Below are 115,343 nucleotides of genomic sequence, written 5' to 3'. Positions count from 1 at the left end.
CCACCATTCAGCGGTATGAAACAGACGGGGTAAATCCCACAAGAAGCATGGTCATCAACGGGCTTGCGGAAGCGCTGCTGACCACTCCCGAATGGCTGACCGGCCTTTCGGAAGAAAAAGAGTATTCCGTCCCGACGCTCTGTGAAAACGAACTAACGGAGCACATCAGGAAGTATCTGGATACGGTTACTTCCGCCGTCAAAGGGGACGGGCACCAACAGCTTATGACAACCTTTCTCGGAAAGCTGATTGACCTCTACACAGTCCTGACCTGCCATTTCGCAGACGCTATGGCAGAGGTTGACCGTGTGGCGGAGGACGAAGGCTTGAAGCAGTCGCTCAGGCGGTATGCGATTGAGTCGGGAGCGATTACCGAACGGGTATACCGCAAGGAAATGGAACAGCCTATCGAAGATATGAAGCGATTTCTTGACGGGATTTTACATATCTACGATGAGGGACGCACAAAGGTATCCATGGGCGATCTCTTCGGGATAGTGGCGGAAGCCGAAGCACGGCTGTCCGAAAAAGAAAATTCCGTGGCACCTTGACAAAAAAACAGGCCGGTTGAAACCAACCGGCGGAAGTGACACCATTACTTTACGCACACCATATGTCACAGTTCCGATTGCCACGGATAGGAAGGAGAATTTTTATCTATGGCAAAAGGTTCTGTAAGGAAAAAAGGCAGGAAGTGGTATTACCGCTTTTATATCGAAGATGAAAGCGGCAGGCAGGTACAGAAGGAGTTTGCGGGCACGGAGAGCAAGAGCGAAACGGAAGCCCTGCTCCGCAAGGCGATGGAAGATTACGAAGCCAAAAGGTTTGTAGGCAAGGCGGAGAACATTACCGTAGGCGAAATGCTGGATCTGTGGATTGAGGAAGATTTAAAGCCCAGCAGCCTGAGCAACGGGACGGTCATGGCGTACACGGCGGCGGTCAAAAAAATCAAGAAATACCCGATAGGCAGCCGCAGGCTGAAAACGGTCACAGCCGACCATTTGCAGGCGTTCCTTGACTTTATGAGCTACGGCGGCACAAACCCTGACGGGACGGCCTCTCCCCCTATGAGCAAGGGATATATGCTCCAGTTCTCTGCGGTGCTGCAAGGGGCGTTCCGCTTTGCGGTGTTCCCGAAGCGGCTGATTACCTTCAACCCGATGCAGTATGTACGGCTGCGGGGACGGAAAGAGGAAGCGGACATCTTCTGCGGGGAGGAAGCCGAGGCGGTTTCCCGACCGACCATTACCCACGGGCAATACCTGAAGCTGACCGGCTATCTGAAAGACAGGAAAAACCCTGCGCTGCTGCCCGTACAGATCGCCTACTACACGGGGCTTCGCATTGGCGAGGTCTGCGGCCTGACATGGCAGGACATCAATCTGGACGAGCAGTACCTGACGGTACGCCGCAGTATGCGGTACAACGGCACAAGGCACAAGACCGAGATAGGGACGACCAAGCGGAGCAAAGTCCGCACAGTGGACTTCTGCGACACGCTGGCGGAAATCCTGCGGGCGGCGAAGGTGGAGCAGCACAAAAACCGTTTCCAGTACGGGGAGCTTTACCACCTGAACTACTATACTGTAGTGAAGGAAAAAGACCGCAGCTACTACGAGGTTTACAGCCTGCCGAGGACGGCGGAAGTCCCTGAAGGGTACAAGGAATTATCCTTTGTCTGCGTCAGGCCGAACGGGATGTTTGAAAGCACCGGGGCGGTCGGTCAGGTATGCCAGAAGGCGAGGAAACAGGTCGAGGGGCTTGAGGATTTCCACTTCCATATGCTGCGGCACACCTACACGAGCAACCTGCTGTCGGGCGGGGCAAAGCCCACCGATGTGCAGGAGCTGTTAGGGCACTCCGATGTCAATACCACAATGTCCATCTACGCTCACGCTACAAGGGAAGCGAAGCGTACTTCCGCAAGGCTGCTGGACAAGGTAGTCGGCGGGGCATAAAAACTTTCCCTTGTTTCGGCTCGTAAGGGCAAAAACAAGGGAAAATACATGAAAACCGAGCATTGGACAGGCGAAATGCCTTGTAATATCAATGGTTTTAGGAATTTTGAGTTTTTAATCCAGATTTACAGCGGTGCGCTCAGGTATTTTTTCGGCGTCATCCCTTTATATTTCCTGAAGGTCTTGATAAAGTAGCTTACATCGTTGAACCCGCAGCTCATCCCGATATCCGCGACGGAGCTGTTGGTGGTGGCGAGCTTGAAGCATGCCTGCTCGATCCGGTAGTAGTTCAGGTAATCAATGGGGGTGCGGTGTGTCATCTCCCGGAAATACCGGCAGAAGTATTTGGAATTCATCCCCGCCGCTTTTGCAAGGTCGTCCAGTGTGATGCAGTCGGGGTAGGAATTTTCGATTACTTCAAGAGCTTTTTTCAGATGTTCGATCCTCCGGCCTTCCTTTGTGGAGACCTCTTCCGTGGCGGCATAGCAGCCATGTTCAAGGATATACCCGAAAAATTCATAAAAAGTGCCGATGACGAACAGTTCATGTCCTTCGGCCCGCAGTTTCATCTGCCCGAACATGCGGTCCGTGATATGGGTGAGTTCGGAGTCGCAGGGAGAAAAGTGGCTGCGGATCAGTATGGAGTCGCTCCGGATCTTTTTGAGGAGCCGTTCGCCGGCAAGGCTGGAGGTCATCAGCGAGTCCAGGTTAAAGACGATGCATTCGTAGAGACAGTTCTCTGGGATCCCGCCGTGGAGCAGCCCGCCTTTGACAAAGATGATATCCCCCTCTTTGGCGAGGAATTCCTCTTCGCTGATCGTCATGAGGAATCCGCCCTTTAATATGCGGATGATCTCGTATTCTATGTGCCAGTGGTACGACATTTCATACCGGGGATGGGTGGGTCCTACATGGTAGAATTCTATGGGGAAGTCAAAGGTCCCGTGCTTCTTGTCCTCTCGGTAGCTCATGTATTTCATATCTTTCGTTCCTTTGTATAAAAAGTGAATATCGTTATATTTTTATTCTATTATATCACGAGACAAATCAAAAAAATAGTATTATAATAATAACCAAGGTATAAATCTTACAAAGCCAGAGAATAGGAGGAATGTTACTATGGCAGAAAACAGATACGTAGGCTCTTATCCGGTGATCGGCATCAGGCCTACCATTGACGGAAGAAAAGGTGTTCTCGATGTAAGAGGATCTCTGGAAGACCAGACAATGGCTATGGCTAAGAATGCTGCGAAACTGTTTGAGGAGAACCTGAAATACTCAAACGGTGAGCCGGTTAAGGTTGTGATCGCTGACTCCACGATCGGACGTGTGGGCGAGAGCGCTGCCTGTGCGGACAAGTTCAGAAAAGAAGGCGTTGACATTACACTTACAGTTACACCGTGCTGGTGCTACGGCTCAGAGACAATGGATATGGATCCGCAGACGATCAAGGCTGTATGGGGCCTGAACGCGACAGAGAGGCCGGGCGCTGTATACCTGGCATCCGTTCTTGCCACACACGCTCAGAAAGGCCTTCCGGCATTCGGTATCTACGGACATGATGTTCAGGATGCTGACGATATGACGATCCCGGAAGACGTTAAAGAGAAACTGTTAAGATTCGGCCGTGCAGCAGTTGCAGCTGCTTCCATGAGAGGAAAATCATGGCTGCAGATCGGTTCCGTTACAATGGGTATCGGCGGATCTATCATTGATCAGGATTTCATCGAGTCCTATCTTGGCATGCGCGTTGAGTCTGTTGACGAGGTTGAGATCATCCGCCGCATGACAGAAGGCATCTACGACGAGGCTGAGTATCAGAAAGCTCTTGCATGGGCAAAAGAGAAATGCCACATCGGATTCGACAAGAACCCGGTTGAACTGCAGAAATCTCAGGAAGAGAAAGAGAAACAGTTCGAGTTCGTTGTTAAGATGGCTGTTATCATCAAAGACCTGATGCAGGGCAACAAGAACTTCCCGGAGGAGCTTTCCGAGGAAGCGATCGGACACAACGCGATCGCAGCAGGTTTCCAGGGACAGAGACAGTGGACAGACTTCTATCCGAACGGAGACTTCGCAGAGGCAATGCTCAACTCTTCCTTCGACTGGGATGGAGCACGTGAGCCGTACATCCTGGCTACAGAGAACGACGTACTCAACGGTCTTGGAATGCTGTTTATGAAACTCCTTACAAACCGCGCTCAGATGTTCGCGGATGTTCGTACATACTGGAGCCCGGAGGCTGTTAAGAGAGTGACGGGCTACGACCTTGAGGGTGTTGCGAAAGAGAACGGCGGTATCATCCACCTGATCAACTCCGGTGCATGCTGCCTCGATGCATGCGGCGCTGCAAAAGATGAGAACGGCAACGGCGTTATGAAAGAGTGGTGGAATGTAACAGAAGAAGACCAGCAGGCGATCATGGACGCTACCACATGGAACATGGCTGACCTCGGATACTTCCGCGGCGGCGGATACTCCAGCCGTTTCGAGACGAAAGTACAGATGCCGGCTACAATGATCCGTCTGAACCTTGTAAAGGGCCTTGGACCGATGCTTCAGATCGCAGAGGGCTGGACAGTAGGTCTTCCGGAAGATGTATCCGATACACTCTGGAAACGTACAGACTACACATGGCCGTGTACATGGTTCGCTCCGAGATGCGACGGCAAGGAAGGCGCGTTCAAGTCAGCTTATGACGTAATGAACAACTGGGGCGCTAACCACGGTGCGATCTCCTACGGACACATCGGCGCAGACCTGATCACATTCGCATCTATGCTCCGTATCCCGGTTGCTATGCACAATGTGCCGACAGAGAAGATCTTCCGCCCGGCAGCATGGAACGCATTCGGAATGGACAAGGAAGGCGCTGACTACAGAGCATGCGCAAACTACGGCGCACTCTACAAACCGTACAAATAATAAAAGCATAATTTCTGCATAAAGTATGATTTGAGATTTGAGAAAGGAGAGGGTTGAAAGCAGATCTTTCAGCCCTCTTGCCACAAATAAAGGAGAATATTATGGAAAAGAAAGTATTGGCATTTGACTTTGGCGCTTCAGGCGGCCGGGCAATGTGCGGGACTTTTGACGGTGAGAAGATCACGATCGAGGAACTGCATCGCTTTTCCAATGACCCGGTTATCTTAAACGGCACCATGTACTGGGATGTGCTCCGCCTCTTCTTTGAGATCAAACAGGGGCTCATCAAAGCGAAAAAATGCGGAAAGATCGAGAGTATCGGTATTGATACATGGGGCGTGGATTTCGGCCTGGTGGATGCCGAGGGCAGACTCCTTGAGAACCCGGTCCACTACCGTGACAGCCGTACAGAGGGCATGCTTGAAGAAAGCTTCAAGATGATCGATAAGCAGAAGTTCTATGAGATCACAGGAAACCAGTTCATGGAGATCAATACGGCGTTCCAGCTGCTCTATCTCCTGAAGAACAGGAAAGACCTGCTTGACCGCGCGGATAAGATGATCCTGATGCCGGATCTCTTCAATTACTTCCTTACAGGACAGAAGATGGCCGAGTATTCCATCGCATCCACGACACAGCTTCTCGATGCGAAGAAGGGCGAGTGGTCGGACGAAGTGATCGACGCGCTGAAACTTCCGAAGAATATCTTCCCGGAGATCGTTCCGACGGGAACGAAGATCGGCGAGCTCACCGATGAGATCTGCAATGAGCTCGGACTTGACAAGATCGATGTCATGGCGGTTGCCGGACATGATACACAGTCCGCCCTCGTAGCGGTACCGGCAGCAGAGGATGACTTCATCTTCCTGAGCTGCGGAACGTGGTCCCTGCTCGGAACCGAACTTCCGGCCCCGATCATCAATGAGAAATCAGAGCATTACAATATCACCAATGAAGGCGGATATGGAAGGAAGACCTCCTTCCTGAAAAACATCATCGGCCTGTGGTGCATCCAGGAGAGCCGCCGTCAGTGGATCCGCGAGGGCCAGGAATACGGATTCGGCGAACTGGAGATCATGGCGAAAGAAGCAGAGCCGCTGAAGAGCTTTATCGATCCGGACGCACCGGAGTTTACGCCGGCGGGCGATATCCCGAACCGTATCCGCGAGTTCTGTAAGAGGACAGGGCAGCCGGTTCCGGAGACGGTCGGCGAGGTGGTGCGCTGCATCAACCAGAGTCTTGCGATGAAGTACCGCCATGCGATGGAAGAGATCAAAGACTGTACGGGCAGAGATTACGGGACGGTTTACATGGTGGGCGGCGGAACACAGAGCGCACTGCTGTGCCAGTTTACGGCAAATGCGTGCGGATGCCGCGTGAGCGCCGGCCCGGTCGAGGCTACCGTGCTTGGAAACGTAGCGCTGCAGCTGATGGCTTCAGGCGATATCAAGTCTCTTGGCGAGGCGAGAGAGATCATTAAACGTTCACAGGATATCAAGATTTACGAGCCGCAGGATGCGGAAGCGTGGGACGAGGCTTACGAGAGATTTAAGAAGATATTGGTATAAAAGCTTGACTTGTCAAAGTGCTGTGTGTTTTAATAAAAACAGTGATTGTGTTAAACAAAATGCACAATAAACGGTACGCTGCTCCCTGAAAGGAGTAATTATGGCAGCAACAATTCGCGATATCAGGGACAGGACTGGGTTATCCCTGGCGACAATCTCAAAGTATCTGAATGGCGGGAATGTCCTTCCGAGGAACCGGGAACTGATCGAAGAGGCGATTGATGCACTGCACTATGAGGTGAACGAGCTGGCAAGAGGGCTGGTGACGAACCGGACAAAGACGATCGGAGTGCTCGTCTATGATATACAGTGTCTCTTTGTGGGAAATATGCTGCATTATCTGGGGCAGGAGCTCCACAAAAACGGGTATGGGATGCTGATCTGTGACTCGTGTAATAATGAGGAGATGGAGAAAGAAAATCTTCAGTTCCTTCTGAGCCGTAAGGTGGACGGGATCCTGGTGTTTGCGGTGAGTCTGACCGGAGATTTCCTCAGGCCGGCAAAGAAGGCGGGAGTGCCGGTAGTCCTTCTTGACCGGGCTTTCCGCGGAGAGGAAGCGGACTGTGTGGAAGTGGATAACCGTACAGCAGTATTCCGCGCGGCACAGATGCTGATCGAGTACGGGCACAGGAAGATCGCCCTTATTTCATCCGATGTCGAGTATACCGGGATGGAGAGAAAGAAGGGGTACGAGGATGCTCTCCGGACTTATGGGATCCATGTCCCGGAAGAATACCGGGTGGGCGGCCGGCATTCCTTTGAGCTTGGCTATCAGGGGATAAAAAGGCTGCTGACGATGGAGGGACCGCCTACAGCGGTCATCCTGAGCAACTACGATACGACCCTGGGCGGGATACTTGCGCTGAATGAGTCTGGCAGGAACTGCCCGGAAGATATCTCTGTCATAGGATTCGATGATCTGCTTTTGTCGAAAGTCATACGGCCGCGGCTGTGGATCGTATCCCAGCCGATGAGGGAGATGTCGTCCAGGGCTGTACAGATGCTTCTGGAAAGGATAACGCATCAGGAAGAAGGCGGACCCGTGAGGGTCAGTTTTGCCGCGTCTATACGGCAGGGAGATTCTGTCAGGAGACTTTTGTGAATCCGGCAGATTGCACAAATAATTCTGCTGAAACTGAGTGGAAAAGTGAAATGATATGGCAGATTAACGAAAGCGAACCGGTTCACTTTCAAATAAGTGTGGTTTATTGACAAAGGCAGGAGTGAGTTGTATAATTTGACAAGAAAGCTGATTTGCATTTGTGAATAATGTGGAATGTGCCTGAAAAAAACAAATAAATAAGGATAGGGAAAAAGCGAACCGTTACACGAAAAAGCGAGGAATGGGGGAATCAAAATAAGTGAGGCACCATGAATCGAAACAATGCATCGAAGCAAAAGATGGGAGGAAGAAAAGTGGAAAGTATCAAACAAAATCCTTTAGTCAAAAAGGTAGGCTTTAACAGGATCGTACTGTGCATCGTGCTTATCCTGCTGTACGGACTGTTCTGTGCCCTGACAGGCGGAAGCTTTGTCGGGATAAGCCGTATTTTAAGCGCGCTGAACTATGCATACTTCCTTGGATTTTTATCACTGGGAGTTACATTTGTCATCGCGACAGGCGGGATCGATTTCTCGATCGGGCCGGTCATGTTCTGCTGTGCCCTGATCGCGGGATTCAGCCTGGTGAACCATGGCGTGTCAATGCCGCTGGCGCTTATCATAAGCCTTGTGGTAGGGCTTGCGTTCGGCGTATTTAACGGATATCTGGTCGCGTACTGGAACGTGCCGTCATTCATCACTTCTATGGCGAGCATGAATATCTCCAAAGGACTTGCATCTGTGTTCACACAGACACAGTCCGTAAACTGGCCGCAGGCCAGCGCAGAGGGCGGCTGGTACAGGAACATGGTCAGGATGGGAGACATCCCGGTCGGCCTGATCATCCTGCTGGCAGTTGCGGTTGTCTGTGCGATCATCCTGAATAAGACGAAGATGGGACGTTATATCCTTTCGCTTGGAAGCAATAAAGAAGCAGTGAGACTTTCCGGTGTTAATGTAAAGAAGTGGGAGATGTCAGCGTACGTTGTATGCGGCCTCCTCGTAGGTATCGCGGCGATCTTCTATGTAGCTGCATACACAACGGTACAGCCGGGCTACGGCGATCAGTACAACAATGAGGCGATCGCGGGCTGCGTAATGGGCGGAACCTCGATGGCAGGCGGACTTGCTTCGATCAGCGGTACGATCATCGGTGTCCTCATCATCTCTCTTCTCCAGGAGGGTATTTTAGCTCTCAGCCTGGATAAGAACCTTCAGCTTGTCATCACTGGTATCATCGTTATCGTTGCAGTATTCGCTGACGTTGTTTCAAGACGCAGGAAGAATTAATGACGGTACATGGCAATCAGAGAGTGTGATTAAGAAAGGCAAGGGTAAAGAATATGGGCGAAGTTATATTAACAATGAAAGGGATCGACAAATCTTTCCCGGGTGTTCATGCGCTGGACCATGTAGATCTGGAAGTCAGGAAAGGCGAAGTACACGCGCTGATGGGAGAGAACGGAGCCGGCAAGTCAACGCTGATGAAGGTGCTGACAGGTATCTATAAAAAGGATTCCGGAACCATTACATATGAAGGAAAAGAAGTGGAATTCCACAATACACGTGAGGCTCAGGATGCGGGCGTCGTTATTGTGCACCAGGAGCTGAACATGCTGGGGCATCTGACAGTTGCCCAGAATATCTTCATCGGAAGAGAATTTAAAAAAGGCATCCGTATTGATGATAAGAAAATGAACGAAGAGGCGAAAAAGCTCTTTGAGAGGATGCATATCGATATCGACCCGACAGAGACGATGAGCCGCCTGACGGTAGGTAAGCAGCAGATGTGCGAGATCGCGAAGGCAATCTCCCATGAGGCGAAAGTCATTATCTTCGATGAGCCGTCAGCAGCGCTGACAGAGGCGGAGATCGAGGAGCTGTTCAAGATCATCCGCGACCTGAGGGCGCAGGGACTTGGGATCGTTTATATCTCCCACCGTATGGATGAGATCAAGGTTATCACGGACCGCGTGACAGTCATGCGTGACGGTACATATGTAGGGACTCTGATCACCAAGGATTCCACAAAGGATGATATCATCAACATGATGGTCGGACGTGTGATCTACGAAGATCCGAAGACCAAGAACATGACGCCTCCGGGAGCCCCGGTCGTGCTCAAGGTGGAACACCTTAACGCGGGCAAGATGGTGCAGGATGTAAGCTTTGAACTGCACAAGGGCGAGATCCTCGGCTTCTCAGGGCTGATGGGCGCAGGGCGTACTGAGACGGCGAGAGCGCTCTTCGGCGCGGATCCGGTCGACAGCGGTGATATCTATGTCAACGGTCAGAAGGTTACGATCAGAAATCCGCAGGATGCGGTTAAGTGCGGGATCGGCTATCTGTCTGAGGACAGAAAGAGGTATGGTATCGTTGTACAGAAGTCGGTCGCTGAGAATACGACAATGGCTGACCTGGACGAGTTCTCAAACGGACCGTTCATTGACAAGAAGAAAGAGAAAGAGATCGCGCAGAAATATGTAGAGTCACTCGCGACCAAGACGCCGAGCGTTGACCAGCTTGTTGTGAACCTGTCAGGAGGTAACCAGCAGAAAGTCGTTATCGCCAAGTGGCTGACAAGGAACTGCGATATCCTCATTTTCGATGAGCCGACAAGAGGTATCGACGTAGGCGCGAAGAACGAGATCTATAAGCTGATGAACCAGCTGGCGTCTGAAGGCAAGGCGATTATCATGATTTCCTCTGAAATGACCGAGATCCTGCGTATGAGCGACAGAATTGTCGTTATGTGCGAAGGTAAGAAGACCGGCGAGCTGGATATTTCCGAAGCTACCCAGGAAAATATCATGAACATGGCTACGAGAGAGATAAATTAGGGAGGAAAACGTGATGGCAAATAAATCAGTAACAAAAACGGCCGGCACGAACAAGTCATTCATTGACCGCATGGGCGGACAGAAATTCATCGTCCTGCTCATCGTGATCGCAATGTTTATCTTCTTCTGTGCAATGAGCCCTCAGTTTAGAAAATATACAACGGTTGTAAGTATCCTGGATTATTCCTACTACATTGCCCTGATGGCGATCGGTGTTGCGTTCCCGCTGATGACGGGAGGCGTTGACCTCTCCATCGGTACAGGCCTGATCTGCTATTCTCTGATCGGCGGATATCTCGTCGTACATCAGGGTTGGCCGACCGGGGCAGGTATGGTGGTAAGCATCCTGCTGGGCGTTGCCTTCGGCGTGATCAACGGATGCCTGGTAGCATTGATGGATCTGCCGCCGTTCCTGGCGACGCTGTGTACATGTATGATCACCCGCGGATTCGGGTCGCTGATCGTAGGCGGGTTCGGTATCCCGTGGCCGACAGCGGCAGCTCCGGGCGGCTGGTTCAGAAGTATCTTTAAGATCAAGATGGGCGGTCAGAATATCCCCATCGGCTTCCTGTGGATCATCATTCTTGTCATTATCATGACATTTGTCCTGAACCACACGAAGATGGGACGCTACACGCTGGCGATCGGAAGCAATAAAGAAGCGACAAGGCTCTCCGGAGTCAATGTGAAATTCTACCACATCATGGCGTACGTGATCTGCGGTTTCTTTACAGGACTTGCAGCGATCGCATACTCCGCGATCTTCGCTACGGTTCAGCCGGGAAGCGGCGCGGGCTTCGAGCTCGACGCGATCGGCGGAGCGATCATCGGCGGCGTGTCCATGACCGGCGGCGTAGGAAGCATCACAGGTACGCTGGCAGGAGTATTCGTCATCTGTCTGCTGAAGACAGGTCTTCCGTTTATCGGACTGACGGCGAACTGGCAGCAGATCATTACTGGTATCGTGCTGATCATCTCCGTATTGATCGATATCCTGAAGAGAGAGAAAGAGGCAAAATAGTAAAAACTGAATAACAGGTCAATGTGATAGATAACAGCCGGGAGAGGATCTCGGATGAAAAAGGACGAACTGCCGGCTGTTACTATATAAACAAAGGAGGGCCATGCCTTGAAGGGGCGGATCGCAGGCAGAGACAGAAAAAGGCGGATATGTGCACGGTATCCGGGAAAAGCCTGTCTGGCTGCAGAAGCGCAGAACTTCGAACATGGCGGAAAAAATTATTTCAGGAGGATATGAAATATGAAAAAGAAAGTTTTAGCAGTGTTACTTGGCGGATGTATGGTAGCTGGATTAGTAGCAGGATGCGGCAGCAAGGATGACGGAAAAGCAACTGACGGCGGCGACAGCGGCGAAGGCGGCGGATATCATTTTGAAGTCGTAGTTAAGAGCTTCCAGTCCACATACTGGCAGGCAGCTATCACAGGCGTTGATGAAAAAGCTGAGGAACTTGGCGTTACAGTAAATAAGACAGGCCCGAACGCTGAGTCTGATATCGCTGACCAGGTTCAGATGCTGAACAACGCGATCAACCAGAATCCGGACGGTATCGCTCTCGCAGCGAACAGCCAGGACGCAGTTCTTGAGGCTCTCCAGACAGCGCTTGACAAAGAGATCCCGGTTGTATGCTTCGATACAGGCGTGCCGGATGCTCCGGAAGGATCTGTCATCGCTACGATCGCTACAGACAATGAGGCTGCCGGAGCAGTTGCGGCTGAGAATATGTATGAAGTGATCAAAGATACGATCGCAAACGCGACAGAGCAGGTAAGGATCGGTGAGGTTAACCAGGACGCTACATCCGCTAACATCTCCGGACGTGGAATGGGATTCATCAACAAGATGAAAGAGCTCATCGAGGCTGACGGAAAGACAGTTGCAGTTGTAGGAAACCAGTACTATGTTGACCAGGTAGAGAACAACGGCGATGAGGCATCCGCTGACGTTATCATCGAGGTTGCCGTACCGGCTCAGACAACAGTTGAGCTGTCCTCCACAGAGGCTTCCAACATCATGACAAAAAAAGATACGATCGCGATCTTCGGTTCTAACCAGGTTACAGCTGAGGGTGTCCTCACAGCAAACCAGAACTTAAGCGTACTCGCAGCTACACCGGAAGAAGGTGTTGTTGGTGTCGGATTTGACGCTGGCGCTACACTGAAGGCAGCTGTTGCTGACGGCACACTCATCGGCGCTGTTACACAGGCTCCGGTTGACCAGGGAAGCCTTGCAATCCAGGCTCTGTATGACTACTGCGAAGGAAATGAAGTAAAAGATATCGCAACAGACAGCTACTGGTATGACGCTGAGAATATGGAAGAGGACGACATCGCTCCGAACCTGTACGACTAATCAGCAGTTATCAGAACAAAACGTGCAGATAAGTGAAGTCTGATACAGACGGAACTGAAAACAGAAAGGAATCGGGAAATTCCCGGTTCCTTTTTAAAAGAAGAAATCTTATGATCGAGGAGGATTTGGGATATGTTAAAAGGGATTCCGAAAATACTTTCACCTGAGCTTCTGATGGTGCTTTCAGAAATGGGACACAGCGACAGGCTGGTTATCTCCGACGGGAATTTCCCGGCTGAGTCCATGGGAAAAGACGCGATCGTGATCCGCTGCGACGGGCACGGCGTACCGGAGCTCCTTGACGCGATCCTTCAGGTGTTCCCTCTGGATACCTATGTGGAGCATCCGGTGAACCTGATGGAAGTGATGCCTGGTGATGACGTGGAAACGCCGATCTGGGATACTTATAAAGAGATCATCCGCAAGTATGATGACAGAGGAGACGCCGCGGTAGGACATATCGAGCGCTTTGCCTTCTATGAAGAGGCAAAAAAAGTATATGCGATCATTGCGACAGGAGAGTCGGCGCTCTATGCCAATATCATGCTTCAGAAGGGCGTAGTTACAGATTGAGAAGATGACAGATGGAGGTTGCGGCATGCTGGATCACGTGGAGCGTATTTTTGAAAATATGAAACCGATGATGAAGAAGCTTAAGAAAGCTTCTTATAAAGAAAATATGGAAATGTTTGTGAGAGAACACGGGCATTATTTCCGGGAGATGACACAGATAACGGAAAGCGCGGAGGATAAGCCGGAAGCTGCGGCAGAGATCGCCAGGGTTTTCGCGGAGAGCGTAGAGAAAAAATTTGCGTCTCCCCGGAACGGAAGGATAGGCGGAGCCCTCCAGATGGATTTGAATTTCTTTATGATCTATTACGTCTTCCCGGCAATCCTGATGACAGGCCACGGGGACGCTGTGCTGATCGCGGACCATCTCAGGGATGAGTGGGGCGGCCGGTTTAAGGACAGCAAGATCCAGTATACGGATTATGATACCCTTTACGGAGCGTTCCGGGAAAAGATATTTGGGATATTTTAGGGATTTTTAGCGCTTTTGGGACTTGCAAAGCAGCGATGACTGTGATAGAATAATCGTGGTTTATCCGCAGGAGGTGTAAAAATGGATGTATTGAAGATTGTTTTAACGATCATTTTTGTTATAGACTGTATTGCGTTAGCTGCGATCATTCTGCTTCAGGAGGGAAAATCGGCAGGCCTTGGTACGATCAGCGGTGCGGCAGATACGTATTGGGGGCATAATAAAGGACGTTCCATGGAAGGAACACTCGTAAAAGTTACCAGGATAGTGGCAGCCCTGTTTATCATTCTGGCAGTCGTACTCAATCTGGGAATCTTTAATTAGTATGAAAAGTACTATATCAGAAGATAATGATCAACGTAAGCACTCTATAATGGTATAGGGTGCTTAAATTATTTTAGAGGCAATTTCAGGAGCACCAGGTACGTGCAGCGAGGAGTGGAACATGGACCAGACATTTGAAAAACGTAAAAAGGTGATATTTGATTTTATCTGTGATGATCTCTATGTGCCGATGAAGATAAAGGAGATCGCCGCTGTGCTCCAGATCCCGGGGGAACAGAGGGGCGAACTTAAGGAAGTGCTGGACGCCCTGGTGGAAGAAGGTAAGATCACGCTCTCGAAACGCGGGAAGTACAGTAAAGGGCATGCGGAACGCCTGAGAGGGGTGTTCCAGGCTAACATGAGAGGGTTCGGCTTTGTGACGCCGGAAGACGGCGGCGGAGACGTATTTATCGCGGAAGAAAACTTAAGCGGGGCTTTCCAGGGGGATGAGGTGGAGTTTGTCATCACTGCGGCGCCGCACGGCAGGCGCAGGGAAGGTAAGGTCGTGCGCGTCATCTCGCACAGTGTCACGCGCGTAGTGGGACTGTATGAGAGCTGCGGGAATTATGGTTTTGTCCGCCCGGATAACCAGAGGTATCTGCACGACATCTATATCCCTGCCGGAAAGGAAATGGGAGCGATGACCGGGCATAAGGTGGCAGTGGAGCTGACTTCCTATGGCGGGGAGCATATGAAGCCGGAGGGGAAAGTCGCGGAGATCATCGGACATGTCAATGATCCGGGTACGGATATCCTTTCGATCGTGATGGATATGGGGATAAAGACGGAATTCCCGGAGAAAGTCCTTGAGCAGGCTGTGCGGGTCGGCAAACCTGTCAGCGAGGCGGACTGCGCGGGACGAAAGGACCTGAGGGCCTGGCAGATGGTGACGATCGACGGAGAAGACGCGAAGGACCTGGATGATGCGGTATCTCTTGTGAAAGAAGGGGAAAATTACCGGCTGGGCGTGCATATCGCGGATGTGGCGAACTATGTGCAGGAGAGGAGCGCTCTGGACAGGGAGGCGTTCGAGAGGGGGACGAGCGTGTACCTGGCGGACCGTGTGATCCCCATGCTGCCTCATGTATTGTCGAACGGGATCTGTTCCCTGAATGCCGGGGAGGACAGGCTGGCGCTCTCGTGCATTATGACGATCAGCCCCTCGGGGGAACTGTTGGACCATGAGATCGCAGAAACGGTGATCTGTGTGGATAAAAGGATGAGCTACAACGGTGTCGCGAAGATCCTGGAGGGAGAGGAAGAGGCTCTGCGTGAAAACGGAGAGGTCGTCCTCATGATCCGGCAGATGAAAGAACTCTCAGATATCTTAAGAGAGCGAAGAGGGCGCAGAGGATCTATTGATTTTGATTTCCCGGAGACGAAGATTGTTTTAGACGAGGACGGGAAGCCGCTGGAGATCAGGCCCTACGAGAGAAATGCAGCCACTAAGATCATAGAGGATTTTATGCTCATGGCGAATGAGACGGTTGCCGAGGAATACTTCTGGCGGGATGTACCCTTTCTTTATCGGACGCATGATACGCCCGACGGGGAGAAGATGCGTCAGCTTTCGGCGTTTATCAATAATTTCGGCTATCACATCCATGTGCGGAATGAAGTGAAGCCCAAGGAGATCCAGAAGCTCCTCGGGAAAGCGGACGGCACTCCGGAGGAGGCGCTGATCAGCCGCCTTGCCCTGCGCTCCATGAAGCAGGCGAGGTATTCCACGGAGAATACGGGACATTTCGGCCTGGCGGCAAAGTATTATACCCATTTTACTTCCCCCATCCGAAGATACCCGGATCTCCAGATCCACAGGATCATCAAGGACAATCTGCGCGGCAGGCTTGGGAAAGGGCGCATCTCTCATTATGCGGAGATCCTCCCCCAGGCGGCTGTCCAGTGCAGCACGAAGGAAAGGACTGCCGAGGAAGCGGAGCGGGAGGTCGTGAAGCTGAAAAAAGCGGAATATATGAGAGGACACATCGGAGAGGAATATGAAGGCGTGATCTCAGGCGTGACCCGGTGGGGGATCTATGTGGAGCTGCCCAATACAGTGGAAGGGCTCGTCCATGTGGCGGATATGCGGGACGACCACTATGAGTTCATAGAGCAGGATTATGAGCTGGCCGGAGTGCACACCGGAAGGACATATAAGCTCGGGCAGAGCGTGAAAGTCCGGGTGACTGGCGCGGATAAGGTGCAGCGCACGGTGGATTTTGAGATCGTTTAGGGAGAAGTAACTATGGCAAAGGCAGAGACAAAGTTGATCGCAAACAATAAAAAAGCATATCATGATTATTTTATACTCGAGAAGTATGAGGCGGGGATCGTCCTCCACGGCACGGAGGTCAAATCTCTCCGAATGGGAAAGTGCAGCATCAAAGAGGCGTTCATACGGGTGGAATCCGGAGAGATGTATATTTACGGCATGCATATTTCTCCCTATGAGAAAGGCAATATTTTTAATAAAGATCCTCTCCGTGTCAGGAAACTGCTCCTCCATAAAAAGGAGATCAATAAGATCTTCGGGAAGATGAAGGAGCAGGGCATCACAGTGGTGCCTCTCCAGGTCTATTTCAGCGGAAGCCTCGTAAAGCTGGAGATCGGACTGGCAAAAGGTAAGAAACTCTATGACAAGAGGGATGATATCGCGAAAAAAGACCAGAGGCGGGAAGCACAGAGAGAATTTAAGGAGAGACTGAGATGATACAGGACATACAGCCGAGACATCTGGATAACCAGTACAGGCCTGTTCCGCCGGACAGGGACAGCTGGGCGTTATACTATGAGGATCACAGGGTGCTTGTGAAGAAAACTCCGTCAGGGATCACATTCCCTAAGTTCGGGGAACTGGAGCGGCTTAATGAGGAGATCTACGAGGATTACATATATCTTTTTTCTGTGGATGATGAGCGCTATTACCTGGTGAGGGATATCAACAGGGAGCCTCTCTCGGATCTTACAATGGAGAATACGGAAATCTTCCGGGCGGCAGATCCCCAGTATCATGCGTTTGCAGGGATTACAGGATATCAGCTTTATAACTGGTATAAAAATCACAAATACTGCGGCAGGTGTGGTAAGATGATGGTGAGGGATGACAAAGAGCGGATGCTCAGATGTGATTCCTGCCACAATATGGAATTCCCGAAGATCTGTCCGGCAGTGATCATCGGGGTGACGGACGGGAACCGGATCCTGATGTCCAAGTACGCGGGCCGGACGTACAAAAAATACGCTCTGCTCGCCGGATTCACTGAGATCGGGGAGACTGTGGAAGAGACAGTGGCAAGGGAAGTAATGGAAGAAGTCGGGCTGAAGGTCAAGAATATCCGGTATTATAAAAGCCAGCCGTGGGCGTTCAGCGATACACTGCTCATGGGCTTTTACTGCGATCTGGATGGCAGCGATGAGATCACCCTTGACCGGGAAGAACTCTCTCTGGCAGAGTGGTTTGAGCGTGAGGAAATCCCGGTCGAGCCGTCGCGAGACAGCCTGACGAATGAGATGATCATAAAGTTTAAGCTGGGCGAGGTTTAAAGCGGACAGTATTCAATGCGCGCCGCAGGGCAGAGAATGCGGGATAAAAAGTCTGGAACAGCAGGGATCCCCTGGCTGGTCAGTATAGAAAACATTTAAGGAGGCTATGAATTATGAGAGCAGAATTTGATGAAAGTTTGGTAACAGGCAATGAGATGATCGATACACAGCACAGGGAGCTGATCGATAAGATCAATAAACTCCTCGACAGCTGCGAGACAAGCAAGGACAAAGTGGTCGCAGTGAAGACCCTGGATTACCTGGCGGATTATACGGAGTTCCACTTCGGGGAAGAGGAAAAGCTCCAGGAGTCTATCCAGTACCCGGGGATCGAAGCCCACAAAAAAGAGCATGAGAAACTGCGCGGAGTCGTAAAAGACCTCTATAATATGCTGGAGGAAGAAGAAGGCCCCTCCGCTGCGTTCGTAGAGCAGGTCAATAAGAACGTCATTGAGTGGCTGTACAGGCATATCAAAGGATTTGACCGGTCAGTGGCAGAGTATAAATTCATGAACGAGAAACTGTAAAATCTGTATTTGTGGGGGAGCCTTCCTTGTGAATATGACGTCCGAAAACCGTTGATGTGATGCGGGACGTTTTCGCGGCGGACGGGGATATGGCTCAGGTTCCGGTTCCGTAATCTGGGAAAGACGTAAAAGGGAGAAAGCATGGCTAAAAGCAATTGTCCGGCGGAAGATTCGGCTCCGCCTCAGGCATCCGCCGGACAATTAACGCCACGCTTCCTCCCTTTAAGTCTTTCCGGCAGATTACTCCAAGTCACCGTCGCCATATCCCCGTCCGCCGCGAAAGGCGCATCAAAGGGGACCGGTTTTCTGCGCGCATCCGATCGGAAGGTCCCCGCAGGCAAATGCAGGATTTCGAAAGTTGGATGAAAGGGGAGCTTCGACGGCGGAACAGGAAGCTTTGTTAAACGGAAGGTGGCATGGACTTCCGGGAGAGGAGTAGCCGTTCGATTTGGCGCAGCGAGCTGCGCCTCTCTTGTTATAGAATTCTGCCAGCTGGGGGAGGGCTTCTTTTGGCGGAAAGGTTTTCCTTGGGGTATGTTTCTGCTGGTTGGAGAAGGTTGCTTTTTGTCGAAGAAGTTCCCCTCTCTCACTACGTTTTTAAACGCTGCATTTGTCGGGGGACCTTCCGTCTTGAACAAAACCAGAAAACAGCGAAGCGCCTTTTTCGAAAACCTTTCAGCACGGGTGTGTGGGTGTCTGAGGTGACTGCGGAGGGGCTTGAAAAAACTTGAAATCCGGGACTATGCGTTAAGATCAGCAGGGGGCTTGTCTGAGGCAACGCCGAGTTGCTCCCTGCTGATCTCTGCTTTTAGCATAGTCCCGGATTTCTTAGTTTTTGCTGCCCCGGAGCCCCGGAGCCGAAGCCACCCACACACCCGTGCTGAATACGTCTTCGGTACACACGCTTCGGTGTTTTCGGACGTTTGACTCTACTGAAGGCTCCCCCCCACAAATACAGATTTACAGATTTAAATGATGCGCCCTCCGCACACGGTTGCTTTGACTTTCCCGTAGAGCTCCCACCCTGTGAATGGTGAGTTGGAGGATTTTGAAGCGTACTCTGTGGGGATCCATTTTTCTTCCGGATCGAAGAGCACCAGGTCCGCTGGCATGCCTTCTTTGATCTGCCCGGCGGGGAGATGGTACAGCGCAGCGGGGTTCAGGGTCATTTTTTCGAGGAGCTGCATCAGCGTCAGATGTCCCGGGCGTACCAGGGAGGTGATGCCCAGGGCGAGGGCGGTCTCAAGGCCGATGATACCGCTGGGCGCTGCTGTGATGGAACGCTCTTTTTCTTCCCTGCTGTGAGGGGCGTGGTCTGTGGCGATGATATCGATGGTCCCGTCGGCGAGGCCGCGGATGATCTCCTGGCGGTCAGCCTCCGTGCGCAGGGGTGGGTTCATCTTTGCCAGGGTGCCGTATTTGAGGACTGCCTCGTCTGTCAGTGTAAAGTGATGGGGCGTTGCCTCTGCGTGGAGATTCGCTCCCATTGCTTTGAACATGCGGACCAACTCGACGGAGCGGCCGGAGCTGATGTGCTGTATGACCACATGGGCACCTGAGCGCAGGGCGAGCATGCAGTCCCTTGCGACCAGCGATTCCTCGGCGATGGACGGTGAACCGTAGATGCCGAGCTGATCGGAGACGGGGCCGTGGTTGATGCCGTTATTTTTTATGAAGGAAGGGTCCTCTTCGTGGAGGCTGACCGGCACATCCAGTTCCCTGGCTTTTTCCATGGCGCTGTAAAGGAAGGCGGCATTGCGGAGCGGAATGCCATCGTCCGTAAAGCCGCAGGCTCCTGCGGACTTCAGGGCCGCCATGTCAGTCATTTCCTCGCCTTTTAAAGAGCGTGACACGGATGCAGCCTGGTAGATGTGGATCTTTTCTTCTTCTGCGCGGGTAAGGATATCCTTCAGCACCGGCAGGGAATCAACGACCGGCGAAGTGTTTGCCATGCATATGACAGAGGTAAAGCCTCCGCGCGCGGCGGCGAGCGCACCTGTGTGGAGTGTCTCCTTGTGGGTGAATCCCGGGTCGCGGAAGTGGACATGAGTGTCAATGAGCCCGGGAGCCACCGTCAGTCCGCCGGCGTCCAGGACTTCTTCTGACGGAGTGGCGGGGATGTCTGCGGAGATCTCGCGGATCACGCCGTCTTCTATACGGATATCATATACTCCGGCACGCTGAGTGCCGGGATCTGTTACAAAACCATTTTTAATGAGCATAAGCAACCTCCTGAGAGAATGTTTTAAATGTTTCCGGTTTCAGTATATCTTATCCCGGCCGGGCTGGCAAGGCGCGGAGAGGGGAAGGCGCGGAGAGGGGAAGGTGCGGGGGGGAGGAGGCGCGGGAGAAAGAAGAATGGGCAGGGGGCAGCGTTACTATTGCATAAGCATAAAAATGCCGGGAGGGCAGCGCCTGCGTACCGCAGACATCCCTCCCGGCTCATATCCGGGCAATGTGTATCCTCTCCTCCGTGTTTTATACGTGGCGGTAGAGATGACGCGGTATACCGTCCACTACGATAGGAGATACATCACCCTGGATGAGGGGGCGTACATAGCTGATGAATTCATCTGTCACATAAGTGCCGTCTTCTGTCACCCATTCACGCGGCACGAGCTTTTCGTCATTGGCGATCTTGTGTACGTCTTTGACTTCGGTGCTGCACTGATACGGATCATCTGAGATGCGTTTCAGGACTACCATCTTACCGGAGTCGCCTTCGTCCGCCGCTTTTACTGCCGCGCCTCCGACCTGGGAAGCCTCCAGGATATCTACTCTGGAAGAGCAGTGGGAAGCAGAGCGCTGGAGCGTGCTCAGCTCAATGGAGCGTGTCTTGCATCCGATCTCTCCTGCGATGTAGCTTGCGAGATAATTCGCTGTGCCGGAGAGCTGTTTGTGCCCGAATGCGTCGACGAAGTCAATGCTCTGCCCGAGCTCGCACACATAGCGGCCGTCCGGCAGGCGGATCCCTTCGGATACGGCGACTACGACGGATGGCTTCCGGGACAGGAGCTCTTTTACCTTATTCCCGAATGCCTCGACGTCGAAGGGCAGTTCTGGCAGGTAGATGAGATCCGGGCCTGCGCAGTCTTCGCCTTTTGCGAGGGCAGCCGCGCCGGTAAGCCAGCCGGCATTGCGTCCCATGATCTCCACGATGGACACCAGCCCTTTGCTGTATTCAAGGCAGAAGCTGTCGCGGATGATCTCCTTGACAGAAGTGCCGATATATTTTGCGGCGCTCCCGTATCCCGGTGTGTGGTCAGTGAGCGCCAGGTCATTGTCTATGGTCTTCGGGCATCCGATAAACCGGGTCTTATATCCGGTGACAATGGCGTAATCAGACAGTTTTTTGATCGTGTCCATGGAATCGTTCCCGCCGATGTAGATAAAGGCTTCGATGTTCAGCTTTTCGAGAATGCCGAATATTTTTTCGTAGACTTCTCTGTCTTCATGGATCTCGGGCAGCTTATAGCGGCACGAGCCGAGGAAGGCTGCGGGCGTCCGCTTCAGGAGTTCTGCATCGAGGTCGTTGGTGATATATTCGGCCAGGTCGATATAGCGCTCCTGGAGCAGTCCCTGGATCCCGTGGAGCATTCCGTATACCTTAGCTGCTCCGCGGTCTCTGGCGGTGCGGTATACGCCTGCCAGGCTTGAGTTAATGGCAGCGGTCGGCCCACCGGACTGCCCGACGATTACATTTCCTTTCATGTCATAGTACCTCCGTTCTGTGATGCTGCCACGGAAACTGTTTCCCGCGGCGCTATACTAACAGTTTAGTGCATAATCACGAATTTGTAAATGATAAAATAGAATATATGTGCAAAATAACGAAAGACGGCAAACGACAGGAATCGGATGGGCGGGACGTGTTATACTGGGATAAAATCAGACAAGAGGGCGCTGTCCGCGAAAGGCAGTGCGGAAAGAGAGGCGGAAATGAAAAAATATGATTATCTGATCGTTGGAGCCGGGCTGTATGGTGCGGTCATGGCATATGAGCTGGGGAAGAAGGGCAGGAAATGCATGGTCATTGACCGGCGGGACCACATCGCGGGCAATATTTACTGCGAGGATGTCGAGGGGATCCATGTGCATAAATATGGCGCACATATTTTCCATACTTCTGATAAAAAGGTATGGGATTATATCAATCAGTTTGCGGAGTTTAATAATTATATCAACTCTCCTGTCGCGGTCTACAGGGATGAACTTTATAACCTTCCGTTTAACATGAATACGTTCAGCAAGATGTGGGGGATCCGCACTCCCCAGGAGGCGAAAGATATCATTGAAAAACAGAGGAAAGAGACCGGGATCACGGAGCCGAAGAATCTGGAGGAGCAGGCACTGTATCTGGGCGGGCGCGACATCTATGAGAAACTGATCAAAGGGTATACGGAGAAGCAGTGGGGCAGGAAATGCACGGAGCTCCCGGCGTTTATCATCAAAAGACTGCCGTTCCGCTTTATTTATGACAACAATTATTTTAATGACCGGTATCAGGGGATCCCGATCGGAGGGTATACTCCCATCGTTGAGAAGATGCTTGAGGGCGCGGATGTGAGGACAGGAGTTGATTTCTTCCGCCTTCGCGAGGAAGAGCCGGATATCGCGGAGAAGATCATCTTTACGGGACAGATCGATGAATATTTCGGATATAAGCTCGGCGCGCTGGAATACCGGTCTGTGCGGTTCGAGACAGAGGTGCTGGACTGTGAGAATTACCAGGGGAATGCGGTCGTGAACTATACGGACCGGGAAGTGCCCTATACCCGTGTGATCGAGCACAAGCATTTTGAGTTCGGGACACAGGAAAAAACCGTTATATCCAGGGAGTATTCCTCTGAGTGGAGTGTGGGCATGGAGCCTTATTATCCGGTGAACGATGAGAAGAATAATGAGCTGTTCCAGGCATACAGAGAACTGGCGGAAAAAGAAGAAAACGTAGTCTTTGGCGGAAGGCTGGGCAGCTATAAATATTATGATATGGATAAGGTCATCGCTGCGGCGCTGGAACAGCTTGAAAAAATGCAGTGATCAGGGTATGATATCTGTAATCTGGACGGTCTGTCCGGGTATCTGTTCATCATCAGTTTCTGATGGATTTCATTAGGGCATGGACGGATGCACAGGCGGCGCGGGAGCAGAGGGAGCTTCCGCGGCCGCTGATATCGCAGCCGCGGACAACAGCATATGGAAGAAATGTATGAAGTTCTGAGGTTTATCGAGCATGGGGCGCACTGCAGGCAGAGCATGGACTGTATACGGGGGAAACTTCTGGTCCATTATCTGAAGGAACACCAGGGGATTGGGAAGGCGGAACTGTTCCGGTGGTTCCGTCAGCTTGGCGTATGCGTAGACCAGTATCACAGATCGCGGAAGCAGAGGGAGTACCGGTATCTGAATCCATACAGCATAGTGGTCTCTGAGGAAGGCGGGCTCTGCCTGTTGGATCTGGAAGCTCCGGGCAATGGGGATGTGCTGAAGCAGATGCAGAGGCCTGCTGTCAGGGAGGGCTTTGTAAAACCTGTCTGCGAGATGCGTGCGGGCGGCCAGAGTGCGGATCTCTTTGCCTATGGAAAGACGATCCAGTTCCTTCTGGCGTATACGCAGACGGATGCAGACCTTACGAGATGGGAGGAGATACGCCTCTCCAGGGTGATAGACCGGTGTACGGGAGAAGCAGGAAAGCCCTACGGGGATATCAGCCAGGTCTTGCGGGATCTGCCAGCGGTGCGGGTAAAGAAACGGGCAGGAGTGAGGAGCAGAGATCCGGGCAGATCCGGGGAGAGAAGGAAAAAGCTGCTGGCAGCGGCGAGTGCGTGTACCGCTGTGTGTGCATTCCTGACATTGGGAAATGACGGGGCGGCTTCGGGCGGGGAGATCCCTGGAAGTGCCGTGGATGGCGGCGTCCTGTCAGGGAGTGCGGGACTGTCTGCCGGCACAGGCCTTCCCGGCGGCAAGGATCTGTCTGCCGGCACAGACCTTCCCACCGGTACAGATCTGTCCGCCGGGAAGCTGGCGGGGGAAGTGGACGTCCTGGCAGCCGCGGACAGGCTGCTGAAAGAGTATGCGGCGAGTGAGGACCTGGGAGAACTCCGCGGGACACTGGGGATGGTCCGGGAGATCGAGCTCAATGCCGTGTGGTGCCTGGCTGAGACATATGATAAGCTGGATATGGAAGAAGCTCTGGAGACATACGAAAGGCTCATACAGATTGAAAAAGATCCGGAGAAGCTGGAAGATGCGCTGGGGAGAAAAGAGGAACTGGAAGCGGAAGGCATATTGGAGAGAGAAGAAGCGTCGGGACAGCAGGATGCGGAAATGGAAGAAGAGGAAGAAAACATCCCGTAAAAGGGAGGATGCCGGGTGACCGATCGGCTCGGTCCCCGGCATGTATTATGAAAAAGTTTATTCAAAACAACTTGTTAACGTCTTGGTCATTGGCTGTTTCTCTTTCGATGGTTACAGTATATGGGAGAGAAATGAAGAAAACATGATGAGTTGGTGAAAGATTTTTATACAATAAATGAACAAATTATGAACGTATGAAAACGGTAAAAGACCGATGGGGGAGCCATCGGTCTTTTGAGGGGAGTATAAATAATTAATAAGGGGTTGTAGAAAATAACCTTTCTACAAAAAATAGTATAATATACGGAAATGGAAAAAGCAAGCAAAAAATAAAATAAATCCGTTATTTTGAAAAGATTTCAGTAAGTGGATTGTAATCTGGTAAAAGCAGGGACAAAATGTTATTATTTTTACGTTACTATCAATCGGTATATGAAATGGAGAGGGAAAAGGTGAAAAGGAAAGAAAAAGCATTGGCGCTGCTGCTTTCAGCAGTGTGCGCAGTCCCGGGAGTGGGTGTTCTCCCGGTGCAGGCGGAAGTGTCCGCAGCTGTGTCTCTGGAAGAGGGACTTACCGGGTATTGGAATTTCGACGGCGGGGACCCTATGGCGAATCTGGCCCCGGAGGCCAGCCTGACTGCTTCTCTGAGCGGCAGCGCGGTCAGCGTCCAGCCGTCAGAGGATGAGGGCTTCGGAAATGTCCTGCGGTTCGGGGAAAGGCAGGGGGAAAGTGCGAAGATGACGGTGGCTTCCGGGCTGAATTCGGGCGGCGGAGATTTTTCGGTCAGCCTGTGGGTGAACAATTCCCCGGCGCAGAACGGCTCAGTGAAAACAGTCGTCCTGCAGCAGACAGGAAACGGACGGACACTGCTGTACAGACAGAACGGTCAGTATGTAACTTACATTTCGGCAGCGGACGTCGCGATGGGCAGCAGCACAGGCTCGGATGTGTGGGAGCATCTTGTGCTCGTAAAAACAGGAGAGCCGTCTGCGTATGAGGTGACGCTCTATGTGAACGGTGAGGAGGAAAGCACAAAGGATCTGAGTTCCGGTGCTGTAAATGCGGTGACGGATCTTTTGATCGGCGCCCACAAAAATGCCGGTGATACCGGCCAGTTTGTAGGGGATGTGGACGAGCTGCGCCTGTATAACAGAGCTCTGTCTCAGGAAGAAGTGCAGGCTCTCTATGCAGAGCATGAGGATGTGGTGCTGGAACAGCAGATCCAGGGGATCCGGGATGAACTGTCAGCCCTGATCCAAAGGGCGGAGGAACTCTGTGCACAGGGAGAGGAAGATCCGGCAGTTCCCGAGAGGGATGCGCTGACAGCCGCGATCGACAGCGCAAAAGAAGTCCTGGAGAGCACGGATGCCTCAGCGGTCACGGCTGCTCTGGATGCGCTGGAAAACGCGCTGGATGAGTACATGGATGTTTCTCTTACGCTTACTGTGGATCCCCAGGATGTGACCCGGGAGATCGACGACGGCATCTTCGGCATCAACCACCGTTATGCATTTAACGGATACGGGAGTTTTGACCCGGAAACGATGCAGATCAAAGAAGAGTTCTCACAATTATATACGCAGGCGGGATTCGGTTCCCTGAGATATCCGGGCGGCACGATCTCGAATCTGTTTAACTGGAAGGATACGATCGGACCGAAGGAAGAGCGTGTGGCCCAGATCCACGGATTTTATAATAATTCCGGCCAGCACGGCATTGAGCCAAACTTCGGGCTTGACGAGGCGGCGGAGTTCACGCGGGAGCATGACTCGGAGCTGGTATATGTATACGCCCTGGCGCGCGGGGATGCGGACGATGCGGCGGACCTGATCGAGTATCTGAACGCGGAGGTGGGATCCAACCCGAACGGCGGCACGGCATGGGCTGAAGTGCGCGCGGCGAACGGTCATGAAGCTCCGTACAATGTGAGGTACTTTGAGATCGGAAATGAGATGAACCAGGGCGGAGCGGACGGAACGACCGCGCAGACCTACTGGATCGATGATGTACCGGGCGGTGCGCTTACTGGATATATCAATGGCGGCACAGCGTCTTTTTCCGGTCAGTATGTGGTGGCGAAGGATGACTGGAACCAGACGGCTTCCTACTCAGACGGCACGGCGGATCAGACGTTCTATCTGCGCTATGCGCGCGTAGAACGGGACGAGAAGGCTGAGGACTATGCATCCTTCACGGCGGTAAATAAAGGAAGCGTGAAGATCTATGCGGGAGGTACTCAGTGGACGGAAGTACCTGATCTGGAAACAGCCGGGGCGGATGCGCAGGTTTACTCCGTAGACTACAAGACGGGGGCAGTGCATTTCGGAGACGGCACGCACGGGGCAATCCCTCAGAGCGGTCAGCAGATCACTGCCGATTACAGTGTGGATCGGGACGGATTTGTACAGATCTCTCAGGCGATGCGCAGCACGATGGATCAGATCAATGAATATAACAGCGGGAACGGGCTGGCAGAGAAAGAGATCCATATTTACTCCAGCTTTGAGACGGAAGGTTTCGTCAACCAGATGCATGAAAGCGGGAATGATGATCTGTACGACGGACTGACGATCCATCCGTATTCCGGTACTCCGGCGGGAGGGAGCAGCACGGAAGAGTCCAGGAAAACCTTCTATTACGATGCGATGCTCAAGGGCGACGCAAAAGCGGCTGACGTTGAAAATTATGTGACCCTTATGCAGAAATATGACCAGACCAAAGTCCCGGTGATCTCAGAGTATGGGATCTTCCGTTCGACGGATACTATGGTGCGGTCTCAGACGCATGCACTGTACATCGCGCGTGCGATCATGGAGTACGTGCGGCTCGGCAGCCCATATATCCAGAAACACTGCCTTGTGGACTGGTATTCGGAAGGGGCAGATTCGCTCGGGCCTACTCAGCAGGCAGTGATCCAGGCGGTGAGCACCGGAGGCTCGACGGCGGACGGCACAGGAGAGTTCCGCTTCTTCTCAACGCCGAGCGCCAGTGTGTTTGAGATGTTGAACGGCTCTTTCGGCGACCAGGTCATCAGCAGTTCCCTGAATTATGAGCAGCAGTTGGACAACGGAGTGGATCAGTATTCTGTGATGACGTCAAAAGATGCAGAAGGAAATATCTATGCGGCGATCGTAAACCTGAACCTGGAAGGCGAGAATAAAATGAACATCCGGATCGAAGGACAGAATCTGACAGGAAGGACCATGGAAGTGCAGAGCCTGTCAGGGGATTCGTTCTACGCGGAGAATACGCTGGACCATCCTGACAATGTAAAGATCGACAGGAGTGAAGCGGAGATCGGCGGGACGGATGCCGTTGTCACGCTGGCGCCGCATTCGTTTACAGTTGTAAAGATCCACGCTGCCCAGGGTGAAGGCGGAAGCGGGACTGAAGAACCGGATCCGGAAATCCCGACAGATCCGGATCCGGAGAAGCCGGGCGGAGAAGATCCGGACGTGGAAGATCCGGGAGCAGGAGATCCGGCTGGCCCAGGGAAGCCGTCAGGGGCAGAAGGTTCCCAGAATGCGGGCTCGTCCGCAGACGCGGGGAAGGATACAGATGTTCCGGTGACAGGAGAAGGGCGCGGTCTGGCAATGTTTGCCATACTGTGTATCTTTTCCGGGATGGGTGCTGTATACCTGGGATACCGCAGGGTGAAAAACGGATAAATTAAAAATGAATAAAAAATGCCGTGGGTTGAGATACTAACACTGAACCAAAAAAAACAGGAGGGATACTCATGGCAAAGAATTACAGCAACACAAACAATTCAAACAAAAACACAAATTCAAAGAATGGCTCTTATTCTTCCTATGCGGATACACAGAATAAGAACAAAAACGCAAACAAGAACAGCAGCAATGCGTCAAACAGCAAAAACTGCGGAAGGACACACGATGCTTTTGATGAGTCTGACCGCTATTAAAGCTCTGTAACGCTGTTTTCTGCTGCTGGCAGAAGCGCGGAAAAGCACGGAAATCCCGATTTGGGACACCGTAAAGTTTGATTGGGGACGTAGTAAAGTTCAACTTTACTACGTCCCCAATTTATAGTAATATGGATACAGTATGAAAATAAGGACGGAAAAACGGATGGATAAAATGGAATGGATCGCACCCTGCCACTTTGGGCTGGAGTCTGTACTGAAGAGAGAGGTCCAGGACCTTGGGTATGAGATCGCACAGGTGGAAGACGGGAGAGTGACGTTTCGCGGCGGCATGGATGCCATATGCAGGGCAAACATTTTCCTGAGAACAGCGGAGCGGATCCTGCTGAAGGTGGGGAGTTTCCGGGCGGTGACTTTTGATGAATTGTTTGAGAGGACGAGAGAAATCCCGTGGGAAGCCTACATTCCGGAGGATGGGAAATTCTGGGTCACAAAAGCAGCATCAGTAAAGAGCAGGCTTTTCAGCCCGTCTGATATCCAGTCCATTATGAAAAAGGCGATGGTGGAACGCCTGAAGGGGAAATATCATACGCAGTGGTTCCAGGAGACCGGCGCATCCTATCCGGTCAGGGTATTCCTGATGAAGGACATTGTCACAGTGGGGATCGATACCACAGGGGTGTCCCTGCACAAGAGAGGGTACCGGCCGGCGGCGGGGAAGGCTCCCATCGCTGAGAATCTGGCGGCGGCGCTGATCATGCTGACTCCGTGGCGAAAGGACAGGATCCTTGTGGATCCGTTCTGTGGGAGCGGCACGTTTCCCATCGAGGCCGCGATGATGGCGGCCAACATCGCGCCGGGGATGAACCGGTCGTTTACTGCGGAGGACTGGACAAACCTGACGGCAAAAAAGATGTGGTACGAGGCGGTCAATGAGGCGCAGGACATGATCTCGGACGATATAGAGACGGACATCCAGGGATATGACGCGGATCCGGACGTGCTCAGGACAGCGCGCCGCAACGCGGAAAATGCCGGAGTGGCGCATCTGATCCATTTCCAACAGCGGGAAGTGAAGGATCTGAACCATCCGAAAAAGTATGGCTTTATCATTACAAACCCGCCTTACGGGGAGAGGCTGGAAGAGAAAACAGCGCTCCCGCAGATATACCGGGATTTCGGAGAGGCATTCCGCCGGCTGGACAGCTGGTCAGCGTACATGATCACAAGCTATGACGACGCGGAGAGGTATTTCGGACGGAAGGCAGAGAAAAACAGGAAGATCTATAACGGGATGATCAGGACGTATTTCTATCAGTTCCCGGGACCGAAGCCGCCGAAACAGAAGAAATAAACCGGGGCGGAAGAAACAAACCGGAACAGAAGAAATAAACCGGGGTGGAAAAGAGAAAACGAGACAGAATAATATGAAGGCAGCGCGGCCCGCAGGGGAAGAGGTTACAATAAGAAGAGACAGAGGGTGCAGGGAAGATGAAAAGAAGAATCATATTTGCAACAGGGAATGAAAATAAGATGAAGGAGATCCGCATGATCCTGGCGGATCTGGGCATGGAGATCCTGTCTATGAAAGAGGCGGGAGTCGATGTGGAGATCGTGGAGGACGGCATGAGCTTCGAGGAAAACGCGGAGATCAAGGCAAGGGCCGTGGCGAGGGTGCTCACGAATGATATAGTCCTTGCGGATGATTCCGGGCTGGAGATTGACTATCTGGACAAGGCGCCCGGGATCTACTCGGCGAGATTTGCCGGGGAAGATACTTCTTATGATATCAAGAACCGCATCCTTCTCGACCGGATGGAGGGCGTGCCTGAGGAGGAGCGCACAGCCCGGTTCGTATGCGCTGTGGCGGCAGTATTCCCTGACGGGACTGTGTCCACGGTGCGCAAGACGATCGAGGGGCAGATCGCTTATGAGTCTGAGGGCGAGAATGGGTTTGGATATGATCCTATCTTCTATGTGCCGGAATACGGATGCACGACCGCCCAGATGACGCCGGAGCAGAAAAACGAACTCAGCCACAGAGGAAAAGCGCTCCGCGCCATGAGGGACATTCTCAGGGAAAAATTCGGAGAGGGGATATTATGAGAGTATTGATCATCAGCGACACACACGGCCGGCACACAGGGCTGGACAGAGCGCTCGAGGAAGCCGGGGATATCGATCTGTTTATCCATCTCGGCGATGTGGAGGGCGGAGAGGAATACATAAACGCAGTGGTGGACTGCGAAAAGCATATGGTGAGGGGAAATAATGATTTCTTCTCAGACCTTCCGAGGGAGGAAGAGTTTTATATAGGAAAATATAAGGTGTTCATTACTCACGGCCATGCGTATTATGTTTCCCTGGATCCGGAGTATATCACAGAAGAGGGCGCTGCGCGCAAAGCGGATATCGTTATGTTCGGGCATACGCATAAGCCGTATTTAGAGCAGAAGGACGGGATCACAGTGCTGAATCCGGGAAGCATCTCATTCCCCAGGCAGGAGGGCCGGAAGGGGAGTTATATGATCATGGAGATCGATGAGGGCGGAGAACCGTCTTTTGAGCAGAGATATCTTGAACCGCTGGCATAGTCTGCGGGATGGACGATTTATGAAAACATACAGACAAATCTAAAGAGGACAGAGCTCCCGGGAGTGTGCAGGCCGCACTCCCGGGAGCTCTTTTGGCAAAAAAAGATAAAAATATAAAAAATAAGACAAAAAATATAAAAATATCATGCAAAATTTTGTTGTTATAGATGGCTGTGGATGATATAATTGTGCAAAATATTCAGATGGAAAAGGTGAAATATGAAAAAATTGAGAAAAATCACGAAAAGTCTTGCTGCCGGCACTGCGGCCGCGGTACTGCTCACGGCGTATCCGCTGCCTGCCGGGGCAGAAGAGGTGACTGCCGGCGTGACGGAGTCGCCCTGGGTTTCAGAGTGGCAGGAAGGGGATGCGTACTCTGTCAGTGAAGATGCGTACCAGATTTATCCGGTCCCTCAGTCTGTTGATTACACGGGCAGCGAGGGGGCGGCTTTTGTTCTGCCCGATGAGGTAGCGGTTGTGGCAGGGGAAAATATCGATGAGCCGACCCTTGACTACCTGGAGGAGATCCTCGGGGAATATGGTCGGACCGGGCAGCCTGCCGAAAAAGCTGAGGGAGAAGGAAATATCGTGATCGGTGTCCTGGGAACCGGGGACCAGGCGGACCTGTGGTTCCGGGAAAAAGGGTTGGATACGGAGATGTTTGACCAGCCTGACGCCTATGCGCTGTACGCTGAGGAAGGAAATATCTACATCCTGGGAAAGGACACGGATGCGGCTTTCCGAGGAGTGGCGACTCTGAAGATGATGTTCTCTTCTTTTGCCGGCGAGCGTTTCCTGCCTGTGCGGATCCTGGATTATGCGTCCATAGACGCGAGAGGGTATATCGAGGGCTTTTACGGCGGATGGACCCACGAACAGAGAAAGAGCCTGATGGAATTTACCCGGGATATTAAAATGAATATCTATGTCTATGCGTCCAAAACAGACCCGTACCATACGAGTAAATGGGCGGAGCTCTATCCTGATGACATGATCGGGGAATTCAGGGAGCTTACGGCTCTCCAGGAAGAGATGAAGTGCGAATTCTCCTGGTCCGTCCACCTGACAAATATGCTCTCAGGGATCACATCAACTACGGATCCGCGCTATGAGGAGCGCAAACGGCAGCTGATGGATAAGTTCGATCAGCTGTATGAGATCGGAGTGAGGCGTTTCTGTATCCTGAATGATGATTTCGGGTCCGGGTCCAATGAGGTCGTTGTCAGCCTGATCAATGACCTGAATGAGGAATATGTCGGGCCGAAGGGCTGTGAAAATATCATCTACTGCCCTCAGGGCTATAATAACAGCTGGGCGCGTCCCGCGGAGCTGGAGGCGATGAGAGGGTTTGACGAGGATGTGCTTATCTTCTGGACGGGGCTGGATGTGAACTCGCCTTTCGAGCAGAGCTCCATTGATTATGTGATCGAGAATACGGGCCACAGCCCGGTATTCTGGGTGAACTATCCGTGCAGCGAGCACGCGAAATCCGGCGTGTTCCTCGGAAGCAGCGCCCACTATATCAGGGATAACATTACGGGCCTGGCAGGCGCAGTTTCGAATCCGATCTTTTTTGCAGAGGCGGATAAGGTCGCGCTCTTCCAGCTGGGGGCGTATTTCTGGAATGTAAACAATTATTCGGAACATACGGAAGAGATATGGGAACAGTGTTTTAAATATCTCCAGCCGGAAGTCTATGACGCTTATCTGACGATCGCCAGGAATGTGTCTGACTGTCCGGGGTCGGGACGGGTCCCGCAGGGCTTCGAGGAATCGCTGTACATTAAAGAGACTCTGGACAGTGTCCGGGAAAAGATCGAGAGCGGGACAGATATCTCACAGGACGGGGAAGCACTGGAGCTTCTCGCGGAATTTATCCATATCCAGTCCGCGGCTGACGAATTTGTGGAATACTGTGAAAATGACGCGCTCGTCCGGGAATTGTCAAATCCGGGGAATACGGATGGCGGCGAAGGATGGATCCAGGCGCTGAAAAATGTGGCAAAGGCGGGAGAGCTCCTGCTTGCCGCGGAGATGGAGATGGGGAAAGACTCCGCTGACCTGGGAAAAGTCTGGGAGTCATTCGCGTCTGCCTCTGCGGAGATGGGCAGATATAACGAGAGGACTTATCTGTACCCGGACGGCGCCAGCAGACCGGCGGTAAAAGCGGCGAGCAAGAGGCTCGTGCCGTTTGTGGAATACTGCCTTGAGGATGTGCGCGCGTACATGGACGGGATCCTTGCGGAGGCAAATGAAGAGCCCGCTGCGGACAGAGTCTATACAAATATGGAGGGGTATGCCGCCGCGCCGCTTACGATCTGTGAGAAAGAATACGGCCTGCGGAATATTGGCAGGATCACGCTTGAACCGGGAGAATATATCGGGATCAAGAAGAAAGATATCGCGGAGATCTCAGAGATCATGCTGGAGGGAAGCGGCCTGGACGGCCTGAGCCTGGAATACTCCCTGCACGGGGATAAATGGACGGAAGCCGTACCCGGGAAACTTGGAGAAGCTGTGCAGGCGAGATATGTGCGGCTGGCCAATGCCGGACAGGAGAGCGTCTCTGCGGTACTGTCAAAACTGGCGGTTACTGTGGAAAACCTGGACCCGGAGATAACGGTGGAAGATACGGGCATGTCCCTTCTGCAGGGGGATGACTGGAGTGAAACAGTGGACGGCAGCAAAGAGACCTATATTGAAACGGACCGGGATCAGAAAAATGGAGATTATATTATTTTCGATCTGGGACTGACGCAGGAGATCCATGATATTGCGATCTTTGCCGCGGACGGCACCCAGAGGATCTACCAGGCGGATCTCTCTGTCTCATCGGACAATACAGAGTATAAAAAGATCAAAAGCTTCCGGGATGACGGAGTGGTGGAGCCGCCGGTGAGAAAATATGAGGCGGACGCGGACGGGATCAGCGCCCGGTATATCAGGCTGGAGATCACGGCGGACGCGGATGCGGCGCTGCGGCTGTATGAGATCCAGGTGAACCGGGATGCGCAGAGGCCGGGAAGGGTTGATCCTGCGGCTGTGATCACGAATACGTCCGGGAATACAGAAAACATCAATGACAGGGATCTGTCCAGCGTATTCCTGGCGGGAGATGTAAAAGAAGGAGATTATCTGGAATACCGTATTACAGGAAATGTGAATGTGGAAAAGATCCGGATCCTCCAGAACGGTTCCTGCGGCGCGGCGGTGCTGGCAGTGCGCCCGGACGGGACAGAAGAAACTCTGGGGACGCTGACAGAGGCTGACCAGACGTTTGAAGCCCCGGAGGGCGGCATTTATGCGGTGCGGCTTGAATTGAAAGCGGGCGTGCCGGCTGAGATCAGCGAGATCGTCATTACGTACGGAGAGGATGCTTCGGGAGACGTGGGACAGGCAGTCGATAATATCTATCTGGATGCAAATGTCCCGGATTCTGCGGAGAAAGTCAACCTGGCGTTGAACCAGCCGGTGGAAGTGTCCGGCGTGGAAACTCCGTCTGTGAAGCCGGAGTCAGCTGTAGACGGGACAAAGGATACAAAATGGGACAGCGGCGCCCTCAAAGGAGCAGGCGCTTCGAGCCCGCAGTGGATCATTGTGGACCTGGGAGGATATTCGAATATGATCTCAGGCATAGAGATGAGCTACTATAATAAAGTCTATCCGACGGATTATGATATCCAGGTATCTGACGATAAAGAAAACTGGGTTACTGTAAAGACGATAACCCATGAGAACAATGGTCCGACCTATCCGGTGGATACTGTGGAGGATGAATTCGCGGTTCCGGTCATGGCGAGATATGTCCGACTTTTATTCCGCTCGATCAACAGTGGGGCAGCAGGCAACTGCATCGGCCTGCAGGAACTGGAAGTGACCGGCGTGAGAAGGCATGCGGAGATGGAGTATGTCTCGGTACAGGAGATGGAAGACCAGACTGTGGAAATCGGGGCAGAGGTGCTGCTCCCGGAATTTGTACAGGCCGCCGTGCGTGCTGAGGCTGACGGAGAAGAAACCGCTGTGATGGTAATGCCGGAATGGGATCCGGCGGAGGTGGATACGTCCGCGGACGGAGAGGTTGATGTGCTGGGCAGCCTGCCGTACCGCTACAATCTGTCGAATCCGCAGGGATGCGAGATCGCATTTGCAGTGACAGTCGGAGCGGGAACTGAGGAACCGGATCAACCCGATCCGGAAGACCCGAAGCCGGAAGAACCCGGAACCGAGGACCCGGATCCGGAAGATCCTAAACCAGAGGAACCCGGAACCGAGGACCCGGATCCGGAAGACCCGAAACCGGAGGGACCAGGAGCGGAAGAGCCCGGGGAAGATGACCCGAAGGCAGAAGGGGCAGATAATCCCGGCACAGAGGGGCAGAATGGCGGAGACGGCAGTAAGGCTGTCCCGACAGGCGATGCCGCGAATGCGGGATGGATATACGCAGCAGTGCTTTCCGGCGCGGCAGCGGCGGTGTTATATAAGAGAAAACGCAGGTCCTGAGAGATTTTGAGGAGTCCTACCGGAATCTTCCTACCGGAATCTTAAAAAAAGTTGTTGACATTATGAAAAGCTTATAATATAATAATCCTTGCGCTACGGGAATGACAGGGTGCGCAAGGATTACCGGGGTGTGGCTCAGCTTGGCTAGAGCGCCTGGTTTGGGACCAGGAGGTCGCAGGTTCGAATCCTGTCACCCCGATTGATGTGCGGGTGTAGTTCAATGGTAGAACACCAGCCTTCCAAGCTGGATACGTGGGTTCGATTCCCATCACCCGCTTTTCCGCTGAATAGCGGGAGCCTTAAAAAGGGGATATTTGCATATGAGTCTGTAGCTCAGCTGGATAGAGCAACGGCCTTCTAAGCCGTAGGTCGAGGGTTCGAATCCCCCCAGGCTCGTTATGGTGGGTATGGTGCAGTTGGTTAGCGCGCCAGATTGTGGTTCTGGATATCGTGGGTTCGAGTCCCACTACCCACCCTTTTCTTTTATATTCATACTGGCAGGCAGTGTCAGCTATAAGTCTTCGATGGGCTATCGCCAAGCGGTAAGGCACAGGACTTTGACTCCTGCATTCGCTGGTTCGAATCCAGCTAGCCCAGTTTACCTGGGAAGCCGGGAAAGAAAATATGGGCGTGTAGCTCAGGTGGTAGAGCACTTGACTTTTAATCAAGTTGTCCGGGGTTCGAATCCCCGCACGCTCAGTAAATGAGACGACGGAAACTCAGGACATTGGGTTTCCGTTTTTCATTTTGTAAGCGGATATGGCGGAATTGGCAGACGCGCCAGATTTAGGTTCTGGTGTCCATGACGTGCAGGTTCAAGTCCTGTTATCCGCAGTTCTATTTTTCTCTTGCCTGTCCGGCGCATTTATTATATACTGTGGCAGTGTCAGTATGATACATACGTGAGACAGGAGGGTGAAAAAGGAAATGGTAGAAAAAAAGATCAGGTTTGCCTCATCAGGGCAGTTGATGAGTTTTTGCAATACATGCCAGAAGATGAAGTCAGACATTGACGTTACGGATATGTCGAACAGGAATTTCCGTATCGACGGGAAGTCTCTTCTCGGGCTGATGTCCATCAAATTGGGGCTTCCGATGCGGCTGATCGTCAGCGGGGAGGACGAGGACCTTGCGCATCAGTATTTTACGAATTTTGAAATGGAATAATAAAGGACTGTGATCATAAAGGAACAGATCCGGGGAAAATACCCTGCCAGTGAGACACGGAAAAAGGATGTGTCTTACTGCCAGGGTATTTTTTAATGCTCCGGCCTATGAAATGCGCCCCTGCCGGCGGAAGGGCGACAGAGTCCCTTTTTCATAATGTGCCAGCAGGAAGAATGCTGCGGCCGATGCGCACAGCTCCCCTGCGGGGAATGAGATCCAGACGCCGATGGGGCCGCAGAGCTTTGCGAGGATGAAGCTCAGAGGGATCGTGATCACAAACTGCCGCAGCAGAGAGATGATCAGGGAGTTCCGTCCGCTGCCGAGCGCTTCAAATGTCCCGGAGTAAATGATGCCCACAGCGGAGACCAAAAATCCGAGGCAGATGATGCGCAGAGCGGTGACTCCCGCCTCCATCAGTTCTGTATCCGCATCGAAGAGAGCGAAGATCTGCTCCGGGATGAGAAGGGACAGGAGCGTGCCCAGGAGCATGAGCGCTGCCGCACAGGCAAGGCTGTACCTGACCGTGGTGCGGACCCGGGATTTCTCCCCCGCGCCGTAGTTATAACCAATGATCGGGCGCATTCCCTGGACGATCCCGTTGGCAGGCATATAGATAAAGGTCTGGAGTTTAAAATAAACGCCGAGCACAGCCACATATACTTCGGAAAATGCGGCAAGGATACTGTTCAGGATACTGATGAGGACAGAGGGGAGCAGCATCATGATACTGGACGGGATCCCCACACTGTATATCTGCCGGATTATCTTCCAGTCAAAACGGAGATGTTTTGCCTGGATGTGTATGGCGTAAGGCTTCCTCAGATACACCACGATATAGAGGAGAAAGGCACTGATCTGTCCGATCACAGTGGCAATGGCAGCCCCTGCGACTCCGAGCGCGGGGAAGCCTAAAAGGCCGAAGATGAAGATGGGGTCAAGGATGATATTGACCACGCATCCCACGATCAGCAGATACATGGTGACCTTCATCTGCCCGATCCCCTGGAAGATCTTCTCAAATGCGATCTGGAGAAGGGAGCCGAAGGAAAAGCACAGGACAATGTATGTGTAATCACAGGAATCCCCCAGCACTGCCGGATTGTCTGTAAACAGGGAGAGGAAGGGGCGTGTGATGAAAAGCCCTGCCAGGATGAAAAGGAGGCAGTGGAATACAGTCAGCGCGATCCCGATGGTGGCGGCGCGGTCAGCTTTCTCCTGGTTCCCTGCGCCGAGATGGATGGAGATCGCGGAGCTGATGCCCACGCCGATGCCGACGGCAACGGATAGGATGGCGTTCTGGAGAGGGTAGGCGAGGGAGACCGCGGTGAGGGCATCCGTGCCGAGCCGTGACACATAGATGCTGTCCACGATATTGTAGAGTGACTGGATGAGCATGGAAAGCATCATGGGAACGGACATGGAGATGAGGAGGGAAAAGACGGGTTTTGTTTTCATAAAAGTATTGTTTTCCTGCATTTGGATAAGTAGTCTCCTTTCGTATGTGGTTAAGCGGCGCTGTATGGAAACAGGCCGGGGCAATAAAAAAAGCCATATGCCTGTTTGAATTCTGAAACAGGAAAACCATATGACTTTGATGTTCTATTTTGTTTTGACCGCTCTGCGGTGTTTATGATAGCACAGGGTGTGTGTGAAGTCAATTGCAGGTTTTACCTGCCCGGCACGGCTAAGTAACAGTTCAGCCCACGCCATTCGGAAAACCGCACTGCGTGCTTACTGCGGCTGCCGCCGCTGTTTTCCTCATAAACGGGCGCTCAGCTAAAATGCCAGGATTCCAAGGTGTTCCAGCAGGATCTTCAGCCCGAGCAATATCAGGATAGCCCCGCCTGTGAATTCCGCCTTTGCCTTGTAGCGCGTGCCGAATACATTTCCGATCCTCACGCCGATGGCGGAGAGGATGAACGTTGTGGCTCCGATAAAGGAGACTGCTGACAGGAGATTTACATTCAGGAAGGCGAATGTGATCCCTACTGCGAGAGCGTCGATGCTTGTCGCGACTGCGAGCAGGAACATGGTCCTGATGTCCAGAGAGTCATTTTCCTCTTCACAGTCGCCGGAACAGGCTTCTTTGATCATATTGGCGCCGATGAGGCCCAGCAGGATGAAGGCGATCCAGTGGTCTACGGCTGTGATCTTTTCCCGGAACTGGACGCCCAGAAAATAGCCGACAGCAGGCATCAGGGCCTGAAAACCGCCGAACCATAGTCCCACGACCAGTGTTTTGCCGAACGTGATCCGGCGCATTGCGAGTCCTTTGCAGACGGAGACTGCGAAGGCGTCCATAGAGAGCCCTACAGCCAGGATGAATAATTCGAGTAATCCCATTTTTTCCTCCTTAGTGACAGCGGAAAACAGTCCGTACTTTCTATGCGCGGGAGCGGACGGCGCGCCCGCGCGCAATGATAATATCTTATCACTAAGCCGGCTTGCGTGCAAGCGGGAGTTTGCCGGAAACAGGGTTGTTTCATGAACTATTCATGAGCAGCACTACCTTTTATAATCTTATTATTACATCCCCATATCGTTTCTGGTAAGCTGATCACGTAAAAAAACGCAAACTATCTCTCTATCTCTTTACAAGACTTTTTTTCAGAGGTATTCTCTATATATAGTCAATACAGACTGGCTATGCCTTGAAATACATACTGTTCTCGCAAGGTGGCATTGTCACAAAAGCAGTCCATCATTTCTGTCATTATATTTGTCAGACCTGTCTCGTACATTGCCAGGCGCAGGATGTTGTATGCAAATTTTCTGATGAGCGACAGATTGTTTCGGGACTTTTTGGCTGGCGAGCGATCTTCCCTGAATGTGTCGTCCAGTACATGATGGAGCCGGTTCTCTATTGACCAGTGCATTCTTTTTATGCTTCCCAGTTCCTCTGCCGTGAGGATAAGGTCTGAGATCAGTGCCGTACACTGGATGTCTTTTCCAATTCCCTCTTCAGCAGAAGGAACTGGGACTCTTCTTGAGCCTTTTTTCAAAAACTCTTCTTTTGTCGGAGTGATATCATTCCCCTGGCTGTCTTTTTCAACAGGAATCCTCACCTGCTTGATCCGCCCAATGCTCTGAACGTATGTCCATTCTTTTTGTTTTTTCGTCAGATTTAATGCATTATTACATATCTGGCAAGTCCTGTACTCATTTCTGTCCCGATTTTTTTCCATCTGATTGATCTCTTCATATTTCCCAAGATAATCCTGCATAACAGGATCTGGAGTTTCACTTTTTCCTTTTTTCTCTGCTTCTTCTTCCAGTTTATCCAGGAACGTATGGATCTCCTCATAAGCGTCTGGCTGATTTTTCTTTACTGTAAATACAAAATGCCCTTCCTGTTCATGTATCTGTTCCATGATTGCTGTCTGTGTCCCAATCGCATCAATCGTTATAACACTCCCTCTGATATCCAGAAGTTTCAACAATTCCGGAATCACCGTAATCTCATTCGTCTTTGAATCGACCGGAAGCTGTGCAAGTATCAACCCTCGAACCGTTTCCACTACATTCAACAGCATCGGTGCTGTCCCGCTTTTCGTCTTTTCCGCTGCGCCGCGTAATGCTTTCCCATCAATAGCGAGATGGGTATTCTTCGAGTCCACGATCTCACCGATCCATTCCATAAAAGCATACAAGGCTAATTCCTCATCAATCCCAGACAGCATCCGGGTAATGGTGGAAGGCGAGGCAATCCCGTAGTTCAATTTCATATGTTTCCGCAGTTCTTCCAGGTGGTTTCTACACCATTTCAGGCTCCTGCGGATCGTCGTCCTGCCACAAAGAACTCCGAGAGTGACACATACCAGCATTTCTGCAAGGTCATGTTTTTTCTCTCTGTCGCACCGGTAATCCGGAATCTGCCTGAAATAATGGATCAGCTTTTCTGTCACAAATGTTCTTTCAGCACATTTCCAGCACCACTTGTATTTTCTCCAGAAGTTTCCGCTGCTCCTCACTCACTTTCGAAATGATTTCTGTTTTATCCAGGCACACTAAATAGATTGTCTCTAACTGATGTAATTCTTCCAATCCAATGCCCCATTTTTTATGGATCCTACGGGAAAGTGAGGATATCTGAGCTGCAAACTGATAATGGAAATCCGATTCCTTTTTTATCATCCGTGTTTTCTGGATATAAGAGGTCGGAGACTGTTTTAAGAGAATGATGGCAAGTACATCCTTCCAATCATCCCCCAATGGTTTTTTCCAATCATCCGGACACAACTCCCAGACAGCTTTCGAAAATCCGTATTCCCATACTTCTGCGTCTGTTAAAGATATTTTTCTTTTATTACTTTGTATGACTCCTTCCGGAGTAATCACGCCGATATATGTATCGACTGGCTGCGGATACTTTTTCCCTTTCACACGTCGGGATGTCCTTTTATAGAGATAATACGAATCTCCTTTTTTCTTCACAGTAGTTCCCTTTGTCCGATACTTCTGAACCCAATCCGGATACTTTTTCTCAGTTACTGGCATAATGTCCTCCTCTCTGTATAGGTGGAGTATACCTATACTATATAGACATTATACCTCTACAGGAATAAAAAGTCGAGAGTTATACGCGTATTTGTATAACACGTATAACCCCCGATAAAATCCAATCTTCTTATATTTTTAAAAATCTTTCATGAAACAACCCTGTGCCGGAAACAGCCGGTTTTCTGCGCCGGTTTTTCTGAGTCCTTTTCTGTGCCGGTATTCACAATATTGACATATTTCCCTGATAAGATATAGGATAAAACAAAAAGTGTGCAGAGATAAAAGAGGAGATGCGGACCATGGAAAATATAAAGATCCTTGTGGTTGATGATGAGAGCAGGATGAGGAAACTGGTAAAGGACTTCCTGACCCGTGAAGGATATACGGTCATAGAGGCGGGGGACGGCATGGAAGCGATGGATATCTTTTACGAGGAGAAGGATATCGCCCTTGTGATCCTTGATGTGATGATGCCGAAGATGGACGGCTGGCAGGTGTGCAGGGAGATCAGGGAGTCTTCCAAAGTGCCGATCATCATGCTCACGGCGCGCTCTGAGGAGAGGGACGAGCTCCAGGGGTTTGAGCTTGGCGTGGATGAGTATATCTCCAAGCCGTTCAGCCCGAAGATCCTTGTGGCGAGGGTGAACGCGATCCTGAGGAGAACGCTTGGGAATGCAGGCGGAGACATGATCGAGGCGGGCGGCATCGTGATCGATAAGGCGGCCCACATCGTGAAGATCGACGGGAAGCCTGTGGAGCTGAGCTATAAGGAATTTGAACTGCTGGCGTATTTCGTGGAGAACCAGGGGATCGCCCTGTCCAGGGAGAAGATCCTGAACAATGTGTGGAACTATGATTATTTCGGCGATGCCCGCACGATCGACACCCATGTGAAAAAGCTGCGCAGCAAGCTTGGGGACAAGGGGGAATATATCCGTACGATCTGGGGGATGGGGTATAAATTTGAAGTAGACTGATCTGAGGTGAAGCTTTATGAAATATTCGATCCGAAGGCAGATCACTGCTATTTTTATTGGGCTTCTGGTATTTATCCTTGGCGCTGTACTGGTCGTGAACAATGGCTTCCTGGGCACATACTATCTTTCGCATAAGTCTCAGGAGCTTCTGCGCACGTACAATGAAGTTGACCGTATGTTCGCGGAAAATAAAATGTCAGAGACATCGTCGCTCAATAATATCCTGGTCCGCACGGAGAAGGCAAACGTGGACCTGGTCGTCATAGACGCGGGCGGCGATGCGGTCCTGAGTACGCTCGGGACTGCGGATCCCCGCTTTAAGGAGATGACGCTGGGTATGCTGGCGGGCATGGCCGGGGTGAATGTATCGGATGTGATCAGGCAGACGGATACTTATACGATCTACCGGGATGATGCGCAGGGGGTTACAGGAGATGTGGAATATCTGAAAATGTGCGGACGCCTGTCTGACGGGTCCTGGTTTATCATGCAGAGCCCCCTGGCGAGTATCCAGGAGAGCGCATCCCTGGCGAACCGTTTCCTCATTTATCTGGGCGTCATCGGGATCGTCTTCGGGGGACTGCTCATATGGCTGTTTTCGCGCAGGATCACACAGCCCGTGATGGAGCTTGCGGGACTTTCCCAGGAGATGGCGAACCTGAATTTCGAGGCTAAGTATACGCGGGGCGGCGAGGATGAGATCGGCATCCTGGGCCGGAATTTCAACAGGATGTCCGCCCAGCTCGAAAAGACGGTGTCCGAGTTAAAGAGCGCGAACAACCAGCTCCAGAAGGACATCGAGCAGAAGGAAAAGATCGAGGATATGAGGAATGAATTCCTGGGCAATGTCTCCCATGAGCTCAAGACTCCCATTGCCCTGATCCAGGGCTATGCGGAAGGGCTTAAAGAGGGGATCAGCGATGACCCGGAGAGCAGGGAGTTTTACTGCGATGTGATCATGGATGAGGCGGGCAAGATGAATATGATGGTCAAAAACCTCCTCACTCTGAACCAGCTGGAATTCGGGAATGATGAAGTCCAGTTTGAACGGTTTGATATCGTGAAGCTGGTGAAAGGCGTGATCGCAAGCTGCGAGATCCTCGTGCAGCAGGCTGGGGCGGAAGTGGATTTCATCGCAGATGATTCCCTTTATGTCTGGGCGGATGAGTTCAAGACCGAGCAGGTCGTGCGCAATTATCTGACCAATGCGATCCATCATGTGGAGAATGAGAAGCGGATCGAGGTGCGTGTTGTTCCGGAAGACGGGAAGGCGAGGGTATCTGTGTTCAACAGCGGGAAGCCGATCCCGGAGGAGGATATCCCGAAGCTGTGGGATAAGTTCTACAAAGTAGACAAGGCGCATACAAGAGAGTATGGGGGCAACGGCATCGGCCTGTCTATCGTAAAGGCAATCATGGAGTCCTTCCATCAGAAATACGGGGTAAAGAACTTCGAGAATGGAGTGGAGTTCTGGTTTGAGCTGGACGCGGGAAACGGCGGTGAAAAAGCAAAACCGGACAGCTGTGGAAATGCTTCTTTACATTAAAGCGGAAATACGCTAAAATGTCAGTGTTGAGATGTTTTACAGGCATACGGTATGCCGGCTGTGGGCAGTGGGCATTGCGTATGCCTGAATTGTTATCTGGGAGGAAGAGAGCCATGTATGAAAAGATATTTGATATCGTGCAGTCCGTGGATGATTTTGTGTGGGGATGGTGGATGATCATCCTGCTTCTCGGCACGCATCTGTTTATGACAGTGCGCACCGGGTTTATCCAGAGAAAGTCCATCACAAAAGGGATCCCGCTTTCTGTGTCCAGGGAAGATGACGCGGACGGAGAGGTCAGCCAGTTCGGCGCCCTCACCACAGCGCTAGCGTCTACCATCGGTACCGGAAATATCATCGGGGTGGGTACGGCGATCGCCCTCGGCGGGCCTGGGGCTGTGCTCTGGTGCTGGCTGACCGGTGTGTTCGGTATCGCTACGAAATATGCGGAGTCGCTGATCGCGGTCAAGTATCGGGTAAAGACAGCGGACGGCCGTATGCAGGGCGGCGCTATGTATGCCCTGGAGCGTGGGCTGAACATGAAGTGGCTGGGCATGGTCTTCGCGGTGTTTGCCGGATTTGCGTCCTTTGGGATCGGATGTGCGACCCAGGTAAATGCCATTGCCGAGGTGTGCAATGAGAACCTGGGGATCGAGCCGTGGATCATCGGGGTCATCGTCGCTGTGCTCACTGCATTCGTGATCTTCGGAGGGATCAAGAGCATTGCCAATGTGTGTGAGAAGCTGGTGCCTTTTATGGCAATCTTTTATGTAGTGGGCTGCCTGATCATCCTTGGGATCAATTATGATTATATCATTCCGGCGATAAAGACGATCTGTCGTCTGGCATTTACGCCGGGTGCGGCGGCAGGCGGGCTCGTCGGGACAGGGATCCGCTATGCGATGCAGTACGGAGTGGCCAGGGGACTGTTTTCCAATGAATCCGGTATGGGCTCCGCTCCGATCGCGGCTGCGGCGGCGAAGACGAAGAATCCGGTGCGCCAGGCCCTTGTCTCTTCCACGGGGACATTCTGGGATACGGTAGTCGTCTGCCTGATGACTGGTCTTGTGCTCGTGTCGACGATCATGAAAAATCCGGCCATCAACGCAGACCAGATAGCGGACGGGGGCGAGCTGACGACCCTTGCATTCGGACAGATCCCGTTCTTCGGGCCGTTTATCCTTGTCGTAGGCATTATCTCCTTTGCGTATTCCACGATCCTCGGCTGGGCGTACTATGGAGAGCGGTGCGTGGAATACTTTTCGGGTAAGAAGGGGCTGATCCCGTACCGTGTTCTTTATATCGCGGTTTCTCTCATTGCCCCGGTGCTTGCCCTCGATCTCGTTTGGAAGATCGCGGACATCCTGAACGCGCTGATGGCGATCCCCAATCTGATCGCGGTGCTGCTGCTGTCGCCGGTCATTGTGAAGGAGACGAAAAAGTATATCAATAATCTGGATGCAGTGGATGATACGCCTGTACCTGTTGTAAAGACAGGCGTCGGGAAGGAGGAAGGCAGATGATCGCGGTCATTGATTATGATGCGGGAAATATCCGGAGCGTGGAAAAAGCGCTGATCTCCCTGGGGGAACAGGTGCATATCACCGGGGACGCGGAGAAGATACTCAGCGCGGATAAAGTGATCCTGCCCGGCGTCGGGGCCTTTGGCGACGCCATGGCGAATATCCGGAGAAGAGGGCTGGAACCGGTGATCCGTGACGTGGCGGAGAGCGGAAAACCTTTCCTGGGGATCTGCCTCGGCCTGCAGCTTCTGTTTGAGCGCAGCGAGGAAGCTCCCGGCGTGGCGGGACTTGGGATCCTGAAAGGGGAGATCCTGAGGATCCCGGAGGCAGAGGGGATGAAGATCCCTCATATGGGTTGGAATTCCCTGCACCTGCAGAATGACGGAAGGCTGTTCCGGGGGATCAGGGAGCAGTCGTATGTGTATTTTGTACATTCCTACTATCTGAAAGCAGAAGATGAGAAGATCGTAAAAGCCACAACGGAATATTGTACGCATATCCATGCTTCCGTGGAGCAGGGAAATGTGTTCGCCTGCCAGTTCCACCCGGAGAAGAGCAGCGATGTGGGACTGCATATCCTGAAGAATTTTGTGGAGCTGTGAGAGGAGGCGGAGCATGTTTACAAAAAGGATCATCCCCTGTCTGGACGTAAATGCGGGCAGGGTAGTAAAGGGCGTAAATTTTGTGGACCTGAAAGACGCGGGAGATCCGGTGGAGATCGCGAAGGCATATGACAAAGCCGGGGCGGATGAGCTGGTATTCCTTGACATTACCGCATCTTCGGATGAGCGCAGGACAGTGGTTGATATGGTCCGGCAGGTGGCGGAGTGCGTGTTCATTCCGTTCACGGTAGGCGGAGGTATCCGTACGGTGGATGATTTCCGCGCGATCCTGAGAGAAGGCGCGGATAAAGTTTCCATCAACTCTTCGGCGATCAATACGCCGGAGCTGATCAGCGACGCGGCGGATAAATTCGGTAGTCAGTGCGTCGTCGTAGCCATAGACGCCAAAAAGCGGGAAGACGGGTCAGGATGGAATATCTATAAAAACGGCGGCCGTATCGATGTCGGGATCGATGCCGTAGAATGGGCGCAGAAAGTGGAACGGCTCGGCGCCGGAGAGATCCTGCTCACCAGCATGGACTGCGATGGGACAAAGGCAGGGTATGACCTGGAGCTGACGCGCACGATCGCGGAAAACGTATCCATCCCTGTGATCGCATCAGGCGGGGCTGGGACACTGGAGCACTTCAAAGAAGCGCTGACCGAGGGGAAGGCGGACGCGGCACTGGCGGCGTCGCTGTTCCATTATAAAGAACTGGAGATCCGGCAGGTAAAAGAGTACCTGAGGGGAGAAGGCGTGCCGGTGAGATTGTGAAAAAACTGTGAACGGGGTCAGACCCCTTTGAAAAGGGGTCTGACCCCGATGGGATGAATATTCTGAAAATTTAAGGAGAGAGTTATGGCAGGATTAAACGGAGGCTGGTATGAAGCGCTGAAAGGGGAGTTTTCCAAACCATACTATAAGAAGCTGTTCGAGACAGTGAACCATGAATACAGGACAAGGCTGATCTTTCCGCCGGCGGAGGATATTTTTAACGCATTCCATCTGACGCCGCTCAAGGAGGTAAAAGTGGTGATCCTGGGACAGGACCCGTACCACAATAATGGTCAGGCGCACGGGCTCTGTTTTTCTGTGAAGAAAGGGGTGGAGATCCCGCCGTCTCTTGTGAATATCTATCAGGAACTCCATGATGACCTGGGCTGTACGATCCCGGACCATGGCTGCCTGACAAAATGGGCGGAGCAGGGAGTGCTCATGCTCAATACCGTACTTACCGTAAGAGCGCATCAGGCGAATTCCCACCGGGGGATCGGTTGGGAGGAGTTTACGGACGCCGCGATCATGGCGCTCAACAGCCAGGACCGCCCAATCGTATTCATCCTTTGGGGCAGCCCGGCGCAGAGAAAGAAGGCTATGCTCAATAATCCAAAGCATCTGATCCTGACAGCTCCCCATCCGAGCCCGCTGTCCGCGTTCCGTGGATTTTTCGGTAGCAGGCCCTTCAGCCAGACGAACCGGTTCCTCGAGGAGCACGGCATCGAGCCCATTGACTGGCAGATCGAGTGAGGATGATTGAAGCGGTTGGACGGTAAGTGAGGGAAGGCTGTTAGAAGGAAAAGTGAGAAGGAAAAGTGAGAGAAAAAAGCCTTGCAATTTTAGACGAACAGCGGTATAATCTTACTCGTACCGAATGCAGATGTAGTTCATCGGTAGAACACCAGCTTCCCAAGCTGGGGAGGCGGGTTCGATTCCCGTCATCTGCTTAAGAAAAGCCGGAAACGTTACAGATTCAGCGTTTCCGGCTTTTGTTGTGTATCAATAAAAACCACCGGATACGAGCGTTAGCGTTATGGATGTTGAGCAGATCGAACGGGTAAAATGAGGACCGGATGACACCGAAGAAGACGGGGGCAGAGGTAGTAAAACGCGACCTATGCCGCACCTGACCGGGGAGCTGCAGAGGATCCCGGTGATACTGAAATAGATATTGTACGCTGTCTGCGCTTATGGTAGTATATGGACAGGAACAACCGTGTTGCAGGGTGGCTGACCTCTATTCTTACATAGAATGGGGGTGGTGCTGATGGACAAGAAACCGTTTGACTTTAAGGATCTGATGGCTTTTGGAATGTTCATTCTGGCATTGCTGACATTCGTTTTTACGTTTATCAGATAGTGCTTTAGGCATAGAAAAACCACCCCGGAACTTTGGCGAGTGAAGAGGTGGTAATTTCTATGTTATTGTTTGCTTCATGAGGTCAACCCCTTGTGGGCGGTTGTTCCTTTTCCATTCATAATATAGCATACTGGCTATTTTGATTCAAGTTTTTGATACTAAAATTTGTAAAATCCGTACACATTTGTACATAAACACAGCGTTTCCGGCTTTTTGACTTTCAGGTACTATTTTTTCAGATATCTGGCGATCTCTTCGATCTTCTTTCCCTCCCGGCTGAAAAACATCTGATAGCTCCGGCAGAAATAACTGCGGTAAGTGTCTGTGCCCGGTTCTTTGACCCGGGTCCGGCGGCAGCCGCCCCGGCAAAGAGCATAATAGGGGCAGGTCCGGCAGGAGCCGCTGATCTTTTTCGATTCATTTATGAAATCTCTGGCGCGGTCATTTTCCAGAAAATCCTGTATTTTATCGTTGTTGAAATTCCCCAGCCTGTATCCATCCAGTGCGTAGAAGTCGCAGGGATATACGCTGCCGTCTGCCTCTGCGACTCCCTGGACTGAGCAGATCCCCCTCTGGGAACAGGCTTCCGGGACATACCCCATGGCAATGCCGATATAATTTTCAAAATCACGGATGTATGGCGCTTTTCCGCGGCGCCAGTCTTTGTACCACAGCTCGAAGAGCGTGGACAGAAATTCCCCGTAGGCTTCCGGCGTCAAAGAGTAAGGGGAATGTCCGCCTTCCTGTCCCAGAGGATCGAGGCAGGCGATATACTGCTGGAACTTCCAGCCCTTTTCCCTGTAATCAGCGTAGATCTCCCGTATTTTCGGAGCTGTGTACGCATTTACCACGGTAAGGATATTATATTCTACCTGGAAGCTGTCCAGCATCCGGATCGCTCCGAGGATACGGTCGTAGGTGGGGGCACCGCTTTTTGTGTGGCGGCATTGGTCATGTGTCTCCCGGGTGCCGTCCACGGAAATGCCAATGAGGAAATGATGTTCACGGAAAAACCTGCACCACGCCTCGTTGATCTGGAGGCCGTTTGTCTGAAGCGTGTTTGATATCCTGGCCTGCCTGCGGTTATACCGCTGTTCAAACTCAACTGCTTTCTCAAAAAAACGGAGCCCCCGCAAAGTCGGTTCCCCGCCCTGGAAGGCAAAGCAGACATCTCCGGTGGCCTGGAACAATGTTTTTTTAACAATATTTTTGAGGGTTTCTTCTGTCATCATCCCATAGGAAGGAGATTCCCTTTTCGCTGCTTCGTCGCAGTAAAAACAATAGTCGCATGTCATGCTGCACTGGCTGGATGCCGGTTTGATCAATACAGTATTTAAATTCATATCCTGTTCCCTTCTGCCCGGACCCGGACGGGTCATTGAAGTAGTATATTTCAGTATGGTCTTTTATCAATATCCTTATTATAAGGAGTTGTCCCGCGAGGGGCAATAACGAGTTATTTTTTCTTTTATTTCATCGGAAATTCTCATTGCAAACTGCGGGAAATCCTGTATAATAGGGAACCGTGCAAACAGAGAAACGCACAGGCGGAAAACGCAGAAGCAGCATATATACAGAAGCAGTATACACACAAAAGCAGCATACAGGAGAGGGAGCGTTATGAGTACGAACAAGACAAGCGATATGACTGCCGGAAGCCCGATGAGGCTGATCATCCGTTTTATGATCCCAATGTGCCTGGGGAATATCTTCCAGCAGTTTTACAATATAGCGGATTCGATCGTGGCGGGACAGTTTATCGGAGTGGATGCCCTGGCGGCGATCGGGAGCACGGGTTCCCTGATGTTCTTTGTGACAGGGTGGCTCAACGGGCTGAGCAGCGGATTTGCGATCCTTGTGTCCCAGTGGTTCGGGGCGAAGCAGTATGACAGGATGCGGCATTATGTAGCGATGTCAGTCATCCTTTCCGCGGTGTTCGCGGTGGTGATGACAGCGGGACTTACCGTGGCCAATGAGCCGATCCTCCGGCTGATGAACTACTCGGAGGAACTGCTGCCGGATGTGAAAAGCTACATGGGCATTATCTATGCCGGTCTGATCGTCACCGCGGCGTATAATGCGCTGGCCGCTTTCTTAAGGGCGCTGGGAGATTCCAGGTCTCCGCTTTATTTCCTGATCATTTCCGCTGTGATCAATGTGGTGCTGGACATTGTGTTCATCGTGAATTTTGGAATGGGCGTCGAAGGATGCGCGTATGCGACGGTCATCGCACAGGGGATATCAGCAGTCCTGTGCCTTGTATATATCATAAAGAAATATCCGCTCCTCCATCTGAAAGGCGGCGACTTCCGGATCTCCATCCAGAGCCTCGGCCGGCTTCTGGCGCTGGGCATACCGATGGGGCTCCAGTTTTCCATTACCGCGATCGGCACGGTCATCGTGCAGGGGGCGGTGAATGTATACGGAGAAGACTATATGGCGGGATTTTCTGCGGCAGGCAAGCTCCAGAATATCATCAGCACTGTGTTTGTGGCGTTTGGCGCGACTATTGCGACCTATGTGGGACAGAACCGCGGCGCGGGAAAAGCGGACCGTGTCAGGGAAGGCGTGAAATGCACGCAGATCATGATCCTTGTCTGGAGCGTGGTCACCATGGCAGTGGTGTATTTCGGCGGAAGGTATATGACATGGCTCTTTGTCAGTCCGTCAGAGACCGCTGTGGCAGACGCGGCGGTCATGTATTTCCGCGCGGTATTCTGGTGTTATCCCTTCCTGGGCAGCATCTACCTGTACCGGAATGCCCTCCAGGGGATGGGGTACGGGCTGGTGCCCATGCTGGGCGGTGTCTTCGAGCTGGCGGCGAGGGCAGGGATCGTGATGCTCGTCGCGGGGCGGGCAAGCTTTACCGGTGTATGCCTCGCGGATCCGGCGGCATGGCTGGCGGCGCTCATCCCACTGGTGCCGTATTATATCTGCACAATGAGGAAGTGGCTGAAAAAGCAGGGACTGCAGGAACAGAAGATATGACAGAAAAAAGAAAGGCCGGGCTCTACCTGAGAGCCTGGTCTTTCAGCACGTCCGTGACTTTTTTCACGGGTACGATATCAAGTTTTTCTTTTACCTCTTCGGCGACATCATCCAGATCTTCGATATTGTCATAAGGGATATACACCTTTTTGATCCCGGCTCTCTGGGCTGCCATCAGCTTCTCGGGGAGTCCGCCGATCGGCATCACGCCGCCCCGTAAGGAAACCTCTCCTGTCATAGCGCAGCAGGTGTCCACCGCCTTCCCGGTGATGAGCGAGGCGAGCGCTGTAGTCAGAGTGATGCCGGCGGACGGCCCGTCCTTTGGCACAGCGCCTGCCGGTACATGGACATGCAGGTCGTGGTCCTCCAGCACCCGGCTCTCTTTCGGATAGAGTGAGCGGACCAGGGTGAGCGCAATCTGGACAGATTCCTTCATCACATCTCCAAGCTGCCCGGTGATGAGCAGTTTGCCTTTTCCTTTTGTCAGTTTCGTCTCAATGAAGAGGATCGCGCCTCCTGCCCGGGTCCAGGCAAGTCCGGTCACTACGCCGGGAGTCCCGGAGGACAGCCTGCGCTCTGTGCGGATCTGTTTCCTGCCCAGATAGTCTGAAAGATTGCTTTTCGTGACAGAGATACACAGGCCGCTGTCTTCTGCCCGGGGATTCTCAGCAGTGGCATCCTCTGCGTGGGCATTCTCTGCATTATCATCCGCTGTGCCGGCATTCTCTGCCGCGCTGCCCCTGACCAGCTCTACCGCAGCGGTGCGGCACAGTGTCTCAATGGACTTCTTCAGGTCACGGACTCCGGCCTCCATTGTATATTCATCGATGATCTGGCGCAGTGCGCCGTCGGTGATCTTGAGCATATTCTTTTTGATGCCCATAGCTTCCATGGCTTTTGGGATCAGATGCTTTTTCGCGATGTGATATTTTTCTACGGCGGTATATCCCGGGAACGAGATGACTTCCATACGGTTTAAAAGCGGTTCCGGGATCGTATCCGTTGTGTTTGCCGTACACACAAAGAGTACGTTCGACAGATCATAGGGCACATTCATATAGTGGTCTGTAAATGTGCTGTTCTGCTCCGGGTCAAGCACCTCGAGGAGCGCGCTCGCAGGATCCCCGCCGTAATCCTTTGCCAGCTTGTCGACCTCGTCCAGGACCATGACCGGGTTGGAGGAGCCGCTGCGCTTCATAGCCTCCATGATCCGGCCGGGCATGGCTCCGATGTAAGTCCTCCGGTGCCCGCGGATCTCTGCTTCATCCCGGATGCCGCCCAGGCTGATGCGGACATATTCCCGCCCGAGCGCACGGGCAATGCTCTGCCCGATACTGGTCTTCCCGGTGCCGGGGGCTCCGACAAAGAGAAGGATCGAGCCATACTGTTTTTTGTTCAGGGCCATGACTGCCAGCTGCTGGATGATACGCTCTTTTACCTTTTTTAATCCGTAGTGGTCTTCATCCAGGATCTTCTCCGCGCGGGCCAGGTCGATGGGCGCGAATACAGGCGCCTTCCACGGCAGGCTTGTGACAAAGTCAAGGTAATCATACAGGAGCCCGTACTCATGGCTCTCTTTCCCTTCCTGGCGCATACGGTTCAGCACTTTTTCCGCCTCTCTGCGCGCCTCTTTGTTCATGCCGGACTCGGCGATCTTTTTCTCGAATTTTCTTACATCCGAAATATTCTCCGGGTGCATGTCATCGAGCTCTTTCTGCAGATAGTCGATCTGTTTTCTGAGCGCTGCCTCCCGGTAGAGCTGCTCCTGGCCGTCCTTCTGGGCTTCCTGGGCCTCGGCGGAGACTTTTGCCACCTCCATGAACTCGTTGACCGCTTTTTCAATAAGGGCATATCTTGCTTTTACGGAATCCTCGGCAAGGATGGCGTACTTTTCATCAACACTCAGGTTCAGATATTCGGACAGCGAAGAGACAAGGTCATAAATGCTCTTGCGCTGAAGGATGAAGCCTCTCGCCCAGATCCCCCACTGGTAATTCTGGACAAACCTGAGAAGGGAAGTCCGGACATCGGCGAATATTTTCTGCTGCTCTTTTTCGGACAGATCCCCGATCGAAGGCCGGACCGCAAATGCGGCGCGCACTTCGCCGTCTTCAATGACCGGGCTGATGATCTCCACTCTGTCGATCGTGCGGATCTGGATCACATCCTCATCGCTTACGGACTCCACTCTGGCGGAGAGCCCGATCGGATAGAAATCTTCTGCCTGCAGGCTGTTTTCTTCTGCTTCGGTCCTGAGAAGCGTGAACAGGATCTGTGTACCGGGTTTTAATTCATCCGCCCGGCCGGCAAAGAAATCTTTCTTAAAATAATATGTTACATCAGGTAACAGCAATATATTATAAACAGGTTGTATAAACATATGAAACCCTCCCATTCTTTTGTTAGCACTCTGCGCATGAGAGTGCTAAATGTTTATTATAGAAAATTAGCACAGAAAAAACACAATGTCAATAGGCGGGGATTTCCAGGTGGAATGCTTTATAAAATATTCATATATTGCATATCAGTTCAGCCATCGGGCTGCGCGGGAGAGAAAATCATGCTCGCATGATTTTTCGAGCGGGCAGTCCGATGAGCTGAGCGCCCGTTTATGAGGAAAACAGCGGCGGCAGCCGCAGTAAGCACGCAGTGCGGTTTTCCGAATGGCGCGGGCTGAACTGTTGCTATTGCACATATATATATAAGGAATATAAGGAAGCATCCTTGACATTGCGGAAAATAGCTGTTATATTACAAATAGAACAGAATGAATTTTTACGCCCGGAGACGGGCTGTTCGAAAGTGATAGATGGCGGATCCTGAGGAGATGCCAGTGAGTTACAGATGCAGGAGGGTGAGTGAAATGGCAGAAAAAAGAGATTATTATGATGTGCTGGGCGTCAGCAGAAATGCGGATGAGACCCAGATAAAGAAAGCGTACCGCAAGCTCGCGAAGAAATATCATCCTGATACAAATGCAGGGGACGCGGATGCGGAACAGAAATTTAAGGAAGTTACAGAAGCTTATAATGTACTGAGCGACAAGGAAAAGAGAAAGATGTATGACCAGTTCGGCCATGCGGCATTCGACCAGAGCGGAGCAGGAGGTCCGTGGAACAACGCAGGCGGTGCATGGAACAGTGCCGGCGGCGCGGGCGGAACCGGGGGATTCTGGCGTGCATACGGCGGCCCGCAGAGCGGATATCAGGAGTATCATTTTGAAGGCGGCAATATGGACGATATGTTCGGGGATATTTTCGGAGATATCTTCCATCACGGCGGATACCGCGGGAACTTCAGCCGGAAGGGCCAGGATGTACGCGCGCAGGTAGAGGTCAGCTTTGATGAGGCTGCCTTCGGATGCGATAAGGTGATCCGCCTCCAGGATCCGGCGGCAGCCGGCGGGGCAGTGCAGTCTCTCCAGGTACACATCCCGGCAGGGATCGATACCGGCAAGACAGTGCGCCTGAAAGGAAAAGGGATGCCCGGCATAAACGGCGGGGAGAACGGCGACCTGCTGCTTGGAGTGACGGTCCGGGGAAAGGATGGCTATGAGAGGAAAGGCATGGACGTCTATACGACAGTGCAGATCCCGTTCACGACAGCAGTGTTCGGCGGCGAAGCAGTCGTCAGCACGCTGTACGGCAACGTGCTGTGTAAGATAAGGAAGGGCATGCAGTCCGGGACAAAGATCCGGCTGAAAGGCAAAGGGATCGTGTCCATGAAAGATCCTTCCGTGCACGGCGACCAGTATGTCACGGTACAGATCCAGGTGCCGCGCAGCTTAAGCCCGGAAGCGGAGCGGAAGCTCAGGGAGTTCCAGGCAGCGTGCGCAGGGCGCGCGCAGACGGCCTGACAGGTGGATGCGGCCGTATGACAGGCGGGATGACATGCAGATGCAGCCGTATGAAATGCGCGATGACATGCAGGTGCAGAATGGGATGCAGAATGCGGATGAGCGGAACGTGGAATGAGTTGCGTTTAAAAGAAGGATTTGTTATGATAGGGGTGTTACAGCAGACACAGCCTCCGGCAGTACTGCCGGAGGCGTTTTTATTTTGCGGGAAGCTCCGGGGAGAGGCGTTTCGGAAAAGCACCCCGGGGATCTGCGCGGGAACTGACAGACAGAAAGGATAGGGATTATGAAGATTGGGATTGGGAATGATCATTCCGCATTAGAGATGAAGAAAGAGATCATCGCATTTTTGGAGGAAAAGGGGCATGAAGTCGTAGATTACGGCACGGACTCAGCGGAGAGCTGTGACTATCCGGTCTACGGCGAGATCGTTGCGCGCGCGGTAGCGGCAGGCGAGGTAGAGCAGGGGATCCTGATCTGCGGGACAGGCCTCGGGATCTCACTGGCGGCGAATAAGGTAAAGGGCATCCGCGCGGCAGTGTGCAGTGAGCCATTCACGGCGAAAATGGCGCGCGCCCACAATAACTGCAATATCCTTGCCTTCGGCGCCAGAGTGGTGGGGCCGGAGCTGGCGAAGATGATCGTGGAGACATGGCTGGACACAGACTTTGAAGGCGGACGCCATCAGAGAAGAGTGGACCTGATCATGGAAATCGAAAACAAGGAGCAGTGATGCATGCTTATTATCTTTCCCAGTGGGTATTGTTTTTCTTTATTTACAGCTTTATCGGCTGGGTATGGGAAAGCTGCTATGTCTCTGTGAGGAAACGCCGGTGGGTAAACAGAGGGTTCATGCACGGGCCCATGTTGCCCCTGTACGGCTCCGGGGCGCTGGCAGTCCTGGTCAGTACCATTGGCGTCCGGGAAAATATGGTGCTGATCTTTCTCCTGGGAATGCTGGCGGCCACTGTTCTGGAATATTTTACCGGGGCAGCGATGGAGCGGCTCTTCCATGTGAGGTACTGGGATTACAGTAACCAGAAGCTGAATCTCCACGGTTACATCTGCGTATCCTCTTCCCTGTGCTGGGGATGCTTTTCCGTCCTGCTCGTAAGGGTGGTGCATGTGCCCATCGAGACCGCAGTGCTCAGGATCCCCCTTGCCGTGGCAGAGGGCGCGGCGCTCGTGCTGTCAGTGGCAGCAGCGGTGGACCTGACACAGTCCTTCAACGAGGCGATGGATCTGAAGCGGATCCTCTCCCAGCTCGAGGAGAGTAGGGAGCAGATCCGGAAGCTCCAGGAAAGGCTCAAAGTCGCGGCGGAAGACGCGAAGGAGGACTACCTTCGCTATTCCGGGGAGCGCAGCCGGAAGAGGCTTTCGCGCAAGGCCGCGTATCTTGAACGGATCGACATGAAGCGTCAGGAGAGGCGCAGGCAGCTGGAAGAACTGTACCAGAGGGCAGAGCAGCTCCTTAAAGAAGAGATCCCGTCCAGAGTCGGGGAGATGATCGGGGAAGAGCGAAGGGAAGAGCTTGCAGCTCTCCGCCAGAATATCCGCCGGGAGATCGGGAAAATGGGAGAGCGCACGGACCGCAGCTATCTGCATGCGGCGCGCCATCTCTGGAGAAATCCCACCGCGGTATCCGAGCGGTTCAGGAATGCGCTTGACGAATTGAGAAAAAATATGGAGGACAGAAACAGATGACAAAAAAACAGCGGGCATTAGAAGTGATCGAACGCCTGAAGAAAGAGTACCCGGACGCAGGTTGTACGCTGGATTACGACCAGGCGTGGAAACTGCTGGTCAGTGTCCGCCTGGCAGCGCAGTGTACGGACGCCCGCGTAAATGTAGTCGTGGAAGGCCTGTATGAAAAATACCCGGATGTGGATGCCCTGGCAGCCGCGGACGTGGATGATATCGAGGAGATCGTCCGGCCGTGCGGACTGGGGCGGAGCAAGGCCCGGGATATCAGCGCGTGCATGAAGATCCTGAGAGATGAGTACGGCGGGAAGGTGCCGGATGATTTTGACGCACTCCTGAAACTCCCCGGCGTGGGGCGCAAGAGCGCAAACCTGATCATGGGAGATGTATTCGGAAAACCTGCGATCGTGACGGATACCCACTGTATCCGCCTGGTGAACCGCATCGGGCTCGTAGACGGGATCAAAGAGCCGAAGAAGGTGGAGATGGCGCTGTGGAAGATCATCCCGCCTGAGGAGGGGAGCGATTTCTGCCACCGTCTTGTCTATCACGGAAGGGACGTGTGCACAGCAAGGACAAAGCCTCACTGCGAGAAGTGCTGCCTTGCGGATATCTGTAAAAAAGCCGGGGTATAATATCTGGCAGTTTCTTTTATTCACACCGAAAAGGAGGATCGTATGAAAAGTATCAAACTGAGAGAAAACTTTTACTGGACAGGTATCATCGATGACAAGCTCCGTGTATTTGACATCATCATGTACACGGAATTTGGCACGACATACAATTCGTATGTGATGAAGGCCGGGGACAAGACTGTGCTTTTTGAGACAGCAAAGGCGAAATTTTTTGACGAGTATCTTGAAAAATTAAAAGAAGTAACCGATGTGCATAAGATCGACTATCTTGTGGTCAGCCACACGGAGCCGGACCACGCGGGGAGCGTGGAGATGCTGCTGGATTTAAGCCCGCAGATGAAGATCATCGCTACCGGCTGCGCGCTGGGCTTCCTCAAGGAGATCGTGAATAAAGATTTTGTGGGGATCCCTGCCAGGGACGGGGAAAAGATGACGATCGGGAACCGCACGCTCCGGTTCCTGTTTGTCCCGAACCTCCACTGGCCGGATACCATGTACACATTTATCGAAGAAGAACAGATCCTTGTGACATGTGATTCCTTCGGTTCCCATTACTGCCTGCCGGAAGTCGTCTCCACGGAAATCAAAAACGAGGCGGATTACCAAAGTGCGCTGAAATATTATTACGACTGCATCATCGGGCCGTTCAAGCCGTATATGCTGAAAGCGCTGGACCGCGTGGAGGAGATGGATATCTCCATGGTCTGCACGGGACACGGGCCGGTGCTCGTGGGAGACCGCATCAAAGCGGTCATGAAACAGTACAGGGAGTGGTCCACAGTAGTGAACCCGAACCCGAAAAAGACGGTCATCATTCCCTATGTGAGCGCCTATGGCTATACGAAGACACTGGCGGAGAAGATCGCGGAGGGCGTAAAGGACAGCGGGGATATCGATGTGCGTTCTTACGATATGGTAGAGGCGGACGCAGCGAAGGTAAACGAAGAGCTGCTCTTCGCGGACGGCATCCTTCTGGGGACGCCGACCATCGTCGGCGAAGCGCTGAAGCCGATCTGGGACCTGACGCTTAATATGTTCCCGGGGACCCATGGCGGGAAGTTCGCCGGGGCTTTCGGAAGCTACGGATGGAGCGGAGAGGGCGTGCCCCATATCACGGAGAGGTTAAAGCAGCTCAGGATGAAAGTATCAGAAGGATTCCGCGTCCGTTTCAAACCGTCTGAGGCAGACCTTGTCAGCGCTTATGAGTACGGGTATCAGTTCGGATGCATTGTCCAGGATAAGGAGCCTGTGAAGCCGAAGAAGAAAGGCGCGCGCAGCCTGGTGAAATGCCTTGTGTGCGGCGAGATCTTTGACTCTTCCATCGAGATCTGCCCGGTATGCGGGGTGGGGAAGGAGAATTTCGTCCCCGTGGAAGTGGAAGAGAGCGGATTTACCAATAATACGCAGGAGTATTACGTGATCCTGGGCAACGGCGCGGCCGGGTTCAATGCCGCCAAAGCGATCCGGGAGAGAGATAAGACGGGAGCGGTCATCCTGATCTCTGATGAGCCTTATGCAGCGTATAACCGCCCGATGCTGACCAAGTCGATCGTGGCGGGATTGAGCGCGGAGCAGATCGCCATCGAAGGACCGGACTGGTATGAGGAGAATAAGGTATGGCAGATGCTCGGGAAACGGGTGGAGTCCGTGGACATGAAGGAAAAGGAAGTCCTGCTCGACAGCGGGGAAAAAGTGCATTTCACAAAGCTGATCTATGCGCTCGGGAGCGAATGCTTTATCCCGCCGGTCCAGGGGGCTGACCTTCCGGAGGTCATCGCGATCCGCAGGCTCTCTGATGTGGAGAAGCTGGAAGGACTCATGGAGAGCGCGTCCAGGGCTGTCGTGATCGGCGGAGGCGTGCTCGGGCTGGAAGCTGCATGGGAGCTGAAAAAAGCCGGGCTGGACGTGCAGGTGCTCGAAGTGGCCCCGGTGCTCATGGGACGGCAGCTGGATGCAGGCTCCGCGGAAATCTTAAAAGAGACAGCAGCGAAAAATGGAGTGGAGATCCATACGGGCGTGTCTGTGGCAGCGATCGAGGGCGACGGGCATGTAAACGGCGTCCGTCTTGACGACGGGACTGTGATCCCGGCAGAGCTGGTCGTGATCTCCGCAGGAGTGCGGGCGAACACAGGCCTGGCGAAGGAGATCGGACTGGAGACCGGACGGGCTGTCAAGGTGGATTCCCGGATGGAGACGAGCGTGCCGGGCGTGTACGCGTGTGGAGACTGTGCGGAATATGAGGGCGCAGATTACGCAATCTGGCCTGAGGCTGTGGAACAGGGCCGCATAGCGGGTGCAAATGCGGCAGGAGAGGCTCTGGAATATGAGCCCGTGGCGGCTGCGCTTACCTTCCACGGCATGAATACAGCACTCTTTGCGGCAGGCGATAACGGGAAGAATCCGGACCTGCTGTATAAGACGGTGGAATACCGCGATATGGGCAAAGGGCAGTACAGGAAATACTATTTCCTGAACAACAGGCTGTCCGGAGTGATCCTGATCGGGGACCTGTCGGAGATGGCGAAGATGACAGAAGCACTGGGCAGGCATGCACAGTACAAAGATGTGATCTCGTAATAAGATAGAAATTTTATTATACAGAAGAGGAAAGACAGATGGCGTCTTATCATGTTTATCAGCTCCTTTGGATCTTTTTTGTTTATTCCTTTATCGGCTGGTGCGGCGAGGCCGCGATGGCTGCGGTGCGCCGGCACAAGTTTGTAAACCGGGGATTCGTCAGCGGACCCCTCTGCCCTGTCTACGGGGCAGGGGCCGCCGCTGTGGCTGTCTTCCTGCCGGAGCTCCATGACCGGTTGTTCTTCCTGTTCCTCGGGGGAATGATCGTGACTACCTTCGTGGAATATCTGACAGGGAGACTCCTGGAGCTGATCTTCCACAGAAAATGGTGGGATTATTCGGACGAGAAATTTAATCTGGACGGGTATGTATGCCTGAAAAATTCCGCCATATGGGGACTGTGTTCTGTGCTCATGATCTGCTTTTTCGATCCGCTTCTGTGCAGGCTCATCGACCTGATCCCCAGGCTCGCGGGGAACATCCTTCTCTGGATCCTGGGGGTGCTGCTTGTGATCGATGCCGTGGGCTCAGGGATCGCGGTGCTCGGATTAAAGAAGAAGCAGAGCAGGATCACCCAGATCACGGAAGAGCTCCACAAGACATCCAAGCTGCTGGAAAATGCGCTGACCACCCGTATCCAGAAGCGTATGGTCAGAGCGTTCCCGAATATAGAAGGGACAGAAGGCGCGGGAGTAAAGACAAAGGAAGAACGCTTCGCCCGGGGCTGCGGGTTCTTCAAGCTTGCCAGCCTGTTTATCCTGGGGGCTTTCCTCGGAGATATCGTGGAGACGGTATTCTGTCTGGTGACGACCGGCAGGCTCATGAGCCGGAGCAGCCTGGTGTTCGGGCCGTTCAGCATTGTGTGGGGGCTTGCGTGCGCCCTCCTGACATGGATCCTGTACCGGTACCGGGATAAGAGCGACCGGTATATCTTCGTGTTCGGCACAGTCCTCGGCGGGGCGTATGAGTATGTGTGCAGCGTGTTCACTGAGATGGCATTCGGGACCGTGTTCTGGGATTACAGCGAGATCCCGTTTAACCTGGGCGGAAGGATCAATCTCCTGTACTGCTTTTTCTGGGGGATCGCCGCGGTCGTGTGGATGAAGGGCGTGTATCCTTTCCTGTCCCGGTGGATCGAGAAACTTCCGGCTCGGATGGGAAAAGTGGTGTGCTCGGTTCTCCTCGTCCTTCTGGCAGCGGATATGCTCGTCTCGGCGCTGGCGCTTGCAAGGTACTCGGAGCGCCAGGCGGGGAAAGCGGAACAGACTGCTGTGGGGCAGGCGCTGGATGAGTTCTTCCCGGATGGGTTCATAGAAAAAAGGTATGAGAACCTGAAGCTGACGGACTGACGGAGCAAATTTGCTGAAAAAAATCTTGCATTTCTGGCACAGATGTGATAATATATCACTCGTGTCAGAGATGACGCGGGTGTAGTTCAATGGTAGAACACCAGCCTTCCAAGCTGGATACGTGGGTTCGATTCCCATCACCCGCTTTTTTTGTTACCTAAAATCAGAGAATATGTGCCGATACGCCCAGGATGTGTTATACTGGGAGAAAACATAAGAAAAGCAGGAGACAGATTATGAGATTTAATTGGACAGACAATGTTGTAATGCGCGCGATCGGGAAAATAGGGGACTTGATATGCCTGAATGTACTGTGGCTGATCTGCTGCATACCGGTCATAACCATCGGGGCGTCCACCACAGCGCTGTATACGGTAATGCTGAGGCTGGTAAGGAACGAAGAAGGATATATTTTCCGGGGATTCTTCAAAGCATTTAAGCTGAATTTCAAGCAGAGCACGATCATCTGGATCATCTTACTGCTTCTCGGTATCGTATGGACCGTGGATTTCCGGGTGGCAGGCATGATACCCGGGACAGCCGGTATCGTTCTGAGCGCGATCTTCATGGCTCTCGGTTTTATGCTGCTCGCTGTGACGGTCTACATATTCCCGCTGACCGCAAGGTATGAGAACGGTATCAAGGATACCTTTAGGAACGCGCTGATCCTGGCTGTGGCCAAACTGCCTTATACTTTTGTGATGGCAGCGGTCATTGTAGTGGCGGTGATCGCATCCCTGTGGAGCACGGTTACTCTGATGTTTGCCCTCCCGCTCTGGCTGCTCATCGGGGGCGCGCTTATCGCATGGATCCATTCTTATTTACTGAGAAGGGTGTTTGTAATATTTGAAGGCAGTGAAAGTGCAGCGGAGGAGGAGAACAAAGGATGAATTTTCTGGAAGAACGTATCGTAAAGGACGGAGTTGTAAAAGAAGGAAATGTACTTAAGGTAGACAGCTTTCTGAACCATCAGATGGACATTAAGCTCCTGGACCAGATGGGCGCGGAGTTCAAGCGCCGTTTTGCGGGAAAGCCGATCAATAAGATCCTTACCATCGAGGCATCCGGGATCGGGATCGCCTGTGTGGCTGCCCAGCATTTCGACGTTCCCGTAGTATTTGCAAAGAAATCCCAGAGCATCAATCTGGACGGGGAAATGTATGTGGCGGAGGTCGAATCCTTTACGCACAAGTGTAAAAATCATGTTATCGTAGCGCAGAAATTCCTGACACCGGAGGATCATGTGCTCATCATAGACGATTTCCTCGCCAACGGATGCGCGCTCCAGGGTCTGATCCAGATCGTACAGTCCGCAGGAGCGACAGTGGAGGGCATCGGTATTGCCATTGAGAAAGGATTTCAGTCCGGCGGGCGCATCATCCGCAACCTCGGGTTCCAGTTAGAGTCACTGGCGATCGTGGACGGGATGGACGCAGCGACCGGGAAGATCCAGTTCCGCGACCAGGCTGCTGTGGACAGCGGCGCGGTGAAAACAGCGGAAGACGAAATATGCAGGAGCTCCACACTGGATTAAAATCTGTATTTCCTTTCGCGGCTGGATCGGTGAATGATTGGTATTTGACACATATTGAAATATTGACTATAATATACTTAACAAGGGAGCCGTTGGCCAGTGCACACCTGGCCGCCGGTAAAATAAATCTATTGGAATAGCGCCTTACTTTACCAGAGCAGGGGCGCTATTTTTAAGTTTGTTCCTATTCCCATTTCAAAAACTCTGTTAGATGATTAAATCACAAATTAGGTGAAAAGTAAATAAAATCTTGCAAATGCACTAATTCCGGTTGAACATGCTCTCCAGGGCGTGAGCGTGCATGGGGCAGAAAGATCTTGAGGCGGCAGGCATCCCGCGGCCCGACGGCAGGAAAGGCGATCAGGCGGGCCCACAGGGCAAAGCGCCGGTGCAGAGATAGCGAAACGCGGCCTTTGACGTACCTGATCGGGGAACTGCATGGATTCCCGGAAATCACGGACTGAAAGAAAAACCCGAAAATACGCTGTTTTTGCCCTGTGAGTATCAGCGGTTTTCTGGCAATTCTTACGCCAATTAAGAAAATCTTCAAAATTTCCCTTACAAAATATTAGAAAATGTAAGTTAATATGCGTTTACCATATAATTACAAGGAGGATGCTGTGAGAAATATTATATGTGTAAACAATCTGTATAAGCTGTACCGCATCGGCGATTCGGCTGTGCGCGCGCTGGACGGCGTAAGCTTTTGCATCAGGGAGGGGGAATTCTGCGCGATCGTGGGCACTTCCGGATCGGGCAAATCTACCCTGCTGAATATGCTTGCCGGGCTGGAACGGCCGACCCGGGGCGAGGTTGTCATCAGCGGGCGGCATATTGAAAAGCTTAAGGAGGATGAGCTGGTAAGGTTCCGCAGGGAAAACGTAGGGTTTATCTTTCAGTCGTTCCACCTGCTGGGAACAATGAATGCACTTGAAAATGTAGCCCTGCCTCTTACGTTCCGGGGTGAAGTGCGAAAGACCCGGATGAAGAAAGCGGACAGGATGCTGGAGCTGGTAAACCTTGGAAAGCACAAGATGCATATGCCGAACCAGATGTCCGGCGGGCAGCAGCAGAGAGTGGGGATCGCGAGGGCACTTGTGGCAGATCCGAAGATCATCTTTGCGGATGAGCCGACGGGAAATCTGGATTCCCATACTTCGGAGGAGGTTATGCGCCTGATGCAGAAGATCGTGAGGGAACAGGGAAGGACCCTGGTCATGGTGACCCACGATCCCCATGAGGCAGAGTATGCAGACCGGGTGGTACATATCATAGACGGGAAGATCGTACGGATACAGGAAAACAGGAGGGACAGTGAGAATGAGAACAAATAAGAGGACGATGTTAAAGAGGACAGCAGCCGCAGTGTTGTGCGCGGCATTTTTACTGCCGATGGCCCTGCCTTCGGCGGTGTACGCGGGAAATGTGCAGGCGGGCGCGCAGACAGGAGCAGACAAGACACTTGCGCGCATACAGCTCAGCGTGGGAGACGGACAGGAGACCCCGGTTTTCCGCGCGGGTGAGAAAGCAAAGCTTCGGATCAGCGTAAAAAATACAGGAAATACGGATGCGCAGAATGTGCGGATCGCTCCGGTCATAAAGTCAGAGGCTGACTGGCCGTTTGAGCTGGACCAGCTGAATTATGACCAGGATCTTGGAGCAGTGCAGGCCGGTGAAAAAGCGGACGCAGTATGGGGCGGCGGAGATGTGCCTCTCACAGTGAAGGAAAGTGTGACCGGAAAGGCATATAAACTGACGTTCCGGATCACATATGATGACGGTGAAAAAGCGTATGAAGCGGAAAAATATGTCTTTGTAAAAACAGAGGCCAAACCCGGTTCCGCGGAAGAAAATCCCTCCGGGGGAGCAGCCTCCGGAGACAGCCAGGGCAGCGGGAAGCCGTCAGGAGATGTCCAGGTCCCCGGCGGGCAGACTTCCGGCGGGCAGGGAGCTGAAGGGCAGACGGCGGGGGCCGGATGGAATGGACCGGCAGCAGCGCCGGAAGCGGGAAGCGTATATAACAGTGAGCCGGCAGTTGTCGGGGGAGGCAGTTCCGCAGGCACTTCCGTGCCGAGGGTCATTGTCACCGGTTTCAGTACTGAGCCGGGAGAAGTGCGTGCGGGAAGCAACTTCAAGCTGATCGTACACTTGAAAAATACGTCGTCCCGGACAGGAGTTTCGAATCTGCTTTTTGATCTTCAGGCTCCTTCGTCGGGGACAGAAGCAGCGGCAGAGGCGCCGGCATTCCTCCCGGCATCAGGTTCCAGCTCCATTTATCTGGACAGCATCCCGGCGGGCGGCACGAAAGATATATCCATAGAGCTCAACGCCAGGGCAGACCTGGTGCAGAAGCCGTACAGTATCAGCATGAGCATGAAATACGAGGACAGCGCGGCGGCTCAGTATGAAGCGCAGTCCAGCCTGGCGATCCCGGTCCGTCAGGAAGCCAGATTTGAATTCAGCAAGATGCAGATCGCTCCGGATACGGTATCCGTCGGTGAGGAGGTGAATATCTCCTGCAGTCTGTATAACCTGGGACGTGTAAAGATGTACAATGTCAAAGCACGTTTTGAAGGGAAAATGATCGATACGCAGGAGCAGTTCATCGGGAATCTGGATGCGGGGGCGACAGGGACGATCGACGCCATCGTAACCGCAAAGAAGGCGACAAAAGGAACCGAAGAATGTAAGCTTGTGCTGACCTATGAGGACGACGCGGGGAATGTAAGCACCTCGGAACAGAAATTTCAGATGACGGTCCTGGAAGAGGCGGCAGTTGAAGACGCAGGGATGATGCCCGAAGCTGTGCCGGAGGAAGGCGGAAGCCCGGGGATCCTGGCAGCAGTGGTCCTGGCAGTCATTGCGGCCGCGGCAGGAGGAACAGTGGCCTTTATAAAGCGCAGGAAGAAAAAGAACCATGAAGCGGAAGAGGAGGAGATGTTCGATGAGGTGGAGCGATTTACTGAGGATGAGCATTAACAGCCTTAAGCGGAGAAAACTGCGGACTTTCCTCACTGTGCTCGGCGTTGTGATCGGAACTGCCTCTATCGTAGTCATGATATCCCTGGGGCTTGGGCTCCAGGAATCCATGTACGCGGAAGTTGAGAAAAATGGTGGGACCACGGGCCTTACGGTGACTGGAAAGACGGACGGGCCCATGGGGTCCGCAGGAACATCCGGGGGTGCCTCCGGCGAAAAGGGACAGAAATATGTCACGGACGACCTGATCAAAGAACTGCGCTCGCTGGAACATGTGAAAAGCGTGGAACCAGTGCTTGATCTGTCAGCTGTGGCAGTAAAAGGGAGATATGAGGGGAGCCTTGAGCTGTGCGGCATGACACAGGAAGGGCTGAGATCGATCAACCTGGAGCTTGAGCCGGGCGGGAAACTGCCTGACGGGGACAGCGCACAGCTGGAGCTGGTTTACGGAAATGCGGTCCTTACGAATTTTTATGACAAAGGGACAGGGAAGGCATACTGGGATACAGGGGAAGTGCCGGACATTGACCTGAAGAATGACAACCTGTTCCTGATCCTTGACCAGGATGGCTATTACCAGTCCCGGAATACCCCGGGAGCCGGAGCCTCGGAAAGCGGGGACGGGACGTCCGGGAGCGGGACGCAGGGTGCACAGCCGCAGGCTGCCCCGAAAAAATATGTGGTAAAAGGCAGCGGCGTGGTGGCTGGCGGTATGGACAGCTATAATACAGACTCGTTTAAAGTATACTGTGATCTTGATAAATTAAGAGAATATCTGAAGAAGGAATTCAGGGGCCGTGTGATACCCGGGCAGCCTTCCACAAAGAGCGGAAAGCCATACAGTAAATTTGTATACAGTTCTGCAAAAGTCCAGGCAGACGATATGGAACAGGTAGAAGAGTTGTCCGCCGCGATCCGTAGCATGGGCTATAATGTGGAGACAAACGCAGAGTACATTGACAGTATGAAAAAGCAGTTTGCCATGGTCCAGGCTGTCCTGGGCGGGATAGGAGCGGTATCGCTTTTAGTGGCGGCGATCGGTATCGCGAATACGATGATGATGTCCATCTATGAGCGGACGAAAGAGATCGGGGTCATGAAGGTGATCGGATGCGGGCTGAAAAATATCAGACAGCTTTTCCTGATGGAAGCCGCATTCATCGGGCTGGCCGGCGGCGTCATCGGAAATCTGCTGAGCCTGGCCATGTCGGCTGTGGTCAATACATTTGTCTCGGGAGGGAGCATGGGGATATCAGGCAATCTGTCCTTTGTGCCGGTGTGGCTTATCCTCGTCTCGACCGCCTTTGCCGTATTTGTAGGCACAGCGGCGGGATACTTCCCGGCGCGCAGGGCGATGGCGCTGAGCCCGCTGGAAGCGATCCGCAGCCAGTGACGGCATATGGAGCAGGAAGAAAGCGGGGACTGCAAAAAACAGGTGACAGAGGGATCATTCCTCTATCACCTGTATTTCCAGATAATCAAAATCAATGGAATCTACAAAATTATCCTGGTAAAACCGGGCTTTTGCATGGCGCTTGAACTCCGCGACCGTAGCGTCCAGCCAGAGCGGTTTGCTCAGATCAAATTCATAGCAGATCTGATCCAGGGCGTTAAATATCTTGTGCGTGCGGGTGTCGTCGGTCTCATCGCAGATCACGATGTCCCGCAGCATTCTGTTATCTTTAAATTCTTTTCCCCATAGACGAAACATAAGAGAACTCCTTGCGCAATAAGATTTCATCCTGCTATTCTAACACAGGCGGGAAGAAAAGTCATCCGCTGAACGGATTTTGGCGAAAATCCGCCGTTGCCTGGGAAGGTGCTTTTTGTTATAGTATTAAAGGGGCAAAGGGGACGTGGATTGAAACACAATCCGCAGGTTCAGAAGAGGAGGAACGCTTATGACAGCGGACGAGGTGATCGCCAGGACAGCTGAGCTGTGCAGGAAGTACCATGCCAGGGAAGTGGTCCTTTTTGGTTCCAGGGCAAAGGGTACAGCCCTTGAGCGGAGCGATATTGACATAGCGGTCTCGGGAGTGGAGGGATTCGACGCGCTCCTGGAAGAAGTTGAGGAGATCCCTACTTTGTATACAGTAGATCTTCTGGATATGGATACATGCGGGAATGGATTATTGTTGGAGGACATCAGGCAGTATGGACGAAAAATTTAGAAGAAGATTCCGGTCATTCGAAAATTCCCTGGATTCTCTTTCGGAGGCGCGCAGCCGCGATATGGAGGATTCATTTGTCCTGAGCGGTACGAGTGCGAAGTTCAGTATTACATTTGATCTGTCGTGGAAATGTATGAAAGATATCCTGGTACAGTATTATTCCATTACCGGTTTCGTGGCGGGATCGCCGAGGGAAGTGCTGAGGGAAGCTTTTGGCGCGGGAATGATCAGCGGCGACATATGGATGGAGATGTTGAAGGTGAGAAATCAGCTTGCGCATGACTATGACGGTGTGATCGTAAAAGAATATTGTCAGAGGATCATCCGGGATTATATAGATAAACTGTATGAATTCAGGGACTGGACGTACAGAAGGGTATTAGCAGAAAATCAGGAGGGAGAAGACAGATGATCAGAGTAGGTAAAGATGCAGATATCGCGGCTTTGGCGGGATATCTGAGCGGCGAGCCGTACGGAAAGGCAATCGCGGCGGTATTAGATGAATTCGGGGCAGAGGCGCCCTTTGAGACTGTGTATATCGATGAGGAACCGGGCGGAGAGGACGCGGAGAAAAAGGTGCGCGGCGTATATCTCTGGCTTCACGGGACGCTTATCCTTTACTGTAAGGAGAACCAGGTGGGAATCGACTTCCTGGAGGAGATGATGGGGATCGAGGCTCCGCGCATGGTGGCTGGAAGAAAGGACAATGTCAATATCGTAAGCTGGCTGCTCACGGATTATAATATGGAGACGGGAAAAGCCCTGCCGGAGTTTACGGATAAAGAAGGCAGCCCGGTGGAATGCCTGGGAAGGGCAGAACATGAAGGCGAGTGGGCAGTCCTGAGAAGATAGGGCACAAGGCACAGAGAGGTAAGGAGCATATGAAAAAGATACTGGACAGGATATTTGTTGACGGGCTGAGCGGGATGGCGCAGGGGCTGTTCGCCACACTGATCATTGGCACGATCATCCAGCAGATCGGGACATTCGCCGGCGGGGACATCGGCGAGCTGATCTATCTGGTCGGGAAGGTGGCGGCAGGGCTGACCGGCGCCGGGATCGGCGCCGGCGTGGCGCGCAAGCTGGATGCAGGGCATCTGGTCATCGTATCCGCGGCGGTGGCGGGCATGGTCGGCGCGTTCGCGGGAGACCTGCGCGCAGGGACGCTGATCTCGGACGGGAGCCTTGTGCTGTCGGGGCCGGGAGAGCCGCTGGGGGCATTTGTGGCGGCGTATATCGCGATCGAGCTTGGGATCCTGATCTCGGGGAAGACGAGGCTGGATATCATACTGACGCCCCTGGTCTGCATCGGAGCCGGCTCAGCGGTCGGTCTGTTTGTGGGGCCGCCGATCTCCGGGTTCATGGCATGGCTCGGGTCGCTGATCAACTGGGGGACCGAGCAGCAGCCGTTCCTTATGGGGATCGTAGTGTCCGTGCTCATGGGGATGATCCTGACTCTGCCGATCAGCTCTGCCGCCCTGGGTGTGATACTGAATTTGTCCGGGCTGGCGGCAGGGGCGGCTACAGTGGGATGTTGCTGCAATATGATCGGATTTGCCGTGGCGAGCTGGCGGGAGAATAAGTTCAGCGGTTTTCTGGCCCAGGGCATTGGGACGTCCATGCTCCAGGTGCCGAATATCGTGCGGCATCCTCTGATATGGCTCCCTGCGATCCTCTCCAGCGCCATCCTTGGGCCGGTAGGGACGATGCTTTTCCACATGACGAACAATGCGACCGGATCCGGCATGGGGACAGCCGGGCTGGTGGGACCGCTGATGACATGGCAGGTCATGACGCAGACAGAGGCAGGTACGATCGTGCTCTTTAAGATCATGCTGATCCAGTTTATCCTGCCAGCGGTGCTGACTCTTCTGATCTCCGAGTTCATGAGGAAGAAGAAATGGATCCGTCCGGGGGACATGAAACTGGAGCTGTAAAAAACAGCAGCTCAGCCGGACGGCTGGGATAATACTAAAAAGAGTATAAAATAGAGTGAACTCTGTGACACAAAACACAAAATATGGTACAATCTTATCTGAGATAAAACGACCAATGGGGGATATCCGCGATGAAAGGTGAACAACAGGTTGAGGCTGCATTGAAGAGCTACGAGGATGTCGATAGTTGGAAAACAGTTATTTTTCTCTACAATGCGGCTCTGAAAGAAGTAGGAACAAAGCTGGAGATATTAAATGATGAATTCCAGCATGTACACCAGTACAACCCGATCGAGCACATCAAGACGAGGATCAAGACGCCGGAGAGCATCGTGAAGAAGCTCAAACGTTACGGATACGAGACATCCATTGAAAATATGGTGAGGTATATCAATGACATCGCAGGTGTGAGGCTGATCTGTTCATTCACGTCAGATATATACCGGCTGGCGGAGATGATCGGCAATCAGAGCGACCTGAAGGTGCTCTCGATCAAAGATTACATAAGGAATCCGAAAGAGAGCGGTTATAAGAGTTATCATATGCTTGTCTCCGTGCCGATCTTCCTGTCTGACAGCGTGGTGGATACAAAGGTGGAGATCCAGATCCGTACGATCGCCATGGATTTCTGGGCGAGCCTGGAACATAAGATCTATTATAAGTTCGAGGGTAATGCGCCGGACTATATCAGCAGGGATTTAAGAGAATGCGCGAAGATGGTATCCGAGCTGGATGAAAAGATGCTCTCCTTAAATGAGGCGATCCAGGCGTGCATCGTGCAGGAAGACTACAGAGACAGTATGGATGATGTGTTGGAAAATGTGATCGGGAACAGAAAAGAACAAAAGCTGCCGGATCTGGAAGCGGCGGGCGAGTGAACAGCAGAAAACGGGGCTGCCCCACTGAAATGATCAGTGTCGGCTGCCCCGTTCTTTTGTTTTAGCCTGCTCCGGGAGTCTACGGCCGGAGCCTCTGTTGTTCAGTCCGGCTCCTGCGGCTTAGTTCTGCTCCTGCGGGCTGCTGTCCGTATTTTTGTCATCCGCCGCGATCTCGGTGATCGACTTTACAAGACCTGCGATCTCCTGGATCTGGGACGGTACGATGATCTTGGTCGCTCTGCCGTCCGCGGCTTTTTCAAATGCTTCCAGGCTCTTAAGTGTGAGCACTGCGTTGTCGGCGCCTGCTTCTTTCAGGAACCTGAGGCCGTCCGCGGTCGCCTGCTGTACTTTGAGGATCGCTTCCGCTTCACCTTCCGCCTCGCGGATCATCTTTTCCTTCTCAGCTTCCGCCTGGAGGATGGCGGCCTGCTTATTTGCCTCCGCTTCCAGGATGACAGACTGTTTCTGGCCTTCCGCTACAAGGATAGTGGATTTCTTCTCTCCTTCGGCTCTGAGGATGGCCTCTCTTCGTTCACGCTCTGCCTTCATCTGTTTTTCCATGGCGTCACGGATCGCGGTCGGCGGGATGATGTTCTTCAGCTCTACACGGTTTACCTTGATGCCCCACGGGTCCGTCGCGAGGTCCAGCTCGGCGCGCATCTTTGTGTTGATAGTCTCGCGGGATGTAAGTGTCTGGTCCAGCTCCAGGTCACCGATGATGTTGCGCAGTGTGGTCGCTGTCAGGTTCTCGATCGCGATGATCGGGTTTGCCACTCCGTAGCAGAAAAGCTTGGGATCTGTGATCTGGAAGAAGATGACCGTATCGATCTGCATGGTGACGTTATCTTCTGTGATCACAGGCTGCGGCGGGAAATCTACGACCTGTTCTTTTAAGTCAATGCGTTTTGCCACCCTGTCGATGATGGGCAGCTTGAAATGAAGCCCTGTGTTCCATGTCGTCAGGTAAGCGCCGAGACGCTCTACTACGACTGCCTGTGCCTGGTGGACGATCTTCACACAGGAGATCAGCACAAGCACGATCAGGACTACGATGATAATGAAAAAAATACCTCCGATACTGATTAATCTGCTCATTTATGATTCCTCCTCATATTTTTCTACGATTAGTTTTACCCCGGATACAGCGACGACTTTCGCCAGGCTCCCCGCTTCCAGGATTTCCCTGTCATCTTTGCTGCGCACGGTCCACTCCTGGCCGTTCACAGTGCTCTTCCCGGTCTGGTCCAGGTTATTGACGGTTTCGGTGAGCTTGATGACCTTCCCGATCTCGCTTTCATAGTTTGTCTTTACCCGTTTCCGGTTAAGGTGCTTCACTGCCCACGGGCGGGTAAAGATCAGAAGCACGCATGAAACTGCGAGAAAGACAAGGATCTGTACCGGCGCGCCCGCGCCAAGGAGAGCGGCGAGCATTGCAGCAAGCGATCCGCCGGCAAACCAGATCGTAGTCAGCCCCACTGTGATGATCTCGATCACGATCAGGATGATAAAAAGCCCGAGCCATATCAGATACGCATTTTCAGCAAAAACCTGAATGATTCCATTTCCCATTGAGTCTCTGTTCTCCTTTCGTAATATTTGCGATTTATAGTAATTCCGTTATTGTTCCTGTGATCATCAGTTGTGACATACCGTACGCTTCATGTGCGGCCCTGGCTGTCAGTTCCATGGATAGTCTGAAAGATCAGCCTCAAAATATCCCCCGCTCGGCACGAACTCTGCGGGACCGGCATCCAGTGTGAGTTCTGTACCAGCGGGAATGATCACATTTCTGATCCTTTCTTCAGGCTCGCCGCTGCTGTTTGATGCCGACAGATATTCACTGTAACCGTTCGGATAGGAAAGGCTTAGTCCAAACCATGCGTATTCATCATCTTCTGCCAGAATAATGTCATAGATACCCTCAGGAATGTCTTCGCCTGCAGTGCTGGTCCCTTCTTCGAGGATAAAGGACCCGGTCAGCGGGTTGGCAGAAGTCTCCTGTGTGAGCGGCTGGGCATTGCCTGTGGTAAATAACAGAGCGCCGCCGCCTGTGATGCTGATTTCGGCTCCGCTGTAAAGGCGGATATCATCCGCTTCTGTGATCTCATTATACTCTGTCTCATCCCCGAACCACAGAGAGTCATAGATAATATTTTCCGTATCAGCAATATGGAGATCAGCGCTGCCGCCCGCGCGCTCTATGTGATAGATCCCCTCCGGGATATGGATGCCGACCTGATAGAAACCATCGCTCAGCGTGACCTCATAATCGGTCCCGTCTTCGGGGATCTCACGGGTCACATAATCATAAGGATCATAGCTGTTAAGATCCAGAGAGCTGTCATCGTCTGAAAACAGCGGCTCCACGGCTGACTGCCAGAAATCTGCCTCAGGCACAGACCCGGTCTCTATCACAGACTTGCCGGCCTGGAACAGAACAGGCCCTGCGATACATATGAATATGACCAGTATGACGATCACAAGGACTGCACGGGATCTTGCCGCTCCGGAACTTTGCCTCTTCTGCCAGGAGGAGACATCCTGTTTCTGACGGCGGGAGGAAAAATCTGCTCCTTTCCGCGCCGGAGGTTTTGCGGTGAATACTGTTTTCTGTGCAGAGCTGCCGGACCGGGCGGATGCAGCTGCCGGTCTCTGCGTCTGACCGGGCGGAGCTTCCGGTGTGTCAGCTTCTCTGGCGATCTCCGCCAGGTGATAAGGATCTTTCAGGTAATTCCGGTCATACATCCTGTTGTCCAGGCCGCAGAATTCACATTTTCCGTTATTCAGCCTGCTTCCGCACAGGCTGCATCTTCCTGCCATATTTCCACCCCCGTTTTCTCTGGCTGTTCTTACAAGAAAAATTATATACATTATAGCAGAGACATGGGATTTTGTGAACTATATGCGGAGAATCCTGATTTTTTTCTGTATCAGTTCAGCCATCGGGCTGAATTGTTACTTTTTTCTTAAGAAAGCCCGATACAGGGCAAAAAATCTTGAAGCGGCAGGCTCTTTTCGTTATACTGTATGAAGGGGCATTTTTGCTGGCTTTTTGGGGGGAGTGGATCATAAGTCAGAGGAAAGCTGAAGGAAAAAGGAATGACAAAAGAGGCAAAGAAAAAGAGTATTGAGATCGGGGCAGGCCTGCTGCTCTATATTATCGCGTGGGCAGTGACTGACCTGAAGGACGTGACAGGAGCGCCGGAGACGGTAATGTTCCTGCTGGCGTATGCGGCGCTTTCGGTGACAACATACTGGGAACAGTTAAAAAAGATCACAAAAAAGCAGTTTCTGGATGAAAACCTGCTCATGATCATAGCGACGGCCGGGGCGTTTGCTGTGGGAAGACATAAGGAAGCTGTGGCAGCGATGCTGTTTTACCAGGCAGGGAAGCTGGTGGAAGAGATCTCGCTGAGCAGGACGAAAAAGTCGATCGCCAGCTTCATTGATATCCGCCCGGAGTATGCAAACCTGAAAGTCGGGGAGACGGAAAAGATCGTGCCGCCCCAGGAACTACTGCTGGGACAGATCATCGTACTCAAACCGGGGGAAAAGATCCCCGTGGACGCGGTCGTGACTTCGGGGACCGGGACTGTTGACATGAAGGCGCTCACAGGAGAGTCAGAGCCCATGGCGGTGTGGGAAGGCGACCGTCTGTACAGCGGGAGCATCAATATGAACAGTGTGCTCGAAGCAAGGGTGACAAAGAGATATAATGATTCCACTGCCGCGAAGATCATGCGGCTCGTGGAGAGCGCGAATGAGAAACATTCGGACAGCATTCATTTTGCAGATAAGTTTACGAAATATTATACGCCGATCGTGATCCTGATCGCGCTCCTTACAGTGATCCTTCCGCCTATGATGTTTATCGAGGCAAAGAGCGAGTGGATCTACCGGGGGCTGATCATCCTCGTAGCGGCGTGCCCGTGCGGGCTGATGGTTTCCATCCCATTGGCATTCCTCGGAGGCATCGGCTCGGCCGCGAAGCAGGGGATCCTCATCAAAGGCGGCAGTATGTTGGAAAAACTGATCCAGGTGGATACATTTGTATTTGATAAAACGGGAACACTGACAGAAGGAGTATTCCATGTCAGAGACATTGTCCCTTTTAACAAGATGACAAAGGAGGAACTGCTGGAAGCCGCCGCTCTCGCGGAATCCTACTCAAAACATCCCGTAGCTCTTTCTCTTCTGGAGGCGTACGGCCGGGAAGTGGATAAAACACGGGTGACAGATATCGATGAGCAGCCCGGATATGGTGTCCATGCCGTGGTGGACGGAAGAGAGGTCTACGCAGGAAATACCCGGCTGATGGACAGGGAGAAGATCCGCTGCCAGGCTGCCGGCGAAGCGGGCACTGCGGTCTATGTAGCGGTTGACGGCGAATATGCGGGATATATCCTGATCTCGGATGTCGTCAGGAAAGACGCCATGAAGCTGATGCGGTGGCTGCGGAAGAGGGATCTGTCCGCTGTGATGCTGACGGGGGATAATGAGCAGGTGGCAGAGGATGTAGCGGGAAACCTCGGGATCGAGAGTGTATATGCAGAGCTCATGCCTGAAGATAAAGTAGAGCTCCTGGAAGAGTTCCGGGAGAACCAGATGGAGGGAGAACTGCTGGCGTTTGTCGGGGACGGCATCAATGACGCGCCGGTCCTGGCGCTCGCGGACATCGGGATCGCTATGGGCGGCCTCGGCGCGGACGCCGCACTGGAAGCGGCGGATATCATCCTCATGGAAGATGAACCTTCGCGTATCATTAATGCGGTCCGTATCTCAAAGGCAACTTTAAGATCAGTAAGAGAGAATATGGTATTTGCCATCGGGATGAAAGTGCTCCTGATCGCAATGGCATTCTTTGGTTTTGTGACAATGCAGAACGCGATCATCGCAGATATGGCTGTCATGCTGATCAATATCTTGAATTCTTTCTGGATGCTGCAGTATCCGGAAAAGGGAGTATGAATTATGGGATCAAAAAGAAAAACAAGACCTGGGAAAATAGCATCCGCGGCAGCGGTCTGCGTCTTTGCCGCCGGGATATTGAGCGCATGTGCCAATCCGCAGAAGGAAGGGACGGCAGCGCTTGAGGAAGGAAATTATGAGGAGGCGCTGGCACAGTTCCAGGAGGCCGCGGACAGCAGTGACAGGGAGAAGTCGGCGGAAGGATACCGCGGGCTTGGCATGGCATATTATGAGTCCGGGGAGTACGCGAAGGCGTTGGAGTCTTTTCAGAAAGCAGTAGACCTGGGAACGAAAGAAACTGTGCAGCTTTATCATCTGATGTCCGTTTGCGGGATGCAGACATGGACAGGAGAGGAAGAGGATGATACCGCTTACTCTTCGGTCCTGGAGTATATCCAGACAGGACTTGCCCTGGCGGATGCAGACGACAGTGAGGAAGCCCCGGACGCGGATATGATCCGGGAGATGAAATATAATGAGATCATATGCTATGAGAAACTGGCGGACTGGGAGAATGCCCGCCAGAAGGCGGAAGAATATCTCGGCGAATATCCGGATGACGAGGCAGTGCAGAAGGAAGCTGAGTTCTTAGAAACACGGTAGTGCGTATGCGCTGCCGGTTTTTTGGTGCGTACAGCATTTCGCAGGGCATCATACGGTGCCGCTGCCGGGGTGATGCTCCGTATGCCTGCATCGGGGGATTGGATCACGAAGGAGAGAAAACAGATGTATGATATGGAACGGATCGAAGAGACGGTCATCCTGGTCGGGATTGACACAGGGGACGGGGATGCGGCTGAGCGCTCTCTCGACGAGCTGGAAGAGCTGGCGAAGACCGCGGGAGCAAAGGTCGCAGGCAGGCTTATACAGGCGAGGGAGGCAGCGCACCCGGCGACTTATCTGGGCAGGGGAAAGCTGCTGGAGCTTAAAGAGCTTATCTGGGAGACAGATGCCGACGGGATCATCTGCGATGACGAGCTGACGAGCGCGCAGCTGGGCAATCTGGAGGCAGAGCTGTCCTGCAAGGTGATCGACCGGACGCTGCTGATCCTGGATATTTTTGCGGCCAGAGCGGCATCCGGGGAAGGAAAGATCCAGGTGGAACTGGCGCAGCTCAGATACCGCGCTTCCCGGCTGACCGGGCTCGGAAGATCCCTGTCCCGGCTCGGCGGCGGCATCGGCACGAGGGGGCCTGGGGAGAAAAAGCTGGAGATGGACCGCCGGCTCATCCGGGAGCGGATCAGCAGGCTCAAGAGAGAGTTAAAAGACGTGGAAAAGCACAGGGAACTCATCCGTGCCCAGAGGAAGCAGTCAGGGCTGAAGGTCGCCGCGCTGGTAGGCTATACCTCCGCGGGGAAGAGCAGCATCGAGAATGCGCTGACAGATGCGGGAATCCTCGAAGATGCCATGCTGTTTTCCACACTGGATACGACGACCCGTTCTCTGATGCTGGACAATACGCAGGAGATCCTGATCACGGATACAGTAGGGTTCATACGCAAGCTGCCCCATCATCTGGTGGAGGCATTTAAGAGTACGCTGGAAGAGGCAAGATATGCGGACATCATCATCCATGTGGTAGATGCTTCCAACCCGCAGATGGACGAGCAGATGCATGTGGTATATGAGACTCTGCGCCAGCTCGGGGCAGAGGGAAAGCCGGTCATCACGCTCTTTAACAAGCAGGATCTTCTCGGAGCGCCGGTGAGGCAGAGGGACTTCCAGGCGGATTACTCGATCCCGGCGTCGGCAAAGACGGGGCAGGGGCTGGACGAACTGAAGAAAGCTCTCCTGGAGATCATCCGCAGGGACCAGATCTATATCGAACGGCTGTATGATTTCTCAGAGGCAGGGAAAATCCAGGTCATCCGCAGCAGGGGACAGCTCCTCTCGGAAGAATATGTGCCCGAGGGGATCGCGGTCAAAGCTTATGTGCCAAAGGATGTGTACGGGAGAGTGTAAGGGATGGCCCCGGCGGACGCTTTTTTCTGTACAGAGATAAGCGGACGGTCGGACTGGACAATTGGACAAGGAGGCAGGAACATGGTAGTGATAGACAGGGGAAAATGTATCGGGTGCGGGCTGTGCGCGGCAGACTGCCCTGCGGAGAAGCTGACGGTGACAGACGGGAAGGCTGTTTATACGCCGGGGTGCATCCAGTGCGGGCACTGCGTGGCAGTCTGTCCCCGGGCGGCGGTATCGATCCCGGAATATGATATGGCGGATGTAGAAGAATATGACAGGGAGACATTCACAGTAGATCCGGAGAATTTCCTGCACGCCGTAAAATTCCGGCGCAGTATCCGGAATTACCGGGAAGAAGCTATAAGCAGGGAAGTGCTGGAGAGGATCCTGGAGGCGGGCAGGTATACGGCCACCGCGAAAAACCGCCAGGCATGCAGGTTTATCGTCCTGCAGGAAGAACTGCCCGCATTCCGGGAATATCTGTGGAGCCAGATGCCGGAACTGGCTGAGGAGATGAAAAAGACAGCGCCTCATTATTCTATGATGTTTAAATTTATGTACCGGAGACAGAGGAAAGACCCGAAGGACGACCCTCTCTTTTTCAATGCCCCGGCGTGCATTTTCATCGCCGCGGACAACCCGCTGGACGGCGGCCTGGCAGCAGCAAACATCGAAAATATGGCTGTGGCAGAAGGCGCGGGAGTCCTGTACAGCGGGTACATCCAGCGGATCACAGAGGGATGGAAGCCCCTGAAAGAATGGCTCGGGACCGGGGACACCCCGGTGGCGTGCTGTATGCTCATCGGATATCCGGCGGTGGCGTATAAAAGGACAGCACCTCGGAAAAAGGCGGATATCATATGGAGATGAAATCTGTATTTGTGGGGGAGCCTGCCAATGGCTGAACGTCCGAAAACCGTCGGTTTGATGCAGGACGTTTTCGCGGCGGGCGGGGATATGGCTCAGGTTCCGGTTCCGTAATCTGGGAAAGACGTAAAAGGGAGAAAGCATGGCTAAAAGCAATTGTCCGGCGGAAGATTCGGCTCCGCCTCAGGCATCCGCCGGACAATTAACGCCACGCTTTCTCCCTTTAAGTCTTTCCGGCAGATTACTCCAAGTCACCGTCGCCATATCCCCGTCCGCCGCGAAAGGCGCATCAAAGGAGCGGTTTTCTGCGCGCATCCGATCGGCAGGCCCCTGCAGGCAAATGCAGGATTTCGAAAGGTGGGTGAAAGGGGAGCTTCTGTGGCGAAACAGGAAGATTTATTAATCGGAAGGGACCGCGGACTTCCGGGAGGGGATTAGCCGTTCGATTTGGCCCAGCAAGCTGTGCCTCTCTGGCTATAGAATTCTGCTAGCTGGGGGAGGGCTATCTTTTGGCGGAAAGGTTTTTCTCGGGGTATGTTTCTGCTGGTTGGAGAAGGTTGCTTTTTGTCGAAGAAGTTCCCCTCTCTCACTACGTTTTTAAACGCTGCATTTGCTGGGGAGCTTCCGGCTTGAGTAAACCAGAAAACAGCGAAGCGCCTTTTTCGAAAACCTTTCAGCACGGGTGTGTGGGTGACTGAGGTGACTGCGGAGGGGCTTGAAAAAACTTGAAATCCGGAACTATGCGTTGAAAGCAGCAGGGGGCTTGTCTGAGCCAAAGGCGAGTTGCTCCCTGCTGCTTTCTGCTTTTAGCATAGTCCCGGATTTCTTAGTTTTTGCTGCCCCGGAGCCCCGGAGCCGAAGCCACCCACACACCCGTGCTGAATACGTCTTCGATATCTGCGCTTCACTGTTTTCGGACGTTTAGCCAATCATCTGGCACCCCCACAAATACAGATTTCAGGCTCAGAATAAGTATGGCTTTGACGGTGTCTCCGGCCAGCTCCCCATTGCCACGAGCAGCTGCAGCCCGACTTCTCTTGCTGTGAGCACGGAGTTCTTTACCGCGGATGCATCCCCGGTCACTGCGACGATGACTTCATTTGAGTGGCTTGTCCCGTTGTCCGGGGTCATGTATTTGATGACTTCCACCGGGGAAGACTTGACTGCCAGATCTGCCATGACCAGGCCGATGGCGGCGGGGGAGCCGCAGAAGAAGCCGAACGGCCTTCCGATGGGCGCGCCGAACGCCATATTAAGGGCTGTGTCTGCATTAGCGGAGTAGGTGAATTCCAGGTGCCCTGCCTGGCTGATGTACAGTTCTCCGGCGTATTTCTCTATATATTCCAGTGCGATCTCCACTGCCCTGCGCACGTCAGAGACATTGTCCCCGCCGATGATGATGAAGCATCCGTGTCCGCCCCAGCCCTTTGTGTCGCGGGGAAGCTCAATGGATACGACTTCCGTATTGGTAGATTTTACTGCCTCGTCCGCCGCGTTGATCTGCCCGGCAGCTCCGGTGCGGGAGCTGATCAGGCCCAGGCTTTTATAGGATTTTTTCAGATCCATCCGTTCCAGCAGGGAGGCATCGATGCCTGGGATGACGAGCCCGATCGTGTCCAGTACGGTCGTTCCGACGAACTCCGTGAGGGAGCAGTCTTTTGAAATCTTTGTCAGGTCATTTACATCTATCATAAGTATTCTCCTAAATAAATTTGGTCAATAGAATGAGAAAGAATGAGAGTGCTGATCGTAAAGCACTTCAGATCAGACCGCCGTCCATGCGGATGATCTGCCCGGTGAGATATCCGGGGGCTTCGGCGAGCATGAGGGTGAGTTCTGCCACCTCTTCGGGCGTGCCGAAACGGCCGGCCGGGATCTCTTCTCTCAGTGCGTTCCGCTCTTCTTCATCCAGCCGGGCATTCATCTCTGTGTCGATCACGCCGCAGGCAATGGCGTTCACCTGGACATTGCTCGGGGCAAGCTCCTTTGCCAGCGCCTGGGTCAGGCCGTTGAGCCCTGCCTTTGACGCGGAGTAGGCTGCCTCGCAGGAAGCCCCTGCTACGCCCCACATGGAGGAGATATTGATGATCCGCCCCTGCTTTCTGGATACCATATAGGGAACAGCCTCCCGGCAGCAGTAGAAAGCAGAAGACAGGTTTGTATCCATTACGGTCTGCCATTCTTCGTCTGACATATCGCTCAGGAGCCCGAAATGGGAGATCCCGGCATTGTTGATCAGTACGTCAAGCCCGTCCGCGGTATGGAGCCCGATCCCGCTGTTGAGTATGTCCGTACTATTGTGAGGGTCTGATACGTCTGTGGTGCCTGAGAATGCCGACGCGCCGCTCCCTGAGATCACACGGAAGATACGGCGGACTTCATCCGGGTTTCCGACGTCTCCGGGCACTTTAGTGCAGGTCCCGCCGAGACCGAGGATCTCTCTTTCGAGAGAGTCCAGCCTTTCGAGAGAGTTCCGGCAGTTTATGAAAACGTGATATCCGGCTTCCGCGAATGCGAGGGCGCAGGCGCGTCCGATACCGCGGGAAGAGCCGGTCACAAGGACTTTTTTTCTGTGCATGGCAATGCCTCCGGGTAAGTTTCTGCGGGTCCCGGCCCCTGTGTCTTCTCTTGAAGGACGTGCATGGAACGAGGGGCTTTTGACCTTGGTGTCATAGTATGGGAGTATTATATCACGGAAACAGGGGCAGTGCCATAAAAAGGACCGAGAAAAAGCAGACCCGGGAGTGTGAGTCCCGGTATCTGCCTGTTTTCTTCCCCTACGGCTTATCAGATAAGCCCAGCCATGATCTCTTTTATATCTTTTTCTTCCATCTCTCTTAAATAGCCTGCGACCGCGTCTTTGAGCCCCGGCACTTCTGTCAGGTCTTTCCCGCTCCAGAAGTCTTTGTTCGAGAGGACTGCCGCTGCTGTGCCCTCAGCGTCATTTCCGGACCAGGCGTCAGCAAAGAAGCGGATCACGGACTCATCATCCCTGAGCGGGTACTGTGTGCCGTCCTTTCTCGTGCCCGTATACACGCCGTCTTTCCATTCTCCCTGGTAGAACTTGATGAATGCTGCGAGGGAGAAGGTCAGGCATTTCGGAAGCACGCCTTTTTCCTCAACATATCCCAGGAGAGAAGGCAGGCATCTGGCGTTGAACTTGGAGCAGGAGTTGAGGGCGATATCCAGCAGCTTGTGTTTGATATACGGATTCGCGAAGCGGTCGTTGACCGCGGCGGCAAAGGACTCCAGCTCCTCTTTCGGAAGGTCCAGCGTGGGGATGACTTCCTGATAGATCACGTTGTTCATAAAGGTGCGCACAGTGTCGTCTTTCATAAAATCCCCCACGATGTCAAATCCGGCCAGGTACGCGGCGAGGACCGTGGATGTATGGGCGCCGTTTAAGATGCGCACTTTTCGTTTTTTGTACGGCTTGACATCGCCTGTCCAGATGACATTGGCATCGGTCTTATGGACAGGGAGTTTGTCAGCCCATTTTTTGTCCCCTTCAATGACCCAGAGATTGAAGAGTTCGCTTGTGTCGATGATGTTGTCTTTATAGCCCAGCTTTTCCTCGAAGTAAGAGACTTCGTCCCTGGGATATCCGGTGACGATGCGGTCTACCAGAGTGCTGGTAAACGCATTGGCTGTATTGATCCAGTCGGTGAACTCCTGGCCCAGCTCCCATTCCTGCGCGTATTGGAGGACAATGCGCTTTAATTCCGCTCCGTTATTGTCGATGAGCTCTACGGGGAGGAAGAGAAGACCTTTTTCCGGGTCGCCGTGGAATGCTTTGTAACGTTCGTACAGGAACGCAGTCACTTTCGCCGGAAAGGATACAGGCGGGCGATCCGTCGGCTGATCGCCTGCATGGTAGGTAATGCCCGCTTCGGTGGTATTGGACACCACGACTTCCAGGTCCGCGCTGCGCGCGATCTCCATCAGATCCTCATAGTTTTCATAGGGATTGATGCACCGTGATACAGAGGTGATGACTTCGATCTTCTCCACGGGCTGCCCGTTTTCCGCGCCGCGCATGGCGAGGGTATATACGCCGTCCTGCGCGTTGATCATGTCTTTGAGTCCCTGCGCGATGGGCTGGCAGAGTACGATGCTGCCATGGTAGATGCCGTCCCGGTTCGCTTTGTCGATCATCCAGTCCACGAATGCGCGGAGGAAGTTTCCCTCCCCGAACTGGAGTACTTTTTCCGGATAGTTCCCATATTTTTTCTCGATTACATCATTGATCGTTTTCATTTCTCAGTATCTCCCTTTCTTAGTTTCTCCATCTGCTCCAGGGTCTCTTCATAAGAAATCCCGCCGGTCGCGAACCGGAACATGAGCTGATACATTTTTTCGTTCTGGCTGTAAGGCCTGCTGTTAATGCACTGGTCAAGCAGTCCGTCCTCATTTTCCAGCGGATGCAGGACATCTGTTTTTGTGGAAAAGGCTTCATAGTAGCGCACGCCAAGTTTCCTCTGGGACACTGCGTTGAAATGCAGCATGTCCGGATTTGAGGTGAGGCCTTCTGCTGTCGCAAAGAAGCAATTGTCCTGCTCTGCGGCGAACCTCTTAAGTTCACGGTTGATCTCCCGGTATTCCCGGCAGTCCGCGCCCAGGCGCGCGTGTTCAAGGAAATCGCCCAGACCGCCGAGGATGAAGGGGATGCCAGGCTGCCTTAGTTCAACCCTCAGCGTTTCCACGATCTGTTTTAATTTATCATAGTAAGTCCTGTGGCGGCCGCCGAAGCTGTCGTTTTCTCCCTGGTGCCACAGGACGGCAATGAGTTCGCTCTCTTCCATGGCAAAATGTGTTTCGCTGACAGCATGTTTAAAGAGTGTGCCCGCGGGATGCCATTCGTCAATGGAACTGCCGCCTTCCGCGCATGGGATCAGCCCTATCTTCTCTCCGGGATGCTCCGTTGCCCACATCGCGGCAAATGAGCCGGCAAGGCCCACTCCGGCAACAGGCTTGTCGCAGTTGACAGGCTCTGCCATCATCTGCCATCTGCCGTTTCGGAGCATCTGGATATTTTCATTATATATGGCGGGGACATCGCTTAGGTATCCCCTTCCCGCCATATTGGACTGCCCGATCATTAAAACAGATTTCATATTCATGTGCTGTTCTCTCCAGTATTAGTTCTTTTTTGGATGCTGATGCCGCTTCGGCTATCCGGCCCTACAGGGTCAGGCAGGGCGGTCTCTGTCTGCCTGGTGACGCCCTTGCCTACAGGGTCACGCCCTGCTTGAAGATCGCCATGTCGTGGAAACCGGCTTTTTCTGATTTTACCAGCTCCCCTGAGGCAACACTGATGATATAGTCAAAGAAACGGTCCCTCAGTTCTGTCAGCGTGCCGCCCTCGACAAGCGTGCCGCAGTTGAAATCGATCCAGTTCTGCTTTTTCTCATACAGGCGGTTGTTCGTAGAGATCTTGACGGTCGGTACAGGGGAGGCAAAGGGGGTGCCCCTTCCGGTCGTAAAGAGCACGATATGGGCTCCTGCCGCTGCCAGTGCCGTAGAGGCAACCAGGTCATTGCCGGGGGCGCTTAAAAGATTCAGCCCTTTTTCTTTTACCCGTTCCCCATAGGCAAGGACGCCGCGGACCGGCGCGGTGCCGGACTTCTGGGTGCAGCCCATGGACTTGTCCTCCAGAGTGGAGATCCCGCCTTTTTTGTTGCCGGGCGAAGGATTTTCGTAAATAGTCTGCCCGTGGCTTGTGAAGTATTCTTTGAAATCATTGATCAGGTCTACGGTCTGATGGAACAGCTCCTCGGTTTCACAGCGGTCCATCAGCTGGGTCTCAGCGCCGAACATCTCCGGGACTTCCGTAAGGATGGTAGTACCGCCTTTGGAAATGAGCAGGTCTGAGAATGCCCCGACAGTCGGGTTCGCCGTGATGCCGGAGAGACCATCGCTGCCGCCGCATTTCATGCCGATGACAAGCTCAGAGCAGGAGATGGGCTCCCTGTGGAACTGTCCGGCGTATGCGGCGAGCTCTTTCAGGAGGTCCATGGCGTCGCTGATCTCGTCCTCAGATTCCTGACAGACGAGGAATTTCACCCGGTTCGGATCATAGTCGCCGATGTAATTTTTCAGCACATCGATCCCGCTGTTCTCGCAGCCGAGCCCCAGGACGAGCACGCCGCCTGCGTTCGGATGGTTGATCAGGTCTGCGAGGACCTGGCGGGTGTGCTCCTGGTCGTCGCCCATCTGGGAGCATCCGTAAGGATGGGGAAAGGCGGCGACAGCTTCGACCGTGCCGGTAACCAGGGACTGCGCCTTCTTCTCAATGGCTGTGGCAATGTTGTTGACGCAGCCCACGGTAGGGATGATCCAGAGCTCGTTGCGCACGGCAGCGCGTCCGTCGGCCCTGCGGAAGCCCTGGAAGAACCGCTCTTCCGTGGGCGCAGTCTCCGTGACCTTCCGGTCGTAGGTGTAGGTCAGAAGGTCGCCCAGCCCGGTTTTGATATTATGGATATGTACCCACTGCCCGGGCAGGATCTCCTCTTTGGCGATGCCGATGGGACAGCCGTATTTGATGACCTGTCCGCCCTCAGGGATCTGTTTCAGGGCGAACTTGTGTCCCTGGGGGATGTCCTCTGAAAGAGTAAGGGAGATCCCGTCCAGTTCGATCGCAGTACCAGCGCTTAAAGGAGCCAGGGCGACTGCTACATTGTCTTTTGGATTGATCTGTAAATATGTTCTCATTTTACTCTCCATTCTGCCGCTCACATGCGGCTGTGTAAGTGCTTACATACAAGGTACTTCATTTTTGGGGAAGAGTCAAGAGGGAGGGGAGATTTTGTGTAAAAGAAATTGTATTGTAACAGTCCGATTATCAGGATATTCGGGTGAGAAAAGCATGTTCTCTTTATCTCTGGGATCCGGGCGGTTGATTCCTGGGAGATATTTCTTTATAATGGACATAAATGTAAGCAGTTACCAAACACAGTGCTTATGACTACGAGGAGATCAGGATATGAATATTTATGATATAGCAGAACTGGCGGGAGTATCCATTGCCACGGTATCGCGGGTGGTAAACGGAAGCCCGCGGGTGAGCGAGCAGACCCGGCAGAAAGTACTCGCTGTCATGGAAGAAAATGATTATACGCCGAATGTGTTCGCCCGGGGGCTGGGGCTTGACTCCATGCAGATCATCGGGATCATCTGCCCGGACGTGGCGGACGCGTATATGGCGCGTGCAGTCTCTTTTCTCGAGCGCAGGCTGAAGGAATACGGGTATGACTGTATCCTCTACTGCAGCGGGCACGAACAGCAGAAGAAGGAAGAGGCAGTGGACCTGATCATGAAGAAACGGATCGACGCCCTGATCCTGGTGGGATCTACCTATACCGGCTATGGGGACGGAGACGCTTCATCCGCGGAATATATCCGCAGGGCAGCGGAGAAGATCCCGGTATTCCTGATCAACGGCAAGATCAGCGGAGAAAATATCTATTCCGTATACAATAAGGACGAAGAGGCGGTTTATGACGCGGTGTCCCGGCTGATCCGGTCCGGGAGGAAGCGGATCCTCTTCCTGACGGATTCCCGCTCGTACAGCGTATCGCAGAAGATGGAAGGATATGAGCGGGCGCTCAGGGAAAACGGGCTGCCCGTGCTTGGGGAGTTAAAGCTCCTTACAGAGAACCGGATCCATCTGGTCCGGGATATCCTTCTGGCGAGGCGCGCGCTGGAATATGACAGCGTCTTTGCCACGGACGATGCCCTTGCCGTGGGCGCAGTGAAATATGCCAATGCAAAAGGGCTGAAGATCCCGGAAGAACTGAGCGTGATCGGGTACAATAACTCCGAGTATTCCGTGTGCTGCGAGCCGGAGCTGACGACGATCGACAATACGGCGGAAAAGCTGTGCAACCTTACGATCGATAATATCATGAAACTTTTAAAAGGGGAGGATGTCCCGGCGGAAGTGCCGGTGGAGTGTATGCTCGTGAAGAGATGCACAACGGATTTTTAACAGGCGCAGAGAGAGGAGATATTATGAGGATAGAGCACATAGCGATGTATGTAAATGACCTGGAGCGGCCCGCGCACAACGGGGGACGGATACTATGAAAGCTGTATTGTGGATATAGAAAAGAATCAGATTGAGATCACGGTTTAAAAGGAAAGTGATTTAAAAAGAAAGTATTGAGAGGCTGATCTCAGGCGAATCTGACACAAAAGAAATTAATGAAGAGCTGACCTATAATGATCTGTACAGCAGGGTGGAAAATGTATGGAGCGTACTTTTTACCACAGGATATCTGCCACAGAGGGGAAAGGCAGATGGAGAGTTCCGTCGGCTTGCTATCCCGAACCGGGAGATACAGAATATTTTTATGAACCAGATCCGTGAATGGATGCAGGAAAGCGATAAAGCAGATACAAAAAAAGATGAAATAAAGGAATGAATAGGATGGGCAAAAAATCGGATAATAATTGGCTGGAAGATATAAAGACATTGATCGGGCAGACCCCGCCAGTATTGTTTGAGGCTTTAGAGAAAATAGCCGATGAAAACAGTGAGCGGGGAAATTATGCAAGGGAGACCGAACGTGAAATTCTGAAATGTATAAAAGTTTGTAAAACGGCGCTGGGGGAAATTAGGGCTTCGGCGGGGAATTTTACTTTGCACGATCTGCAGCACAGTATCAATGTGATCGATCTTATGGGGCAGTTGCTGGATCCTTCCCAGCTGTCAGCGATAGAGATAGTATGCCTTATTTATACGGCATTACTGCACGATATCGGGATGGTCAGACTGGGGGATGAGGAGACACCGTTGGAGGAAATACGCGAGTCGCATGGGGACAGGAGCGCATATTTTATCGAAAACGACAAGATTCGCGATGAAGCGGGACAGCCGCTGAATTTTGGACGGCATCATCTGATCTTTCATCAGTATCTTCCGACGATATGTGCCAGCCATATGAAAGATATTTCTTACATTGAGCGTCTGCCGGCAGATCTGCGCGCAGACGGAATGAATCTGAATACTGCTTTGTGCGCGATTCTGCTGCGGCTTGCGGATGCTATGGATCTGTCCCGGAACCGGGCTCCGTATACGCTCTATAATTTTCTGAGGCTGAGAGGAATCAGCCAGGAACATTGGAAAAAACATCTGTCAATTACAGACTGTCGTATCGATGAGAAAGGGTTTTATCGTGTGGACGGAATCTGCGATGATGAAGCTGCACACAGAGCACTTTTCAATCATCTCGATATGATCGAAAAAGAATTAAGGGACGCGATTGCCTGGACAAGCCGCAGCAATGGTCCCGAACTGAAGGTAAAAAACGATATTGTAAAGCGAGAAATACGCACTCAGGGCGATTATCAGATCTGGCACCATACATTTACCATGGATTTCGCTTCCATCTCGGAATTGTTCATGGGCGAACATCTATACGGAGACCGGACAGTCGGTCTGAGGGAGATCATTCAGAATGCGATAGATGCATGTATGGTCAGAAAAGAGCGGGAGCAGAAGAAAAAGGATGCTTTTGATCCGTATATCCCGTGCATAACCGTGAGCGCGGATGACAAGTATGTGTACATCAGGGATAACGGGATTGGGATGACGGACGATGTGATCAGGAATTTTTTCCTGAATATCGGGGTTTCCTACTACCGATCCAGGGAATACAGAAAGCTGAATCTGGCGTATAAGCCGATGGGTTTTTTCGGGATTGGGTTTCTCGCCGGGTTTATGCTGTCGGATGAAATATGGGTGCGGACTTCCGGGTTTGAAGATCAGGTGGAATATCGGCTGCACCTGGTGAAGGGGGACCGATATATCACAAAGTATGAATATGCGCAGAAACAGTTCAGCGGGACAGAGATTAAACTGAAGAGGGATTTTTGGGATAGTCTAGACGCAACGCTTGCCCTTCCGTTTACAATAAATACGAAAGAGGCAATGATGGATCATGTTCTTTTGGTTGTGAGAACCTATGTAAAAAATAATTTCTGGAAACTGACGCTTTCTGATCAAGAGACCAATAGTCTGCGGTATAAAATTACAGAGCAGAATTATGAGGAATACCTTGCAGAAAATAAAGAGAAATCAGACTATCAGATTGTTTTGTCGCGCTATCTGTATGATATTGAAGGCTGTGTTTATTTTAATGAAAATGACAGTTACAGACAGCTTTGGAACCAGTCTGGCGTTAAGTATAATTCCATATTTGATGCCCTGGAAGCAGGCAGGATTGAAATAGGAGGCAGGATAGCGAAATCAATTCCTTTTGCCAATAAAGGAATACGGATTGACGGGTATAAAAATAATGAGATAAAAAATGTTGATCAAATACCGAATAATTGCGTATGGTGCCTGATCCCGGAAAAAAATCACCAGAGAACAAATGAATGTTTATCGCTTTATAATATGACAGATGAAATTCAATCCATTTTGGAATCCAGTTTATATGAAAATGTTTGGAAAAGCGCTTTTATATCGAGAAAAAAATTGAAGAGACTCAGACGTTATAAATGTGCGGATGTCGGATACTATAATATGTCGTTTGAAATGTATTATATAACGAAAGGGATTTCTGATGATGATTATGCAAAAAAGTGGATTAATTTATTAGCAGGGAAAAAACATCAGCCGTCATCAGTTTATTTTTTGGTGAAAAGAGATCTTATTGAAACGGCGCCATATGAATCCACATTTCATATTGAAAAAACAGTGCTGCGTCCGATTTCCGATTTCTGGTTCCGATCTGTGCGTATAAACGCAGGTCCAATGGACATTGAGTGGCTGATGTTTGAAAACTTTAGATTTTATGTCAATATAAAAAACAGCAGTATTTCCCCGCAGGCGTCCAGGCAAAATCTGACAGAAAGCTCCAATCGGGATATTGCGGAAGCTATGCAGGTCGTAAAATATCTCTGGTTCATCGAACAGCTGGAAAGCAGAAACTGTCCGGAAGTGTCGATAAATTACCTGAAAAATAGACTGAGACAAATCTGGAGAAAAGACAACCCGCTGGTGAGAACCGAATTCAGAGAAAAATATCTCAGAAATGGTTCGGCAGACTTTGACTGATAAACAGAATTTTTCAAAATAATGATATCTTACATGAAAATGCGGGAAAAAGATATTGACTTTTTGCATGTAAGCTCTTACACTCTGAATGTAAGAGCTTACAGCTGATAAAGCGTTGGTACCTCGGTCCGCGTCTGGCTCGGACATCATAACTGTGAAAGTATCATAACAGCACCCCGTAAACCCCGCACTCATTAAAAAAGGAGAACGATCATCATGAAACAATTTATGGACAAAGACTTCCTGCTCAGCACGGACACTGCAAAAGAGCTGTTCCACGACTATGCGGAAAAAGCTCCGATCCTCGATTATCACTGCCACATCGATCCGAAAGAGATCGCGCAGGACCGGAAATTTGACAACATCACTCAGGTATGGCTGGGCGGAGACCACTATAAATGGCGCCTCATGCGCTCTAACGGCGTGGAGGAGAAGTATATCACAGGGGACGCCACGGACAGGGAGAAATTCCAGAAATGGGCGGAGACACTGGAGCGGGGGATCGGGAACCCGCTGTACCACTGGAGCCATCTGGAGCTTCAGAGATATTTTGGATACCACGGCGTCCTGAATGGAGAGACCGCGGAGGAAGTGTGGAACCTGTGCAATGCGAAGCTTGCGGAGGATTCCATGAGCGTGCGCAATATCATCCGCCAGTCCGGAGTTACGCTCGTGTGCACCACAGATGACCCGGCGGATTCCCTGGAGTGGCATAAGGTTATTAAAGAGGATGACAGCTTTGACGTACAGGTGCTCCCTGCATGGCGCCCGGACAAGGCGATGAACGTGGAGAAACCGGATTTCGCGGACTATCTTAAGAAACTGGGCGATGCAGCGGGGATGGAGATCCGTACATTCGCTGACATCAAAGAGGCGCTGAAAAAGAGAATGGCATTCTTCGCTGAGATGGGATGCCGCGCGTCAGACCATGCGCTGGAGTATGTGATGTACGTGCCGGCTTCTGATAAGGAAGTGGAGGGGATCGTGGCAAAGCGCCTGGCAGGAGAGAGTATCACAAAGGAAGAAGAGCTGAAATACAAGACTGCGTTCATGATGTTCGCGGGCAGAGAGTACAGCCGCCTTGGCTGGGCGATGCAGCTCCACTATGGATGCAAGCGCGACAACAACAGCCCTATGTATGGAAAATTAGGGCCGGACACCGGGTTTGACTGCATCAATAATTACGCGCCGTCCGGACAGATGGCAGATTTCCTGGATGCGCTGAATAAGACGGACGAGCTCCCGAAGACGATCATCTACAGCCTGAACCCCAATGACGACGAGGCGATCGGCACGATCATCGGATGCTTCCAGGATTCCTCTGCGGCGGCGAAGATCCAGCAGGGGTCTGCGTGGTGGTTCAACGACCATAAGACCGGCATGAGGAAGCAGATGACATCCCTTGCGAACCTGGGATGCCTGGGAAATTTCGTGGGCATGCTGACAGATTCCAGGAGTTTCCTCTCCTATACGCGGCATGAGTATTTCCGCAGGATCCTCTGCGATCTGATCGGCGGATGGGTGGAAAATGGCGAGTACCCGAAAGATATGGAAGTCCTCGGAAAGATCGTGAAAGATATTTCCTATAATAATGCGGTGCGGTATTTCGGGTTTGACCTGGAGACAGTATAAGGTAAAGACAGTATAAGCAAAAAACGGGATCCGGATTTCCGGCGGGAAGTCTGGATCCCGTTTTTTCGGAATGTCGGGTATTTCGGGTGGGAAAACCTGAAAAAAGTCGTTTTTTTTCAGACCGGTGTTCGGGTAATTCTGTTCCTCGGCAGGACTTTATCTGATATAATGCGGTTAGGAAAAAGGAGGAGAGATCGGATGAATATCAAAGAGTCAGAGCTGAGAAAAAAATTAGATCTTGTAGTGGACAAGCTGTTAAACCTGGGCGGTCCGGACAATGCCAAAGAGCTGGAAGAATCCGGCGGGGAGGCGATCGGCTTTTTTGCCAGGGATTTCGGCATCAGGGAATGGGACTGGCCGCAGGGAGTGGGACTGTACGGACTGCTGAAGATCATGCAGTATGACAAGAACGAGAAGTACAAAGAATTCCTGCATGACTGGTTCGTGGAAAACATGGAGCTGGGGCTTCCGTCAAGGAATATCAATACAACGACGCCGCTGCTTACCCTGGCGGAGCTCAATGAGTATTATCACGACGAGAAGTTCGAGAAACTCTGCCTTGACTGGGCGGACTGGCTGATGAACTGCATCCCGAGGACAAAGGAAGGCGGGTTCCAGCATGTGACCAGCGCCAACGGCGACCGGCAGGGCGTGCGCCTCAATGAGAGCGAGATGTGGATCGACACCCTGTTCATGACAGTGCTGTTCCTGAACAAGATGGGACAGAAATACCAGAATGAAGAGTGGATCAATGAAGGCATCCATCAGGTGCTCATGCACATCAAATACCTCTACGAGAAGAAGACCGGGCTGTTCTATCACGGCTGGTCCTTCAACAGGAACGACAACTTCGGCGGGATCTTCTGGTGCCGCGGCAACAGCTGGTTTACCCTGGGCATCCTGGACTATGTGGAGATGTTCAAGGGCACGCTGAATCCGGGCGTGAGGACGATCATCATCGATACATACAAAGCGCAGGTCAAAGCGCTGAAGAAACTCCAGGCGCCGAGCGGCCTGTGGCACACCGTGCTGGACGATGCGGACAGCTATGAGGAAGTGTCCGGTTCCGCGGCGATCGCATGCGGCATCATGAAAGGGATCCGCATGGGCATCCTGGATGATTCTTATCTGCTGTGCGCGGAAAAGGCAGTAAAAGGTATCATGAAGAATATCGACAAGGACGGCACTGTGCTCAATGTATCCGGCGGTACGGGCATGGGCATGGATGCGGACCACTACAAAAATATCCTGATCGCGCCCATGGCGTACGGACAGTCACTGACGATCCTGGCGCTGGCGGAAGCGCTGCTCCATCTGTAAAGAGGAAAGGGCGCAGGAACGCAAAGAATATAGAGATCTGAAAATACGCAGCCTCACGGGAAAAGAACCGTGGGGCTGTTTTACTCGGTTTTTTACGCTTTTGAAATCAGGTTTTTTTATTGAAAAGTCGGTTTTTTTCAAGTAGAATAGACGAAGATAGCAAAAACAGAGATATATACGTAGGAGGAAATAAACTATGGGAGGATTATTTTCCGCAGACGGCAAGCTGGCGCAGGTGCTGGGAAAGGCCGCGGACCTTGTTATCCTGAATGTGCTGTGGATCGTGTGCAGCATCCCGGTGGTGACGGCGGGAGCGGCTGCCACTGCATTCTATACGGTGGCGCTGAAAATGATAAAAAATGAAGAGTCTTATGTGTTCCGAAGCTTTTTTCAGGCATTTAAGGAGAACTTTAAGCAGGCGACTGTCGTGACGCTGATCCTGCTGGCAGTGGCGGCTGTGCTCGGCTGCGATTTTTACGTCTGTACGAAGATGGGGCTGGAGAAAGCGCGCCCGCTCTTTATCCTGTTCTGCGTGGTCGCGGTCTTTGTATACATGGGAAGCTGCTATATGTTCCCGGTCATGGCGTTTTTTGAGAACAGTACAAAGAAAGTGTTTAAGAATTCGTTTCTCATGGCGCTGGCTCATCTGCCGTTTACGATCCTGATCGCGGTCATCAGCCTGCTCCCGTGGGTGTTTCTGTTCTTCGGGCAGTTTATTGCAGCCGCATTTTTTGACCTGATCGCAGGGTTCAGCATTGCAGGCTATATCAACGCCCATATTTTCAGAAGGATCTTTAAGAGATATATACCGGAGTGATGGATATGGAAAAACAACCGTATGAATCAGACCTGACAAGGAAGGAAAAATGGCAGAAACAGTGGGAGACGATACGGAAGCTGAAAGGCGGCGAAAGGCTGGAATATCTCTGGCAGTATTATAAGTCCGTACTGATCATTTTGGCGGCGGTCATACTCGTCATATACACCGCGGTGGTCATGATCAGCAATGCCATGCGGGACACCCTGCTGACGGTGGTGATCGTGGATTCGGAGCTTTCCAGCGATGAGGCCGCTGAGGAGCTGGAGGAAGGGATCCTCGGTATCATCGGGACCGGCGGGAAGCATGACTATGTGGAAACGGTCCTTACAGCAACGTCCTCTGACACCGGCGAGAGTGTCATGAAGCTGAGAGTTGCTCTCTCGACCGCGGGCGAGGCGGACGTGGCAGTCTGCAGTGAGGAAGTGTATGAAGAATACGCGGCGCAGGGGGCGTTCGCCGATCTGGAGGACGTCCTGGGCGATGCCTATGACAGCTGCGCCGCCTGTATGACGGACGGACAGATCGACCTTACAAAATGTCCGGACAGCTTTCTGGATCAGTATGTGGGATACTCTCCGGCGTATCTCTGTGTGCTGTCGCATTCTGAGAATACAGAGACTGCGGCCAGGCTGATCGAAGGGATCGTCAGCGGACAGCAGTAAGGTCGTCTGCGGGAGGCATCTGGGGAAGACAGGTGTGGAAGACCAGAAGACAGATGTGTAAGACCGCAGAAAAAACCGCGGAAAAGGAGAAACGGGAGCAGGGGAAAAGCATATGCGTATATCTGAGAAATTAATGACAAAGTATAAAAATATGAACCTGACAAGAAAAATGCTCCTTGTGTATTTCGGATTCGCAGGGATTTTTCTTGTTGTGGCTGTCATTGCTTTTCAGATCAGCATGGAGGCATTTGAAAAAAGACTGTATGAGAACTCTCTGCATGAGCTGGATTATTACATCCAGGACGTAAGGGATGGGCTGACGGATGTGGAAAACCGGAGCCGGGAGATGGCGATCGACTCGGAGATACAGGAAACAGCGATAAAGCTGAGCGAGATGGGACCGGGGACGCTTGAGTACAGCCAGGCAATGACGGATCTCAGATGGCAGCTTGTGTATCAGAATACGGAACAATCAGAGATCAATGGGGTACGCTATATCGATCCATTCGGCAATTCAGTAGAGTCTGCGGGGTGTCCGTGGAATATCGCAGAGGATGAGATGGAGCGGTTTATGGAACTGGTGGAGGCGTCAAACGGAGAAGCAGTCATGTACGGGCCGACCAGAGACTGCGGATATCTCCTCTGCGGAAGAAAAGTGCTCAGATGGAATGATATCAGCCTGGATAACCTTGGGACACTCATCTTCTTCTGCGATGTCGGGAAGATCATCGCCAATAACAAGGAGCAGATGGAGGCGGATCATTCTGCGCTTTTTGTATATACAGATGACACTATGATCTATCAGGATATCCAGGAAGACCTGCCGCCGCTCCCGCGGGATCAGGACAGCCAGGGATACAGGGTCATGATCTACGAGGGACAGCGCTATTTCATGTGCTGGATGACCTTGTCCGATATGGGATGGACCTATGCTAATTTTTTCCCGTATTCGGATATTTACGGACAGGTGACGACTGTGCGGAATATGGCTTTGTTTGGATTTGCCATTGCTTTTATCATCCTGCTCCTGCTGATCCGTAAGATCGCCGGGATCATTACGAAGCCTCTGGAGTCCCTGACCCAGTCCATGCAGGTCGTTGAGACGGGAGACTTCCAGAGTGCGAAGATGATCCCCATGGAGACGGACCGTGAAGACGAGGTAGGCGTCCTGACAAGGGAATTTAAGGTAATGCTGGACAAGATCGACGCGCTGATCTATGAGAATTATGAAAAGCAGCTCCTCCTGAAGGATACAAAATACAAGATGCTCCAGGCTCAGATCAACCCGCATTTTCTTTATAATACGCTGAATGCCATCCACTGGATGATCCGGGCGAAGAAAAATGACGCTGCGGGGAAGATGATCGTGGAGCTGGGCATCCTGCTCCGGGCAAGCTTTGACGAGAATCCGTATACGACTGTGGAAAAGGAGATCGATATGGTCAAGAGCTATATTGAGATCCAGCGGTACCGGTATGAGGACCGGGCGGAATTTACCGTAAAGACAGTGGGGCACCCGGGAGAGTATGTGATGCCCCGCATGACGCTCCAGCCCCTTGTGGAAAACGCGATCTTTTATGGCGCGGATGTTATGACAAAGATCTGTTACATTGACATTACCGTGACAGAGGAAGACGAAAGCATTTTATTTGAGGTGAAGGACTCCGGGCCGGGCATCAGGAAAGAGGAGCTGGAAAAAGTCCGGAATTTTACGGTACAGCCAAAGGGACATGGGATCGGGATAAAGAATATCTATGAGAGACTCCGCATTACATATAAGAAGTTTGACTTTACCATTGACAGCGAAGAGGGGAAGGGGACTGCGATCCGCATCCGCGTCCCAAAACAGAAGGCAGGGGAATGAGAGTATGTATAAGCTTTTGATTGTAGACGATGAAAAGATAGAGCGCGAGGGCATGGCGGAATTCATTGACTGGAATACTTATGGCATTGAGATCGCGGGCACTGCCTGGAACGGACAGGACGGGTATGAAAAGGTGCTGGAAACTCACCCGGACATCGTGATGACGGATATCAAGATGCCGGTCATGGACGGCATCGGGCTGATCCGGAAGCTGAAAGAGGAGTTCCCCGATATCCAGGTGATCGTACTGTCCGGGTACGGAGAATACGAATACACGAGCCAGGCAATGGAGATGGGGGTCAAGTACTATATCCTCAAACCGTGCGATGAGGAGCGGATGCTTCCGGTAATAGAAAAAGTAAAAGACGAGATCGAAAAGACGAAGCTGGAGAAGCGGAAGTATGACACCACTGTGAAAAAGCTCCTGCCCCTGGCGAAAGAGCAGGTCTTCCGGAATATCCTGCTGAACAGAGAGACTTCCAGGAAGGAATATGATATTTTCCTGGGGAAAATGGGAGAGCACAAAGACTGTGTCAGCCTTCTCGGATTCCGCAATCCTGCGGCAAGGTTTGACGCGCTGGAGCAGTTCGTGATAGAAAATGTGCTTTCAGAACTCTATGGCGGGGAAAACATCCTCATGGAGACGGCGATCAATAAGGACGTCCTGTTCCTCATCGGGGAGCGCGATATCGAAAAAGTGGAAAAGAGCGTGGAGCGGATCCGGGAAGAGTTCTCCCGGGTAAACGGGCAGGCGATCCAGGTAGCGCTCAGCGATACCGGCGCCATCGAACATGTAAGCGCACTGTACACACAGGTCAGGGAGCTTTTTCAGATCGGAAGCCCGTCGGATGACGCGGCGCTGCTCTATCCGGAAAGGCTCTCCGGGTTTGAGGGACATTCCGCCGAATTTTTCAGGCTGGATAAAATGAAAGCCGCAAAAGATTATGCGGATATCCTCTTTGAGGTTTATCTGGGGTTCATGAAGATGAACCTGCGCGGTGTGGAGGCGGAACAGAAGAAAAGGATATGCGGGCTTGTGTATCAGGTGTCGTGCGAGGAAAAGGAAGACGACATTGAGAGAGCGTTTGACTGGGACGGCATCAGCTCAGATGACGATACGCTGATGCGCACACTGTCCGTACTGATCGCAGGGCTCGGAGATATTGACCTGGATTCCGGCAAGGAACAGATCCGCATGAAAAATATCCTGCAGGCAGTGTACTCAAACATCAGGAACACAGACCTCTCGATCCGCTATCTCGCGAGAGAAGTCCTGTTTATGAATGAGGAACACTTCGGGCGGGTCTTTGTGAGGAGCTGGGATAAAAAGTTTTCGACCTGGCTCCGTGAGGTGAGGATTGGGCTGGCGAAGGAGATACTCTCTTATGCCCCGGAGACGAGGGTATCCGCCCTGGCGGAGCTTGTCGGATACTCCCCGGATGGACAGTATTTCAGCAAGGCGTTCCGCAAAGAGACTGACATGACGCCCACAGAATACTGTGAGTGGCTCAGAAAAGAAAACAGCGCAGATCAGGGCAGCCCGGAGAACGGATGATCCCTGTACTGTAAAAACCGGCTTTGGAAAAAAGTCGGTTTTTTTCAAAAAGTCGGTTTTTTACAGGGCGATACTCTTTTAATTCCATTCCTATTTTGAAGGACGGACATTAAAATAAGCTTATCAAAGGTCAACAAAAGTTGACACAAATCTAAGAGGAGGATATGAGATGAAAAAGAGAATGAAGAAGCTCGCATCTCTGCTTCTCGCAAGTGCCATGGTATTCAGCCTGGCAGCATGCGGAGGCGGCGGAGACGACGCGGACGGCGGAAATGATTCCGCAGACGGAAAGACAACGATCAAGATCACATGGTGGGGCGGAGATTCCAGACATGAGTACACACAGGAACTCCTGGACGCTTACACAGCGGAGAACCCGAACGTAGAGTTCGAGGCGACACCGGCAGGATGGGAAGGATACTTCGACAAACTTTCCACACAGGCTGCTTCAGGAAGCATGCCGGATATCGTACAGATGGACTACCTGTACATCGCGACATATGCAAAGAACGGTTCCCTGGCTGACCTGTCCGAGTTCATCGAGGACGGAACGATCGATACGACAAACGTTGACGATGCCACACTGAACACCGGCCTCATCGACGGAAAGATGGCTGGTATCGTAGCAGGAACAAACGCTCTTGCAGTTACATACAATCCGGAAGTCCTTGAGGCTGCCGGCGTAGAGGCTCCGACAGACGACTGGACATGGGATGATTATGTAGCGCTGAACACAGCGGTTTCTGAGTCAACAGGTGAGGAAAGCGCCCTGACAGCGACGATCGGACCATTCGGAGACATGAACTTCTTTAACTACTATGTAAGACAGCACGGCGAGACACTGTTCAACGAAGACGGGACAGCACTTGCATTTGACGATGACTCCATCACAGCAGATTACTTCCAGATGTGGGCTGACATGGCTGCTGCAGATGTAACACCGGATCCGGACGAGCAGTCACAGATCGCTACACTCGGTATCGAGTCTCTTCCGGTTGTAACAGGTGAAGCTGGAACAACACTTGAGTGGAACACATATCCGAACAAAGTCGTTGCTTCCAACCCGAACCTGAAACTTGCTCTTATGCCGGGCGCAAATGAGAACAACGCTATGTGGCTGAAACCGGGTATGTTCTGGAGCGTATCTGAGTCTTCAAAAGTAAAAGAAGAGTGCGCGAAGTTCATCAACTGGATGATCAACTCTGAGGAAGCAAACGATATCATTATGGCTGAGAGAGGTGTGCCGATCTCCTCTGAGATCCGTGACTACCTGAAGAGCAAAGAAGATGTAGACCAGACAATGATCGATATGTTCGATTATGTTGACAAGGTAACAGAGATCGCAGGCGAGTGTCCGGCAGCTGATCCGGGCGGAATCGCTGAGATCAACAAAGCGTTCAACGACGCAGGAAACAGCGTAATGTACGGACAGGCTACAGCAGAGGAAGCTGCTGCATCCTTCAGAGAGCAGGCAAACGAGATCCTGGAAAGAAATAACGGATAAGAGAGAGTCAGGCTTTTGCTGAACGGCTGAAAAGAGATCCTATGAATGATAAGCAGAAGGGACTTGGTTTGGGTCCCTTCTCTTACTGTGAAAAAGAATGAGGTAAAGAGAATGAAGAAAAAGATTAAAGCCTACAAGCGCAGGGACAATATAGCCGGGTACGTAATGCTTGCGCCGTGGCTGTTTGGTTTCGTGCTTATGTACTTCCTTCCGATGCTTATCTCCATATACTATTCATTTACCGATTATAACCTCCTGAATGATGCAAAGGTGATCGGTTTTGACAACTATGTACGTATCTTCACGAATGATGATACATTCTGGCAGGCATTGAAGGTTACATTTATTTATACGATCTTCCTCGTACCCTTACGTCTCGCATTCGCCCTGGTCGTGGCAATGCTCCTCAACACTAAGCACAGAGGACTGGGACTGTACAGGACGATCTACTATATTCCGTCCATCATCGGAGGAAGCATCGCCGTATCCATCGTATGGCAGCAGATCTTCGGAAACGACGGTGTTGTAATGTCACTCTTATCTGTATTCGGCATCGAACAGGATGTATCCCTGCTCGGAAATCCGAAGACAGCGCTCGCGGTCATCATCCTCATGGGCGTATGGCAGTTCGGTTCCTCCATGCTGATCTTCCTGGCTGCGTTAAAGCAGATCCCGGGTTCCCTGTACGAATCCGCAATGGTAGACGGGGCGAAGAAGCCGACGATCTTCTTCAAGATCACACTGCCCATGCTGACACCGACCATTTTCTTCAACCTGATCCTTCAGATGGTAAATGGTTTCCGCGTGTTCACCGAGAGTTATGTCATCACAGACGGCGGCCCGCTGGACAGCACCCTTTCCTATGTACTGTATCTGTACCGCCGCGCGTTTACCTATTTTGACATGGGATACAGCTGTGCCCTTGCATGGATCCTCGTAATTATCATCGCGGTATTTACGGTCGTCCTGTTTAAGACACAGAACAACTGGGTTTACTATGAGTCAGGAGGAGAATGATCATGAAGAGTATGCACAAAAAAAGAAAAGTAGACGCCGTCATATTCCATGTCGTTGCGTGCGTGATCGGCTTTTTTATGATCTACCCGATGCTCTGGCTTCTGGCAAGTTCATTTAAGAGCAATGAAACCATGTTTACGAATACCTATTCCCTGATCCCGGAAGTCTTTGACGCGGCGACGAACTATATGAACGCCTGGGAAGGTGTGGCGGGAGTTTCCTTCCTGACATTCCTCGGGAATACAGTATTTGTCACAGTGCTTGCGATGGTCGGCTGTGTATTTATCTCACTGCTTGCCGCATATGCGTTTACAAGGATCAAGTTCCGCGGCGGGAACTTCTGGTTCTCCTGTGTTATGGTCACATTGATGATCCCGTCACAGGTCATGGTCGTACCGCAGTACATTATCCTCAGAAGGCTGAACCTGGTAGATACCAGGATCGCGCTGGTGCTGCCGTGGTTCTTTGGTACCGCGTTCTTCATCTTCATGCTGGTACAGTTCTTCCGCGGTGTGCCGAAGGAGCTCGACGAGGCTGCTGAGATCGACGGATGCGGCAAGATCGCGATCCTGTTCAAGATCCTTGTACCGGTCGTAAAACCGGCGATCATGACAGCATCTATCTTCGCATTTTACTGGGTATGGCAGGATTTCTTCCAGCCGCTGATCTTTATGAACACACCGAGCAAGTTCACCCTGTCACTGGCATTGAACCTGTTCCTTGACCCGAATACTTACAACAACTATGGCGCGCTGTTCGCAATGTCACTTCTGTCACTGCTCCCGGCGCTGATCATCTTCATTATTTTCCAGAGATATCTGGTAGAAGGTATCGCCATGGATGGTATCAAGGGTTAAGCAGATCAGAGAACGAAATGACCGAGAGGTAAGATAATATGAAATTTGCGCTGAATCAGAATATAGAAATTATATCGCAGGTCCGCTCTGTGGCTGTGGAGCATGCACTGGATGATCTCAGGAGAGATATACAGAATACGTGCGAGCCGACGGCGGACCCGGGGATTCAGCTCCTTCTTGAGCAGGAAGCACTTGGCGATGAGTGTTTCCTGCTCATTGCAGTTAAGGAGAAGAATCAGTTAAAATTATGCGCCGGGAGCGATCTCGGCTTTGTGTACGGGATCTATGAGATCAGCAGGAGGATCCTGGGGGTGACGGACTTCTGGTTCTGGAATGACCAGAATTTTACCAGGAGAGAGGGATATCCCGTGCCGGAGGACTGGCGCGTGGAGTCAGAGCCGTTTCCGATCAGGCTCCGCGGATGGTTCGTAAACGATGAAGTCCTGTTAAAGGCGTGGGAAGTGGATTACAGCGAGGAGAAGCCGTGGGAAATGGTGTTCGAGGCGCTGCTGCGCTGCGGAGGCAACATGGTCATCCCGGGCACGGACAAGAATTCCAGGAAGTACAGAAAACTCGCCTCTGACATGGGGCTGTATATCACCCACCACCACGCGGAGCCCCTGGGCGCGGAGATGTTCGCCCGGGCATATCCCGGGCTGGATGCGTCCTATGACACGCACGGGGACAAATTCCGGAAGCTCTGGGAAGAAGGCATCGAGGACCAGAAAGACTTAAATGTAGTCTGGAATCTTGGATTCCGCGGGCAGGGAGACCATCCGTTCTGGGATGACGACCCGGCGTACGACACGCCTGAGGCGAGAGGGGAACTGATGGGAAAACTGATCCGGGTCCAGTATGATATGGTGCGGGAGAAACTGCCGGACGCCATGTGCTGCACAAACCTGTACGGGGAGACCATGGAGCTCTATCAGCAGGGTTACTTAAAGCTGCCGGATGATGTGATCAAGATCTGGGCGGACAACGGGTTTGGGAAGATGGTCACTAGGAGACAGTGGAACCATAACCCCAGGATCCCGGCGCTGCCGGAAAAAGATGATCCCGGGGAGAATGGGATCTACTACCATGTATCTTTTTACGATCTCCAGGCCGCGAACCACATTACCATGCTCCAGAATGCGCCGGAGTTCATAGAGAGAGAACTCACAAACACGGTGGAGCACGGATGCACGGATTACTGGATCATCAACAGTTCCAATGTCAAGCCTCATGTATATTACCTTGACTTTATCGCCCATATGTGGCGGAACGGCAGCGTGGACATCGGGGAACACAGGAAAGAATACGGAAAGACTTATTACGGCGCGGAAAATGCGGAGCTGATCGCAGGCTGCCTGAAAGCATACCATGAGGCGGCGGTCCTGTACGGCCCGAATGAAGACGACCACGCGGGGGACCAGTTCTCCACCCATGTGGGAAGGATGCTCGTATCCCGGTACATGAAAGGGACTCGGGATGCCTCGGAGGACCTGCTGTGGCTGACGGATGTCGGGACTCTGAAAGAGCAGGTGCTCGTCTACGAGGAAATCTGCCGGAAAGGAAGCGGAAACTACCGGAAGTATCTGGACGTATGCGAGGCGGCGGACGCGCAGATCAGAGGGAACGCGGCGCGGCGGCTTTTCCGGGATTCCCTGATGCTGCACGGTCAGATCCATTATCACTGCTTTACCGGGGCATACCTGATCTGCCGGAGCCTGCTGGCGGCGATGGAAGAAGATTACAGAAAAGCATTCTTCTACGGCGGCATGGCGCGGGAGGAATACCTGGCGGCAGACCATGCGATGCGGGCGAGGGAACACGGTAAATGGGGCGGATTCTATGCGAATGAATGCCTGACGGATGTGAAGCAGTCCGCCTGGGTGCTCAAAGGCTACATGAGCTATGTGCGCAACCTGGGGGACGGGCCGGATTTCCACGACTGGCAGAGAGAGCTGACCTACTCGGAGGATGACCGCAGGATCAGCCTCATCCTGATGACAGAGAATCATCTGCCGGATGAAGACATCTATGGATTGATGAAAAAGAGAGAGCTGTTCAGCACGGAAATCCTTGTGTGACCGAAACCGGACAGGCGGAACTGAATAAACAAAAAGAAATACAGAAAGCTGTTTCGGATCACTCCGCCCGGGAGTCAGGGCGGATCGTCCGGCACAGCTTTCTCTGGCAAGGAGACAGAAAAGATGGGAGTTTTGACAGGAAAAAAAGTGCTCACCTTCGGCGACAGCATCGTGGACGGGCATTTGTATAAAAAAGCAGGGTTCATGGAATTCGTGGCAGAGCAGGAAGGCATGTCAGTCACAAAATATGCGAACAACGGGGCGTGCGTCATGCCGGGGCATCCGATCGATGAGGAAGGGCTCGGCGGGATGATCCTTGAGGACCAGATCCGGAAAGCGGCGGAGGACGGGCTGGATCCGGACTATGTCGTGTTTGACGGCGGGACGAATGACGCGTATGCGCCGGTGATGGAGAAGCTGGGCGACGCGGAGGAAGCCTGCAGGGCTCTGTACGCTCCGTACGGCGGCAGCGGGAGCGGCGCGTCGGACGGGTCTGCGTTGTGTGATACTTTTTATCATACTTTTGCGGGGGCTTTTGCGGGAACGGTTGACACCATCCAAAAGAACTGGCCCCGGGCAAAGGTGGTCTATGTGGCGGCGCACAGGCTGGGCTACCGTGACCGGGCGGTGCAGGAAGCGCTGCACAGGATCGAGATGAATATATGCGCCCATATGGGCGTGGCAGCGGCAGATCTTTACGATGACTGCGCGTTGGACACAGCGGATGAGGCGATGTGCAGGAAGTATTCCTTCGATGTGCTCAGAGACGGTCTGCCTGCGCCGGGGGAAGAACCTACGGGGACTCATCCGAACTTTGAGGCCATCAGGGAATTCTATCTTCCGATCGTGTCTGACGTGCTCAGAAAGGCGGAAGTATTCCGGTTCAGCGGGGTCAACTGGGATGCACAGGATCATGAGATCATGCTGTACTGGGAGCTCCCGGAAGGAGAGCGGAAGGGCGATGTGTATGAGATATGGCTGGATGGATCCAAAGCGGGAGAGACAGAGAAAACTCACTTCGGGCTGGAAGGGCTGGAGGAAGACCGTGTTTATGAAGTATGCCTCCGCGCTGTGAGGGGCGGAGAGGAGCTTCAGAGGGCGAGGTTCTACTGCCGGACGAAAAAGGAGAAGAAAAGGATCGATGTGACAGAGGCGCCATACTTTGCAAAAGGAGACGGGGAGACAGTCAACACAGAAGCACTCCAGCGCGCCATTGACGACTGTGCGCCGGACCAGGCGGTGTATTTCCCGGAAGGTGTGTACATGACCGGATCCCTGAACCTGCACAGCGACATGGAGCTGTACCTTGACAAAGGCGCGGTGCTGAAAGGGACTGCAGAGCCGGACGACTATCTGCCGAGGAGGTGGAGCCGGTTCGAAGGGACGGAGATGGAGTGCTTAAGCGGGCTTCTGAATCTCGGGGAAGTAGACCATACCGCCGGCCCCACAAGCCGCAATGTAGTGATCCGCGGCGGCGGGACCATCGAGGGCGGCGGCAGGCTGCTCGCGGAGCGAGTCATCGAGGCAGAGAGGGAGAGACTGAAAGACTATCTGGCGGAGCTCGGCAGCAGGATCGAGGAATATGAAAACGCGGATACGATCCCCGGCAGAGTGCGCCCGCGCCTTCTCCATATCTGCAATGCAGAGAATATTTCCATCCATAACGTGACGTTGAAAAACGGGGCAAGCTGGAATGTGCACATGATCTATTCACAGGACATCGTGACTTACGGATGCCATTTCCGGTCCCGGAATATCTGGAACGGCGATGGCTGGGACCCGGATTCGTCCAGGAACTGCGTGATCTTCGGCTGCACATTTGACACAGGCGACGACGCGGTGGCCATCAAGGCAGGCAAAAACCCGGAAGGAAATGTCATCAACAGGCCATGCGAGCACATCAGGATCTTTGACTGCGTCTGCCAGTTCGGGCACGGATTCGCGCTGGGAAGCGAGATGTCCGGCGGTATCCGGGACGTCAGGATCTGGAACTGCGACCTTGAAAACTCCGCCAACGGGATCGAGATCAAGGCCACCAGAAAACGCGGAGGATATGTAAAAGAGATCCATGCCGCACACTGTATCGTGCCCCGCCTGCTCTTCCATTCCGTGGGCTACAACGACGACGGCATCGCGGGACCGCATCCGCCGGTATTTGCGGACTGCAGCTTCACAGACATCGACATCACCCGCAGTAAGCTCAACGAAGCGGAAGAGCGCATGGAGCCCTGCGAGGCAATGGAACTGTGCGGGTTCGAGGAAAAAGAATATCATCTCAGAGATGTGGCGTTCCGGGATGTACGGATCGCGGCGGGAAAAGATGCAGAAGAAACCGGCGAAGAAGCTGAGAGAGGCACCGGGGAAGAAGATGCATGGAAGCGGGAGCGCGGGATATATATGCAGTACTGCGAGAATGTAACTTTTGAAAATGTGAAAGTTGTATTTGCGGGGGGGAGCCTGAGTGTTGACTAAACATCCGAAAACACCGAAGCGGATGTGTCGAAGACGTATTCAGCACGGGTGTGTGGGTGGCTTCGGCTCCGGGGCTCCGCGTCACCTTCCGTTTGGTAAAGCTTCCTGTTCCGCCATCGAAGCTCCCCTCTCACCCAACTTTCGAAATCCTGCATTTGTCTGCGGGGACCTTCCGATCGGATGCACGCAGAAAACCGTTCCCCTTTGATGCACCTTTCGCGGCGGGCGGGGATATGGCAACGGTGACTTGGAGTAATCCGATGGAAAGACTTAAAAGAATGGGATGCGGCGTTAATTTCAAAGCGGATGCCTGAGCCGCAGGCGAATCTTCCGCTTTGAAATTGTCCTTAGCCGTATCCCATTCTTTTTACGTCTTTCCCGGATTACGGAACCGGAACCAGAGCCATATCCCCGCCCGCCGCGAAAACGGTTTGCATCAAACCAACGGTTTTCGGACGTTATATTCACAAGGAAGGCTCCCCCACAAATACAGATTACCTGTTCATTTCAAGCTGCGGTCCCACTGCCTTATGCCCCCGGATGACATTCTCGATCTCTTTAAGGTCAGACGACGGCAGGTCACCTGGTATGGTATTCTTGACCGCGCTTGTCGCGTTCCCGATCTCCAGCGCCCGCTGGCAGTTGTCAGGCTCTGAGAGCAGCCCGTACAGGACGCCGGACACATAGGCGTCCCCGCTTCCGATACGGTCCACGACTTCGATGTTGTGGTATGGCTCTTCCTCGTAGTATTTATCGCTGCGCGCGTCATAGATGATGGAGCCGAAGGTGTGTACTTTCGGGCTGTGGACGACGCGCTGGGTGGAGGCGACGATAGAGATCGGATAGTCCCTGGTGAAGCCTTTCATGATCTCTTTTGCGTCCCCTGTCTTGAGGAAGGTAAGCCTTGCCGTCTCCTCGGAGCAGAAGAAAATGTCCACATACGGGAGGATCTGCTCGATGCATTCCCTTGCCTCATCGCCTGTCCACAGATTTCCGCGGAAGTTTACGTCAAAGGAGATGAGCGCGCCTGCCTCTTTGAAGCGGCGGATCATTTCCATCGCAGTGCTGCGGCACTGTTCACTCAGGGCGAGAGTGATCCCGCTCGTGTGGAAGCAGCGTGTGGAAGAGAAGAGTGTTTCATCGAAATCATCCACGGATATGGTGTTGATCGTGGAGTGGCGCCTGTCGTAGACTACGCCGGGTTTTCTCGGATAAGCTCCATTTTCATAGTAATAGATCCCAAGCCTTGCCTCGGGAGAGTTGTCATACACGAGATGATCGTCGCTGACCCCGCAGAAACGGATGCGGTTTTTGGCATAAGTCCCGATGTCGTTTGCGGGGAGTTTGGAGATGATCCCGGTCCTGAGCCCGAGGAGAGAGACGCCGGAAACGACGTTGAGCTCTGCGCCGCCCACCTGCTTCTGGAGAGTCTCGCCGCGTACGAGGCGTTCATTGCTGGGCGGGGAAAGGCGGAGAAGGACTTCTCCGAGTGAAAGGAGGTCAAAAGATTTGTTCATAGCGGATACCTCCTGGAATGTTTTATCTGGATATTCTGGTCAGATATTTAGTATAGATACTTTATCTGGATCTTTTATTTATATATTTTACAGGGGATGCTGCATGGCAGACAGCATCCCCCTCTTCAAAATTTGGGTTTATATGGAATATAGCGTCATCAAGATTATCTCTGGACACGGCCTGATCCGTCTCCGCCGGCCAGTTTGAGCACTTCGTCCATGGATACCATGTTGAAGTCGCCCTCGATGGAATGTTTCAGGCAGGAAGCTGCAACTGCGAACTCGATCGCTGCCTGGGAATCATATCCGTTTAAGCATGCACAGATCAGACCGCCGCCGAAGCTGTCGCCGCCGCCTACACGGTCAACGATGTGCATGGTATATTTCTTGCTGAAGTAGTAGTCATTTCCGTCATAGAGCATTGCAGACCATTTGTTGTCGTTCGCGGAGATGGACTCGCGCAGTGTGATGGCAACTTTGGAGAATCCGAAGCGGTCAGCAAGCTGTTTTGCCACGTCTTTGTATCCCTCGTGGTTTACTTCGCCCTTTGTGACGTCTGTGTTGGCTGCTTTGATGCCGAATACATCGGAAGCGTCCTCTTCGTTAGCGATGCATACGTCAACATACTTGCAGAGCTCGCCCATCACCTGTCCGGCTTTTTCCTTGGACCACAGTTTGTTTCTGTAGTTCAGGTCGCAGGAAACCGTAACGCCTGCTTCTTTTGCAGCCTTGCATGCCTCCAGGCAGATCGCTGCCACATCATCGTTGAGCGCCGGAGTGATGCCTGTGAAGTGGAACCAGTCTGCCCCGTCGAAGATCTCTTTCCAGTTGAAATCTGATGCGGATGCAGTTGCGATGGAAGATCCCGCGCGGTCATAGATGACCTTGGACGGACGCTGGGAAGCGCCTTTCTCCAGGTAGTAGATACCTACTCTGTCGCCGCCGCGCGCGATGTAGGACGTGTCAACGCCGTATTTTCTCAGAGAGTTGACAGCAGCCTGTCCGATCTCGTGCGTTGGGAGCTTTGTGACGAACTTTGCGTCAAATCCGTAGTTTGCAAGTGAGACAGCGACATTTGCCTCGCCGCCGCCGTATGTAGCGCCGAAGGTATCCGCCTGTACGAAACGGTAGTATCCTTCCGGAGCCAGTCTTAACATGATCTCACCAAATGTGATTACTTTCTTTGCCATTCTTATTTCCCTCTGCTTTCTTTTACGATTTCCACTGCTTCTTTTACAAGCTCTTTGATCTTATCGAATTCACCCGCTTTTACAAGGTCGCCTTTTACCATCCAGCTTCCGCCGCATGCAAGGATCTTGTCGCATGCAAGATAGTCTCTTACATTCTTCGGGTTGAGTCCGCCTGTGGGCATGAATTTCATCCCTACGTACGGAGCTGCGATCGCTTTGATGTAAGCGAGCCCGCCAGCCTGCTCAGCCGGGAAGAATTTTACGACGTCAAGGCCGTTCTCGATCGCCTGCTCAACATCGCTCGGATTCGCACATCCCGGTGTGATCGTGATGCCTTTTTCCACGCAGTATTTTACAACCTTCGGGTTCAGTCCCGGGCTTACGATGAATTTCGCCCCGGCTGCCACCGCGCGGTCTACCTGCTCTGTTGTCAGGACAGTGCCTGCTCCTACGAGCATGTCCGGGAATTTTTCTGCCATGATGCGGATGGATTCTTCAGCTGCGTCTGTGCGGAATGTCACCTCAGCGCACGGAAGTCCGCCTTCGCAGAGTGCCTGTGCCAGCGGCTCAGCGTCCTTGGCGTCATTGAGGACGACAACAGGAACGATGCCGAGCTCTTCGATCTGCTTTAATACTTCGTTCATTTTTCTCTCTCCTTTATTTCATAATGCGGAATCAAATTTCGTTTTATGATGTATCCTGATTGAAAGTATAATACAGTTTTCGGAAAAGTCAAGTGCTAAATGCCGGAAATATAAGAAATTATATGCGAATAAAGGGGTTGCACGGATGAGGGGGATATGGTAGAATGAGTTTCATAATATGAAAATAGTTTTCGGGAGGAAGAGATGGAACAGAAAAATCCGATCCAGGTGGCGGGAAGGCTTTTCGGCGTGCTGGAGTTCCTGGCAGATGCGGGTTCAGCGGGACTTATGGAGATCAGCGCAGCGCTGGACCTGAATAAGACGACAGTCCACAGAGTGCTGAATTCTCTTATTTATATGGGGTATGCGAGGCAGAATGCTGTGAACGGCAGATACGAGCCTACATTTAAAGTCGTTGATATCGCGAACCGGATCATGGGCAAGGTGGATATTGTGCAGATCGTGCGACCGTATCTGAGGAAGCTGATGGAGGAGACGGGCGAGACCGTGCATCTCGTGGAAAGGGACGGGATCGACGCTGTGTATATCGATAAGGTAGAGTCGCTGAACAACGGGATCCAGATGGTATCGCGCATCGGCAGCAGGATCCCGCTGTACTGCTCCGGCGTGGGCAAGGCTATGGTGGCGGAGATGGATGAGTGGGAGGTCGAAGAAGTCTGGAATAACAGCGAGATCGTCCGTCTGACTCCTTATACCATCACGGATCACAATGATTTTAAATCGGAACTGGAGGAAATCCGGGAAAGAGGGTATGCTCTGGATAATGAAGAGAATGAGACCGGTGTGAGATGCATCGCGTGCAGCCTGAAAGAACCCATGGGCAGCGCCCGGCATGCGTTCAGCATCTCCGCTCCGGTCAGCCGCATGGACAATGACCGGATCCGGGAGCTGGCAGCCAGCGTACTTAAGGTGCGCGGGGAGATCGCGGAGAAGCTGAGGGCATAAGAGGAAAACGTGGAGACGCTGCACGAATAAGAGAAAAACGCGCAGACGCTGCGTGCATAAGAAGGGATCACGGAGACGCTGCGCGTATCAGATCTTTATGAGTTAAACTGCGCGTATTTTTTCGGGGACACGCCCACCGCCTTTGAGAAGGCTTTGAGGAAGTTGCTGTAATCATGGAAGCCGCATGCCTCGCACGCCTCGTTTACGGAGCAGCCCTGGCTGAGCAGTGACTTGGACAGGGTGATCCGTTTGGCGGTAATGTACTTATTGATCGTCGTCCCGGTCGCTGCCTTGAAGATCCGGCAGATATAAGAGCTGCTCAGATAAAAATGGGAAGACAGGGCGTCCAGGGAGAGATCCTCCTGGATATGCGTATTGATATAAGAAAGGATGTCGTCTACCTGCGCGTGGTATGCGGCAGCGTTCTCCTCTTCCCCTGATTCCGCGCTGCGGCAGCGCTTGTCGAACGCGCGGTTTAAAAACACCATCAGCTCCAGGAATACCGCATGGTCCAGCACATCCTCCCCAAGTCCGGTGTTGTCGGGAAACCGATGGATATAATAGAGGAAACGGCGCTGTTCTTCCGCGGAGAGGTGGAGCCGGTGGGGCATTTCCGTCTCGCGGAAATGGAAGCAGCGGTCCAGGTCTGTGGCAGGCGTGGAGATCTGTTTCAGATAATCCGGGTCAATGGACACGATGATCCTCTCGTGTTTCTGCATGTCGATCTGGGAGAGATAGTGGCTTTCAAACTGGTTGATCAGGAACAGGTCTCCGTCCTGGATATCGTAAAAGCAGTTGTCAATGAGAAATTGCTTCCCGCCCGAGATGGAGTAATAGATCTCGTAACAGTCATGGATGTGCATGTCCATGGCTTTTTCATCATTATATAAATGGGCGAATGCAAACGAGTGGTTTTCCATACAGTTTTTCATGGATTCTTTGCAGGATGATGATGCTTTCATGGGCGAAGTCCTCCTTTGAACGTGTTTTGGCGCTGTTTCTGCCGTAACAGCTGTATGATATGCCATAATTATAAATGGGCTGTTCAGAATTTTCAATATTTATATCAAAAAAACACAAGACATGGAATAAAGCGAATGCTATACTATGCTTAGAACAATAAAACAGAACTGAAAAAATGAAAGGAGAATCATCATGGATGTAAGGACAGCAGCTTCACCGAAAGACGTGAAGCACTATACAACAGACAGACTGAGAGAGGAGTTCCTGATCCAGGATCTGTTCCAGGCGGACAAGATCAATCTTGTGTACAGCCACATTGACCGTATCATCACAGGAGCGGCTGTGCCGGTAAATGAGAAACTGGACCTGACAGCAGGGGACGAGCTCAGGGCTGAGTACTTCCTTCAGAGAAGAGAGATGGGACTGATCAATATCGGAGGAGACGGTATTGTTACAGTTGACGGACGCGTATATGAGATCAATGCGCGCGATGGTATGTATATCGGACGCGGCTCAAAGGACATTTCCTTCGAGAGCAAGGATGCTTCCAACCCGGCGAAATTCTACCTGAACAGCTGCCCGGCGCACACAGAGTACCCGACCGTGCACATTAAGCTGGAAGGCGAGCCGGAAGAGGGCGTTGTGATCGTCAAAGACGAGAACAAAGTAGAGATGGGAACACTGGAAGATTCCAACCACAGAGTGATCAACAAATATATCGTGACAGGACAGGTGCAGAGCTGCCAGCTTGCAATGGGCCTGACAAAGCTCCTTCCGGGAAGCGTATGGAATACAATGCCTGCGCACACACATGACAGACGTATGGAAGTATATCTGTACTTTGACATGGAAGACGATGCGTTCGTTGTACATTACATGGGCGAGCCGCAGGAGACAAGACACATCATCATGCACAACGAAGAGGCTGTCATCTCGCCGAGCTGGTCTATCCACTCAGGATGTGGTTCCAGGGCTTACACATTCATCTGGGGAATGTGCGGCGAGAACCAGGACTACGGCGATATGGACAACATCGATAACAAGGATCTGAGATAACAGGGAACTGTGATAAATTATGAAATAAAAGTTCCCGGGGAACGGGGCTTTTAGCGGAAGACCTGCCGGTATACGGGCGGGTTTCCCGAAGAAACACAATAATCAGGAAAGAGAAAAGGAGAGATAAAAATGGTAAACTTTTCACTGGAAGGAAAAATCGCACTTGTAACAGGCGCATCCTACGGGATCGGATTTGGTATCGCATCTGCTTACGCTGAGGCGGGCGCAACGATCTGCTTCAATGATATCAATCAGGAAAAAGTTGACATGGGACTTGCTTCCTACAAAGAGGCTGGCATCGAGGCTCACGGCTATGTGTGCGACGTGACGGACGAGGAGCAGGTAAAGGCTATGGTCGCTAAGATCAACGAGGAAGTCGGAGTGATCGATATCCTTGTAAACAACGCCGGCATCATCATGAGAAAGCCAATGCTCGAGATGGAGGCAAATGAATTCCGCAAAGTCATTGATGTAGACCTGAACGCTCCGTTCATCGTTTCCAAGGCAGTTATCCCGGGAATGATCGAGAAGGGACACGGAAAGATCATCAACATCTGCTCCATGATGAGCGAGCTCGGACGCGAGACGGTATCCGCTTACGCTGCTGCAAAGGGCGGACTGAAGATGCTCACAAGAAACATCTGCTCCGAGTACGGCGAGTACAACATCCAGTGCAACGGCATCGGACCCGGATACATCGCGACACCTCAGACAGCTCCGCTGCGTGAGCGCCAGGCGGACGGAAGCAGACATCCGTTTGACCAGTTCATCGTATCCAAGACACCGGCTGCAAGATGGGGCAACCCGGAAGACCTTCAGGGACCGGCAGTGTTCCTCGCTTCCGATGCTTCTGACTTCGTAAACGGACACATCCTTTACGTAGACGGCGGTATCCTCGCTTACATCGGAAAACAGCCGTAATTTTTAAATAAGATACAGACCATTACATCAGGGGTGCGCCGGAAGCGTGCCCCTGTGCGGTATATAAATAATTTTGGAAATGCTGTTATGACGGCAGGAAGGAGAAAAACATATGCTGATCGCAGCAAGGACACATGATTACGGGAAGCAGCCCATAGACCGCCTGGCAGGACTTTTAAAGTCCGAGGGGATCGACGCGGCGCAGCTCGTGCTGCCAAAAGGCTTCACAGAGATCAATTCCTACGATGAGGTTACGCCTGAGATCATAGAGCGGATCCGTTCGAATTTTGAAAAAGAAGGAGTAAAGATCCATATCCTCGGCTGCTACATGGACCTGGGAAATCCGGATGACGATGTAAGAAAAAACGCGGTGGATACATTTAAAAAATGTCTTGCCTTTAACAAGACGCTGGGCGCGTCCATTGTCGGCTCCGAGACAGCTTACCCCCATCTGACAGAGGAAGAAAAGAAGATCTGGCATCCGTATATGATGGACAGCATCGCACGCCTCGTGGAGGAGGCAGAGCGCCTGGGCGTTGATATGGCCATCGAGCCCGTGTACTGGCATCCCCTCAAAGACCTGGAGACAACGGCAATGGTCTTTGACAAGATGGACAGTTCCCGGCTGAAGATGATCTTCGACCCGGCAAATGTGCTGGAATATCCGGAGATCGACCAGGACGCATACTGGAAGCAGTGGTTCTCCGAGCTGGGAGATAAGATCGAAGCCATCCATATGAAAGACTTTGTACTCGGCGAGAACAGAGAATACTGCCCGGTGTGTCTGGGAGAAGGCGTGATACAGTACGGGGAGATCATCCGCTGGCTGAAGGCGAATAAGCCGGATATCGTCATCGTAAGGGAAGAGCTGAACCCGGAGACAGCGCAGAAAGATATACGATATATGCACGAACTTTGGGAGAAATGTTGAAAAGGGACACCCTGAAACCGGATTGGGGACGTAGTAAAATCGAATTTTACTACGTCCCCAATCCGGTTTCAGGGTGTCCCTTTTTGTAGGTTTTGTTCAATCCGATTGTCTTGTTTTTCCATTTTTTACAAATACTATATAAATTATACTAAAACATGGAAACTTTTAATAAATCATTGAGGAGGATATGAAAGTGAAGAAAACGACAAAGCAACTCGGAGCGGCGTTCCTGGCTGCGGCTGTAGTTCTCTCTTCGGCGCTTCCGGCAGCGGTTTCTGCGGAAGAACTGGCGCAGACCAGAGCCGGAGCCGGGGAATGGAAGTTTGACTTCAATATTGAAGGCAGCGAGACAGCAGACGGCTGGACAGGGATCACGGTCAATAAGAAAGGCGGATCATCTGCGACAGGGTATACTTATTCGGCGGAAAAGGGATACGGGATCGTGGATACCGGAGCAAAAGTAGAAGGAAGGACAGAGTCTGTGGGAAATAACCCGGAATTTTCGATCCCGGAGGAAGTGTATACAGACTTTGCGATCCTGAAGGGCAGGGAATTCGCAGTTGACGTGGAGAACGGTGTCTATACAGTGCAGTTTGTCATCGGCTCTACGAATTCCAACACGACGAACGTGGTGATCGAGGATGAGTATGAGGGAAGCCTCAATCCCGGGAAAACTCAGTATGGGATCATGACCATTGACAATGTGGAGATCACGGACGGCCAGATGAACATGGCGTTTTCAGGCGACGGCCGTGTGAACGGCATCATCATCGGCTCTATCGCAGCGCCGGAAAACGTGAAAGCGCAGGCAGACCTGGATCTTATGCAGGTGAACCTTTCCTGGGACGCTGTGGACGGTGCGGTTTCTTACAATGTATACCGCAATGTGGGAGATGTGATCCAGAAGATCGGAAGCTCTGACTCCACAGGATATATTGACAAAGACGTGGAGCTTCTGGGCAGCTATACATACACGGTAAAGGCTGTCAGCGCTACAGGGATCGAATCAGCGGCGAGCGTAGAAGCTAATGTAACGGTACAGGATACATCAGCGTCAGCTCCGGCAGCGCCGACAGGCGTAGAGGCGGCAGTGACGGAAGAAGCGACTGTCATTACATGGGAGCCTGTGGAGAATGCGGTAGAATACGAGGTGTACTGGTCTGACCGCAACAGGACGGACCTGGAAGGGACGGACGGCTATGCTCTCGCGGGCAAGACGGCAGAAACTTCCTATACATACGAAAAATCCACGCATATCAACCGTTGGTTTAAGGTAGTCGCGGTCGGAGCCGGCGGAAAATCCGAGGCATCTGAAGCGGCGGCTGCCGAGATCGGCACAGTGATCAATGCCCAGGCGGAATATCTGGACAGAGGCCTGGTTGCGGTCAACACTTCAGAAGGAGTGTTCGTAAGCTTCCGCATCCCGGGCGATGAATATGCGCAGGGAGCTACCTACCGGATCCTCAGAGACGGCGAGGTGATCAAAGAGATCGGCTCCGATGAAAATTCAAACTATCTGGATACAGAGGGCACCCCGGAATCTGAGTACAGCGTTCAGGCGGTGATCGGCGGCAAGGTGTATGAGGCGTGCGAGCCGGTGACGCCGTGGTCTGACCAGTATATGGAAGTGCCGCTCCAGAAACCGGAGCCGTATCATGACGACAAGCTGACCGCAGAGTATGAGTATGTGCCGAATGACACAAATATCGCGGATGCGGACGGCGACGGAGAGTATGAGCTTTTTGTAAAATGGGACGGGCTGTCTCATGACAATTCCGAAGAGGGATATACATCACCGGTATATATCGACTGCTACGAGCTTGACGGGACTCTGCTGTGGCGGATCGACCTCGGCATCAATATCCGTTCCGGCGCACATTATACACAGTTCCAGGTGTATGATTTCGACGGCGACGGCAAA

The 115,343-nt window shown here is 52.5% G+C and carries 94 protein-coding genes, 9 tRNA genes and 1 pseudogene (2 of these 104 running past the window's edge); 81 read left to right on the top strand and 23 right to left on the bottom strand.

Features of this window, described 5'->3' with window-relative positions:
• Both B5G27_RS05555 and B5G27_RS05550 read left to right on the top strand, forming a co-directional pair.
• Positions 1-551: the 3' portion of a helix-turn-helix domain-containing protein gene (locus B5G27_RS05555; RefSeq protein WP_087177939.1), read on the top strand. 115 nt of this gene lie to the left of the window's left edge; 551 of the gene's 666 nt are visible here — the last part of the coding sequence; its start codon lies off the left edge, out of view; the stop codon is at positions 549-551.
• Positions 552-659: 108 nt separating this feature from the next.
• The gene (locus B5G27_RS05550) at positions 660-1,958 is read left to right on the top strand and encodes a tyrosine-type recombinase/integrase (RefSeq protein WP_087177938.1); all 1,299 of its coding nucleotides are present in this window, start codon (positions 660-662) and stop codon (positions 1,956-1,958) included.
• Between the two features lie 125 nt (positions 1,959-2,083).
• Here the strand turns inward: B5G27_RS05550 and B5G27_RS05545 are convergent, their stop codons facing one another.
• A complete protein-coding gene (locus tag B5G27_RS05545; RefSeq protein ID WP_242958238.1) occupies positions 2,084-2,929 on the bottom strand; it encodes a helix-turn-helix transcriptional regulator in 846 nt (281 codons plus the stop codon).
• A 148-nt stretch (positions 2,930-3,077) separates the two neighbouring features.
• Between B5G27_RS05545 and B5G27_RS05540 the strand changes: the two genes are divergently transcribed.
• The 14 genes from B5G27_RS05540 to B5G27_RS05475 all read left to right on the top strand — a co-directional run bounded on the left by B5G27_RS05540 (position 3,078) and on the right by B5G27_RS05475 (position 18,199).
• Positions 3,078-4,883, top strand: a complete 1,806-nt coding sequence (locus tag B5G27_RS05540) for an L-fucose isomerase (RefSeq protein ID WP_087177936.1) — start codon at positions 3,078-3,080, stop codon at positions 4,881-4,883.
• Between the two features lie 98 nt (positions 4,884-4,981).
• Positions 4,982-6,451: a rhamnulokinase gene (locus B5G27_RS05535; RefSeq protein WP_334293389.1), complete on the top strand. Its 1,470-nt coding sequence runs from the start codon at positions 4,982-4,984 to the stop codon at positions 6,449-6,451.
• A gap of 100 nt (positions 6,452-6,551) precedes the next feature.
• The gene (locus tag B5G27_RS05530; RefSeq protein WP_087177934.1) at positions 6,552-7,553 is read left to right on the top strand and encodes a LacI family DNA-binding transcriptional regulator; all 1,002 of its coding nucleotides are present in this window, start codon (positions 6,552-6,554) and stop codon (positions 7,551-7,553) included.
• Positions 7,554-7,867: 314 nt separating this feature from the next.
• Positions 7,868-8,842 carry an ABC transporter permease gene (locus B5G27_RS05525; RefSeq protein WP_242958237.1) on the top strand — a complete coding sequence of 325 codons (975 nt, stop codon included), beginning with the start codon at positions 7,868-7,870 and terminating at the stop codon, positions 8,840-8,842.
• Between the two features lie 53 nt (positions 8,843-8,895).
• The gene (locus tag B5G27_RS05520) at positions 8,896-10,392 is read left to right on the top strand and encodes a sugar ABC transporter ATP-binding protein (RefSeq protein ID WP_087177932.1); all 1,497 of its coding nucleotides are present in this window, start codon (positions 8,896-8,898) and stop codon (positions 10,390-10,392) included.
• A 13-nt stretch (positions 10,393-10,405) separates the two neighbouring features.
• Entirely contained in the window at positions 10,406-11,413 is a 1,008-nt protein-coding gene (locus B5G27_RS05515; RefSeq protein WP_087177931.1) for an ABC transporter permease, read from the top strand.
• Between the two features lie 240 nt (positions 11,414-11,653).
• Positions 11,654-12,763, top strand: a complete 1,110-nt coding sequence (locus B5G27_RS05510; protein ID WP_087177930.1) for a substrate-binding domain-containing protein — start codon at positions 11,654-11,656, stop codon at positions 12,761-12,763.
• 132 nt (positions 12,764-12,895) lie between these two features.
• The gene (locus B5G27_RS05505; protein WP_087177929.1) at positions 12,896-13,336 is read left to right on the top strand and encodes an RbsD/FucU family protein; all 441 of its coding nucleotides are present in this window, start codon (positions 12,896-12,898) and stop codon (positions 13,334-13,336) included.
• Positions 13,337-13,361: 25 nt separating this feature from the next.
• The gene (locus tag B5G27_RS05500; protein ID WP_087177928.1) at positions 13,362-13,805 is read left to right on the top strand and encodes a hypothetical protein; all 444 of its coding nucleotides are present in this window, start codon (positions 13,362-13,364) and stop codon (positions 13,803-13,805) included.
• Positions 13,806-13,886: 81 nt separating this feature from the next.
• Positions 13,887-14,129, top strand: coding sequence for a preprotein translocase subunit SecG (gene secG, locus B5G27_RS05495; RefSeq protein WP_087177927.1), 243 nt, complete (start codon positions 13,887-13,889; stop codon positions 14,127-14,129).
• Between the two features lie 121 nt (positions 14,130-14,250).
• Positions 14,251-16,362 carry a ribonuclease R gene (gene rnr / locus B5G27_RS05490; protein ID WP_087177926.1) on the top strand — a complete coding sequence of 704 codons (2,112 nt, stop codon included), beginning with the start codon at positions 14,251-14,253 and terminating at the stop codon, positions 16,360-16,362.
• A gap of 12 nt (positions 16,363-16,374) precedes the next feature.
• Positions 16,375-16,839: an SsrA-binding protein SmpB gene (smpB, locus tag B5G27_RS05485; RefSeq protein WP_087177925.1), complete on the top strand. Its 465-nt coding sequence runs from the start codon at positions 16,375-16,377 to the stop codon at positions 16,837-16,839.
• A complete protein-coding gene (gene nudC, locus B5G27_RS05480) occupies positions 16,836-17,672 on the top strand; it encodes an NAD(+) diphosphatase (RefSeq protein WP_087177924.1) in 837 nt (278 codons plus the stop codon). The genes smpB and nudC overlap by 4 nt, the downstream gene beginning before the upstream one ends.
• Positions 17,673-17,785: 113 nt before the next feature.
• Positions 17,786-18,199 carry a bacteriohemerythrin gene (locus B5G27_RS05475; RefSeq protein ID WP_087177923.1) on the top strand — a complete coding sequence of 138 codons (414 nt, stop codon included), beginning with the start codon at positions 17,786-17,788 and terminating at the stop codon, positions 18,197-18,199.
• Between the two features lie 968 nt (positions 18,200-19,167).
• Here B5G27_RS05475 and B5G27_RS05465 read toward each other — a convergent pair.
• Both B5G27_RS05465 and B5G27_RS05460 read right to left on the bottom strand, forming a co-directional pair.
• Positions 19,168-20,421 carry a dihydroorotase gene (locus B5G27_RS05465; protein WP_087177921.1) on the bottom strand — a complete coding sequence of 418 codons (1,254 nt, stop codon included), beginning with the start codon at positions 20,419-20,421 and terminating at the stop codon, positions 19,168-19,170.
• A gap of 256 nt (positions 20,422-20,677) precedes the next feature.
• Positions 20,678-21,910: a 6-phosphofructokinase gene (locus B5G27_RS05460; RefSeq protein ID WP_087177920.1), complete on the bottom strand. Its 1,233-nt coding sequence runs from the start codon at positions 21,908-21,910 to the stop codon at positions 20,678-20,680.
• A gap of 228 nt (positions 21,911-22,138) precedes the next feature.
• On the opposite strand from B5G27_RS05460, the gene glf reads away from it, so the two are divergent.
• The 16 genes from glf (at position 22,139) to B5G27_RS05380 (ending at position 36,703) form a co-directional block, all read left to right on the top strand.
• Positions 22,139-23,239, top strand: a complete 1,101-nt coding sequence (gene glf / locus B5G27_RS05455) for a UDP-galactopyranose mutase (protein ID WP_087178156.1) — start codon at positions 22,139-22,141, stop codon at positions 23,237-23,239.
• A 156-nt stretch (positions 23,240-23,395) separates the two neighbouring features.
• Positions 23,396-24,556, top strand: coding sequence for a hypothetical protein (locus B5G27_RS05450; protein ID WP_143449649.1), 1,161 nt, complete (start codon positions 23,396-23,398; stop codon positions 24,554-24,556).
• Between the two features lie 452 nt (positions 24,557-25,008).
• Positions 25,009-28,224, top strand: coding sequence for a LamG-like jellyroll fold domain-containing protein (locus tag B5G27_RS05445; RefSeq protein WP_162611196.1), 3,216 nt, complete (start codon positions 25,009-25,011; stop codon positions 28,222-28,224).
• A 71-nt stretch (positions 28,225-28,295) separates the two neighbouring features.
• Positions 28,296-28,481 (top strand): hypothetical protein, encoded by a 186-nt coding sequence (locus B5G27_RS05440; protein WP_087177917.1) that lies wholly within the window; start codon positions 28,296-28,298, stop codon positions 28,479-28,481.
• 166 nt (positions 28,482-28,647) lie between these two features.
• Complete coding sequence (locus B5G27_RS05435; RefSeq protein ID WP_087177916.1) at positions 28,648-29,796, top strand: THUMP domain-containing class I SAM-dependent RNA methyltransferase; 1,149 nt, start codon at positions 28,648-28,650, stop codon at positions 29,794-29,796.
• Positions 29,797-29,933: 137 nt separating this feature from the next.
• Positions 29,934-30,548: an XTP/dITP diphosphatase gene (locus B5G27_RS05430; protein WP_087177915.1), complete on the top strand. Its 615-nt coding sequence runs from the start codon at positions 29,934-29,936 to the stop codon at positions 30,546-30,548.
• Positions 30,545-31,036 (top strand): metallophosphoesterase family protein, encoded by a 492-nt coding sequence (locus tag B5G27_RS05425; RefSeq protein WP_087177914.1) that lies wholly within the window; start codon positions 30,545-30,547, stop codon positions 31,034-31,036. Before B5G27_RS05430 ends, B5G27_RS05425 begins: the two co-directional genes overlap by 4 nt.
• 219 nt (positions 31,037-31,255) lie before the next feature.
• Entirely contained in the window at positions 31,256-35,536 is a 4,281-nt protein-coding gene (locus tag B5G27_RS05420) for a beta-N-acetylglucosaminidase domain-containing protein (protein ID WP_087177913.1), read from the top strand.
• Between the two features lie 124 nt (positions 35,537-35,660).
• Positions 35,661-35,735 (top strand) — tRNA-Pro (locus B5G27_RS05415).
• A gap of 7 nt (positions 35,736-35,742) precedes the next feature.
• Positions 35,743-35,813: transfer RNA gene (locus tag B5G27_RS05410), tRNA-Gly, on the top strand.
• Positions 35,814-35,858: 45 nt separating this feature from the next.
• A tRNA-Arg gene (locus B5G27_RS05405) sits at positions 35,859-35,932 on the top strand.
• Between the two features lie 5 nt (positions 35,933-35,937).
• A tRNA-His gene (locus tag B5G27_RS05400) sits at positions 35,938-36,011 on the top strand.
• Between the two features lie 50 nt (positions 36,012-36,061).
• Positions 36,062-36,133, top strand: a tRNA-Gln gene (locus B5G27_RS05395).
• A gap of 29 nt (positions 36,134-36,162) precedes the next feature.
• Positions 36,163-36,235, top strand: a tRNA-Lys gene (locus B5G27_RS05390).
• A 54-nt stretch (positions 36,236-36,289) separates the two neighbouring features.
• Positions 36,290-36,370: transfer RNA gene (locus B5G27_RS05385), tRNA-Leu, on the top strand.
• A gap of 93 nt (positions 36,371-36,463) precedes the next feature.
• Positions 36,464-36,703: an HPr family phosphocarrier protein gene (locus B5G27_RS05380; protein WP_087177912.1), complete on the top strand. Its 240-nt coding sequence runs from the start codon at positions 36,464-36,466 to the stop codon at positions 36,701-36,703.
• A 105-nt stretch (positions 36,704-36,808) separates the two neighbouring features.
• On the opposite strand, the gene B5G27_RS05375 is transcribed toward B5G27_RS05380, so the two are convergent.
• The 4 genes from B5G27_RS05375 to B5G27_RS05360 form a co-directional block, all read right to left on the bottom strand.
• Positions 36,809-38,179, bottom strand: coding sequence for an MATE family efflux transporter (locus B5G27_RS05375; protein ID WP_087177911.1), 1,371 nt, complete (start codon positions 38,177-38,179; stop codon positions 36,809-36,811).
• A 300-nt stretch (positions 38,180-38,479) separates the two neighbouring features.
• Positions 38,480-39,046 carry a manganese efflux pump MntP gene (locus B5G27_RS05370; RefSeq protein ID WP_087177910.1) on the bottom strand — a complete coding sequence of 189 codons (567 nt, stop codon included), beginning with the start codon at positions 39,044-39,046 and terminating at the stop codon, positions 38,480-38,482.
• Between the two features lie 287 nt (positions 39,047-39,333).
• Entirely contained in the window at positions 39,334-40,608 is a 1,275-nt protein-coding gene (locus tag B5G27_RS05365; protein WP_242958172.1) for an ISAs1 family transposase, read from the bottom strand.
• 10 nt (positions 40,609-40,618) lie between these two features.
• A complete protein-coding gene (locus B5G27_RS05360) occupies positions 40,619-41,200 on the bottom strand; it encodes a hypothetical protein (protein ID WP_087151332.1) in 582 nt (193 codons plus the stop codon).
• Positions 41,201-41,502: 302 nt separating this feature from the next.
• Here B5G27_RS05360 and B5G27_RS05355 point away from each other — a divergent pair, with 302 nt between their 5' ends.
• The 7 genes from B5G27_RS05355 to B5G27_RS05325 all read left to right on the top strand — a co-directional run bounded on the left by B5G27_RS05355 (position 41,503) and on the right by B5G27_RS05325 (position 47,576).
• Complete coding sequence (locus B5G27_RS05355) at positions 41,503-42,180, top strand: response regulator transcription factor (protein WP_087177909.1); 678 nt, start codon at positions 41,503-41,505, stop codon at positions 42,178-42,180.
• Between the two features lie 16 nt (positions 42,181-42,196).
• Positions 42,197-43,726: a sensor histidine kinase gene (locus B5G27_RS05350; RefSeq protein ID WP_087177908.1), complete on the top strand. Its 1,530-nt coding sequence runs from the start codon at positions 42,197-42,199 to the stop codon at positions 43,724-43,726.
• A gap of 113 nt (positions 43,727-43,839) precedes the next feature.
• Complete coding sequence (locus B5G27_RS05345) at positions 43,840-45,249, top strand: alanine/glycine:cation symporter family protein (RefSeq protein ID WP_087177907.1); 1,410 nt, start codon at positions 43,840-43,842, stop codon at positions 45,247-45,249.
• Complete coding sequence (gene hisH, locus B5G27_RS05340) at positions 45,246-45,851, top strand: imidazole glycerol phosphate synthase subunit HisH (protein ID WP_087177906.1); 606 nt, start codon at positions 45,246-45,248, stop codon at positions 45,849-45,851. The genes B5G27_RS05345 and hisH overlap by 4 nt, the downstream gene beginning before the upstream one ends.
• A 13-nt stretch (positions 45,852-45,864) precedes the next feature.
• Positions 45,865-46,626 carry an imidazole glycerol phosphate synthase subunit HisF gene (gene hisF / locus B5G27_RS05335; RefSeq protein WP_087177905.1) on the top strand — a complete coding sequence of 254 codons (762 nt, stop codon included), beginning with the start codon at positions 45,865-45,867 and terminating at the stop codon, positions 46,624-46,626.
• 84 nt (positions 46,627-46,710) lie between these two features.
• Positions 46,711-47,379: a uracil-DNA glycosylase gene (gene ung, locus B5G27_RS05330; RefSeq protein ID WP_087177904.1), complete on the top strand. Its 669-nt coding sequence runs from the start codon at positions 46,711-46,713 to the stop codon at positions 47,377-47,379.
• Between the two features lie 126 nt (positions 47,380-47,505).
• A tRNA-Gly gene (locus tag B5G27_RS05325) sits at positions 47,506-47,576 on the top strand.
• 640 nt (positions 47,577-48,216) lie between these two features.
• On the opposite strand, the gene B5G27_RS05320 is transcribed toward B5G27_RS05325, so the two are convergent.
• Positions 48,217-49,332 (bottom strand): anaerobic sulfatase maturase, encoded by a 1,116-nt coding sequence (locus tag B5G27_RS05320; protein WP_087178155.1) that lies wholly within the window; start codon positions 49,330-49,332, stop codon positions 48,217-48,219.
• A 277-nt stretch (positions 49,333-49,609) separates the two neighbouring features.
• Here B5G27_RS05320 and B5G27_RS05315 point away from each other — a divergent pair, with 277 nt between their 5' ends.
• The gene (locus tag B5G27_RS05315; protein WP_087177903.1) at positions 49,610-50,977 is read left to right on the top strand and encodes an MATE family efflux transporter; all 1,368 of its coding nucleotides are present in this window, start codon (positions 49,610-49,612) and stop codon (positions 50,975-50,977) included.
• A gap of 22 nt (positions 50,978-50,999) precedes the next feature.
• On the opposite strand, the gene lon is transcribed toward B5G27_RS05315, so the two are convergent.
• On the bottom strand, positions 51,000-53,357 hold the full coding sequence (lon, locus tag B5G27_RS05310) for an endopeptidase La (protein WP_087177902.1): 2,358 nt from the start codon (positions 53,355-53,357) through the stop codon (positions 51,000-51,002).
• A gap of 483 nt (positions 53,358-53,840) precedes the next feature.
• Between lon and B5G27_RS05305 the strand changes: the two genes are divergently transcribed.
• The 13 genes from B5G27_RS05305 to B5G27_RS05250 all read left to right on the top strand — a co-directional run bounded on the left by B5G27_RS05305 (position 53,841) and on the right by B5G27_RS05250 (position 67,001).
• A complete protein-coding gene (locus B5G27_RS05305) occupies positions 53,841-54,833 on the top strand; it encodes a DnaJ C-terminal domain-containing protein (RefSeq protein ID WP_087177901.1) in 993 nt (330 codons plus the stop codon).
• A gap of 143 nt (positions 54,834-54,976) precedes the next feature.
• Positions 54,977-55,114 carry a hypothetical protein gene (locus B5G27_RS15960; RefSeq protein ID WP_162611195.1) on the top strand — a complete coding sequence of 46 codons (138 nt, stop codon included), beginning with the start codon at positions 54,977-54,979 and terminating at the stop codon, positions 55,112-55,114.
• A gap of 5 nt (positions 55,115-55,119) precedes the next feature.
• Positions 55,120-55,566: a ribose 5-phosphate isomerase B gene (gene rpiB, locus B5G27_RS05300; protein WP_087177900.1), complete on the top strand. Its 447-nt coding sequence runs from the start codon at positions 55,120-55,122 to the stop codon at positions 55,564-55,566.
• Entirely contained in the window at positions 55,566-56,537 is a 972-nt protein-coding gene (locus B5G27_RS05295; protein ID WP_087177899.1) for a putative ABC transporter permease, read from the top strand. Before rpiB ends, B5G27_RS05295 begins: the two co-directional genes overlap by 1 nt.
• On the top strand, positions 56,534-57,169 hold the full coding sequence (locus B5G27_RS05290) for an endonuclease III domain-containing protein (RefSeq protein WP_087177898.1): 636 nt from the start codon (positions 56,534-56,536) through the stop codon (positions 57,167-57,169). The genes B5G27_RS05295 and B5G27_RS05290 overlap by 4 nt, the downstream gene beginning before the upstream one ends.
• A gap of 42 nt (positions 57,170-57,211) precedes the next feature.
• Entirely contained in the window at positions 57,212-59,746 is a 2,535-nt protein-coding gene (locus B5G27_RS05285) for an FAD-dependent oxidoreductase (protein ID WP_087177897.1), read from the top strand.
• Between the two features lie 38 nt (positions 59,747-59,784).
• Entirely contained in the window at positions 59,785-61,095 is a 1,311-nt protein-coding gene (locus B5G27_RS05280) for a putative ABC transporter permease (RefSeq protein WP_087177896.1), read from the top strand.
• 75 nt (positions 61,096-61,170) lie between these two features.
• A tRNA-Gly gene (locus B5G27_RS05275) sits at positions 61,171-61,241 on the top strand.
• 90 nt (positions 61,242-61,331) lie between these two features.
• Positions 61,332-61,985 (top strand): YesL family protein, encoded by a 654-nt coding sequence (locus B5G27_RS05270; protein WP_087177895.1) that lies wholly within the window; start codon positions 61,332-61,334, stop codon positions 61,983-61,985.
• Complete coding sequence (locus tag B5G27_RS05265) at positions 61,982-62,629, top strand: xanthine phosphoribosyltransferase (protein WP_087177894.1); 648 nt, start codon at positions 61,982-61,984, stop codon at positions 62,627-62,629. The genes B5G27_RS05270 and B5G27_RS05265 overlap by 4 nt, the downstream gene beginning before the upstream one ends.
• 587 nt (positions 62,630-63,216) lie before the next feature.
• A complete protein-coding gene (locus B5G27_RS05260; protein WP_442911426.1) occupies positions 63,217-63,963 on the top strand; it encodes an ABC transporter ATP-binding protein in 747 nt (248 codons plus the stop codon).
• Positions 63,950-65,608: a COG1361 S-layer family protein gene (locus B5G27_RS05255; protein ID WP_087177892.1), complete on the top strand. Its 1,659-nt coding sequence runs from the start codon at positions 63,950-63,952 to the stop codon at positions 65,606-65,608. Before B5G27_RS05260 ends, B5G27_RS05255 begins: the two co-directional genes overlap by 14 nt.
• Entirely contained in the window at positions 65,574-67,001 is a 1,428-nt protein-coding gene (locus B5G27_RS05250) for an ABC transporter permease (RefSeq protein ID WP_087177891.1), read from the top strand. Before B5G27_RS05255 ends, B5G27_RS05250 begins: the two co-directional genes overlap by 35 nt.
• 54 nt (positions 67,002-67,055) lie before the next feature.
• Here the strand turns inward: B5G27_RS05250 and B5G27_RS05245 are convergent, their stop codons facing one another.
• Positions 67,056-67,319, bottom strand: coding sequence for a hypothetical protein (locus B5G27_RS05245; RefSeq protein ID WP_087177890.1), 264 nt, complete (start codon positions 67,317-67,319; stop codon positions 67,056-67,058).
• 190 nt (positions 67,320-67,509) lie between these two features.
• On the opposite strand from B5G27_RS05245, the gene B5G27_RS05240 reads away from it, so the two are divergent.
• The 5 genes from B5G27_RS05240 (at position 67,510) to B5G27_RS05220 (ending at position 70,594) form a co-directional block, all read left to right on the top strand.
• Positions 67,510-67,779, top strand: coding sequence for a nucleotidyltransferase family protein (locus tag B5G27_RS05240; protein ID WP_087177889.1), 270 nt, complete (start codon positions 67,510-67,512; stop codon positions 67,777-67,779).
• On the top strand, positions 67,763-68,191 hold the full coding sequence (locus tag B5G27_RS05235) for an HI0074 family nucleotidyltransferase substrate-binding subunit (protein ID WP_087177888.1): 429 nt from the start codon (positions 67,763-67,765) through the stop codon (positions 68,189-68,191). Before B5G27_RS05240 ends, B5G27_RS05235 begins: the two co-directional genes overlap by 17 nt.
• Positions 68,188-68,631 (top strand): hypothetical protein, encoded by a 444-nt coding sequence (locus tag B5G27_RS05230; protein WP_087177887.1) that lies wholly within the window; start codon positions 68,188-68,190, stop codon positions 68,629-68,631. The genes B5G27_RS05235 and B5G27_RS05230 overlap by 4 nt, the downstream gene beginning before the upstream one ends.
• A gap of 29 nt (positions 68,632-68,660) precedes the next feature.
• Positions 68,661-69,716 (top strand): PTS transporter subunit IIC, encoded by a 1,056-nt coding sequence (locus B5G27_RS05225; protein WP_087177886.1) that lies wholly within the window; start codon positions 68,661-68,663, stop codon positions 69,714-69,716.
• A gap of 131 nt (positions 69,717-69,847) precedes the next feature.
• A complete protein-coding gene (locus B5G27_RS05220) occupies positions 69,848-70,594 on the top strand; it encodes a GTP pyrophosphokinase (protein ID WP_087177885.1) in 747 nt (248 codons plus the stop codon).
• A gap of 120 nt (positions 70,595-70,714) precedes the next feature.
• Here B5G27_RS05220 and B5G27_RS05215 read toward each other — a convergent pair whose 3' ends face one another.
• The 3 genes from B5G27_RS05215 to B5G27_RS05205 all read right to left on the bottom strand — a co-directional run bounded on the left by B5G27_RS05215 (position 70,715) and on the right by B5G27_RS05205 (position 73,414).
• Entirely contained in the window at positions 70,715-71,689 is a 975-nt protein-coding gene (locus tag B5G27_RS05215) for an SPFH domain-containing protein (protein WP_087177884.1), read from the bottom strand.
• Complete coding sequence (locus tag B5G27_RS05210) at positions 71,690-72,163, bottom strand: NfeD family protein (protein WP_087177883.1); 474 nt, start codon at positions 72,161-72,163, stop codon at positions 71,690-71,692.
• A gap of 108 nt (positions 72,164-72,271) precedes the next feature.
• Positions 72,272-73,414 carry a hypothetical protein gene (locus B5G27_RS05205; RefSeq protein ID WP_087177882.1) on the bottom strand — a complete coding sequence of 381 codons (1,143 nt, stop codon included), beginning with the start codon at positions 73,412-73,414 and terminating at the stop codon, positions 72,272-72,274.
• 279 nt (positions 73,415-73,693) lie between these two features.
• Between B5G27_RS05205 and B5G27_RS05200 the strand changes: the two genes are divergently transcribed.
• The 4 genes from B5G27_RS05200 (at position 73,694) to B5G27_RS05185 (ending at position 78,397) form a co-directional block, all read left to right on the top strand.
• The gene (locus B5G27_RS05200; RefSeq protein WP_087177881.1) at positions 73,694-75,562 is read left to right on the top strand and encodes a heavy metal translocating P-type ATPase; all 1,869 of its coding nucleotides are present in this window, start codon (positions 73,694-73,696) and stop codon (positions 75,560-75,562) included.
• Between the two features lie 3 nt (positions 75,563-75,565).
• Positions 75,566-76,165, top strand: a complete 600-nt coding sequence (locus B5G27_RS05195) for a tetratricopeptide repeat protein (protein WP_087177880.1) — start codon at positions 75,566-75,568, stop codon at positions 76,163-76,165.
• 123 nt (positions 76,166-76,288) lie between these two features.
• Entirely contained in the window at positions 76,289-77,524 is a 1,236-nt protein-coding gene (gene hflX / locus B5G27_RS05190; protein WP_087177879.1) for a GTPase HflX, read from the top strand.
• Positions 77,525-77,605: 81 nt separating this feature from the next.
• On the top strand, positions 77,606-78,397 hold the full coding sequence (locus tag B5G27_RS05185; RefSeq protein ID WP_087178154.1) for a nitroreductase family protein: 792 nt from the start codon (positions 77,606-77,608) through the stop codon (positions 78,395-78,397).
• A gap of 180 nt (positions 78,398-78,577) precedes the next feature.
• On the opposite strand, the gene B5G27_RS16580 is transcribed toward B5G27_RS05185, so the two are convergent.
• The 6 genes from B5G27_RS16580 to B5G27_RS05155 form a co-directional block, all read right to left on the bottom strand.
• Entirely contained in the window at positions 78,578-78,709 is a 132-nt protein-coding gene (locus B5G27_RS16580) for a hypothetical protein (protein WP_275533029.1), read from the bottom strand.
• Positions 78,710-79,357: 648 nt separating this feature from the next.
• Positions 79,358-80,086 carry a microcompartment protein PduB gene (gene pduB, locus B5G27_RS05175; protein ID WP_087177877.1) on the bottom strand — a complete coding sequence of 243 codons (729 nt, stop codon included), beginning with the start codon at positions 80,084-80,086 and terminating at the stop codon, positions 79,358-79,360.
• A 67-nt stretch (positions 80,087-80,153) separates the two neighbouring features.
• The gene (locus tag B5G27_RS05170) at positions 80,154-80,972 is read right to left on the bottom strand and encodes an SDR family NAD(P)-dependent oxidoreductase (protein ID WP_087177876.1); all 819 of its coding nucleotides are present in this window, start codon (positions 80,970-80,972) and stop codon (positions 80,154-80,156) included.
• 209 nt (positions 80,973-81,181) lie between these two features.
• Positions 81,182-82,651, bottom strand: coding sequence for a tagaturonate reductase (locus B5G27_RS05165; protein ID WP_087177875.1), 1,470 nt, complete (start codon positions 82,649-82,651; stop codon positions 81,182-81,184).
• Positions 82,648-83,508, bottom strand: a complete 861-nt coding sequence (locus B5G27_RS05160) for a sialate O-acetylesterase (RefSeq protein ID WP_087178153.1) — start codon at positions 83,506-83,508, stop codon at positions 82,648-82,650. The genes B5G27_RS05165 and B5G27_RS05160 overlap by 4 nt, the downstream gene beginning before the upstream one ends.
• Before the next feature lie 115 nt (positions 83,509-83,623).
• The gene (locus B5G27_RS05155) at positions 83,624-85,105 is read right to left on the bottom strand and encodes a UxaA family hydrolase (protein WP_087177874.1); all 1,482 of its coding nucleotides are present in this window, start codon (positions 85,103-85,105) and stop codon (positions 83,624-83,626) included.
• A 271-nt stretch (positions 85,106-85,376) separates the two neighbouring features.
• On the opposite strand from B5G27_RS05155, the gene B5G27_RS05150 reads away from it, so the two are divergent.
• From B5G27_RS05150 to B5G27_RS05080, 14 genes and pseudogenes are all read left to right on the top strand, one after another.
• Positions 85,377-86,381 carry a LacI family DNA-binding transcriptional regulator gene (locus B5G27_RS05150; protein WP_087177873.1) on the top strand — a complete coding sequence of 335 codons (1,005 nt, stop codon included), beginning with the start codon at positions 85,377-85,379 and terminating at the stop codon, positions 86,379-86,381.
• Between the two features lie 63 nt (positions 86,382-86,444).
• Positions 86,445-86,528, top strand: a pseudogene (locus B5G27_RS16850) (VOC family protein); the annotation flags it as partial.
• Between the two features lie 507 nt (positions 86,529-87,035).
• Positions 87,036-89,456, top strand: coding sequence for an HD domain-containing protein (locus tag B5G27_RS05135; protein ID WP_162611194.1), 2,421 nt, complete (start codon positions 87,036-87,038; stop codon positions 89,454-89,456).
• A 216-nt stretch (positions 89,457-89,672) separates the two neighbouring features.
• Positions 89,673-91,088, top strand: coding sequence for a glucuronate isomerase (gene uxaC / locus B5G27_RS05130; protein WP_087177870.1), 1,416 nt, complete (start codon positions 89,673-89,675; stop codon positions 91,086-91,088).
• A 198-nt stretch (positions 91,089-91,286) separates the two neighbouring features.
• Positions 91,287-92,408, top strand: coding sequence for a glycoside hydrolase family 88 protein (locus B5G27_RS05125; protein WP_330398988.1), 1,122 nt, complete (start codon positions 91,287-91,289; stop codon positions 92,406-92,408).
• Positions 92,409-92,604: 196 nt separating this feature from the next.
• Positions 92,605-93,225, top strand: a complete 621-nt coding sequence (locus B5G27_RS05120) for a YesL family protein (RefSeq protein WP_087177868.1) — start codon at positions 92,605-92,607, stop codon at positions 93,223-93,225.
• A gap of 5 nt (positions 93,226-93,230) precedes the next feature.
• Positions 93,231-93,890 (top strand): hypothetical protein, encoded by a 660-nt coding sequence (locus tag B5G27_RS05115; protein WP_143449648.1) that lies wholly within the window; start codon positions 93,231-93,233, stop codon positions 93,888-93,890.
• Between the two features lie 133 nt (positions 93,891-94,023).
• Complete coding sequence (locus B5G27_RS05110; RefSeq protein WP_162611193.1) at positions 94,024-95,754, top strand: sensor histidine kinase; 1,731 nt, start codon at positions 94,024-94,026, stop codon at positions 95,752-95,754.
• 4 nt (positions 95,755-95,758) lie between these two features.
• Positions 95,759-97,309: a response regulator gene (locus B5G27_RS05105; RefSeq protein WP_162611192.1), complete on the top strand. Its 1,551-nt coding sequence runs from the start codon at positions 95,759-95,761 to the stop codon at positions 97,307-97,309.
• 169 nt (positions 97,310-97,478) lie between these two features.
• A complete protein-coding gene (locus tag B5G27_RS05100) occupies positions 97,479-98,813 on the top strand; it encodes an ABC transporter substrate-binding protein (RefSeq protein WP_087177864.1) in 1,335 nt (444 codons plus the stop codon).
• Between the two features lie 111 nt (positions 98,814-98,924).
• Positions 98,925-99,830, top strand: coding sequence for a carbohydrate ABC transporter permease (locus B5G27_RS05095; protein ID WP_087178152.1), 906 nt, complete (start codon positions 98,925-98,927; stop codon positions 99,828-99,830).
• A gap of 2 nt (positions 99,831-99,832) precedes the next feature.
• A complete protein-coding gene (locus B5G27_RS05090) occupies positions 99,833-100,687 on the top strand; it encodes a carbohydrate ABC transporter permease (RefSeq protein ID WP_242958236.1) in 855 nt (284 codons plus the stop codon).
• A gap of 38 nt (positions 100,688-100,725) precedes the next feature.
• Entirely contained in the window at positions 100,726-102,762 is a 2,037-nt protein-coding gene (locus B5G27_RS05085; RefSeq protein WP_087177863.1) for a glycosyl hydrolase 115 family protein, read from the top strand.
• 123 nt (positions 102,763-102,885) lie between these two features.
• Positions 102,886-105,234, top strand: a complete 2,349-nt coding sequence (locus tag B5G27_RS05080) for a glycosyl hydrolase family 28 protein (RefSeq protein ID WP_087177862.1) — start codon at positions 102,886-102,888, stop codon at positions 105,232-105,234.
• 494 nt (positions 105,235-105,728) lie between these two features.
• On the opposite strand, the gene B5G27_RS05075 is transcribed toward B5G27_RS05080, so the two are convergent.
• The 3 genes from B5G27_RS05075 to B5G27_RS05065 form a co-directional block, all read right to left on the bottom strand.
• Positions 105,729-106,751, bottom strand: coding sequence for a sugar kinase (locus tag B5G27_RS05075; protein WP_087177861.1), 1,023 nt, complete (start codon positions 106,749-106,751; stop codon positions 105,729-105,731).
• A gap of 164 nt (positions 106,752-106,915) precedes the next feature.
• A complete protein-coding gene (locus tag B5G27_RS05070; protein ID WP_087177860.1) occupies positions 106,916-107,941 on the bottom strand; it encodes a sugar kinase in 1,026 nt (341 codons plus the stop codon).
• Positions 107,942-107,943: 2 nt separating this feature from the next.
• The gene (locus tag B5G27_RS05065; RefSeq protein ID WP_087177859.1) at positions 107,944-108,585 is read right to left on the bottom strand and encodes a bifunctional 4-hydroxy-2-oxoglutarate aldolase/2-dehydro-3-deoxy-phosphogluconate aldolase; all 642 of its coding nucleotides are present in this window, start codon (positions 108,583-108,585) and stop codon (positions 107,944-107,946) included.
• A gap of 204 nt (positions 108,586-108,789) precedes the next feature.
• Between B5G27_RS05065 and B5G27_RS05060 the strand changes: the two genes are divergently transcribed.
• Positions 108,790-109,551 carry an IclR family transcriptional regulator gene (locus B5G27_RS05060; protein WP_087177858.1) on the top strand — a complete coding sequence of 254 codons (762 nt, stop codon included), beginning with the start codon at positions 108,790-108,792 and terminating at the stop codon, positions 109,549-109,551.
• Between the two features lie 95 nt (positions 109,552-109,646).
• On the opposite strand, the gene B5G27_RS05055 is transcribed toward B5G27_RS05060, so the two are convergent.
• On the bottom strand, positions 109,647-110,513 hold the full coding sequence (locus tag B5G27_RS05055) for a helix-turn-helix domain-containing protein (protein ID WP_087177857.1): 867 nt from the start codon (positions 110,511-110,513) through the stop codon (positions 109,647-109,649).
• Positions 110,514-110,706: 193 nt separating this feature from the next.
• On the opposite strand from B5G27_RS05055, the gene kduI reads away from it, so the two are divergent.
• From kduI to B5G27_RS05035, 4 genes are all read left to right on the top strand, one after another.
• A complete protein-coding gene (gene kduI / locus B5G27_RS05050; RefSeq protein ID WP_087177856.1) occupies positions 110,707-111,570 on the top strand; it encodes a 5-dehydro-4-deoxy-D-glucuronate isomerase in 864 nt (287 codons plus the stop codon).
• Positions 111,571-111,699: 129 nt separating this feature from the next.
• The gene (locus B5G27_RS05045) at positions 111,700-112,491 is read left to right on the top strand and encodes a gluconate 5-dehydrogenase (RefSeq protein ID WP_087177855.1); all 792 of its coding nucleotides are present in this window, start codon (positions 111,700-111,702) and stop codon (positions 112,489-112,491) included.
• A gap of 112 nt (positions 112,492-112,603) precedes the next feature.
• Positions 112,604-113,422 (top strand): sugar phosphate isomerase/epimerase family protein, encoded by an 819-nt coding sequence (locus tag B5G27_RS05040; protein WP_087177854.1) that lies wholly within the window; start codon positions 112,604-112,606, stop codon positions 113,420-113,422.
• A gap of 193 nt (positions 113,423-113,615) precedes the next feature.
• Positions 113,616-115,343, top strand: partial view of a rhamnogalacturonan lyase family protein gene (locus B5G27_RS05035; protein WP_143449647.1) — the 5' portion only. It continues 1,719 nt past the right edge of the window; 1,728 of the gene's 3,447 nt are visible here — the first part of the coding sequence; its start codon is at positions 113,616-113,618; the stop codon falls past the right edge of the window.

Source organism: Lachnoclostridium sp. An76, from assembly GCF_002161355.1.
Classification (GTDB): domain Bacteria; phylum Bacillota; class Clostridia; order Lachnospirales; family Lachnospiraceae; genus Mediterraneibacter; species Mediterraneibacter caccavium.
Note: the sequence above shows the minus strand (reverse complement) of the source record. Positions and strands in the feature narration are given on the sequence as shown.

Excerpts from the sequence above, each read along its gene's own strand:
- B5G27_RS05550 (WP_087177938.1), top strand. The coding sequence starts at position 660 with ATGGCAAAAGGTTCTGTAAGGAAAAAAGGCAGGAAGTGGTATTACCGC.
- B5G27_RS05545 (WP_242958238.1), bottom strand. The coding sequence starts at position 2,929 with ATGAGCTACCGAGAGGACAAGAAGCACGGGACCTTTGACTTCCCCATA.
- B5G27_RS05540 (WP_087177936.1), top strand. The coding sequence starts at position 3,078 with ATGGCAGAAAACAGATACGTAGGCTCTTATCCGGTGATCGGCATCAGG.
- B5G27_RS05530 (WP_087177934.1), top strand. The coding sequence starts at position 6,552 with ATGGCAGCAACAATTCGCGATATCAGGGACAGGACTGGGTTATCCCTG.
- B5G27_RS05520 (WP_087177932.1), top strand. The coding sequence starts at position 8,896 with ATGGGCGAAGTTATATTAACAATGAAAGGGATCGACAAATCTTTCCCG.
- B5G27_RS05515 (WP_087177931.1), top strand. The coding sequence starts at position 10,406 with ATGGCAAATAAATCAGTAACAAAAACGGCCGGCACGAACAAGTCATTC.
- B5G27_RS05510 (WP_087177930.1), top strand. The coding sequence starts at position 11,654 with ATGAAAAAGAAAGTTTTAGCAGTGTTACTTGGCGGATGTATGGTAGCT.
- B5G27_RS05505 (WP_087177929.1), top strand. The coding sequence starts at position 12,896 with ATGTTAAAAGGGATTCCGAAAATACTTTCACCTGAGCTTCTGATGGTG.
- B5G27_RS05500 (WP_087177928.1), top strand. The coding sequence starts at position 13,362 with ATGCTGGATCACGTGGAGCGTATTTTTGAAAATATGAAACCGATGATG.
- secG (WP_087177927.1), top strand. The coding sequence starts at position 13,887 with ATGGATGTATTGAAGATTGTTTTAACGATCATTTTTGTTATAGACTGT.
- rnr (WP_087177926.1), top strand. The coding sequence starts at position 14,251 with ATGGACCAGACATTTGAAAAACGTAAAAAGGTGATATTTGATTTTATC.
- smpB (WP_087177925.1), top strand. The coding sequence starts at position 16,375 with ATGGCAAAGGCAGAGACAAAGTTGATCGCAAACAATAAAAAAGCATAT.
- nudC (WP_087177924.1), top strand. The coding sequence starts at position 16,836 with ATGATACAGGACATACAGCCGAGACATCTGGATAACCAGTACAGGCCT.
- B5G27_RS05475 (WP_087177923.1), top strand. The coding sequence starts at position 17,786 with ATGAGAGCAGAATTTGATGAAAGTTTGGTAACAGGCAATGAGATGATC.
- B5G27_RS05465 (WP_087177921.1), bottom strand. The coding sequence starts at position 20,421 with ATGCTCATTAAAAATGGTTTTGTAACAGATCCCGGCACTCAGCGTGCC.
- B5G27_RS05460 (WP_087177920.1), bottom strand. The coding sequence starts at position 21,910 with ATGAAAGGAAATGTAATCGTCGGGCAGTCCGGTGGGCCGACCGCTGCC.
- glf (WP_087178156.1), top strand. The coding sequence starts at position 22,139 with ATGAAAAAATATGATTATCTGATCGTTGGAGCCGGGCTGTATGGTGCG.
- B5G27_RS05450 (WP_143449649.1), top strand. The coding sequence starts at position 23,396 with ATGGAAGAAATGTATGAAGTTCTGAGGTTTATCGAGCATGGGGCGCAC.
- B5G27_RS05440 (WP_087177917.1), top strand. The coding sequence starts at position 28,296 with ATGGCAAAGAATTACAGCAACACAAACAATTCAAACAAAAACACAAAT.
- B5G27_RS05435 (WP_087177916.1), top strand. The coding sequence starts at position 28,648 with ATGGATAAAATGGAATGGATCGCACCCTGCCACTTTGGGCTGGAGTCT.
- B5G27_RS05430 (WP_087177915.1), top strand. The coding sequence starts at position 29,934 with ATGAAAAGAAGAATCATATTTGCAACAGGGAATGAAAATAAGATGAAG.
- B5G27_RS05425 (WP_087177914.1), top strand. The coding sequence starts at position 30,545 with ATGAGAGTATTGATCATCAGCGACACACACGGCCGGCACACAGGGCTG.
- B5G27_RS05420 (WP_087177913.1), top strand. The coding sequence starts at position 31,256 with ATGAAAAAATTGAGAAAAATCACGAAAAGTCTTGCTGCCGGCACTGCG.
- B5G27_RS05380 (WP_087177912.1), top strand. The coding sequence starts at position 36,464 with ATGGTAGAAAAAAAGATCAGGTTTGCCTCATCAGGGCAGTTGATGAGT.
- B5G27_RS05375 (WP_087177911.1), bottom strand. The coding sequence starts at position 38,179 with ATGCAGGAAAACAATACTTTTATGAAAACAAAACCCGTCTTTTCCCTC.
- B5G27_RS05370 (WP_087177910.1), bottom strand. The coding sequence starts at position 39,046 with ATGGGATTACTCGAATTATTCATCCTGGCTGTAGGGCTCTCTATGGAC.
- B5G27_RS05360 (WP_087151332.1), bottom strand. The coding sequence starts at position 41,200 with ATGCCAGTAACTGAGAAAAAGTATCCGGATTGGGTTCAGAAGTATCGG.
- B5G27_RS05355 (WP_087177909.1), top strand. The coding sequence starts at position 41,503 with ATGGAAAATATAAAGATCCTTGTGGTTGATGATGAGAGCAGGATGAGG.
- B5G27_RS05350 (WP_087177908.1), top strand. The coding sequence starts at position 42,197 with ATGAAATATTCGATCCGAAGGCAGATCACTGCTATTTTTATTGGGCTT.
- B5G27_RS05345 (WP_087177907.1), top strand. The coding sequence starts at position 43,840 with ATGTATGAAAAGATATTTGATATCGTGCAGTCCGTGGATGATTTTGTG.
- hisH (WP_087177906.1), top strand. The coding sequence starts at position 45,246 with ATGATCGCGGTCATTGATTATGATGCGGGAAATATCCGGAGCGTGGAA.
- hisF (WP_087177905.1), top strand. The coding sequence starts at position 45,865 with ATGTTTACAAAAAGGATCATCCCCTGTCTGGACGTAAATGCGGGCAGG.
- ung (WP_087177904.1), top strand. The coding sequence starts at position 46,711 with ATGGCAGGATTAAACGGAGGCTGGTATGAAGCGCTGAAAGGGGAGTTT.
- B5G27_RS05320 (WP_087178155.1), bottom strand. The coding sequence starts at position 49,332 with ATGAATTTAAATACTGTATTGATCAAACCGGCATCCAGCCAGTGCAGC.
- B5G27_RS05315 (WP_087177903.1), top strand. The coding sequence starts at position 49,610 with ATGAGTACGAACAAGACAAGCGATATGACTGCCGGAAGCCCGATGAGG.
- lon (WP_087177902.1), bottom strand. The coding sequence starts at position 53,357 with ATGTTTATACAACCTGTTTATAATATATTGCTGTTACCTGATGTAACA.
- B5G27_RS05305 (WP_087177901.1), top strand. The coding sequence starts at position 53,841 with ATGGCAGAAAAAAGAGATTATTATGATGTGCTGGGCGTCAGCAGAAAT.
- B5G27_RS15960 (WP_162611195.1), top strand. The coding sequence starts at position 54,977 with ATGATAGGGGTGTTACAGCAGACACAGCCTCCGGCAGTACTGCCGGAG.
- rpiB (WP_087177900.1), top strand. The coding sequence starts at position 55,120 with ATGAAGATTGGGATTGGGAATGATCATTCCGCATTAGAGATGAAGAAA.
- B5G27_RS05295 (WP_087177899.1), top strand. The coding sequence starts at position 55,566 with ATGCATGCTTATTATCTTTCCCAGTGGGTATTGTTTTTCTTTATTTAC.
- B5G27_RS05290 (WP_087177898.1), top strand. The coding sequence starts at position 56,534 with ATGACAAAAAAACAGCGGGCATTAGAAGTGATCGAACGCCTGAAGAAA.
- B5G27_RS05285 (WP_087177897.1), top strand. The coding sequence starts at position 57,212 with ATGAAAAGTATCAAACTGAGAGAAAACTTTTACTGGACAGGTATCATC.
- B5G27_RS05280 (WP_087177896.1), top strand. The coding sequence starts at position 59,785 with ATGGCGTCTTATCATGTTTATCAGCTCCTTTGGATCTTTTTTGTTTAT.
- B5G27_RS05270 (WP_087177895.1), top strand. The coding sequence starts at position 61,332 with ATGAGATTTAATTGGACAGACAATGTTGTAATGCGCGCGATCGGGAAA.
- B5G27_RS05265 (WP_087177894.1), top strand. The coding sequence starts at position 61,982 with ATGAATTTTCTGGAAGAACGTATCGTAAAGGACGGAGTTGTAAAAGAA.
- B5G27_RS05260 (WP_442911426.1), top strand. The coding sequence starts at position 63,217 with ATGCGTTTACCATATAATTACAAGGAGGATGCTGTGAGAAATATTATA.
- B5G27_RS05255 (WP_087177892.1), top strand. The coding sequence starts at position 63,950 with ATGAGAACAAATAAGAGGACGATGTTAAAGAGGACAGCAGCCGCAGTG.
- B5G27_RS05250 (WP_087177891.1), top strand. The coding sequence starts at position 65,574 with ATGAGGTGGAGCGATTTACTGAGGATGAGCATTAACAGCCTTAAGCGG.
- B5G27_RS05245 (WP_087177890.1), bottom strand. The coding sequence starts at position 67,319 with ATGTTTCGTCTATGGGGAAAAGAATTTAAAGATAACAGAATGCTGCGG.
- B5G27_RS05240 (WP_087177889.1), top strand. The coding sequence starts at position 67,510 with ATGACAGCGGACGAGGTGATCGCCAGGACAGCTGAGCTGTGCAGGAAG.
- B5G27_RS05235 (WP_087177888.1), top strand. The coding sequence starts at position 67,763 with ATGGACGAAAAATTTAGAAGAAGATTCCGGTCATTCGAAAATTCCCTG.
- B5G27_RS05230 (WP_087177887.1), top strand. The coding sequence starts at position 68,188 with ATGATCAGAGTAGGTAAAGATGCAGATATCGCGGCTTTGGCGGGATAT.
- B5G27_RS05225 (WP_087177886.1), top strand. The coding sequence starts at position 68,661 with ATGAAAAAGATACTGGACAGGATATTTGTTGACGGGCTGAGCGGGATG.
- B5G27_RS05220 (WP_087177885.1), top strand. The coding sequence starts at position 69,848 with ATGAAAGGTGAACAACAGGTTGAGGCTGCATTGAAGAGCTACGAGGAT.
- B5G27_RS05215 (WP_087177884.1), bottom strand. The coding sequence starts at position 71,689 with ATGAGCAGATTAATCAGTATCGGAGGTATTTTTTTCATTATCATCGTA.
- B5G27_RS05210 (WP_087177883.1), bottom strand. The coding sequence starts at position 72,163 with ATGGGAAATGGAATCATTCAGGTTTTTGCTGAAAATGCGTATCTGATA.
- B5G27_RS05205 (WP_087177882.1), bottom strand. The coding sequence starts at position 73,414 with ATGGCAGGAAGATGCAGCCTGTGCGGAAGCAGGCTGAATAACGGAAAA.
- B5G27_RS05200 (WP_087177881.1), top strand. The coding sequence starts at position 73,694 with ATGACAAAAGAGGCAAAGAAAAAGAGTATTGAGATCGGGGCAGGCCTG.
- B5G27_RS05195 (WP_087177880.1), top strand. The coding sequence starts at position 75,566 with ATGGGATCAAAAAGAAAAACAAGACCTGGGAAAATAGCATCCGCGGCA.
- hflX (WP_087177879.1), top strand. The coding sequence starts at position 76,289 with ATGTATGATATGGAACGGATCGAAGAGACGGTCATCCTGGTCGGGATT.
- B5G27_RS05185 (WP_087178154.1), top strand. The coding sequence starts at position 77,606 with ATGGTAGTGATAGACAGGGGAAAATGTATCGGGTGCGGGCTGTGCGCG.
- B5G27_RS16580 (WP_275533029.1), bottom strand. The coding sequence starts at position 78,709 with ATGCGCGCAGAAAACCGCTCCTTTGATGCGCCTTTCGCGGCGGACGGG.
- pduB (WP_087177877.1), bottom strand. The coding sequence starts at position 80,086 with ATGATAGATGTAAATGACCTGACAAAGATTTCAAAAGACTGCTCCCTC.
- B5G27_RS05170 (WP_087177876.1), bottom strand. The coding sequence starts at position 80,972 with ATGCACAGAAAAAAAGTCCTTGTGACCGGCTCTTCCCGCGGTATCGGA.
- B5G27_RS05165 (WP_087177875.1), bottom strand. The coding sequence starts at position 82,651 with ATGAAAACGATCAATGATGTAATCGAGAAAAAATATGGGAACTATCCG.
- B5G27_RS05160 (WP_087178153.1), bottom strand. The coding sequence starts at position 83,508 with ATGAAATCTGTTTTAATGATCGGGCAGTCCAATATGGCGGGAAGGGGA.
- B5G27_RS05155 (WP_087177874.1), bottom strand. The coding sequence starts at position 85,105 with ATGAGAACATATTTACAGATCAATCCAAAAGACAATGTAGCAGTCGCC.
- B5G27_RS05150 (WP_087177873.1), top strand. The coding sequence starts at position 85,377 with ATGAATATTTATGATATAGCAGAACTGGCGGGAGTATCCATTGCCACG.
- uxaC (WP_087177870.1), top strand. The coding sequence starts at position 89,673 with ATGAAACAATTTATGGACAAAGACTTCCTGCTCAGCACGGACACTGCA.
- B5G27_RS05125 (WP_330398988.1), top strand. The coding sequence starts at position 91,287 with ATGAATATCAAAGAGTCAGAGCTGAGAAAAAAATTAGATCTTGTAGTG.
- B5G27_RS05120 (WP_087177868.1), top strand. The coding sequence starts at position 92,605 with ATGGGAGGATTATTTTCCGCAGACGGCAAGCTGGCGCAGGTGCTGGGA.
- B5G27_RS05115 (WP_143449648.1), top strand. The coding sequence starts at position 93,231 with ATGGAAAAACAACCGTATGAATCAGACCTGACAAGGAAGGAAAAATGG.
- B5G27_RS05110 (WP_162611193.1), top strand. The coding sequence starts at position 94,024 with ATGACAAAGTATAAAAATATGAACCTGACAAGAAAAATGCTCCTTGTG.
- B5G27_RS05105 (WP_162611192.1), top strand. The coding sequence starts at position 95,759 with ATGTATAAGCTTTTGATTGTAGACGATGAAAAGATAGAGCGCGAGGGC.
- B5G27_RS05100 (WP_087177864.1), top strand. The coding sequence starts at position 97,479 with ATGAAAAAGAGAATGAAGAAGCTCGCATCTCTGCTTCTCGCAAGTGCC.
- B5G27_RS05095 (WP_087178152.1), top strand. The coding sequence starts at position 98,925 with ATGAAGAAAAAGATTAAAGCCTACAAGCGCAGGGACAATATAGCCGGG.
- B5G27_RS05090 (WP_242958236.1), top strand. The coding sequence starts at position 99,833 with ATGAAGAGTATGCACAAAAAAAGAAAAGTAGACGCCGTCATATTCCAT.
- B5G27_RS05085 (WP_087177863.1), top strand. The coding sequence starts at position 100,726 with ATGAAATTTGCGCTGAATCAGAATATAGAAATTATATCGCAGGTCCGC.
- B5G27_RS05080 (WP_087177862.1), top strand. The coding sequence starts at position 102,886 with ATGGGAGTTTTGACAGGAAAAAAAGTGCTCACCTTCGGCGACAGCATC.
- B5G27_RS05075 (WP_087177861.1), bottom strand. The coding sequence starts at position 106,751 with ATGAACAAATCTTTTGACCTCCTTTCACTCGGAGAAGTCCTTCTCCGC.
- B5G27_RS05070 (WP_087177860.1), bottom strand. The coding sequence starts at position 107,941 with ATGGCAAAGAAAGTAATCACATTTGGTGAGATCATGTTAAGACTGGCT.
- B5G27_RS05065 (WP_087177859.1), bottom strand. The coding sequence starts at position 108,585 with ATGAACGAAGTATTAAAGCAGATCGAAGAGCTCGGCATCGTTCCTGTT.
- B5G27_RS05060 (WP_087177858.1), top strand. The coding sequence starts at position 108,790 with ATGGAACAGAAAAATCCGATCCAGGTGGCGGGAAGGCTTTTCGGCGTG.
- B5G27_RS05055 (WP_087177857.1), bottom strand. The coding sequence starts at position 110,513 with ATGAAAGCATCATCATCCTGCAAAGAATCCATGAAAAACTGTATGGAA.
- kduI (WP_087177856.1), top strand. The coding sequence starts at position 110,707 with ATGGATGTAAGGACAGCAGCTTCACCGAAAGACGTGAAGCACTATACA.
- B5G27_RS05045 (WP_087177855.1), top strand. The coding sequence starts at position 111,700 with ATGGTAAACTTTTCACTGGAAGGAAAAATCGCACTTGTAACAGGCGCA.
- B5G27_RS05040 (WP_087177854.1), top strand. The coding sequence starts at position 112,604 with ATGCTGATCGCAGCAAGGACACATGATTACGGGAAGCAGCCCATAGAC.